Source organism: Paraburkholderia sp. CNPSo 3076 (assembly GCF_026343935.1).
GTDB lineage: Bacteria > Pseudomonadota > Gammaproteobacteria > Burkholderiales > Burkholderiaceae > Paraburkholderia > Paraburkholderia nodosa.
In genome coordinates this window covers 57672-173014 of sequence record NZ_JAPMAL010000018.1, presented here as the reverse complement: position 1 = coordinate 173014, position 115343 = coordinate 57672, and the positions used below count along the sequence as shown (strand labels likewise).

93 protein-coding genes and 13 pseudogenes (2 of these 106 cut by a window edge) are annotated in these 115343 nt (G+C 59.0%); 70 read left to right on the top strand and 36 right to left on the bottom strand.

The genetic code is table 11. From position 1 onward, the window contains the following. The 3 genes from M3A49_RS22000 to M3A49_RS21990 all read left to right on the top strand — a co-directional run. Nucleotides 1-1009: the 3' portion of a CaiB/BaiF CoA transferase family protein gene (locus M3A49_RS22000; protein WP_266230841.1), read on the top strand. 251 nt of this gene lie to the left of the window's left edge; only the last 1009 of its 1260 coding nucleotides appear in the window; its start codon lies off the left edge, out of view; its stop codon occupies nucleotides 1007-1009. 4 nt (nucleotides 1010-1013) lie between these two features. Then, entirely contained in the window at nucleotides 1014-1817 is an 804-nt protein-coding gene (scpB, locus tag M3A49_RS21995; protein WP_266230840.1) for a methylmalonyl-CoA decarboxylase, read from the top strand. Nucleotides 1818-2067: 250 nt separating this feature from the next. Then, on the top strand, nucleotides 2068-2985 hold the full coding sequence (locus M3A49_RS21990; RefSeq protein ID WP_266230839.1) for a LysR family transcriptional regulator: 918 nt from the start codon (nucleotides 2068-2070) through the stop codon (nucleotides 2983-2985). 84 nt (nucleotides 2986-3069) lie between these two features. Here M3A49_RS21990 and M3A49_RS21985 read toward each other — a convergent pair whose 3' ends face one another. Continuing rightward, nucleotides 3070-5265 (bottom strand): FUSC family protein, encoded by a 2196-nt coding sequence (locus tag M3A49_RS21985; RefSeq protein WP_266230838.1) that lies wholly within the window; start codon nucleotides 5263-5265, stop codon nucleotides 3070-3072. Nucleotides 5266-5526: 261 nt separating this feature from the next. Between M3A49_RS21985 and M3A49_RS21980 the strand changes: the two genes are divergently transcribed. From M3A49_RS21980 to M3A49_RS21970, 4 genes are all read left to right on the top strand, one after another. Continuing rightward, nucleotides 5527-6480 (top strand): LysR family transcriptional regulator, encoded by a 954-nt coding sequence (locus M3A49_RS21980; RefSeq protein WP_323183241.1) that lies wholly within the window; start codon nucleotides 5527-5529, stop codon nucleotides 6478-6480. A 101-nt stretch (nucleotides 6481-6581) separates the two neighbouring features. Further along, a complete protein-coding gene (locus M3A49_RS21975) occupies nucleotides 6582-6884 on the top strand; it encodes a hypothetical protein (RefSeq protein WP_266230837.1) in 303 nt (100 codons plus the stop codon). Between the two features lie 23 nt (nucleotides 6885-6907). Further along, nucleotides 6908-7162 (top strand): hypothetical protein, encoded by a 255-nt coding sequence (locus M3A49_RS42725; protein ID WP_416338993.1) that lies wholly within the window; start codon nucleotides 6908-6910, stop codon nucleotides 7160-7162. A 179-nt stretch (nucleotides 7163-7341) separates the two neighbouring features. Next, a complete protein-coding gene (locus M3A49_RS21970) occupies nucleotides 7342-7572 on the top strand; it encodes a hypothetical protein (protein WP_266230871.1) in 231 nt (76 codons plus the stop codon). A 225-nt stretch (nucleotides 7573-7797) separates the two neighbouring features. Here M3A49_RS21970 and M3A49_RS21965 read toward each other — a convergent pair. Beyond that, a pseudogene (locus M3A49_RS21965) lies at nucleotides 7798-8313 on the bottom strand (IS4 family transposase); the annotation flags it as partial. Between M3A49_RS21965 and M3A49_RS21960 the strand changes: the two are divergent. Continuing rightward, a pseudogene (locus M3A49_RS21960) lies at nucleotides 8234-8416 on the top strand (transposase); the annotation flags it as partial. The pseudogenes M3A49_RS21965 and M3A49_RS21960 overlap by 80 nt on opposite strands. A 212-nt stretch (nucleotides 8417-8628) precedes the next feature. Here M3A49_RS21960 and M3A49_RS21955 read toward each other — a convergent pair. Both M3A49_RS21955 and M3A49_RS21950 read right to left on the bottom strand, forming a co-directional pair. Beyond that, a complete protein-coding gene (locus tag M3A49_RS21955) occupies nucleotides 8629-9552 on the bottom strand; it encodes a LysR family transcriptional regulator (RefSeq protein ID WP_266230836.1) in 924 nt (307 codons plus the stop codon). A 136-nt stretch (nucleotides 9553-9688) separates the two neighbouring features. Next, the gene (locus tag M3A49_RS21950; RefSeq protein WP_266230835.1) at nucleotides 9689-10924 is read right to left on the bottom strand and encodes an MFS transporter; all 1236 of its coding nucleotides are present in this window, start codon (nucleotides 10922-10924) and stop codon (nucleotides 9689-9691) included. A 368-nt stretch (nucleotides 10925-11292) separates the two neighbouring features. Here M3A49_RS21950 and M3A49_RS21945 point away from each other — a divergent pair, with 368 nt between their 5' ends. The 9 genes from M3A49_RS21945 to M3A49_RS21905 all read left to right on the top strand — a co-directional run bounded on the left by M3A49_RS21945 (nucleotide 11293) and on the right by M3A49_RS21905 (nucleotide 20982). Further along, nucleotides 11293-12798: a CoA-acylating methylmalonate-semialdehyde dehydrogenase gene (locus tag M3A49_RS21945; protein WP_266230834.1), complete on the top strand. Its 1506-nt coding sequence runs from the start codon at nucleotides 11293-11295 to the stop codon at nucleotides 12796-12798. 87 nt (nucleotides 12799-12885) lie between these two features. Next, nucleotides 12886-13869 carry a zinc-binding dehydrogenase gene (locus M3A49_RS21940; protein ID WP_266230833.1) on the top strand — a complete coding sequence of 328 codons (984 nt, stop codon included), beginning with the start codon at nucleotides 12886-12888 and terminating at the stop codon, nucleotides 13867-13869. A gap of 34 nt (nucleotides 13870-13903) precedes the next feature. Then, nucleotides 13904-14785, top strand: a complete 882-nt coding sequence (gene mmsB / locus M3A49_RS21935) for a 3-hydroxyisobutyrate dehydrogenase (RefSeq protein WP_266230831.1) — start codon at nucleotides 13904-13906, stop codon at nucleotides 14783-14785. Nucleotides 14786-14824: 39 nt separating this feature from the next. Then, nucleotides 14825-16054, top strand: a complete 1230-nt coding sequence (locus M3A49_RS21930; protein WP_266230829.1) for an ABC transporter substrate-binding protein — start codon at nucleotides 14825-14827, stop codon at nucleotides 16052-16054. A 235-nt stretch (nucleotides 16055-16289) separates the two neighbouring features. Beyond that, a complete protein-coding gene (locus M3A49_RS21925; RefSeq protein WP_266230865.1) occupies nucleotides 16290-17042 on the top strand; it encodes an ABC transporter ATP-binding protein in 753 nt (250 codons plus the stop codon). 51 nt (nucleotides 17043-17093) lie between these two features. Beyond that, on the top strand, nucleotides 17094-17801 hold the full coding sequence (locus tag M3A49_RS21920) for an ABC transporter ATP-binding protein (protein ID WP_266230827.1): 708 nt from the start codon (nucleotides 17094-17096) through the stop codon (nucleotides 17799-17801). A 10-nt stretch (nucleotides 17802-17811) separates the two neighbouring features. Further along, entirely contained in the window at nucleotides 17812-18699 is an 888-nt protein-coding gene (locus tag M3A49_RS21915) for a branched-chain amino acid ABC transporter permease (protein WP_266230825.1), read from the top strand. Next, a complete protein-coding gene (locus tag M3A49_RS21910; RefSeq protein WP_266230824.1) occupies nucleotides 18696-19733 on the top strand; it encodes a branched-chain amino acid ABC transporter permease in 1038 nt (345 codons plus the stop codon). Before M3A49_RS21915 ends, M3A49_RS21910 begins: the two co-directional genes overlap by 4 nt. 268 nt (nucleotides 19734-20001) lie before the next feature. After that, nucleotides 20002-20982, top strand: a complete 981-nt coding sequence (locus M3A49_RS21905) for an NADPH:quinone oxidoreductase family protein (RefSeq protein ID WP_266230822.1) — start codon at nucleotides 20002-20004, stop codon at nucleotides 20980-20982. 315 nt (nucleotides 20983-21297) lie between these two features. Here M3A49_RS21905 and M3A49_RS21900 read toward each other — a convergent pair. After that, nucleotides 21298-21432, bottom strand: a pseudogene (locus M3A49_RS21900) (transposase domain-containing protein); the annotation flags it as partial. A gap of 83 nt (nucleotides 21433-21515) precedes the next feature. Between M3A49_RS21900 and M3A49_RS42720 the strand changes: the two are divergent. The 13 genes and pseudogenes from M3A49_RS42720 to M3A49_RS21840 all read left to right on the top strand — a co-directional run. Further along, a pseudogene (locus tag M3A49_RS42720) lies at nucleotides 21516-21656 on the top strand (IS66 family insertion sequence element accessory protein TnpB); the annotation flags it as partial. A 318-nt stretch (nucleotides 21657-21974) separates the two neighbouring features. Then, on the top strand, nucleotides 21975-23663 hold the full coding sequence (locus M3A49_RS21895; RefSeq protein WP_266230820.1) for a tannase/feruloyl esterase family alpha/beta hydrolase: 1689 nt from the start codon (nucleotides 21975-21977) through the stop codon (nucleotides 23661-23663). 677 nt (nucleotides 23664-24340) lie between these two features. Beyond that, a complete protein-coding gene (locus M3A49_RS21890; protein WP_266230818.1) occupies nucleotides 24341-25633 on the top strand; it encodes a Rieske 2Fe-2S domain-containing protein in 1293 nt (430 codons plus the stop codon). Next, nucleotides 25515-26471 carry an NAD(P)-dependent oxidoreductase gene (locus tag M3A49_RS21885; RefSeq protein ID WP_323183240.1) on the top strand — a complete coding sequence of 319 codons (957 nt, stop codon included), beginning with the start codon at nucleotides 25515-25517 and terminating at the stop codon, nucleotides 26469-26471. The genes M3A49_RS21890 and M3A49_RS21885 overlap by 119 nt, the downstream gene beginning before the upstream one ends. A 242-nt stretch (nucleotides 26472-26713) precedes the next feature. Continuing rightward, nucleotides 26714-27031, top strand: coding sequence for a 2Fe-2S iron-sulfur cluster-binding protein (locus tag M3A49_RS21880; RefSeq protein ID WP_266230814.1), 318 nt, complete (start codon nucleotides 26714-26716; stop codon nucleotides 27029-27031). A gap of 86 nt (nucleotides 27032-27117) precedes the next feature. Continuing rightward, the gene (locus tag M3A49_RS21875; RefSeq protein ID WP_266230812.1) at nucleotides 27118-28356 is read left to right on the top strand and encodes an NAD(P)/FAD-dependent oxidoreductase; all 1239 of its coding nucleotides are present in this window, start codon (nucleotides 27118-27120) and stop codon (nucleotides 28354-28356) included. 1011 nt (nucleotides 28357-29367) lie between these two features. Further along, the gene (locus tag M3A49_RS21870) at nucleotides 29368-30198 is read left to right on the top strand and encodes an alpha/beta fold hydrolase (RefSeq protein WP_266230810.1); all 831 of its coding nucleotides are present in this window, start codon (nucleotides 29368-29370) and stop codon (nucleotides 30196-30198) included. Nucleotides 30199-30224: 26 nt separating this feature from the next. Continuing rightward, the gene (locus tag M3A49_RS21865) at nucleotides 30225-31151 is read left to right on the top strand and encodes a catechol 2,3-dioxygenase (protein WP_266230808.1); all 927 of its coding nucleotides are present in this window, start codon (nucleotides 30225-30227) and stop codon (nucleotides 31149-31151) included. Beyond that, entirely contained in the window at nucleotides 31148-31945 is a 798-nt protein-coding gene (locus M3A49_RS21860; protein WP_266230806.1) for a fumarylacetoacetate hydrolase family protein, read from the top strand. The genes M3A49_RS21865 and M3A49_RS21860 overlap by 4 nt, the downstream gene beginning before the upstream one ends. Nucleotides 31946-31955: 10 nt before the next feature. Beyond that, nucleotides 31956-32897, top strand: a complete 942-nt coding sequence (locus M3A49_RS21855; RefSeq protein WP_266230804.1) for an acetaldehyde dehydrogenase (acetylating) — start codon at nucleotides 31956-31958, stop codon at nucleotides 32895-32897. Between the two features lie 60 nt (nucleotides 32898-32957). Next, on the top strand, nucleotides 32958-34025 hold the full coding sequence (gene dmpG / locus M3A49_RS21850; protein WP_266230802.1) for a 4-hydroxy-2-oxovalerate aldolase: 1068 nt from the start codon (nucleotides 32958-32960) through the stop codon (nucleotides 34023-34025). Further along, a complete protein-coding gene (locus M3A49_RS21845; protein WP_323183239.1) occupies nucleotides 33982-34293 on the top strand; it encodes a 2Fe-2S iron-sulfur cluster-binding protein in 312 nt (103 codons plus the stop codon). Before dmpG ends, M3A49_RS21845 begins: the two co-directional genes overlap by 44 nt. Before the next feature lie 554 nt (nucleotides 34294-34847). Beyond that, on the top strand, nucleotides 34848-35444 hold the full coding sequence (locus M3A49_RS21840; RefSeq protein WP_266230798.1) for a UbiX family flavin prenyltransferase: 597 nt from the start codon (nucleotides 34848-34850) through the stop codon (nucleotides 35442-35444). 14 nt (nucleotides 35445-35458) lie between these two features. Here M3A49_RS21840 and M3A49_RS21835 read toward each other — a convergent pair whose 3' ends face one another. Further along, the gene (locus M3A49_RS21835; RefSeq protein ID WP_266230796.1) at nucleotides 35459-36238 is read right to left on the bottom strand and encodes an IclR family transcriptional regulator; all 780 of its coding nucleotides are present in this window, start codon (nucleotides 36236-36238) and stop codon (nucleotides 35459-35461) included. Nucleotides 36239-36650: 412 nt separating this feature from the next. Here M3A49_RS21835 and M3A49_RS21830 point away from each other — a divergent pair, with 412 nt between their 5' ends. From M3A49_RS21830 to M3A49_RS21815, 5 genes are all read left to right on the top strand, one after another. Next, on the top strand, nucleotides 36651-38123 hold the full coding sequence (locus M3A49_RS21830; RefSeq protein WP_266230794.1) for a UbiD family decarboxylase: 1473 nt from the start codon (nucleotides 36651-36653) through the stop codon (nucleotides 38121-38123). 2 nt (nucleotides 38124-38125) lie between these two features. Next, nucleotides 38126-38362: a non-oxidative hydroxyarylic acid decarboxylases subunit D gene (locus M3A49_RS42715; protein WP_416338992.1), complete on the top strand. Its 237-nt coding sequence runs from the start codon at nucleotides 38126-38128 to the stop codon at nucleotides 38360-38362. A 457-nt stretch (nucleotides 38363-38819) separates the two neighbouring features. Continuing rightward, the gene (mhpT, locus tag M3A49_RS21825) at nucleotides 38820-40052 is read left to right on the top strand and encodes a 3-(3-hydroxy-phenyl)propionate transporter MhpT (protein ID WP_266230793.1); all 1233 of its coding nucleotides are present in this window, start codon (nucleotides 38820-38822) and stop codon (nucleotides 40050-40052) included. 274 nt (nucleotides 40053-40326) lie between these two features. Next, nucleotides 40327-40578: a hypothetical protein gene (locus M3A49_RS21820; RefSeq protein WP_266230792.1), complete on the top strand. Its 252-nt coding sequence runs from the start codon at nucleotides 40327-40329 to the stop codon at nucleotides 40576-40578. 78 nt (nucleotides 40579-40656) lie between these two features. After that, the gene (locus M3A49_RS21815; protein ID WP_266230791.1) at nucleotides 40657-41790 is read left to right on the top strand and encodes a porin; all 1134 of its coding nucleotides are present in this window, start codon (nucleotides 40657-40659) and stop codon (nucleotides 41788-41790) included. 281 nt (nucleotides 41791-42071) lie between these two features. Here M3A49_RS21815 and M3A49_RS21810 read toward each other — a convergent pair. Further along, nucleotides 42072-42406, bottom strand: a pseudogene (locus M3A49_RS21810) (IS110 family transposase); the annotation flags it as partial. A 535-nt stretch (nucleotides 42407-42941) separates the two neighbouring features. Then, nucleotides 42942-43037, bottom strand: a pseudogene (locus M3A49_RS21800) (3-hydroxyacyl-CoA dehydrogenase); the annotation flags it as partial. Between the two features lie 298 nt (nucleotides 43038-43335). Between M3A49_RS21800 and M3A49_RS21795 the strand changes: the two are divergent. From M3A49_RS21795 to M3A49_RS21765, 7 genes and pseudogenes are all read left to right on the top strand, one after another. Continuing rightward, nucleotides 43336-43491: pseudogene (locus tag M3A49_RS21795) on the top strand (AraC family transcriptional regulator); the annotation flags it as partial. Between the two features lie 708 nt (nucleotides 43492-44199). Beyond that, nucleotides 44200-44973: an SDR family NAD(P)-dependent oxidoreductase gene (locus tag M3A49_RS21790; RefSeq protein ID WP_266230789.1), complete on the top strand. Its 774-nt coding sequence runs from the start codon at nucleotides 44200-44202 to the stop codon at nucleotides 44971-44973. Nucleotides 44974-45005: 32 nt separating this feature from the next. Then, nucleotides 45006-46490 carry an aldehyde dehydrogenase family protein gene (locus M3A49_RS21785; RefSeq protein ID WP_266230788.1) on the top strand — a complete coding sequence of 495 codons (1485 nt, stop codon included), beginning with the start codon at nucleotides 45006-45008 and terminating at the stop codon, nucleotides 46488-46490. A gap of 14 nt (nucleotides 46491-46504) precedes the next feature. Further along, nucleotides 46505-47746 (top strand): cytochrome P450, encoded by a 1242-nt coding sequence (locus tag M3A49_RS21780; RefSeq protein WP_266230787.1) that lies wholly within the window; start codon nucleotides 46505-46507, stop codon nucleotides 47744-47746. Nucleotides 47747-47757: 11 nt separating this feature from the next. Next, a complete protein-coding gene (locus M3A49_RS21775) occupies nucleotides 47758-47994 on the top strand; it encodes a ferredoxin (RefSeq protein ID WP_266230786.1) in 237 nt (78 codons plus the stop codon). 489 nt (nucleotides 47995-48483) lie between these two features. Then, nucleotides 48484-49701, top strand: coding sequence for an NAD(P)/FAD-dependent oxidoreductase (locus M3A49_RS21770; RefSeq protein WP_266230785.1), 1218 nt, complete (start codon nucleotides 48484-48486; stop codon nucleotides 49699-49701). A gap of 507 nt (nucleotides 49702-50208) precedes the next feature. Continuing rightward, on the top strand, nucleotides 50209-51282 hold the full coding sequence (locus M3A49_RS21765; protein WP_266230784.1) for a porin: 1074 nt from the start codon (nucleotides 50209-50211) through the stop codon (nucleotides 51280-51282). A 96-nt stretch (nucleotides 51283-51378) separates the two neighbouring features. Here the strand turns inward: M3A49_RS21765 and M3A49_RS42710 are convergent. The 3 genes and pseudogenes from M3A49_RS42710 to M3A49_RS21755 form a co-directional block, all read right to left on the bottom strand. After that, nucleotides 51379-51580 (bottom strand): annotated as a pseudogene (locus M3A49_RS42710) (IS3 family transposase); the annotation flags it as partial. 2 nt (nucleotides 51581-51582) lie between these two features. Continuing rightward, nucleotides 51583-51702, bottom strand: a pseudogene (locus tag M3A49_RS42705) (IS3 family transposase); the annotation flags it as partial. A 313-nt stretch (nucleotides 51703-52015) separates the two neighbouring features. Beyond that, nucleotides 52016-52252 carry a hypothetical protein gene (locus M3A49_RS21755; protein ID WP_266230783.1) on the bottom strand — a complete coding sequence of 79 codons (237 nt, stop codon included), beginning with the start codon at nucleotides 52250-52252 and terminating at the stop codon, nucleotides 52016-52018. Between the two features lie 278 nt (nucleotides 52253-52530). Here M3A49_RS21755 and M3A49_RS21750 point away from each other — a divergent pair, with 278 nt between their 5' ends. Further along, the gene (locus M3A49_RS21750; protein WP_266230782.1) at nucleotides 52531-52827 is read left to right on the top strand and encodes an H-NS histone family protein; all 297 of its coding nucleotides are present in this window, start codon (nucleotides 52531-52533) and stop codon (nucleotides 52825-52827) included. A 139-nt stretch (nucleotides 52828-52966) separates the two neighbouring features. On the opposite strand, the gene M3A49_RS21745 is transcribed toward M3A49_RS21750, so the two are convergent. Continuing rightward, a complete protein-coding gene (locus M3A49_RS21745; RefSeq protein WP_266230781.1) occupies nucleotides 52967-53509 on the bottom strand; it encodes a hypothetical protein in 543 nt (180 codons plus the stop codon). 345 nt (nucleotides 53510-53854) lie between these two features. Here M3A49_RS21745 and M3A49_RS21740 point away from each other — a divergent pair, with 345 nt between their 5' ends. After that, nucleotides 53855-54256: a hypothetical protein gene (locus M3A49_RS21740; RefSeq protein WP_266230779.1), complete on the top strand. Its 402-nt coding sequence runs from the start codon at nucleotides 53855-53857 to the stop codon at nucleotides 54254-54256. A gap of 499 nt (nucleotides 54257-54755) precedes the next feature. Then, the gene (locus tag M3A49_RS21735) at nucleotides 54756-54950 is read left to right on the top strand and encodes a hypothetical protein (RefSeq protein ID WP_266230777.1); all 195 of its coding nucleotides are present in this window, start codon (nucleotides 54756-54758) and stop codon (nucleotides 54948-54950) included. A gap of 25 nt (nucleotides 54951-54975) precedes the next feature. Here M3A49_RS21735 and M3A49_RS21730 read toward each other — a convergent pair whose 3' ends face one another. The 3 genes from M3A49_RS21730 to M3A49_RS21720 all read right to left on the bottom strand — a co-directional run bounded on the left by M3A49_RS21730 (nucleotide 54976) and on the right by M3A49_RS21720 (nucleotide 57780). Continuing rightward, a complete protein-coding gene (locus tag M3A49_RS21730) occupies nucleotides 54976-55317 on the bottom strand; it encodes an H-NS family nucleoid-associated regulatory protein (RefSeq protein ID WP_266230776.1) in 342 nt (113 codons plus the stop codon). Between the two features lie 18 nt (nucleotides 55318-55335). Next, nucleotides 55336-56513, bottom strand: a protein-coding gene (locus M3A49_RS21725) for an IS3 family transposase (RefSeq protein WP_266230775.1) whose coding sequence is annotated in 2 segments (ribosomal slippage) — nucleotides 55336-56246 and nucleotides 56246-56513 — 1179 coding nt in all. Because the reading frame shifts where the segments join, the coding sequence is not laid out codon by codon here. Between the two features lie 682 nt (nucleotides 56514-57195). Beyond that, nucleotides 57196-57780: a hypothetical protein gene (locus tag M3A49_RS21720; RefSeq protein ID WP_266230774.1), complete on the bottom strand. Its 585-nt coding sequence runs from the start codon at nucleotides 57778-57780 to the stop codon at nucleotides 57196-57198. Between the two features lie 380 nt (nucleotides 57781-58160). Here M3A49_RS21720 and M3A49_RS21715 point away from each other — a divergent pair, with 380 nt between their 5' ends. Continuing rightward, nucleotides 58161-58706, top strand: coding sequence for a hypothetical protein (locus tag M3A49_RS21715; protein WP_266230773.1), 546 nt, complete (start codon nucleotides 58161-58163; stop codon nucleotides 58704-58706). Nucleotides 58707-58767: 61 nt separating this feature from the next. On the opposite strand, the gene M3A49_RS21710 is transcribed toward M3A49_RS21715, so the two are convergent. The 3 genes from M3A49_RS21710 to M3A49_RS21700 all read right to left on the bottom strand — a co-directional run bounded on the left by M3A49_RS21710 (nucleotide 58768) and on the right by M3A49_RS21700 (nucleotide 61661). Beyond that, the gene (locus M3A49_RS21710) at nucleotides 58768-59340 is read right to left on the bottom strand and encodes a hypothetical protein (protein ID WP_266230772.1); all 573 of its coding nucleotides are present in this window, start codon (nucleotides 59338-59340) and stop codon (nucleotides 58768-58770) included. A gap of 8 nt (nucleotides 59341-59348) precedes the next feature. Continuing rightward, the gene (locus tag M3A49_RS21705) at nucleotides 59349-59939 is read right to left on the bottom strand and encodes a papain-like cysteine protease family protein (RefSeq protein WP_266230771.1); all 591 of its coding nucleotides are present in this window, start codon (nucleotides 59937-59939) and stop codon (nucleotides 59349-59351) included. Between the two features lie 69 nt (nucleotides 59940-60008). Next, entirely contained in the window at nucleotides 60009-61661 is a 1653-nt protein-coding gene (locus M3A49_RS21700; RefSeq protein WP_266230770.1) for a hypothetical protein, read from the bottom strand. Nucleotides 61662-62065: 404 nt separating this feature from the next. Between M3A49_RS21700 and M3A49_RS21695 the strand changes: the two genes are divergently transcribed. From M3A49_RS21695 to M3A49_RS21680, 4 genes and pseudogenes are all read left to right on the top strand, one after another. Continuing rightward, nucleotides 62066-62992: a hypothetical protein gene (locus tag M3A49_RS21695; protein ID WP_266230769.1), complete on the top strand. Its 927-nt coding sequence runs from the start codon at nucleotides 62066-62068 to the stop codon at nucleotides 62990-62992. Further along, a complete protein-coding gene (locus M3A49_RS21690; RefSeq protein WP_266230768.1) occupies nucleotides 62989-63930 on the top strand; it encodes a hypothetical protein in 942 nt (313 codons plus the stop codon). Before M3A49_RS21695 ends, M3A49_RS21690 begins: the two co-directional genes overlap by 4 nt. A 98-nt stretch (nucleotides 63931-64028) precedes the next feature. Then, nucleotides 64029-65110, top strand: a pseudogene (locus M3A49_RS21685) (IS630 family transposase). A 13-nt stretch (nucleotides 65111-65123) separates the two neighbouring features. Next, nucleotides 65124-65423: a hypothetical protein gene (locus M3A49_RS21680; RefSeq protein WP_266230767.1), complete on the top strand. Its 300-nt coding sequence runs from the start codon at nucleotides 65124-65126 to the stop codon at nucleotides 65421-65423. A gap of 392 nt (nucleotides 65424-65815) precedes the next feature. Here M3A49_RS21680 and M3A49_RS21675 read toward each other — a convergent pair whose 3' ends face one another. Continuing rightward, nucleotides 65816-67021 carry a hypothetical protein gene (locus M3A49_RS21675; RefSeq protein ID WP_266230766.1) on the bottom strand — a complete coding sequence of 402 codons (1206 nt, stop codon included), beginning with the start codon at nucleotides 67019-67021 and terminating at the stop codon, nucleotides 65816-65818. 298 nt (nucleotides 67022-67319) lie between these two features. On the opposite strand from M3A49_RS21675, the gene M3A49_RS21670 reads away from it, so the two are divergent. The 4 genes from M3A49_RS21670 (at nucleotide 67320) to M3A49_RS21655 (ending at nucleotide 74278) form a co-directional block, all read left to right on the top strand. Next, nucleotides 67320-69014 (top strand): site-specific integrase, encoded by a 1695-nt coding sequence (locus M3A49_RS21670; protein ID WP_266230765.1) that lies wholly within the window; start codon nucleotides 67320-67322, stop codon nucleotides 69012-69014. Between the two features lie 610 nt (nucleotides 69015-69624). Then, nucleotides 69625-71763 (top strand): DEAD/DEAH box helicase, encoded by a 2139-nt coding sequence (locus M3A49_RS21665; protein WP_266230764.1) that lies wholly within the window; start codon nucleotides 69625-69627, stop codon nucleotides 71761-71763. Next, entirely contained in the window at nucleotides 71760-72461 is a 702-nt protein-coding gene (locus tag M3A49_RS21660) for a DUF2290 domain-containing protein (RefSeq protein ID WP_266230763.1), read from the top strand. Before M3A49_RS21665 ends, M3A49_RS21660 begins: the two co-directional genes overlap by 4 nt. Nucleotides 72462-73138: 677 nt before the next feature. Next, the gene (locus M3A49_RS21655) at nucleotides 73139-74278 is read left to right on the top strand and encodes an iron-containing alcohol dehydrogenase (protein ID WP_266230762.1); all 1140 of its coding nucleotides are present in this window, start codon (nucleotides 73139-73141) and stop codon (nucleotides 74276-74278) included. A gap of 23 nt (nucleotides 74279-74301) precedes the next feature. Here M3A49_RS21655 and M3A49_RS21650 read toward each other — a convergent pair whose 3' ends face one another. Beyond that, nucleotides 74302-75216: a LysR family transcriptional regulator gene (locus M3A49_RS21650; protein ID WP_266230761.1), complete on the bottom strand. Its 915-nt coding sequence runs from the start codon at nucleotides 75214-75216 to the stop codon at nucleotides 74302-74304. A gap of 117 nt (nucleotides 75217-75333) precedes the next feature. Here M3A49_RS21650 and M3A49_RS21645 point away from each other — a divergent pair, with 117 nt between their 5' ends. Beyond that, nucleotides 75334-76086, top strand: a complete 753-nt coding sequence (locus tag M3A49_RS21645) for an SDR family oxidoreductase (RefSeq protein WP_266230760.1) — start codon at nucleotides 75334-75336, stop codon at nucleotides 76084-76086. 40 nt (nucleotides 76087-76126) lie between these two features. Next, on the top strand, nucleotides 76127-77032 hold the full coding sequence (locus tag M3A49_RS21640) for an SDR family oxidoreductase (RefSeq protein ID WP_266230759.1): 906 nt from the start codon (nucleotides 76127-76129) through the stop codon (nucleotides 77030-77032). Nucleotides 77033-77054: 22 nt separating this feature from the next. On the opposite strand, the gene M3A49_RS21635 is transcribed toward M3A49_RS21640, so the two are convergent. The 3 genes from M3A49_RS21635 to M3A49_RS21625 all read right to left on the bottom strand — a co-directional run bounded on the left by M3A49_RS21635 (nucleotide 77055) and on the right by M3A49_RS21625 (nucleotide 82242). After that, complete coding sequence (locus M3A49_RS21635; RefSeq protein ID WP_266230758.1) at nucleotides 77055-79802, bottom strand: EAL domain-containing protein; 2748 nt, start codon at nucleotides 79800-79802, stop codon at nucleotides 77055-77057. Between the two features lie 8 nt (nucleotides 79803-79810). Beyond that, nucleotides 79811-80593, bottom strand: a complete 783-nt coding sequence (locus M3A49_RS21630) for a substrate-binding periplasmic protein (protein WP_266230757.1) — start codon at nucleotides 80591-80593, stop codon at nucleotides 79811-79813. A gap of 296 nt (nucleotides 80594-80889) precedes the next feature. Continuing rightward, nucleotides 80890-82242, bottom strand: a complete 1353-nt coding sequence (locus M3A49_RS21625; RefSeq protein ID WP_266230756.1) for an MFS transporter — start codon at nucleotides 82240-82242, stop codon at nucleotides 80890-80892. A 324-nt stretch (nucleotides 82243-82566) separates the two neighbouring features. Between M3A49_RS21625 and M3A49_RS21620 the strand changes: the two genes are divergently transcribed. From M3A49_RS21620 to M3A49_RS21610, 3 genes are read left to right on the top strand one after another with little or no spacing between them, the layout of a single operon-like run. After that, nucleotides 82567-84351, top strand: a complete 1785-nt coding sequence (locus M3A49_RS21620) for an IlvD/Edd family dehydratase (RefSeq protein ID WP_266230863.1) — start codon at nucleotides 82567-82569, stop codon at nucleotides 84349-84351. A 26-nt stretch (nucleotides 84352-84377) separates the two neighbouring features. Continuing rightward, nucleotides 84378-85556 (top strand): fumarylacetoacetate hydrolase family protein, encoded by a 1179-nt coding sequence (locus M3A49_RS21615; protein WP_266230755.1) that lies wholly within the window; start codon nucleotides 84378-84380, stop codon nucleotides 85554-85556. Between the two features lie 23 nt (nucleotides 85557-85579). Next, on the top strand, nucleotides 85580-87022 hold the full coding sequence (locus M3A49_RS21610) for an aldehyde dehydrogenase family protein (protein ID WP_266230754.1): 1443 nt from the start codon (nucleotides 85580-85582) through the stop codon (nucleotides 87020-87022). A 43-nt stretch (nucleotides 87023-87065) separates the two neighbouring features. Here the strand turns inward: M3A49_RS21610 and M3A49_RS21605 are convergent, their stop codons facing one another. From M3A49_RS21605 to M3A49_RS21590, 4 genes are all read right to left on the bottom strand, one after another. Beyond that, a complete protein-coding gene (locus M3A49_RS21605) occupies nucleotides 87066-87761 on the bottom strand; it encodes a phosphatase PAP2 family protein (protein ID WP_254356800.1) in 696 nt (231 codons plus the stop codon). Between the two features lie 335 nt (nucleotides 87762-88096). Continuing rightward, on the bottom strand, nucleotides 88097-89212 hold the full coding sequence (locus M3A49_RS21600) for a succinylglutamate desuccinylase/aspartoacylase family protein (protein ID WP_266230753.1): 1116 nt from the start codon (nucleotides 89210-89212) through the stop codon (nucleotides 88097-88099). 96 nt (nucleotides 89213-89308) lie between these two features. Beyond that, on the bottom strand, nucleotides 89309-90085 hold the full coding sequence (locus tag M3A49_RS21595; protein WP_254356798.1) for an ABC transporter substrate-binding protein: 777 nt from the start codon (nucleotides 90083-90085) through the stop codon (nucleotides 89309-89311). A gap of 354 nt (nucleotides 90086-90439) precedes the next feature. Continuing rightward, a complete protein-coding gene (locus M3A49_RS21590; RefSeq protein ID WP_254356797.1) occupies nucleotides 90440-90736 on the bottom strand; it encodes a hypothetical protein in 297 nt (98 codons plus the stop codon). Between the two features lie 296 nt (nucleotides 90737-91032). Between M3A49_RS21590 and M3A49_RS21585 the strand changes: the two genes are divergently transcribed. Further along, nucleotides 91033-92955, top strand: coding sequence for an enterotoxin (locus M3A49_RS21585; RefSeq protein ID WP_266230752.1), 1923 nt, complete (start codon nucleotides 91033-91035; stop codon nucleotides 92953-92955). Here M3A49_RS21585 and M3A49_RS21580 read toward each other — a convergent pair. Continuing rightward, complete coding sequence (locus M3A49_RS21580) at nucleotides 92952-94772, bottom strand: beta-galactosidase (RefSeq protein WP_266230751.1); 1821 nt, start codon at nucleotides 94770-94772, stop codon at nucleotides 92952-92954. The two genes, M3A49_RS21585 and M3A49_RS21580, sit on opposite strands and share 4 nt — an antisense overlap. A 114-nt stretch (nucleotides 94773-94886) precedes the next feature. Here M3A49_RS21580 and M3A49_RS21575 point away from each other — a divergent pair, with 114 nt between their 5' ends. Further along, nucleotides 94887-95447, top strand: a complete 561-nt coding sequence (locus tag M3A49_RS21575) for a DUF308 domain-containing protein (RefSeq protein ID WP_154677952.1) — start codon at nucleotides 94887-94889, stop codon at nucleotides 95445-95447. Between the two features lie 131 nt (nucleotides 95448-95578). Beyond that, nucleotides 95579-95959 carry an SHOCT domain-containing protein gene (locus M3A49_RS21570; RefSeq protein WP_254343652.1) on the top strand — a complete coding sequence of 127 codons (381 nt, stop codon included), beginning with the start codon at nucleotides 95579-95581 and terminating at the stop codon, nucleotides 95957-95959. A gap of 88 nt (nucleotides 95960-96047) precedes the next feature. Here M3A49_RS21570 and M3A49_RS21565 read toward each other — a convergent pair whose 3' ends face one another. Then, nucleotides 96048-96374, bottom strand: coding sequence for an RcnB family protein (locus M3A49_RS21565; protein WP_028204323.1), 327 nt, complete (start codon nucleotides 96372-96374; stop codon nucleotides 96048-96050). 452 nt (nucleotides 96375-96826) lie between these two features. Here M3A49_RS21565 and M3A49_RS21560 point away from each other — a divergent pair, with 452 nt between their 5' ends. From M3A49_RS21560 to M3A49_RS21550, 3 genes are read left to right on the top strand one after another with little or no spacing between them, the layout of a single operon-like run. Further along, nucleotides 96827-97990: an efflux RND transporter periplasmic adaptor subunit gene (locus M3A49_RS21560; RefSeq protein ID WP_245623647.1), complete on the top strand. Its 1164-nt coding sequence runs from the start codon at nucleotides 96827-96829 to the stop codon at nucleotides 97988-97990. A gap of 12 nt (nucleotides 97991-98002) precedes the next feature. Beyond that, nucleotides 98003-101191: a multidrug efflux RND transporter permease subunit gene (locus M3A49_RS21555; RefSeq protein WP_266230750.1), complete on the top strand. Its 3189-nt coding sequence runs from the start codon at nucleotides 98003-98005 to the stop codon at nucleotides 101189-101191. Further along, the gene (locus tag M3A49_RS21550; protein WP_266230749.1) at nucleotides 101184-102659 is read left to right on the top strand and encodes an efflux transporter outer membrane subunit; all 1476 of its coding nucleotides are present in this window, start codon (nucleotides 101184-101186) and stop codon (nucleotides 102657-102659) included. The genes M3A49_RS21555 and M3A49_RS21550 overlap by 8 nt, the downstream gene beginning before the upstream one ends. A 9-nt stretch (nucleotides 102660-102668) precedes the next feature. Here M3A49_RS21550 and M3A49_RS21545 read toward each other — a convergent pair whose 3' ends face one another. Together M3A49_RS21545 and M3A49_RS21540 are read right to left on the bottom strand one after the other, a co-directional pair. Continuing rightward, the gene (locus tag M3A49_RS21545; RefSeq protein WP_266230748.1) at nucleotides 102669-104168 is read right to left on the bottom strand and encodes a diguanylate cyclase; all 1500 of its coding nucleotides are present in this window, start codon (nucleotides 104166-104168) and stop codon (nucleotides 102669-102671) included. Then, nucleotides 104143-106812, bottom strand: coding sequence for a putative bifunctional diguanylate cyclase/phosphodiesterase (locus M3A49_RS21540; RefSeq protein WP_266230747.1), 2670 nt, complete (start codon nucleotides 106810-106812; stop codon nucleotides 104143-104145). The genes M3A49_RS21545 and M3A49_RS21540 overlap by 26 nt, the downstream gene beginning before the upstream one ends. 448 nt (nucleotides 106813-107260) lie before the next feature. On the opposite strand from M3A49_RS21540, the gene M3A49_RS21535 reads away from it, so the two are divergent. Further along, nucleotides 107261-108982 carry a dihydroxyacetone kinase family protein gene (locus M3A49_RS21535; protein ID WP_266230746.1) on the top strand — a complete coding sequence of 574 codons (1722 nt, stop codon included), beginning with the start codon at nucleotides 107261-107263 and terminating at the stop codon, nucleotides 108980-108982. A gap of 26 nt (nucleotides 108983-109008) precedes the next feature. On the opposite strand, the gene M3A49_RS21530 is transcribed toward M3A49_RS21535, so the two are convergent. Then, nucleotides 109009-109503, bottom strand: coding sequence for a DUF3237 domain-containing protein (locus M3A49_RS21530; RefSeq protein WP_266230861.1), 495 nt, complete (start codon nucleotides 109501-109503; stop codon nucleotides 109009-109011). Between the two features lie 111 nt (nucleotides 109504-109614). Beyond that, nucleotides 109615-109734: pseudogene (locus M3A49_RS21525) on the bottom strand (SDR family oxidoreductase); the annotation flags it as partial. Nucleotides 109735-109759: 25 nt separating this feature from the next. Here M3A49_RS21525 and M3A49_RS21520 point away from each other — a divergent pair. Together M3A49_RS21520 and M3A49_RS21515 are read left to right on the top strand one after the other, a co-directional pair. Beyond that, a pseudogene (locus M3A49_RS21520) lies at nucleotides 109760-109939 on the top strand (alkene reductase); the annotation flags it as partial. Between the two features lie 41 nt (nucleotides 109940-109980). Beyond that, nucleotides 109981-110970 (top strand): zinc-dependent alcohol dehydrogenase family protein, encoded by a 990-nt coding sequence (locus tag M3A49_RS21515; RefSeq protein ID WP_266230745.1) that lies wholly within the window; start codon nucleotides 109981-109983, stop codon nucleotides 110968-110970. A 37-nt stretch (nucleotides 110971-111007) separates the two neighbouring features. On the opposite strand, the gene M3A49_RS21510 is transcribed toward M3A49_RS21515, so the two are convergent. From M3A49_RS21510 to M3A49_RS21500, 3 genes are all read right to left on the bottom strand, one after another. Continuing rightward, the gene (locus tag M3A49_RS21510) at nucleotides 111008-111742 is read right to left on the bottom strand and encodes a metallophosphoesterase family protein (protein ID WP_266230744.1); all 735 of its coding nucleotides are present in this window, start codon (nucleotides 111740-111742) and stop codon (nucleotides 111008-111010) included. Between the two features lie 261 nt (nucleotides 111743-112003). Next, complete coding sequence (locus M3A49_RS21505) at nucleotides 112004-112534, bottom strand: cytochrome b (protein ID WP_416338991.1); 531 nt, start codon at nucleotides 112532-112534, stop codon at nucleotides 112004-112006. Between the two features lie 92 nt (nucleotides 112535-112626). Beyond that, complete coding sequence (locus M3A49_RS21500; RefSeq protein WP_266230743.1) at nucleotides 112627-113844, bottom strand: FAD-dependent monooxygenase; 1218 nt, start codon at nucleotides 113842-113844, stop codon at nucleotides 112627-112629. Nucleotides 113845-113982: 138 nt separating this feature from the next. Between M3A49_RS21500 and M3A49_RS21495 the strand changes: the two genes are divergently transcribed. Then, nucleotides 113983-114927 carry a LysR family transcriptional regulator gene (locus tag M3A49_RS21495; RefSeq protein ID WP_266230742.1) on the top strand — a complete coding sequence of 315 codons (945 nt, stop codon included), beginning with the start codon at nucleotides 113983-113985 and terminating at the stop codon, nucleotides 114925-114927. A gap of 95 nt (nucleotides 114928-115022) precedes the next feature. Continuing rightward, nucleotides 115023-115343 (top strand): annotated as a pseudogene (locus M3A49_RS21490) (chloride channel protein) (its annotated part continues 625 nt past the right edge of the window); the annotation flags it as partial.

Below are 115343 nucleotides of genomic sequence, written 5' to 3'. Positions count from 1 at the left end.
TATCGACGGTGCAGATGTCGTTCTCGAAAACTTCAAGCCGGGCACGATGGAGAACATGGGGCTCGGCTATGACGTGCTGAGCGCAAGGAATCCCAGGCTGGTCATGGCCAGTATTAGTGGATTTGGCGACACCGGACCGCTGAAGGATTGGCCGGGGTTCGACCAGATCGCTCAGGGGTACTCGGGGCTGATGAGTCTCACCGGGTTTCCGGGGGGCGAACCGACGAGAACAGGTACGGCAATCGGCGATCTAAGCTCGGGCCTCTGGCTTACCATCGCCGTCATCTCGGCGCTTTTCGAGCGAGATCGCACGGGGCGCGGGCAGCACGTCAGCACGTCATTGTTGGCAGGGCTCGTTGGGCTTCTCAGCGTACATGCTCAACGCTACCTAAGCTTAGGCAATGTGCCGGAGAGAACTGGAAATGCACACGCGGTAATTGCGCCTTACGGCGTATTCGAGACTGCGGACGGTCCCCTCAATATTGCGCCGATCACCACGGAGATGTGGCGCCGCCTATGCAAACTGTTAGAGCTGCCGCAATTGCCTAACGATTCGCGCTTCGCGAGCAACGAAGCACGCGTAGCAAATCGCGACGAGCTCAAGGGGATTCTTGAAAGTCGCCTGAAGACACGCGGCAAACGCGAATGGACAGAGTTGTTTGTTGCCGCAGGGTTGCCTGCGGGTCCAATTCATACGCTCGAAGAAGTGTTTGCTGACCCGCAGGTGAAGCACTGTGGGCTCGTCGAGGAAATCCACCATCGGACGCTCGGCCAGCTGCGTCAGGTGCCGACACCTGTGTTCAGTGCTGCGAGAAACGGGAAAGCCACCCCGCGCACAGCCACTCGCCGTGCACCGCCTGCGCTCGGTGAGCACTCAGCGGAGGTGCTGCGGGAAGCCGGCTATAGTGAATCGGATCTGTATGCGTTACTCGCCGCGGGCGTTGTTCATCAGGTTCCCCGCGTACCCGCGGAGGCTCCGGAGATCAATTTGGCCCAGAATGTGGAGTAATGGAATGAGTACGATGACATCGGAAGAGGCGGTCGAAGTCACGACGGAAATCATCGACGGGCGTATCGCGAAGGTACTGTTTCGCAATGCGTCAAAGCTTCACGCGTTAAATGGAGCGCTATTGGGCTCGATGGAGAAGCAGTTGACGGTGCTTGCATCGCAAGGTGTTTCGGTTGTCATATTGACGAGCGGGCTGGGTGAGAAAGTCTGGAGTGCTGGCCACGATATTGATGAGCTTGCGGAAGATCACGACCCAATTGCATGGGGTAAGCCGCTCGAAAGACTATTGCGCCGGGTGCGGACCTACCCCGGAGTCGTGATTGCAATGGTTTCGGGTTCTGTGTGGGGCGGCGCCGTTGATCTCGTCATGAGTTGCGACCTTGTGGTGGCGGATATGAGCGCCCGTTTTGCGATGACCCCTGCGAACATCGGTCTTCCCTATAGCACGAGCGGGCTGCTGCGCTTTGTGAACAACCTGCCTATTCACATCTTGAAGGAAATGTTCTTCTGTGCCCGTCCGCTTGAAGTTGAACAAGCGGAACACTTTGGATTGGTCAATCGTCTCGTGCAACAGGAAGATCTTGAAGCACTGACGCTAGAAATGGCGAGGGGTATCGCGTCTAAAGCGCCGCTTGCCATTACGGCCGTAAAAGAGCAGTTGCGTATCCTCGAGGATCTGGTTCCGGTTCCCGTTGACGCGATGGAGCGGATCACTGAGCTTCGCAGAGTGGCATGTTCAGGCGAAGATATGCGCGAGGGGCTAGAGGCCTTTGTGCAGCGGCGGGCGCCGCTGTTTCGCGGGCGATAGTGCTACGCACTGTTTATACTGAGGTGCTCAGGCGAGCAGAGGGATGCGGTGAGGCCGCCAAACCGTGTAATACGACATTCGTGCAGCAAAAAAATCATTGAAGGCCGCGTGACGACAGCTTCGTGGGGGGCGAGTGGTCCCGGCCATGTTCTCGTGACATGATTCACACGAATTTCCTTGTCTGCCGATGGGGTCGAAATGGTGCGGTAGAATCCAGAATATCGAATGATCGAGCGGACGTTGAGGCAACATGCCTGCAAGAAAACAGGGCGAAAATTGGGACGATCTTCGATACTTTCTAGCGGTGGCGAGGGCCGGCACGCTGTCTGCAGCCGCGGAGCGACTTGGCACTGAGCACACAACGGTCTCGCGTCACATCCAGTCATTGGAGCGCGAGCTCGAGGATCGGCTCTTTCATAAGAGCAACGCTGGATACGTACTCACCCCTGCCGGTGAGCGATTACTGCAAACGGCGGAATCCATTGAAAGTGCCTGGTTGCTTTCGAAGGCATCTACTGGCGCAAACAGGCAGCAACTTCAGGGTGTGGTCCGAGTTGGCGTACCGGACGGATTTGCCAGCATCTTTTTGGCACCTAAACTGCATGAACTGACAAACTTGCATCCGTTACTCGAGGTCGAACTTTTCGCGGCGCCGCAGGAATTTAGTTTATGGAAGGGGGAGGTTGATATAGCCGTCGGGCTCTCGGGTGCGGAGCACCTGCGAGTCGCGTCTCGAAGATTGACGGACTATCGAATGTTTGTGTACGGTTCTCGTAGTTATCTGGCTCAAGCTGAACCAATTCGAGTAGTGAAGGATCTGGAGCGCCATCCTTTTGTTGGTTATGTGGAGGAGGGGCTGTTTGCGCCAGAGCTTGACTATATCGATGTAGTCAGTGATCAACTCGTACCTCGCATCCGCAGTTCTGCACTACTCCCACAGGTGTTCGCGACACTGGCGGGAAATGCGCTGGGGATCTTGCCGGCGTATATCGCTTCTTTTTTTCCGACGCTCGTACGTGTGCTGCCAGATGAGATCGTACTAACGCGTTCGTTCCACATGCATGTCCACCAGGATCATCGAAAAGCCGCACATATCCGTGAGGTAGCGAACTTCATCGCAGATGCCGTTCGCCGTAATGCGCGCCTTTTTATGGGTGAGTCGATCTGACGACACCTCTGCTGATTTGTCGTGAGATCGTGCCGTGTGTCGCGAATCCGTAGGCGCCGCTGCGCAAGCGTTCTCCGTACCTGTTTAGCCCTCGATGTTGCGGCTTTCCGAGCGATGAAGAGCCGCGTGTATAGCAACTCTGCCAATTGCCGTGTTGGGATCGCTGAGAGAGTATTTAATCAAATTCAAGGCCATCAGCATTTCGTTGAATCTCCCTTGCTCGTCGACAGGAACTGAAAACTGGATGGATGCGTCTCGAACGACTGCCATACTTTTCTCGAGCGCTACAGAGGCCTCAGCCACAAGCACAGCATTAGCTTGTGTAAAGAGTCCTACTACAGCCGATAGCCCGGCTCGCGCCGTTGGTAAATTTTTTGATCCAGCGGATGAGGTGATTTTCGAAGAGGCCTCGCGAAAATCAATAACTGCAGTTCCGATTTCGAGCGAAGAGTTCAGCCACTCAAGTGACGAGGTGATTGGATAGCCATGATGTGGTGGAAGCATCAACTGCTGAGCGATTAAGTCCCGAGTGCCGCTCTCGAAAGTGGCACGAAGTCCTTTTAGAGGAGCCGAGTACGCATGAGAAACCTCTTTTTTCAATCGCGCTGTGATGCGTCTTCGGAACCAGATTGACGTGGCGGGAAGTATTAGCGCTTGGGCAATTGCTGCAACGAACATCGATAGAACGATCGCAATTGCATCATTGATAAAGGTATCAGGAGCAAAAGATTGTGGATTTTCTGGTCCGGCTAGCGCCGGCATGAATACACAGTAGCCGATTCCATAACCGGATATTTTTGCGCGTGTCATGACAAGTGCACCGGGAATTGTAGCTGTGGCGATGGCCAGCGACAGTAAAGGAAAGCCGTCGATTTGAGGATACACAAGAAACACAAGTGCGGCGCCCACTAGGCCTCCCACAACGGTTCCCCATGCGATCTGAGTTGCGAATCGAAAGGGATTCACTGCAGTGGAGGAAAGCGCGCAGATGGCTGTGCCTTGTACAAGAGCAGTCGCACCGCTTGGCCACGCAGTGGCCATCCAAAAAAAACCTAGAGACAACGCTGCGACGCCAGCACGAGCTCCCGCTGCCATTGCGACGAGAAGATCAGTTTTGGGTGTGAGCACTTCGAGCCACTCTTCGCGCGGGTGGCGCTCCTCATGTAAAGAAGCATAGGTGCGGACGTATGCCGATAGCTCCACGCCAAAACGTTCGAGTTGTGCTGTAGCGGTTTTGAGATTGAGAGACGGCGACGTTTTGCCTTCTTTGGCGACCAGTGCATTGGCTATCCGTCGATTCACGCGCACCCTAACCCGATCGAGATTGTGCGCCACTTGTTTCGCTGCTTCGTATGTTGAGAGCGCGGTCGAGGGCGTCGATAGTAACTTCCCCAAACCGGCAACGCAATGATTAAGCAAATTAATCGTTGTCTCGTCGCCCTCGCGGCGTAGCTGGTTCCGGAAGTGCACTAGGGAATGGAAGCGTGTAGACGCAGCCATGAGCTCCGCGCTGAGTCTCTGCATGCGCTGACTGCGGCGTTTCATGTCGTGACTTTCAAGAACCGCGACGACTCTGAGTGATTCGAAGTTCACTAGCGACGTAATTAGATGCTCGTGCATCGCTACGACATCCTCTACGTAACTGTCTGAAGGGAAAGACTTCGCGAGATACGACAGAAACTTTGAAGCTTGGGCACGCAGCGCAGCCTGAATCTGATTGCCTGCGTACGACGGGAAGACAAGGGCGCTAACAACGCTCGCGCAAATAACGCCTAAGGAAAGCTCGGCCACGCGTGTAGACGCGATCAGGAAGGCAGAATTTGGATCTTGAAGTGCCGGAACGCCAACCACTGCGGCCGTGTACCCTGCTAGGACAAAACCATAGGACCGCGAGTTTCTGTTCCTGGCTGCGCCAGCAGTGCAAATGGCAATCCAAAGGGCGGAAAGGATGATGAAAGCCTCGGGGTATTGTCCAACCGCGGCAATCAGGGTTATTGCCACAAAAACGCCAACGATGGTGCCCGCGACGCGGTAGAAGCCCCGTGCAAACACGAGGCCGGTTTGTGGGCGCATAACTATGAATACCGTGACCATTGCCGTTCGCGGTTGGGGGAGATCTAGGCGCATGGCAATCGCTAGAGCTAGAACTGCGGCAAGGGCGGCTTTGAAGGCAAAAAGCCACGCGAGTCCGTCCTCGTCGAACCACAGCCGTGCGCTATCTGCAATGAGGCTTGCGGTCGATTTTTGAGCGCACTGAGGGGAAGCATACTGCTGCGTCATAAGCACTGGTTCGCCGAGCCGCAAGAATGGATCTACAACTCTGCTGGCGAGTAGGAGTAACGCCCGAATCGTACGCGCCGCGTCAAGAATCCGCCACGGCTCAAACGCACGATCGTTGTGCATAAAATGAGTAACGAACTACGCGCTTGGGTGCAAAAATCGTCATATGATGGGCCATGTCGTGAGATTTCCGCACAATGGGCCCTTTGGTACCACGGTACGGCGACGCGCACCGAGTGCATCGTAAGATGAAGGGTGGAGATGGACAGAATCGATTCGATGAGGCTACTTATTCAGGTTGTCGATTCGGGAAGCTTTACGGCTGCAGCGCGCGCTGCAGAACTAAACACAGGCGCAGTTTCGCGCGCTGTCTCAGACCTCGAGAAACGTCTGCGCACTAGGCTTCTCAATCGTTCCACGCGACGTCTGTCACTAACCGCTGCGGGAGCGAGATATTTGGAACGATGTCGTTTGATTGTGGCGAATGTAGATCTGGCCGAGGAGGAGGCAACGGACGCACACTTGCACCCTACTGGCACGTTGAAGGTTCATAGTTACTCGTCAATCGGCCGCCGTTACGTCTTGCCGACCATTCGCCGATACCGGGAAGCCTATCCGGATATCGTTGTCCAATTGAGTTGCTCTCAGCAAATGCCTGATCTGTTCGATGGGAGCTGTGACGTCGCCATAGTTGCCGCGTTGGCTCTTCCGGACTCAGATCTGGTTGCGCACCAGGTAGGGTCGATATATGGCGTATTGTGTGCATCCAAGGAATACCTCGAAAAACGCGGCACTCCCCGCTTACCGAGTGAGCTTCCTTTACACGACTGCCTAACGCTTGAGGTAGCTGCTCCTGAGGCCGGACTGTGGACGTTAGATGGCCCCGCGGGCCGCGTGGAGGTTCCCATAAAAGGCGTTCTACAGACGAACGTGTCGGAAGTAATCGTCTCTGGAGTTACAAGTGGGATGGGAATCGGCATTCTGCCTCTATTCGCGGCAGTCGATGGTCTGCTGGATGGTACTCTCGTTCGTGTGCTGCCAGAATTCACGTTGCAAAGTATGAACATCTACGCGATTTATCCATCACGACATTTTGTAGATGCCAAGATAAAAACGTGGATGGAGTGTTTGCAGAGCAATATGCCTCAAGCAATTCAGGGGGACGAGCTAGCGCTGCTATCGCATCGGACTCTGATGTTCTCGGCTGTCGCGTAGATGGAGCGAGTTTCATCGCCTAACCGAGGAGTGGGTTCTACGATTGAGGCAGAAAATGGTGGTTCTGGCGATATCTCAAGGAAAATCTTTCGAGGTGCCCCATGTTTGATCGAAGTATGCCACTAGACCGTAACCGTGCATACAGAGAAAACGAGCCGATTGACGATATTCAAGATGGCGAGGCCGAGAATCACGAGTCGGCAGAGCGCAAAAATCAGCTGGTCCAGATCAATCTGGTCAGTCTTTTTCTGGCCGAAGCGATCGAGCTCTGCAATGCGGACCTGCTGCCCTGGAGGGATCACCGAGCTATCCCGTATCTGGATCGTGAGGACGAGATTGTCCAGTTGATCAGCGCCGCAGGAATCCCAGCTCCCCACTGCGAGCGGCAACTTACCAGACATTGATAGGGTTACTCACCGTCACTGGTATGCGTGTCGGTGAGGCGATCAATCTGGATCGGCAGGAATTCGATGCGCGCAACGGTACGCTCATTATCCGGGAGGCAAGGTTCAATAAGAAGCGGGAACTTCCGTTGCACCCAACGGCGGTCACGGCGCCTGAAGCGCTACCTTACCCGCCGCAACCGTGTTTCCTGCGCCGCGAGATCCGAGGCCCTATTCATTTCCCCGGCTGGCCAGTCGGCTCCTGTACTGCAGCGTTCACTGGACATTTCTGCGCCTAGTCCATTGAACCAATGAAATTGCACTGATCTAATAGTGCATGGGCAAAATGAATCTTAGGGCAAAGCTGATCAAGTCCACCGCATATCAATTCACTCCTGCCTTGTCGGGGAGCTATTGTTGAAAGTGGTGTACGCGGCGTAGGGAAGAAGCGGGAGAAGGCGGTGGCGATTGACGGAGAATGTTGCTTCTCACGGTAACACTTCCTCAATCGAACTCCACCGCCATGGCGAAACATACGCAGGATACGAGCGGCAGTCAAACGGCAGAAGCAGACATCAAGGGTACGCCCGGCCTGGACGATCTGATCCAGCAAGGAGCGCGGCGGATTATCCAGCAGGCAATCGAGGCGGAACTGGCGGCAATGCTCGAGCAGTATTCGAATGTGAAGACGAACGTCTCGCACATTTGACACCTGAACCGGCACAGGGCCCACAGCCGTGACGATCTCGCGCTCTGGCAGATAGCCGTTGCGCACGACCGTCCTCCGGCCATCGTCGGGCTCGGGGGTGAAGTTCAATTCGACGATCGTGCCGCCCTACGTGCGCAAGTCCCCGCGAGTGTCGTCATCGCTGCCGTGGCTGTACCTGCGAGGCGTCTCGACTGGCGACATGGGCGACGCGCTGTCCGAACTGCTCGGAAATCCCACTCCTTCGGCCTGCGAACTGGACTGCGGGAAGCGGGCCTGGTTCGACGGCGAATCGGGCATCGAGATCCCTGTACCGTCAACTAGCTTGACCGGGCGCCGACGCCACTTCCAGGCCGGTCTGGCCTGCTCGTGCAGTTGACGTCGTGTCTCGCGCGCCAACTCCCGCACCATCGTCAGCGGCAGTCTCTGGCGAGCGCGGCAGTAGCCTCCCGTACGCACACTCATGGGGCGCAGCCCGTCGGCTGCTCGCTGCGCGGCCCACCCGTTGACCGCCTTCTGACAGGAGGTGTCCTCTTCCAGCGCCTGGCGCATGAACATCGACAGCGTCACCGTCGGCGGATATAGCCGTTCCCGATGTTCTGGCAAATACGCTTCCGTTATGTCCAACAGCCCCGGGCTCGTCAGTATGTTGAAGTAGTCAACCGAGGACAAAGCCTCTTTCGTGCCGCGTCGCTGGGTGGTCGAGCGCAGCTTTGGCTGGTTGAATCGCTTCCGGCGGCTCACACGAGATTACGAGCGACTTCCGCAGACGCTTGCAGGGCTTCATTTCGTCGTCTTTGCAATGTTGATGCTCGTTCATGCTGCGCCGATTGTCCAAGGTTGCTAACACCCTCTTCTAAGGGCTGGAAGGGAGGATATACCGCCCCGTACCATTGGTGAGAGAAAGCATTCGCGGTGCCTGAGATGGTACGGTATCTGGGCCCTGAGCGAGCGCGGTGCCAGTATGAATAGCGGATACGATTTCAGTTTTCATACCATTGAGCATTGAGCGTGTGGGAGGCGCGCGAGAAACCCGCGAGTACTGTTCTTGGAGAGGCGCTAGTGCACTGGAGTGGACTTGTTGGTTTCGCCCATCAAGAAGGCTTTGTTTGCTTCTGCTACTTCCCGGATATATTCCCAAAGCGCCTTGACGCGAGCAATTTCTCGGCGTTCAGGCGGGGCCACGAGCCAGAAGGTGCGTCGGATGTCGACCTCTTTAGGCAGGATTGGAACGAGATCTCCGGTAACACTACCCAAAAAGCACGGAAGTACAGCGATGCCCAAGCCGGCCTTAACAGCCTGAGCTTGAGCGATGACGCTTGTGCTCCGGAAGGACGGCTTAAGAGATGGGAGCCAGCTGGTTAGTGAAAATTGTTGGGGAGAAAAAATGAGATCATCCACGTAATCGATCCAGCGATGATTAATCAAATCGTCTTTGTTCCGTATCTTCGAACTGCGCTCGAGATACGCCTTCGACGCATAGGGTAGAAGCCTGTACTCCGTCAACTTGCAGGTGACGAAGCTATTCGCGCTGGGCCTGTCGATTGCTACTGAGGCATCTGCTTCTCGCTTCGAGAGATTTAATGTCCGAGGTAGAGGAAGGATGTCGAGAGTTATGGCAGGATGACGGGAGCAAAAATTGGCAAGCTGTGGTGCGAGAAAGAACGTTCCAAATCCCTCAGTTGCTCCTAGTCGGATTTCTCCGCTCAATGCAACCGCGTCACTGAACACGGTTGTTTCCACAGCGGAGAGGGTGCTCTCTAGTTTTTCGACATGTTCGAGTAACCGATGTCCGGAACTCGTCAGACTAAGCCCCTGCGAGCTGCGTTTAAAAAGCTTTGTGCCGGTGTCCTTTTCCAGTCGCTGTATGCGCCGCGAAATAGTGGACTGGCTCATTCGAAGAATGTGGGACGCTTCTAGTCCAGACTGCGCACGGGCGGCGGCGAGAAAGACCCTAAGGTTGTCCCAGTCAAACTGGTTCATGACGCGTCCTTGATATGCAAATCACAGAGCCAATTCCGAAGGATGACCGCCTCATGTGCAGTGTCTCCGTCGAAAGGGTGCCTGTTGTGTCGTAGGAGGTAAGCGTTACGCGATTTTAGTGTTTGGGAGAACATCCTCAGTCTCTGCTCATCGCACAGCTTCCATCTTCTTCGGGGTTTTTAAAGGCGGAAGCAAGCACGATTGGGAAGATCATCAGGACAAGTACCGCGATCATGGCAAATCGCAGTCCCACGCGCTCTCCGAGGTATCCTAGCATCGGCGGACCTACAAGGAATGCAATGTACCCTAGCGTCGCAAGTACGCTGATACTGGTCTCAGGATCAGTGCCGGCCGACGCACCCGCTGACATTGCGACGGGGAAACCAAGTGACACGCCGACTGCCCACAGCACAGTCGACACCGCGGCGACTGATATATTAGGCGAGAATGCCACGAAAAGAATGCCCAGAGCAGTGAGGACTCCGCTCACGCGTGTCACGAAGGCAGGGCCAAAGTGGGTGAGTATGGCAGCTCCGCTGAACCGGCTAACAGTCATGGTTGCTGCAAAAGCTATGAACATTAGCGAGCTTCTTTCCTCAGGAAGCCCATGTACGTCAACCATCAGCAAAGGAAGCCAGTCATTGACTGCTCCTTCCGTTAGTGCCAATGTGAGAATAGTTAGGCCGCAGAGGAGCAGCCGGCGCTCCCTCGCAAGTGCACTAAAGAAAGCCACTCTCGGCGCTTGCTGTCGACTACGCCCATTATTTGCTGCTGCTACGCCACTCATCCTCTTCGCAACAAATAGGGTAGCCGGAGCCACGAACACACACGCGACGAGCATATGCCATTCGAACTTGAAGCCTTGCGCCATAACAAGGAGCCCACAGACTGAGCCACAGACGCTACCGAGGCTGTAACAGCCGTGTATGTGGGGCAATACTGAGCGCCCGAGCGCCTTCTCTACGTCAGCGCCTAAAACATTAACTGCGACCTCGGAAACAGAAACTCCGAGCCCGAGCAAGCTTAGACCAATGCCTACGGTCCAGGCGGAGGCTGTTAGCGTGCCTGCAGCGACTCCGATAAGTCCGGCTAGCGCCGCGAGTAAGCCGATGAGGATTGCGCGCCGGCACCCGATCCGCCTCGCTAGATTTGCTGCCTGGAGAATGCCAGTCATCGAACCGACTGCGGTGGTGACGCACAGCGAGAATTTGCCACCTTCTTCGGCTTCGCAGGTTGCTTGGACGCACTGCACCCGGAAGTCCGTACACAGGCGTCGTTTGCTTACGGTTGTCGTTGACGACGTAGTCGCATCCGCTTCGCGTTTGCCCTCAGACGACGTGGGCTGTTGTGTTCCAACATCTGGTCGCCTCATTGCGAAACCGGCTCGCGCTCTTGCGAGTGGAAGTCCTCGCATGCCAGGACACACGCAACTGTCCGCGACGAGTCAAGTACAAACCCTCAGACGCAATAGTAACGAGCTTCGGATTTCCTGCTCGACGCGCTTCCTCCAGCCCGCGCTTGCCGACCGCCTATTTGGTGTGTACGCGACGCCGCCTGTCGCTACTTCATTCATGTGCCCGCGTGCAAAAAGACTCTCTGATCGCTGCGGCGTGGCCGACTCGTCTCACTCCTCGCTATGCAATTTTGCATAGCCCTCTTCCAGTTGTGCCGCTCGAAAATGCAGAAATAGTGAAATAAGATATGGCTCAAGTTCAACTACAACTCTCGGAGACGTACCACATGAGTAAGCAGATTGCTCACTTCATCGGCGGCGAACTGACCCATGACACGGACGCTCGCAGCGGCCCCGTCTTCAACCCGTCCACTGGTCAGGAGGTTGCCCGCTGCGTCTTTGGCAGTCGTCAAACGGTGGATCACGCTGTCAAAGTGGCAGCGGAAGCAGCTGCCAAGTGGGGGCGGGCATCCCACGCAGCTCGGCTGGCGGTCGTATTCAAGCTGCGCGACCTCGTGATTGCGAATATGGATGTTCTCGCCGATGCCATTGGCCGCGAACATGGGAAGACGATCGCAGATGCAAAGGGAGAAATCGGTCGCGCAATTGAAGGGATCGAGTTCGCATGCGCAGCACCCCATGTCACAAAGGGCGAATACGCAAACAACGTGGGCGGTGACATTGAGGTATTTTCAATGCGTCGGCCGATTGGAGTAGTTGGATGTATCACGCCGTTTAACTTTCCGATCATGGTTCCTGCAGTCATGATGACGATGGCAGTCGCTGTCGGGAACAGCATCGTCTGGAAACCGTCCGAGAAAGTACCGAGTGCAGCTTTGGAGTTCGCGCGTCTTTGGAAGGAGGCAGGTCTACCGAATGGCGTATTCAATGTTGTTCAGGGTGACAAGGAAGTTGTAGACGCCATCCTCGAGCATCCTGGAATTGCCGGCATTAGCTTTGTGGGCTCCACCGGCGTCGGCGAATACGTGTATCAGAAAGGGACGTCTCATAACAAGCGCGTCGCTGCTTTTACGGGCGGCAAGAATCATATGGTCGTCATGCCAGATGCGGATCTGGAAGCTGCTGCAAGCGCCTTCGTTTCCGCAGGATTCGGCTCGTCGAGCCAGCGTTGCATGGCGGTGTCCCTGCTGCTTCCTGTCGGAAATGAGACGGCGGAGCGACTTCGGGAACTCATTATTCCAAAAATAAAGGCGCTGAAAGTCGGCCCGTACGATGATGCGACCGCCGATTTTGGGGCTGTGGTCAGCAAGGAATCGAAAGCATCCGTTGAGAAGGCGATTGCCCGCTGTCTCGAAGAGGGCGGTGAGATGGTGATTGACGGTCGGAATATTGAAATTCCGGGAAATCCGAACGGTTACTACCTCGGGCCGACGCTCTTCGATCGGATTACGGCGGACATGCAGATGTACAAAGAAGAGGTCTTTGGTCCTGTGCGAGGCATCATGCGACCGGCGACCTTCGATGAGGCCATCGCTATCACGAATAGCCATGAATACGGAAACGGTTCGGTGATCTTCACCCGAGACGGCAAGTCGGCACATCGTTTCATGATGGAAGTCGAATCCGGCATGATTGGAGTGAACGTTCCCGTTCCCCTGCCCACGTCCTATTTCAATTTTGGGGGGCTGCGTCGGTCGAAGTTCGGCGAAGGTCATCTCTATGGTCCGGACGCGGCGCGCTTCTATACGAAATTGAAGACTGTGTCACAGCGTTGGCCTGAGCCTGACGACGGGGCACTGCCGATATCGCTCGCATTCAATCCAACCGCATGAACTGACTGAGTAAATTCAAGCGACGTCCCCGGAAAGGGGCGTCTGCTTCGCTCAAGCGTAGTTGCGGATTACTCAGAGGATGGTCCTATGAAAGCAGTTTTGATTTTCCAGGAGGAGGGTAAGGAAAGGCCAACCCTTCGATACCAAGAAGTAGATGAGCCCACACCTGGCCCGACTGAACTCCTCGTTTCCGTCAAAGCTGCAGGAATCAATCGTATTGACCTGCTCCGATCGACTGCTCATGGAGGGCCTGCCGCTGGCAAGCCGCTCATTGCCGGTCTTGAGATGGCCGGTGATGTAATCGCAGTCGGCAGCGAGGTGACCGGATTCAAAGTTGGCGACAAGGTAATGGGCATGACTACCGGAGCCTATGCAGAGAAGGCGATTATCGACTGCCGCGTAGCGAATCCCATCCCTAAGGGATTCGGCTACGACTACGCGGCCGCGGTTACAACGGTCTACCCGACTGCTCATAACGCGCTCGTCACCAACGGTCGATTCACCAAAGGCAAGACGCTTCTGATCCAAGGTGCAGCCTCGGCTGTGGGCGTGGCGACGCTGCAGATTGCAAAGGCGATTGGAAGTGAACTCGTGATTGGTACTGGGCGGAACCGTCAGAAAGCGGCCGACCTCGAAAAGTACGGCATCAACCACTTCCTGGTAAAGGGTGAGAACAACATCGCTCAGCGGGTCCTCGAACTCACTGATGGCCGAGGTGTTGACGTTGTAATCGACATGGTCGGTGGAGGCGCACTTGCCGATAACCTTGCAAGCGTGGCGCTGGGGGGGCACATCGTCAGTGTCGGCTGGATGGGAGGCACCAAGGACGAACTCGACCTCGATACGCTTGCGCGAAAGCGGGTGTCGCTGGTCGGCGTTTCCTTCCGGACGCGGACGCTCCAGCAAAAGGCCGAACTTTTTTCGGAGTTTCGGCGAGATATCTACCCGCTGTTCGAATCCGGAAAGCTGACGCCGCTCATTCAGACAGTTTATCCCCTCGCCGACGCGCTTCGAGCACAAGAGGATATCGCGTTAGACAGGCATCTAGGAAAAATGATCCTGCATCCCTGAAAGCAGATAAGCCAAGAAAAAATCTGGAGACATCATGGAAGTTGGATTTATCGGCCTCGGCCATATGGGTGTTCCGATGGTCAGGAACCTCGTTGCTGCAGGTATGCGTGTTCACGTCTACGACCTGTCTAAGCCAGCGATGGAACAGGCGTCAGAGTTTGGTTGCGTTGCAACTAACTCTGTTCCGGAGCTGGCATCTAGAGTCGATGTTGTCGTCACGATGCTGCCTAAGCCCGCCATCGTGCGGGCGGTGATGTGTGGTGCAGAGGGTATCCTTGCGCATTCGAAGAAAGGCTCGCTTGTCATCGACTGCAGCACCAGCGATCCGCAAACGGCAGTTGAACTTGAAGGTCTAGCGAAGGCGTCTGGGCAGCATTTGATCGACGCGCCTGTATCTGGCGGGGTGCCCGGTGCGAAGGCCGGTACACTCACTTTTATGGTTGGGGGCTCGGAGTTCGGATTTGCGGCTGCCCAACCGGTCCTTTCAGCAATGGGGCGGAATATCGTTCATTGCGGGCCCGCAGGGAGCGGGCAGGCAGCAAAACTTTGCAACAACTTGCTGCTCGGCGTTTCGACGGTCGCCGTATCTGAATCGATGTGCCTTGGAGAGCGTCTCGGACTCAGCCCAGATGTACTCGCAAAAATTATCAATACTTCATCTGGACGATGCTGGGTCTCGGAAATCTATAACCCCTATCCAGGTGTCGTGAAGGACTCGCCAGCGTCGAACGACTTCTTGGGCGGATTCGCGTGCGACTTGATGATCAAGGACCTAACCCTTGCGCTTGATGCCGCTCACCAGGCTGGTCAGGCGCTACCGATGACGGCCACATCCAAGCAATTCTTTCAATTGGTCAGCCAGCAAGGTGACGGGCAAAAAGACATATCAGCAGTCGTAAAGCTTTTCAAAAAATAATAATCCGGAAAAGCCGGAAAATATATTAGGAGACAGTCGATGAAAAAGCATGCTGTTACTGCGGCAATCTCAATGTTTGCTCTTGTGGCGAGTTCATGCGCTTTTGCGCAGGATCCGAAAATCTCCGACGGTGTCGTGAAGATCGGGATTCTGACAGACATGTCAGGAAACTACTCGGAATTCGCAGGGCCCGGTGCTGTCGCCGCGATCAAGATGGCGGTCGCCGACTTTGGCGGGAAGGTACTTGGCAAGCCGATTGAAGTTGTCGTCGCTGACCATCAGAACAAGACGGACATCGCCGCGACCAAAGCGCGTGAGTGGTTTGATACCCAGAACGTTGATGTGATAGCGGACCTGACTAACTCGTCCGTCGCGCTCGCAGTCAGTCACATTGCCAAGGAGAAGAATCGTATCGCAATCGTTGCCGGGGCGATGACCGAGCGGCTAACGAACGAGGAGTGTAGCCCGAATACTGTTCAATACGTGGCGGACTCGTATGCATTTGCGAATGGAACCGGGAAATCGATGGTCGACCGCGGTGGCAAGACGTGGTTTATCCTCGCGGCTGACTATGCATTCGGTACGCTGATGCTCGACCGGCTGACAACTACCGTTACGCAAAACGGCGGCAAGGTTCTCGGGTCGGTCAAACATCCGCTTGGCGCATCGGACTTTTCTTCGTTTATGCTTCAAGGTCAAGCGTCGGGGGCAACGGTTATCGGCCTGGCGAATGCTGGTGTTGACACCGTCAACGCCATGAAAACGGCACAGGAATTCGGCATTACGAAAGACGGTAAGCAAAGTATTGTGGGACTCGCCACCATGATCACCGATGTCAATGGTATGGGTCTCTCTGTTGCCCAGGGCATGCTGCTTACGGATCCGTTTTACTGGGACATGAACGATGAGACGCGCAGCTTCTCGAAGCGCTATTTCGAAAAGATGAAAAAGATGCCGAACAGTGTGCAGGCCGGCGACTATTCATCAATCATGCACTATCTGAAGGCTGTCGAAGCTGCTGGTACGGATGAAGCTGGCCCTGTCATGAAGAAAATGCGTGAGATGCCAATCAACGACTTTTTCGCGAAAAACGGTCGAATTCGTGAAGATGGTCGGATGGTTCACGACATGTACCTTTTCCAGGTGAAATCCCCGGCGGAGTCTAAGCACCCATGGGACTACTACAAGTTGATCAAGGTCCTTCCTGCGGATACAGTGACGATCCCCGTCAACAAAAGCCGATGCCCCCTCTTGCAGACTAAGACCTGAGTCGGACAAACAACTCCCATTGAGATCGGACATGCCACGCTGTCAGTAAGAAGTCCATGCAGTCCGACCCGTGTAGAGAGAAGGTTATATGACACTTTCTCTCTGCTGCGGCATATCCACTCTGTCTTGGCTGTAGTTGAGCGGACGGATACACGACGCGACTAGTGTTTTGCTAGTCATTAGACGTGGTAATTCGCCCAAATATGAAAGATCACTGTGTAAGGGGGCGCCCTTGCTGTTCGAGCCAATCCTTGAGACGCGCGGTCTCTCCAAGGAGTTCCGTGGTTTTGCCGCGGTATCCGATGTCAACTTGAAGGTCCAACGCGGGCATATACATGCGCTGATCGGTCCAAACGGCGCCGGAAAAACTACCTGCTTCAATCTTCTTACGAAGTTTTTGACCCCCTCCGCCGGTCAGATCTATTTCAACGGACACGATATTACGGCCGCGTCGCCGGTTCGAATTGCGCGGATGGGCGTAGTTCGCTCGTTCCAGATATCTGCAGTGTTCCCGAATCTTAGCGTGCTCGAGAACGTTCGCATTGCGATGCAAAGGAAAATGGGAAATTCATTGCATTTTCTTAAGCGACGAAGCGCGCTTAATGCTCTGAATGAGCGCGCAATGAGCTACCTGGACGAGGTAGATTTATCTGTATTCGCGGACGTACTGGCGGGTGAGCTTTCTTATGGAAGAAAGCGGGCGCTGGAAATCGCGACCACTCTGAGTACCGAGCCGGAACTCATGTTGCTCGACGAGCCAACTCAAGGGATGGGACACGAGGACGTCCACAATGTAACTGACCTAATCAGGAAGGTATCCGATGGGCGAACGATTCTGATGGTGGAGCACAACATGAGTGTCGTCTCGGGCCTATGCGACATGATCACGGTGTTGCAGAGGGGTTCGGTAATCGCAGAGGGACCTTATGAGGAGGTCTCTTCGATGCCGAGCGTAATCGAAGCTTACATGGGATCGGAAAGCTTCTGAGGAGCGCAGAGTTTTCCAGTCGAATACCCACGAAGACACTGAGGCAGAACGATGAGAACTGCGCTTGAGCTTACGAATCTCCAGGCCTGGTATGGCGAATCGCACATTCTGCATGGAGTAAATCTTTCGGTTGGAGAAGGTGAGGTGGTAACCCTGCTTGGCCGAAACGGGTCCGGTCGTACAACGACTCTGCGCGCGATTATGGGGCTCACGACGTCACGAAGTGGCTCAGTGAAGATCGATGGTAGAGAAGTCATCGGAATGTCGACTTACAGAACCGCACGGTTGGGCGTGGGTTACTGTCCGGAGGAACGAGGTATTTTCAGTGGCCTAACAACTGAAGAAAATCTCAAGCTTCCACCTCTGATTCCCCGGGCAGGAAAGGGAATGCCGATGAGCGAAATCTACGGCATGTTTCCGAACCTAGCCGAGCGTCGGGAAACGCCGGGCACGCGCCTTTCTGGAGGTGAGCAGCAAATGTTGGCTGTCGCTCGAATTGTAAGAACGGGTGCGAAGCTCCTCCTGCTTGACGAAATATCAGAAGGGCTTGCGCCCGTCATAGTACAAGCCCTGGCGGAACTCGTCCGAGATCTGAAGGGGCGGGGCTATACGATTCTCCTTGTCGAACAGAACTTCGAGTTCGCATCGCGTTTGGCTGACCGGTTGTACGTGATGGAGCATGGAAGAATCATTGACGGTTTCCCTGCTAGTTCGGTTGACGTGCGCCGTTCCGATCTACGCGAGAAGCTCGGAATCTAAGGGAAAAGCGATGACGGAAATATTTGGATTGCCGGTTTCAGCACTGATTGGCCAGCTCATCATTGGGCTAGTAAATGGCTCGTTCTACGCGATCCTCTCGTTGGGACTTGCAGTAATCTTTGGCCTTTTGGGGATCATCAATTTTTCCCACGGTGCGCTCTATATGATGGGTGGGATCCTGACGTGGATGGGACTCAATTATCTAGGTGCCAGCTACTGGGTCATGCTGGTTGCGGCGCCTATCATCGTAGGGTTGATCGGTGCGGTGATGGAGCTGACGTTGCTGAAGAGAATATATCGAATCGACCCTGTCTACGGACTGTTGCTCACATTTGGCGTAGCCCTTGTGATCGAGGGCGGATTCCGGTCAATTTACGGGGTTTCTGGGCAACCTTACTCAGCACCAGATGAGTTAGCGGGCGTGTTAGACCTTCATTTTCTTACCTTACCGACCTATCGCGTCTGGGTGGTCTTGGTTTCGGTTGTTGTATGTGTCGCTACGTGGTTTCTGATAGAGCGAACGAAGGTCGGCTCATACCTGCGCGCGGCTATCGAGAATCCTAAGCTCGTAGAAGCGTTCGGTGTCGATGTCCCGTTTATGGTCACGTTGACATACGCGGTTGGTGTTGGTCTGGCGGCACTTGCTGGTGTTCTTGCCGCTCCCGTCATTCAAGTGTCCCCTTTAATGGGATCGAATTCAATTATTACCGTCTTTGCCGTTGTGGTGATTGGCGGAATGGGTTCGATTGCAGGTTCGATTGTGACGGGACTTTCCCTTGGTTTAATTGAAGGATTGACCCGGGTTGTCTATCCAGAGTTGTCGGAGACGATTGTCTTCATTCTGATGGCCTTGATCTTGGTTGTGCGTCCTGCCGGTTTATTTGGGAAACAGCGATGAATGATATGACTTTCGTGAAGCGGTTGAGCGCTCTGGCCGTGTTAGCTTTTTTAGTTGCAGCTCCGGCGGTTGTATATCCGTTGTTGCTCATGAAAATTATGTGCTTCGCTCTCTTCGCCAGCGCGTTCAATCTGCTGTTCGGATTTGCCGGGCTTCTGTCTTTTGGCCATGCTGTCCTGTTTGGGGGTGCCGGCTACATCACAGGTCTGATGGTGCGGGATTTGGGCTTTCCGCTCGAGATCGGCCTTTTAGCGGGTGTCTTGGGTGCCGGTGTCGTCGGTTTCGTGATGGGAATATTCGCCATTAGACGGGAGGGGATCTACTTCACGATGATCACGCTCGCTCTGGCACAGATGGCTTATTTCCTCTTTGTCCATTGGTCCTTTACGGGCGGCGAGGACGGGATGCAGAACATCCCACGGGGTTCGGTCCTTGGCATTATTAGTCTACGTAGCGATTTGTCTACCTACTACGTTGTCTTGGGGATCTGTGCTTTGGGATACGGCGCAATTCTCAGGATAGTGAACTCACCGTTTGGACGGGTGCTTGCGGCGATCAAGGGAAATGAAGCGCGAGCCGTTTCGTTGGGCTACGATGTAAGCCACTTTAAGCTTCTGGCGTTCGTCCTGTCTGCAATGCTGTCGGGGCTTGCCGGCTCGACCAAAGCTCTGGTGCTTGGATTCGAAACGTTGAATGATGTTCACTGGAGTACTTCAGGGCTGGTCGTGCTGATGACTCTTGTCGGTGGGGTGGGGACGTTCGTCGGTCCAGTGATTGGAGCGATACTTATCGTCGGGCTGGAAGACCAGCTTGGGTCGATTGGTGACTGGCTAGCGAATAACACTCATGTGGAGTGGTTTCGAACTCTTGGTGACTCAGCGTCGATAGTTATCGGACTAATCTTTATCCTCTGTGTGCTGACGTTCCGAAGTGGAATTGCTGGCGAAATGATTGCACTTGGCAAGCGTTGGCGGCGACAGTGGACGTCTCGTGGCAATAATGAGGCGTTGGATGGTGTCCGGAAACTCGGATGATGACAGGCCCATTTGCGGACATGGGCAGCAAAGAGGTGCGGACAGGCTCTGGCTCGTTAGCTGTTTTCCATTCGCGGGCACCGCGATGAAGCATGACCGCCTTGCTCTCATATTCGCCAGTTGCACTCGGAGTCTAGAGTCGGAGTTCAACGCTTTTTTGTATTCCACATTACGCTTGAAGTTCAATGTATTTGGTTCGTGTCCATGACCTGCCCGGAATGGGCGATGCCACGCCAACATCGTACGAATGGTCTTCAGGAGAACGCCAATGCGTCGAGTTGTAGTCCGGGACTTGAGTGGTCCACTTGCGATGACCGTCGAGTCATTCGAGAAGCCAGCGCCAGCAGCAGGTGAAGTCCTGATTCGTGTTGAGGCGACGGGGCTTGGTTTCGTTGACGGCCTTATTGTTCGCGGCAAGTATCAGATACAGCCTGAACTGCCATATGTGCCTGGAGGTGAAATTGCGGGGGTTATAGCGGCCGTTGGAACAGGCGTCGAAGATGTCGCCGGGGGAGACCGGGTGGCTGTTTGGCAACTCGGCGGTGGGTTGGCCGAATATGCCATCGCTCTAGCGAAGGATATTGTCGTCCTGCCGGAAGGCCTTGATGCACGAATAGCGGCACTGGCATTTGTGGACTACCTCACCGCACATTACGCTCTGGTTGAGCGGGGATGCTTGCGGCGAGGTGAGACAGCGCTGGTGCTGGGGGCGGCCGGAGGTGTTGGTCAAGCGGCGATTCAAACCGCGGCGGCACAGGGCGCTCGAGTAATCGCGGTGGTTTCATCCGCGGCTAAGGCTGCAAGGGTGGCGGAGTTGGGTGCGGCTGAAGTGATAGTGCATCAGGCTGACCAAAGTTCGTTACGCGAGAGTTTGAGAGACCTGGACGTAGATGGACGAATCGACGTTGTTTTCGATCCGATTGGTGGCGAAGACTTCGAGTCGGTGTTCCGTTCATTGGGGAAGGCGGGCCGCCATTTGGTCGTCGGGTTTGCGTCAGGGACGATACCGAAGCTGCCTGCAAACCTGACTTTGCTCAAGTCCGCAAGTCTCGTCGGCGTTGATGTTCGCCACTTTGTGCAGGCATCGCCGGATGAAGCGCTTTCTGTCGTCAGAAAAATATTCCGTTGTTTCACCGACGGCTCTCTGAAAGAGCCACTTTGTTTGAAATACTCCTTGGACCAGGCGGGAGAGGCGTTTGCGCGACTATCTGAGCGAGGCAGAATAGGGAAGATTGTTGTCGAACCCTGACGTTGCTTGCTTGAGCGATGTATGCGGGAGCGCAGTGTTGGGCGGTATCCGTTAGCGCAACCCGCCAGAAGTCTGAACCTCGGAATACGTAACCTTGATCGTGCCAGTAATGCCAGTCCGTGACTGCCAGCCGTGTTGACTTATCGCTGCTCAGCGAAACAAGCTGGGCGAGGCCGTAGGAAACGCCCCAGTGTCCCTCCGAACCTGTCACTGCGATTGACGCGGTTTTCGCGTTCAGTCTGACGGTAAGCGATCCATTTGCGGCGCCGCTCAGAGTGAAGTGACGGAACTCGTGGGACGTGGTAGAGGGATAGATCAGCGGAGGTCGACGGGCATTCGCCATGGAACGAGCGCCTCGTAGTCGTCGGCTGTCTTTGCCAGGGGCAGGCGCTCGAACAGCCAAGTCAGGTAGTGGTATGGATCGATACCATTGGCCTTGCAGGTTTGAACGTACGCGATCCATTATCGACGTCTACCCAGCGGCACCCTGAGCGGGGAGCATAGGTGTCCACCTACCGTGAAGGTGGACACCTATGGCTGACAAAGACTCAGAGTTAAAAGTAGTTCGCAAGAGTGCCGACGGTCGTCGGCGCTACGACGAGAAGAGCAAGCGAGTATTGATCGAGGCCGCGTTGCGGCCGGGCGTATCGGTGGCCCGGTTAGCGCCAACGCACGAAGCACAACGAAAGCCCAGCCTGTCCACAGACCTCATGCAAACTGAGGTCGGCGGACATGGATTGGCGTCCCAGCCAGGCTGACACTTCAGTCGTGTCCGGCAAATCAGAACAAGCCTCGCGCCCGGTTGCGCAGAGCAACCGGAGCTGGCTCCACGAGAGCCCCGCACCTGATCACCGCCGCAAAACAAGTGAAGCGTTATCGCTTATTGGGGCAGCAGTCTTCTCGCCAACGCGTCACCGAATCAGCGGCGGGAGGGAGATACTGCCCTCCATAAGCAGCGTATTGTGGTAGCAAAAAAATATATGGAGACGAGAATGAGAACCCGGTTCAGAATTCGCCGAAGCCCGACTATTGTGAGTGTTCTATTCGCAGCATTAGCCGTTGCCGTATCTGGCTGCGGCGGCAATGACGCCGCACCGGCAAACGTCGCGGCCGTGACGCCAGCCGAGAAGTGCAGTGCGTTGGCTGGTATGACTGTTCCTGCCAGCTCTATTGGGTTGCCGACAACCGGTGCCACTATCGTGTCCGCGACGCTCGTTGCCGATACCGATTCTGGTAACAGCAATGGCGAGTACTGCAAAGTGCTCGGAACTATTCACCCGGTCGATTTCAATGCGCCCGATATTCGGACGGAGGTGGACCTTCCGACTAACTTCAACGGAAAAGTTGTTCACTTTGGTGGCGGGGGATTTGACGGCACCATAGCCAGTACCGAGGGCTCACCCGCTGACGGGTTCTTACTCGGGGCGGAGCCCGCGGGGGTCAGTACGCCGTTGCGCAGGGGTTACGTAACGGTGGGAAGCGACAGCGGGCATGAGGGTAACGCCCTGGACGGTTCGTTTGCAGCTAACGATGAGGCACTCGCCAACTACGCAGGCGACCACATTAAGAAGACTCATGATTTCGCAGCCTACATTGCAAAGGCACGATATGGCTCGGACTTCGTGCACAGTTATTTTATTGGTGGTTCGAGCGGTGGACGGCAGGGTTTGATTGCGGCACAACGGTTCCCGCAAGACTACGACGGTATCATTTCCACCTTTCCCGCGTCGGAAATAACTGGACTATGGCTCCAGATGGGCAGGATCTCGCAATCTTTGCTGGCACCTGGAGGATACATCACGCCTGCTAAAGGCAAGGCCGTTCTCGCAGCCGTCATGAAGCAATGCGACGCTCTGGATGGCGTCGCCGACGGCATTGTCAGTAACCCTGCAGCATGCGTATTCGATCCAACGGTGATTCGCTGCCCAAGCGGGGCCGACACCGGGGATAGTTGCTTGTCAGACGCGCAAATCAATACGATGACCACCGCTGGCACACCGCTTAACCTTAGCTTCAATCTGGCAAACGGAATTCAAACTTTCCCGGCGTATAACGCGTTCTCCGGGGCGGACTTCTGGTCCACCGGCCTGGCTTGGGGCGCGTCAGCTGCCGATGCGGTGATAGAGCCTGGGGTGGTCGGCGAGAGCGCATTTTATTACACCTTCTCAAACGACATGCTCCGGTTTGCGGTCGCCCGCGACGCTGCATCCAGCATTCTGAATTTTAATCCTGCGAACCCGGGATCATTAACCTCGCGCATTCAGGCGGTAAGCGCACTCATGGACAGCACCAGCACTGATTTGAGTCAATTCCAGCGCCGCGGCGGCAAGATCATTCTCCAGCACGGGCAATCAGACCAGTTCATTCCAGCGCAATTGTCGATTGATTACTATAACCGGCTGGTATCCCGATTCGGACAGGGGCCACTCAGTCAATCTCTGAAGTTCTACCTGGTTCCGGGCGCGGCCCACGGCGTCGGCGGACAGTTCAATGGTTCATATGACGGTCTAACGGTGTTGGACAACTGGGTGACGAAAGGAGTTGAGCCCAAAGATCTGACTATCACCGACCTGACTCCGGCAACAGCCGGACGTACGAGGCCCATGTGCGAATACCCGCATTGGCCCAAATACATCGGTGGTGACCAGAATCTGGCGGCGAGCTTCTCGTGCTCGAATTAGCCCGGTTCGCCGGGCGCGCCAATCGGCTGACACCTACGCCGTCCGGAGGGGCGGGGTGGACCATTTAGTAGTGGAGTTGCGCCACAACCACTTGAGGAACGGAGGCCCCAGATGGATGATACGACATGCGAAAGTGTCAGCGCAGACGTCGGGGCCTACCTCGATACTCGCAGGGCTGGCCATAGTGACTAATTGGGTGGCCAACCGCCCCTTACTGCAGGTTTGATGGATTTGCTCAACATACGAGCGTTTCGGGACTGATCGGCATTGCCTACAGGCACTCAATCAGCTAAATTGACAACAAAGCAAGGTCTGTCCGGGAAGTTCTCAGAGAGAATCGCGGTTTTCAGTGCATAAGAAATCCGTGCATCCAGACCGAACGTTGTGGAGACAAAATTCAAGGTGGTCGGAGGAAAACGGCCACGTCGAAGGTAACTTTCCGAACTTAATCGCAGGTAAATTGCCGTTCGTGTTGAGAGAACACGACGAGACAAGACGAACCGATTCGGCGGACCTGAGTCAGCACTACTGCTGATCTAGGTAGCAATGCTAATCATCCGTTGACGGCGCGGATCTGTTTGGAATCGTATTTTGAACTAGACATTATTATGATCCGAGGTCGGACCGCCATGCGCACAAGGTCTAGACCGTTATGCGTTTCGTACGAGGATGTAAAGATGCTTTCACGTGAAGACAATGAACTCCTGGTTCGGATTGAACCCGGTGCGCCGATGGGCGATTTGCTCCGCCGGTTTTGGATTCCCGCCGCTCTGGCGGAAGAGGTAGGCAGTCCAGACGATCCGCCCGTGCGAGTGCGGCTCTTGGGTGAGGATCTCGTGGCCTTTCGCGATAGTGAGGGCCGAATTGGCCTGATCGATGCATACTGCCCTCATCGCAGGGCAAGCCTGTATTGGGGGCGGAATGAAAAATGTGGCCTGCGCTGTGCTTACCACGGCTGGAAGTTCGACGTGAGCGGCAATTGCACCGATCTGCCAAATGTTGAAAAGGGCGAAAATATCAAAAGGAGCATTCGGACAAAATCTTACCCCTGCCAAGAAAAAAGCGGGATGATCTGGACTTATATGGGTCCGCCTGAACTACAGCCTCCGTTCCCACCGACGCCGGTCTTCAATTTACCTGCTGGTCATTTTCATATCCAGAAGATCGTACTTAAGGGCAACTGGGTGCAGTTTATGGAAGGTGATGTAGATTCCAGCCACGTCAGCTTTCTTCATAACCGGGTGGATGAAGCGCCCCTTGGTGCAGACGGGCAAGCGAGCCATCTAGGCGCTGCCATTTTCCAAGATACCGCGCCGAAATTCTCGGTGCACCATACGGCATACGGCATTCTGGGCCTGGCGCGGCGCAAGGCCGATGACCAGCATTATAGTTGGCGGGCCACGCAATGGTTGCTTCCGTTCTCAACGCTCATCGCCGCAAAAAAAGGCCTCGCACATACGACAAACATTCGCGTTCCAATCGACGATGAAACGACGATGCACTTTCGGCTACATGCGAATGTCGACGGTCCATTGACCGACTACGATCGGAAGGCGATGGAGTATTTGAATCTCTTCCCAGAAATGATTCCTGGCACCTTCACGACGAAAGCCAACATTACTAACGACTATCTAATCGACCGAACAGATCAAAAGCATCGCAGCTTTACGGGCATCAAATCCATTCCGGTACAGGATTATGCCGTAACTCAGAGTCAAGGGCCGACGTGGATCGCAGATCGGAGCCTTGAGAAGTTGACCACTTCGGATCAGGTGATTGTCGAAGTCCGTCGGAGGCTGCTCAAGACGGTAAAGAGGTTGATGGAAGGAAACGAACCCGACGAAGCCGCGAATGTCGAGGGGACCAGAGTCCGGTCCATTGAGATTGTGCTTCCACGGGATGTCGACGCACTCGAAATCGTCAAAGCAGAGACTTCAAGCGTCCCGGCGTGGGGAGAGGTTGCTGAATGAAGGCTGGCTCAGATCAATGACAAACGTCACTTGGATTGGAATCGGCCGTATGGGATGGCCTATGGCCGTGTGCGTCGCGAGTACGGGACACTCCTTGTCAGTGTACGATTCGGCACCTGATAAACGGGAAAGAGCCCGCAGCTACGGGATGAGGACCTACTCCGATCCCGCCTTGGCCGCCGAAGACGCCGACGTTACTATCTTATGCGTTAAAGACGGAAGAGCCGTAGACGAAGCGGTCTTTGGTTCTAGAGGCGTCGCTAGATCGATGGCGCAAGGTGGCATTATTGTTGATCATGGAACCATGGATCCGGATGAGTGCCGCGCTATGGCACTTAGAGCGCAATCCCACGGATTATCCTGGGTAGATGCCCCTGTTTCCCGCCACGCCTTGCAGAATGGAGAAGAAAGCCTCGTTAGTTGGCTGGGCGGAGAACAGGCGGCTATCACACGCGTTGAGCCATTACTGAAACAGTATATTGCCGAACTGCTTCCGGTAGGTTCTTCAGGTGCCGGGCAGGCGGTCAAGTGCTGTAACCAGCTGATCGTAGCAGGCAGCGCTGCTTTGTGGGACTCTACGTTCGAGTTGAGCCAAGTTTTTGGCATAACTCCTTTGAAGCTTCTTCGGCTGTTAAGGAATGGCGCGGCAGGCTCCCCCGTTAGGAATCTTCTCGAAGGCGGGCTGGAGCGGGGCGAGCCTGTGGCGACGATCTTTGCGAATGCCGTCAAGGATCTGCGGACAATTCTCCATCAGGCCGAGAAACACCGGTTGCCGCTGACTCTGGCGGCGGACGCTGTCGCTCAGCTTGAACGTGCCCGCGATGCAAAACCCATATGATCAACGGTACAAATTGCGTGGCCGGTCATCCTGATTCGCCGTTAGTACGGTGATATTTTAGGGTCAGCAGTCGGAAACAGACGTGAGGTGGCAGCGAGGTGGGCCGCTTCGGGAAGTTGGCGGAGAAATTGGAAGTTGGCGGCGAAATAATTTGACGCGGTTTGGGCTGCCGCGACGATACAGTATTCGAAACAGACCGTGCGCGTTCGCGAGGCCGGCAAGTATTTTAAAGGAGGTGAAGTTTGAGCGCGATCATTGTCACCACGCGCGAGGGTGAGGTTTATGAGTTGGCGGCGCAAGTCGGCATGAGCGTCATGGAGATCATCCGTGACGCGGGGCTCGACGAGTTGCTCGCATTGTGCGGCGGCTGCTGTTCGTGCGCGACATGCCACATATATGTGGAAGGAGGTCCGACCGAAGCACTTGCGGAGATAACCGATCAGGAGAACGATCTCCTGGACAGCTCGGATCATCGAAGCGACAAGTCCCGCCTTTCCTGCCAGTTGACATACTCTGACGCACTCGCGGGGCTGCGGGTGCAGATTGCTCCGAAAGACTGAGCGGACTTTTAGTTTTCAGGCGGTGTGGTGTGCCTGCCGAGTGACTATTTTGAAACAGATTGACAAGTAATCGACCGGGGGAATACATGGCCCGTTTTGATGTTCTCATCGTGGGAGCCGGCCATGCCGCCGCCCAGCTGGCCGTGACGCTCCGCCAGCGCAAATTTGAAGGCAGCGTCCTTATCATTGGCGAAGAGGCGGAACCGCCTTATGAGCGGCCGCCTTTGTCGAAAGACTATCTTTCCGGCGACAAGAGCTTCGAGCGCATACTGATACGGCCCCCTGCTTTTTGGCAGGAAAGGAGGGTGGACATGTTGCTGGGACGCAGGGTCGAACGCGTTCTTGCCGATTTGCACCAGGTCGTATTGAGCGACGGCTCCGTCATCCGATATGGTTCGTTGATCTGGGCGACGGGCGGCGCACCCCGGAAGCTGATTTGCCCTGGTCGTGATCTTGTTGGCATTCACTATGTCCGCACGCGTGCTGACGTCGACCGGATGAAGGAAAAATTACCCCGCGTCGAAAAGGTGGTCGTCATCGGCGGCGGCTATATCGGCCTGGAAGCAGCTGCTGTAATGCGCAAGTTGGAAAAGCATGTGACGCTGATCGAAGCACTGGATCGTGTTCTCGCCCGCGTGGCAGGAGAACCGCTATCTCGCTTCTACGAAGCCGAACATCGCAGCCATGGCGTCGCTCTGCGCCTGTCCGCGCAGGTTGAATGCGTGGAGGGCGATGACGGGGTCATGAGTGGCGTCCGGTTAGTCGATGGCGAAGTACTGCCGGCGGATATGGTGATCGTCGGCATCGGGATCATTCCCGCGATCGAAGCACTGAAAGCACCAGGAGCGAAAACATCGAATGGCGTCGACGTGGACGAATTCTGCCGGACGAGTCTTCCCGACGTATTTGCCGTCGGCGACTGTGCAGCCCATCGTAATCGCTATGCTCAGGGCGCGACGATAAGGCTGGAATCGGTTCAGAATGCGAACGACCAGGCCGCGACCGTCGCAAAATTTCTTACGGGCCTACACGAGCCCTACGATGCGGTCCCTTGGTTTTGGTCAAACCAGTATGAGCTTAAGCTGCAGACGGTAGGACTTTCTGCCGGCTATGACCAGACGGTCCTTCGCGGCGATCCCGCCACCAAGGCCTTTTCCCTGATCTACCTTCGCCGCGGTCGGGTGATTGCGCTCGACTGCGTGAATGCCGCGCGCGACTACGTGCACGGCAAATTGTTGATTCAGAATCGCAGGGCGGTTTCTACCGATCGCCTTGCGGACACAACGAAGCCTCTTAAGGAGCTCGTCGCCGCCGCAACTGCCTGAGAGGCGACGGCAGCTCTCCTTCCCGTTCCACCGGGGCATTTTGCGGTCAAACCCACGATGCGGACGGTCGGTTCGTCCGCATGGTTGTTGGCCTTACAGTCCATACTGGCGATGGTGAGCAATGGTCTTTTTCGAGGGCAGTTTCTGTAACCCGGCAGCAGTCTTGAAGACAGGCCAGATCGAGAAGAATGTACAGGATGCGAGGAAATCGGCTATGGCGGACCGCGACCGAGGCTGAGAGTCTCGATTGCCTGGATCTGTGGCTGGAGCAGCTGCAAGGCATTATGCAGGACATATCGGATGGGATTGAGCCACTTCTATCGCCGCTGCCCGGGCGCATGTGGCCGGCAGCTTGATGCAAACAGGGTGGCCGTTTGATGGCGTTATGGAAGATGCAAAACAGGCCTCGCCGACGTGCCTTTTCCTTCCGGGGCGCAACCGCTACAGCGTGCAGGCCGCTTTCGCCAACCGGCCAAGACAGCCTTCGCGTTAGTCCCACCGCTTCTTGGTCGTACCTGAAGGGCGGAGCCACGAAGGTGCCTTGATGAGCCGAGGCGGTAGCGGCAATCGGCTGCGGCCTGAAATGGCCTGGTTTGATCGCGTTTGAGCAAGGACTTTGCAGATTTGAACGATCGCTCCGCGGATTCGGTGGCGCGGCTGTGGGGTCTATTCGTGCCACACTGAGCAGGCCGGCGATGGACTGGAAGACGGACGGTTCCGCGAAGGCGACGCGGATCCATGTTTTGGCTTCGATGACGCGGACGGCGACCCTCAACAGCCGCAGGCGCAACGTGGCCAACTCGGCTCATCTAATGCACATCTCGAGAAGGGATGAATAGACAGGTTAGCCACTCTGAGGCAGTCTCCGTCTTTCGCCCATCATATGAGCGTACGGGTTTCTAGAGCACTTGTTCGTCGGACCGTCCTCGCTTTAACATGATCCAAGCGAAGAAACGCGAATCGCGCAAGCTTCACTTTTGTAGGACTACAATTGAATTATGCGGAGACTTTATGTCTAATCCCGAAATCGGCCGAACAATAATGGCCGGCGAATGGCTGACAAATTATCACGACGTGGGCGAAGGGGATCCCGTGGTACTGATACACGGATCCGGTCCCGGAGTCTCAGCATGGGCTAACTGGCAATTCACCATCCCGCAGTTGTTGTTCAAGTTTCGTGTCATTGCTCCCGACATGGTCGGCTTCGGCTATACCAAGCCACCGGTTGATCCGATAACAGATAAAGGTGTTTGGATCAATCATCTTCTGTCGCTGATTGACGCGCTTAAACTGGACAAGGTTTCCTTGGTAGGAAATTCTTTCGGAGGAGCAATAGCGGTAGCATTTGCAATCGCTCATCCCGATCGAGTGAAGCGAATTGTTTTGATGGGTGCTGCGACGCTCGACTTCAAAGTGACGGAAGGATTGGATTTCGTTTGGAATTATCAGCCTTCGCTTGAAAACATGGAGCGCGCACTGGGCTATCTTGCATGGAATAATAAACGTATCACTCCAGAACTCATCCGTCTGCGTTACGAGGCCAGCATCCGCCCAGAAGTGCAGGAATCTTATGCATCCACATTCGGACGCACGGACCGCCAGGCATGCCTCTCGATGCTCGTCAGCGAGGAAAAGGAGGTGGCTTCGATAGAGCACGAGTGTCTCATTCTTCATGGCTCTCACGATCAGGTCATTCCTGTCGACGTATCTGTCCGACTGGGTGGGCTGATTAAACACAGTGATCTGCACCTCTTCGGCGACTGCGGCCATTGGGTACAGATTGAACGTGCGAATTCATTCAACGCCATAGTGGCAAATTTCCTCGACAAGGGATTATCCTGAGTGTCTGATACTTTGGGAGCAAGGTTATGGCTATGACCGGTGTTTTGCGTCCCGGCTATGTGCAACTTCGCGTAATGGATCTGGAGGCAGCTCGGACCCACTATCGAGATCACATAGGCCTGCAAGAGGTTTTAGGTGGCCCCAAAGGCCACGCTCTCTTCCGGTGCTCGGACGAGTTTGATCACCATAGCGTAGTGCTCAGGCAGGCAGACAGCGCTGGCATGGATGTTATGGGCTTTAAGGTTGCCAGCGAAGCCGAGCTGGATGCGTTCGATCGAGCGCTTTCGACGCGAGGCGTACAAACAACGTGGCTTCCAGAAGATTTCGAACTGACGCTTGGGAGGCGCTTGCGCTTCGTGGCGCCCACGGGCCATACATTTGATCTGTATGCGCAGATGCAGTTGTCCCCCGATGCTCCCGTGATCTTGAATCCTGATCTATGGATGGTAGAACCACATGGCATGCGTCCCCAGCGTTTTGATCATTGCGCGTTGATGGGCAAGGACGTTTCCGCGACCGCAGCGCTGTTTGTCGAGGTGCTTGGCTTCGCCGTCGCCGAGGAATTGATCGACCCTGAAAGCGGCTTCAAAATTGGCATCTTTCTTTCGTGCAGTACGAAGGCCCACGATCTTGCTTTGCTGCACTTTGCCGAAGATGATCGCATACACCATACATCGTTCAATGTTGAGAGCTGGCACGACGTTGGCCACGCCGCAGACGTCATCGCCCGATATAAAATCCCGTTGGACATCGGACCCACACGCCACGGTATCACGCGAGGACAGACGATCTATTTCTTCGATCCCTCAGGCAATCGAAATGAGATTTTTTCCGGAGGTTATTCCTTCTATCCGGATAACCCGACCCGGCGGTGGACCGTCGATAAGGCGGGTAAGGCTATCTTTTATTATGAGCAAGCGGTACATGATAGATTCCTGGCGGTAGCAACATGAATATCTCGCCAAATCGCGACCAACTTATCGAGGAACTTAGTGGCGATCTTCACCGGGCGATGCTCGGGCGGTACACAATTGCCCCGCTATCGAAAGCTCATCCTTCGCTTTCGATAGAAGATGCTTACGCCATCTCGCTGCGAACGCTTGGACGGCGGTGCGCGGAAGGTGAGAGGGTTGTCGGGAAAAAAATCGGCGTCACGTCCAAAGCAGTTCAAGACATGCTTGGAGTTCATCAACCCGACTTCGGCTTTCTCACCGACAGCATGTGGATTAAGGGAGATATACGGGTCGATGCGGTGGGTCTCATTCAGCCGCGCGCTGAGGCGGAGATCGCGTTCGTCCTCAAGAGCGATCTTAAGGGACCTGGCGTGACGGCGGAGGACGTGCTTGATGCTACCGCGAGCATTGCGCCCTGCTTTGAAATTGTCGATAGCCGCATTGACGACTGGAATATTTCGATCGTGGATACGATCGCTGACAACGCATCCTGTGGCGTGTTCGTACTTGGAGAGGCACATGTAGATCCCCGGGACTATGACCTGCCTAACCTTAAAGTGACGGTCACAAAAAATGGACATCCGCTGTCGGAAGGGCTTGGCTCGGCAGTGCAAGGTTCGCCACTTCAGGCAGTTGCGTGGCTTGCCAATACCTTGGGCAGCTTCGGTGAGACTCTAAGAAAAGGCGACATCATTTTGTCTGGGTCTCTGGTTCCCCTCGCAAAGGCCACTGCTGGAGACGTCTTCGAGATGGAACTTCATGGTATCGGGCGCTGCATCGCCCGTTTCGTCTAAAGGTAACACTATGACACGAGTAAAGGCAGCGATCATTGGCTCGGGCAATATCGGCACCGACCTGATGATTAAGATGGTAAAAAATCCGCTTAATATGGAGTTGATCGCGGTAGTTGGAATCGATGCTGCCTCCGAAGGCCTCGCGATGGCGCGGGAACGCGGCATCGCCACGACGCACGAAGGACTCGACGGGCTGAAGGCGATGTCGAGCTATGCTGATATCGATATCGTTTTCGATGCGACTTCGGCCTATGCCCACAAGGTTCATGATGCTGCGCTACGTGCTGACGGTAAGCAGATGGTTGACCTTACTCCGGCCGCGATCGGACCATTCATTATTCCTCCTGTCAACATGGAGGCTAACCTGGAAGCAACTAACGTCAACATGGTGACTTGCGGTGGACAGGCAACCATTCCGATGGTGGCGGCAGTCAGTCAGGTTGCGACGGTCCACTATGCCGAGATAGTCGCTTCGGTTTCGTCGCGTTCGGCGGGGCCGGGGACGCGCGCCAACATTGACGAGTTCACGCGCACCACCTCGCAGGCGATCGAAAAAGTAGGCGGCGCACGGCGGGGTAAAGCAATTATCATCCTGAATCCCGCTGAGCCGCCAATGATAATGCGCGACACCGTGTTGACCTTGTCTGAGGGCGCTAATGAAGATGCAATCCGCGCATCCGTCGATTCGATGGTAAAAAAAGTCCAGTCGTACGTACCGGGCTACCGTCTGAAACAGGATGTGCAGTTCGAGCACTTCGGCGAGAACAACATGCTCAAGATTCCCGGCTATGGCGAATTCACTGGAATTAAGACCTCAATTTTTCTGGAGGTCGAAGGCGCGGGGGATTATCTGCCAAGCTATTCGGGGAACCTCGATATTATGACGTCAGCCGCGAAAGCGACCGGCGAACTCCTGGCGCAGAGGATCGTCGCTGAGCGTGCGCCTGCGTGAGTCAACGGGCAGACATAAAGAACACCTAAATGTACGTGCGACTCATTGCTACTGCAACGGATGAGCGCATTTGACGTTGGAGATCTCATTGTGAATTTCGAACCAAAGACGGCCAAGCTTTATATTCAAGACGTGACATTACGAGACGGTATGCACGCCATTCGTCACACGTATGGCCTCGATCATGTGCGCACCATTGCGAAAGCTTTGGACGAGGCCGGGGTTGACGCAATCGAAGTTGCCCATGGCGATGGCCTGTCTGGCGCCAGTTTCAATTATGGATTCGGAGCTCACACGGATTGGGAATGGCTGGAAGCGGTTTCCGAGGTCCTTACGAAGTCCATCCTGACCACGCTTATCTTGCCAGGTTTAGGTACAGGCGACGAACTGCGTAGAGCTTACGATCTGGGGGTGCGGTCAGTCCGTGTAGCGACCCATTGCACCGAGGCAGACGTCAGTAAGCAACATATTGGCATTGCTCGAGATCTCGGAATGGACGTCTCCGGATTCCTGATGATGAGCCATATGATCGATGCAGAGTCGCTAGCGAAGCAGGCGTTGCTGATGGAAAGCTATGGCGCGCATTGCGTATATGTGACCGACAGTGGCGGCGCGCTCGACATGGAAGGCGTGCAAGAGCGCTTTGAAGCTTACGACAGGGTACTAAAGCCTGAAACGCAGCGCGGAATACACGCGCATCATAATCTGTCGCTGGCTGTGGCCAATTCGATTGTTGCCGTACAGCAAGGTGCCGTTCGCATTGATGCATCGCTGGCTGGCATGGGGGCCGGAGCCGGCAATGCACCGCTGGAAGTTTTTATCGCCGCCATCGATCGCAAGGGTTGGAACCATGGCTGCGACGTGATGAAGCTGATGGATGCGGCGGAGGATCTCGTCCGTCCGCTGCAGGACCGACCTGTTCGTGTTGACCGTGAAACGCTGACGCTAGGCTATGCGGGCGTGTACTCCTCCTTCCTGCGACATGCAGAAAAGGCGGCAGAAATCTACAATCTCGACACGCGGTCTATATTGGTGGAGCTGGGGCGTCGTCGTATGGTTGGAGGGCAGGAGGATATGATAACCGATGTCGCTTTGGATCTTGCACGCGAGCTTGCACAACATGCCTGAGATCAAGTGGCATACGGGCGAAGCTATCGTGTGCGGGAGAGGCGAGCGCGTACTTGTCGCGATGGAGCGGAGCGGCGCAACCTTTATACCTGTCGGATGTCGGGGCGGCGGATGTGGCGTATGCAAGGTCCGGGTCCTTGTAGGTCGTTATCACACGGGGCGGATGAGCGTACGCCACATCTCGCCCGAGGAGGGTGGCGCTGGCATCGTCTTGGCATGTCAATTGTACCCGGTTGAAGATCTGGAGCTTTCAGATGATTTAGGGTGATCGTGATCGCTAGTTACTAGACCCGATCTAACCACGGAAATTTTCTCTGCACCTCTATTCGGGAGCAGGAAGCTTTGCCTGAATATTTCCGGACAAGTACGGAGTGAACGTCAAGATAGTTTCATCCTCGTCGGAATAGTGAAGCAGTGCCGGAGGGACTAGTCTAGCGTTAGCAATCGGCACGTTGAAAGTCGATGTGGCCGATTGAGCGTGGATCTCGTGGTGCGAACGAGCAAGCGACTCCGTGCGCTCAAGGCTTCAATGATGAAAAACTGACCGATATGAATTTACAGTGCGTGCTGGCGCGCACAGTCGCTCGAGTATTCGGACTCGAGGTCGGGCGCTGTGCCAAAATCTTTTCGGTCAATCAGCATCCGACCTTTCGTAGACTACGAAAAAATAGCGGCGCCATGGAGGCTCGAAACGGTATTCGAGACTACGCCAAACGAATTTGAACATTCCGTTGCTTGAAGAGGCGAGGGTACTGATTAATAACCTGATCCATGCAGGGAGCGCCGAGGCGAAACTAGGATCTAAATTTTGGACAAAAAACATTGAGCTCTGATCGTAAAAAGCGGGTCATCATCGGCATCAGCGGCGCAACGGGTGCTATCTTCGGAGTCCGGCTCTTACAGATGCTGCGTTCGATGCCGGACTGGGAGACACATCTGGTCACGTCTGACGCAGGTGTGCTGACGGTGAGGCAGGAGGTTGGGTGGTCGCAAGCACGGCTTCGAGAGGAGGCAGATCAAACGCATAACATCAAAGATATCGCTGCGCCAATCGCGAGCGGCTCTTATCGTTGCGAAGCGATGATTGTTGCGCCTTGTTCGATGCGAAGCTTGTCCGCGATCGCCCGCAGCAGTTCTGACAATCTCCTGACGCGTGCGGCAGACGTCATTTTGAAGGAACGTCGCAAGCTTGTTTTGATGGCCCGGGAGACACCGCTCACGGCTGCCCATATTGAGAACATGGCGCAGGTTACGAACATGGGCGGCATCATATGCCCGCCCGTACCAGCGTTTTACATGCTACCCACAACGATAGACGAACTGGTAAACCATACTTGCATTCGCGTTCTGGACCTCTTGAACGTTGAGCAGGAATATGCTGGCCGCTGGGCTGGCCTGAATTTCAACACCAAAAGCTGATCAATCCATTAATATTAGGCGATGCGGCTGCGGATCTCGGCGGCGCAACGTCTGAGAGCGTCAGCATAAGTTACAACTTCTCTGCTTGATGGTCGACATTGCAGGGTGACTGAGAGCCCGGCCACCTGAGAAAAGCCTGTCGCCAACTCTAACGGCACCGCAACACAAAAAATATCATCCGAGAATTCTCCGTCATCGATGGAAAATCCCTGCCTGCTCACCCGCTTCAGCTCCCGCAGTAAAGCGCGGGGTTCCGTAATCGTATTCGCCGTTAACGCTATAAAGGGACCCTCGGACAGATATTCTTTTATCTGCTTGTAAGGAAGCTGTGCTAGCAACACTTTCCCGACGCCCGAGCAATATGCCTCCAGCGCGCCCCCCTCACGGCTAAAACCGGCCTGCGTCCCCGCGTGCTCCTTTATAAGGTAGGTCACCATGCCAGACACGAGAATCCCAAGGTGTACCGTAGCGCGGAGTTCAGCCGCGCAGCGACGAACGCAGGGTCTCGCAACCCGGCGCAGGAGTTCATGTTCATCGATGGCGAGTCCCAGTTTGCGGAGCATCCCGCCCGGGACGTACCGACCACGCTCCGCCCTCAATACGAATCCGTGCTTCTGAAACGTGCTCATAAGCCGTCGCGCTGTAGATTGCGGAATCGCCAGCTCGTCGGCGAGCGTGGACAGGTTGACCTGCCCGCGATCAAGAATGACCGCAGTGAGAAGTCGCAACCCCTTATCCAAGGATGATGCGTTGCCTTCGTCAAGCGACTCAAGAGGCAAGATCGGATGTTTCATTCGCTCATTATATGAGCGAGTCCCCGCCGTGTAAATTGATTCGGCGATCACTCTTCGGTACGATCTACGGAATCGCTAGGATCCCTCAATGAACGACGCGAGAACCAAGATGCCGCAGTTCTAGTCAGAAACCATCCACGGCGGAGCGATAATGAACCTCGATTTGGAATCGTTTGTGACTATAGCCTACGCATGGTCGTTCGGCATGTCGGCCAAGTTTTCCCCGGCGAAATTTTCGAGTCCGGTATCTTTGTCCTGTTCAATCGCATCTTCCACGGATGGCATGCACCACTGGGGCCGTCGGGGCGCGGCTCCGCGGTCTTGACGAGATTCCATCTACACTGATATCGGAAATGTCCGCGGTGCGAACACCAAATTCCGGATCGCCAATATTCTCATCGGGAGACAAATTTTGTCCGATTCGACCTTCAACATTGGCCTGAGCATTTCGGATAGGGCCAAATCGCTGTCCAGCCTCCGCGATTTCCTGGAACTTCTCGACGATCAGGGCCAGCTGGTCGACTGGCCCGACCCAGTCATGCCTGAGCCGGGCATCCGTAACATCGCAGTGGCCGCCGCACGGGATGCTGCCTGCGCGCCCGCAATCATGTTTCAGAACATGGTCGGATATGCAAATAAACGTATGGTGCTTGGCGTCCATGGCTCCTGGACAAACATGGCGATTTTGCTAGGCCGTTCGAAGGAAACAACCATACGTGAGCTGTTTTTTGAAGTGACCCGTCGGTGGGGGCGTGGCGGAGCCCGGATCCATCGGGTCCCGTTTGACAAGGCTGCCGTCAACGAGTGCCGCGTGGAGCAGAACATCAATCTGTTCAACTTACTTCCGCTTTATCGCATCAATGAACAAGATGGGGGCTTCTATATTGCGAAGGCAGCAGTCGCATCGCGAGACCCGTTGGACCCAGAGAATTTCGGTAAGCAAAACGTCGGAATCTACCGGCTCCAGCTGCACGGCCCCAATCGTTTTACCTTGCTTACCATTCCGTCCCACGACATGGGTCGCCAAATCATGGCAGCGGAAACTGAAGGAAAGGCGCTCAAGATCTCGGTAATGATTGGGAACCATCCGGGTCTTACATTATTCGCCGGCACCCCTGTCGGATATGATGAATCCGAGTACGAATATGCGTCGTCCATGATGGGTTGCTCTCTCACGCTCACGGAAAGCGGAAATGGCGTAGATGTTCTCGCGAACAGCGAATTTGTCATCGAGGCGGAGATGATTCGCGGCGAGCGACAGGTAGAAGGCCCGTTTGGCGAGTTTCCCGGCTCCTACAGCGGCCTTCGCCGCGCACCTGTGTTCCAGGTGACCGCGGTCTCTCACCGACGCGACCCCATCTTTGAAAATATCTATATCGGTCGCGGTTGGACCGAGCACGATACCCTGATTGGCCTCAACACATCCGCACCAATCTTCGCCAAGCTCCGCGAATCTTTTCCCGAGGTGACGGCCGTTAATGCGCTATACCAGCATGGCCTTACCGCCATAATTTCTGTGCGAAACAGAATGGCCGGGTTCGCTAAATCGGTGGCTTTCGGTGCCTTGGGCACGCCTCACGGGGTGATGTATCTAAAAAACCTGATACTGGTGGACGCTGATGTCGATCCTTTCGACCTCAATCAAGTCATGTGGGCTCTATCCACGCGGACGCGTGCAGATGACATTATCGTTATCCCCAACACCGCAATGGTTCCGGTTGACCCGTCGGCTATCACCCCGGGGAAAGGGCATCACCTCATCATCGATGCAACGAGTTATGCGCATCCAGATTTCATCGGTGAGGCAGAGATGGTTAATCCGCCTGCGGGAGACGAAATAGATGCCTTGGTCGGTCGCTTGGCGGCGCTTAAGAGCGGGAGATAAACATGAAATGTCCAAGATGTTCACACACCGGCATCATCACGGATGCAGAGTCGTTCGACGGAAACGAACTTGTCTGGTCGATCTTGCGCTGCGACATGTGCTGCTTTTCGTGGAGAAGTTCGGAGGAGTCAATCCCTCAGATATTTGCTTTGAGGCCGAACGCGTTCAAGATCGCCCCCGAGCAAATAGGCAGCCTGCCGATAGTGCTGCCCTGCCCCCATTATCACAAACGGTCATAACGCTGAATTGGTCGCTGCACCGGCTTACCTGTGGGGCGAACGTTGCTAATGAATCAATTAGTAAGGGACGCTTACTTCCGACAACGGGGCGACCCACATCTGGGTCGGTCTGTGATATGGACAAGGGCGAATAGGTCGCACGTCAACACTACCTAATCCGGACCTTGCTCGTCGACATGTCGAGCAAGCCCCGAAATGGAACGGCAACCAACGTCTTGGATGCCAATCTCGAGAACGATGGTGCATTCAGACGAGAGGGCAGCGTCGGAGCACTGAATCTTTGCCGGCTGCAGCGATGTGTCCACGAAGATTAGTTAGGAGAGCGTGACATGAATAGCAGTTCGTGACAGAGAATGCCGCGCGTTGATGCTTTTGCGAACGAATCGTCGCGACGGAGTCGCGACGTATGACTCACGAATGAATCCGCCGTAGCTTATAAAAACACATGGAGATACTTATGACATCAATTAACCGAACGCAGTCGTCTAATTCGCGAACGATCTGGCTATGTCTGCTCGTCGCATTACTGGAGGGACTAGATCTGCAGGCACCCGGTGTAGCGGGCGTCAGAATGGCGCGCGAATTTGGGTTCGACCATTCCCAAATGGGATTAGCTTTCAGCGCCGGCTCATTGGGCTTGCTCCCGGCGTCGGCAATCGGTGGACGGCTGTCGGACTTGTTCGGACGAAAGCGCGTGCTGATGGCGGCAGTCGCGCTGCTTGGCCTCTTTTCGCTTGCGACTACGCTGACGAACGATCTTGCGTCGTTACTAGTCGTGCGCCTCTTGACTGGATTGGGACTTGGCGCGGCGATGCCAAATCTAATTGCTCTAAGTACGGAAACATCCCGCCCTGATCGGCGAAATTTTGCGGTGGGTATGATGTATTCCGGGATGCCGATTGGTGCCGGGCTCGGCTCGTTGGTGGGGGTGTTATGGCCGGAAACTTCGGCGTGGCGCCTCGTGTTTTTGATTGGCGGCTTCGGTCCGTTGTTGATTCTTCCGCTCCTTGCACTATTCCTTAAGGATTCCTTCAGCGCGCAGGACTCCACGATCTTGTCGGGCAAAGCCAGCAGGCCAGGCGTTGTATTTGCTCTGTTCCGGGACGGCCGAGCCGCTGCCACTACATCGCTATGGATCAGCTATCTCGGAACCGTCGTCATCCTGTATGTCATTCTTAACTGGTTGCCGACCATGCTGCAGAGCCGCGGCCTGACCGGCAGTCAAGCGCACACCGTGCAAGTGGCGTATAACTTCGGTGGCGGAGCCGGGGCACTTCTAATTACGTTGTTGATGGACCGGATCGGCCGAACGGCGACGGTCATGATGATGTATGGCGGAATGGCCACTGCGCTCGCGCTGCTTGGTATCCTCGCTGGAAACGCGATGTTAGTCTGCGCAGGTTTTTTCGCAGGAATGTGCCTGCTCGGCGGACAGTCAGCGCTCTATGCTATCGCCAGCTCTATTTATCCGACGGAGGTTCGGGGGACGGGCGTTGGCTCCGCGGTCGCCGTCGGGCGCGTGGGCGCGATCGTCAGTCCGCTCGGCGCTGGCCTGTTGATGGCCGCCGGACTCGATGCAACAACTTTGCTATTTGCATGCATTCCGTTTGTTGCCGTCTCGGCTGTCGCCGCGCTACTCATCGTGGCGCGGTTTCAGATGAAGATTGGTAAGGCGGTTGTTGCGCAATAGGGTTCCGTCGCAGTCACGAACGCCAATTAATAATGGGTGGTGTGAGGCACTCGCTCTATGCAAGTGATCGATTATCACGACTCTACCAATGCCCCGTGACTCTTGGGAACCAGGAAGTGTTGACCAATACTGGATGGATCCATTCAGACAAAGACTCCCAGTCAAGAACACGATATGGAATTCGAAACAGATCGAATGCTGTTCACGAGCCTAGGAAGTATTTTGTTGTCACCACTCGCGACGGTGAGGACACGAGTTGTCGGCCCAAGTTGGTATGAGCGTCACGCAGACCATCCGTGACGCGGGCTCGACGAACTGCTCGCATTATGCGGCTGCTGCCGTTCGTGCAGACGCCACATATTTGTCGAAGGAGCGGTCGACAGAAGTGCTGGCAAAGATCACAGATCAGGAGAATCATCTCACGGACACCTCGAATCTTCGAAGCGACAAGTCGCGGCTTTCCAGCCAGTTGACCTACTCCGACGCGCTCGCGGGGTTGCGGCCGCAGATCGCTCTGGAAAACTGAACTCACTCCTGATATTCGCGAAGCAGACGCTGGTAACGGGATTTGCTTAAAAACAATACACATTTAAGGACGCGGGAAATGCGCAGTCGATTAGGATCACATATTATTATGATTGCTTTTGCCGGTAACGCATACGCTCAAAGTTCCACGACGCTTTATGGACTGGTCGAAACAGGAATTGTCTATAGTAGTAACCAGCATGGGCACGCCACCGTTCAGTTCGTCAACGGACAGACTCAGGCAAGTCGCTTTGGGCTAAGGGGGACCGAAGATCTTGGAGGGGGATTGCGCGCTATCTTCACCCTCGAAAATGGTTTCGATCCGAGTAGTGGAAAGCTCCAGCAAAATAGCCGGATGTTTGGCCGCCAAGCGTTCGTCGGACTTTCAGGAGCCTTCGGCACGTTCACCATGGGCAGGCAGTACGAGCCGGTATATGAGTATGTTGGAGCGATTAGCGGTACGTCCCTGTTCTCATGGTTCGGAGCGCATCCGGCGGATCTGGACAACATGCAGTCATTCGCACGGGTCAACAATGCGTTGAAGTATCGCACGCCGGACTACGCCGGGTTCAGTGCTGAAGGACTAATCGCACCGGGCGGCGTGGCTGGGAATTTTGGAGAGAACCGGGTCTATAGTGCTAGCGTTGGTTATAACCGTGGTCCGTTTGTCGCAGCGGTCGGATTTGCGAACTTCAACAATCCATCGGTGACCGCCTATGACGGCTCAGTCTCTCCTGGTGCTGCTGGTTATACGTCGCCAGTGAATAGTCCAGTTGACAGCGGATACGCCTCGGCGCGATCGCTTCAGATTTTTGCTGCTGGAGCGAGCTACCGAATTGGCGATGCAACCGCGGGGGTTGTCTATACAAACACGCGGTTTGTCGACGTATTTCCGACTGCGACGACTCCGTTTAGCGGGACGGCACGGTTCAATACCTACGAGGCGAACCTGCAATATAGATTGAGGGCCGCTCTTTTGCTGGCAGCGGAATACGACTTCACCGATGGCGAGACAGCGCGTTACAACCAGGTACACCTTGGAGCTATCTACTCGCTTTCGAAGCGTACTGACTTTGCGCTGATGGGTGTCTGGCAGCATGCAGGAGGTAAGGATTCAACGGGGAAATCGGCCGTTGCGGCTATCCCGTCGCTCACAGCCTCGAGTACCTCGAATCAACTGGCAGTCAAGGTGACCATGCGGCATCGATTTTGACAACGTGGAGGCTGGGATCGACACGGCATTCGAGTGCCAACTAGGAGTGATGCAAGGGGCGCCGGTCAGGGCGTCCGCGACCCTCTGTAAACATCAGATACATAGCTTCCGCCCAGTCAAGCGGCCGCTCGAACAACGCAGATTGGCGGTTTTCGGGGCAACCGCGAAACTGGATAACAGGTCAGTGTTCCACGGTTCTTGCGGCATGACGCCGAGTTCTTTACGAAGTCTTTTATCGTTGTCTCCAAGCATCGAATCCTAGCGTCCAGCGCCTGCGGATGCTGCATGTCTTCCTGTTCGATCGATTTGACGCTAACAAAACGCCTTGTCGGTCGGGACGCGGCTTCGACGATCGCCTCAGCATTCGTTGCGATCGTTCTTGTTTGTTTTTACGAACGGCGTCACATACTGAGGACTAGTCAAGCGGACCTCGATACCCGAGGCCATAAAGCGTCGCGCCCAAATGATGCGCCGAACTGCAAGCCTCCACTACAACGATTCGTGGGCAAAGCTTGTGAACCGTCTCAATTCAATGCCCGGCGCCCTATCTTCGAGCGACGCACCGCCTGCCCGCTACGCCCGGCACGAGATCAATGCCGAGAATATCGATTTCCATGACGAACCTCCGATGCGGTCTGGTTAAGACAACATCCAGCAGTATCGCGCTTCCTCGAAGGGGCGTCGGGTCCATCGGGCGCGTCAAGAAACACAATCACGCGTTGCATACGGGCTGGCACTGTCTTGCCGGCATAATCAGAAACGCCATAGTCGTAGCAAGCTCGACGGCTTCGCTGTGAAGCTCGCAAGTTGGCTTAAGACTGAGGCGAGCCGTTCGTGCAAACAGCGCGGGACACGGAAGCAGATTCATTCTGAACCGCACCGGGAATGTAGGAGACTTCGGATCGTGGCTGTAATTGGAGGTTTGAAGTATGGAAAACGAAAGCAAGGTAAGGAAGCCCACCGGGACGCGATGTTCAGATGAGGTGCGGAAGCGGACGGTGCGGATGGTGTTTGAGCACCAACACGAGTACCAAACGCAGGGGGTGGCGATCCGCTCGATCGCTTCGAAGATGGGGATGTCGCGCGAGACGCTTTGCAACTGGATCATTCAGGCTGAGCGCGACCGTGGGCAACGAGCGGGCGCGACAACTCACGCGGGCGCCGCCCGCCACCAGGCGGCGCGCCGTGGCTGCGCCGAGCCCTGAGCCGCCGCCTGTGACTACGAAACCTTTACGTTGAATCTGCATTTCTGTCTCCTGAGAGTGACCACCGTGATGCGCAACGTACCGGGGCCGCGCTCTGCTGTGAGCAGGAATTCCGGAGCCATAGATGCCCTTGGACGGTTGTGTGATATGACCGAACGCGGCACGGCCGCGGACGACAAAGCTACGTTCGCGACGATCTACTGAATGGTTATGGTAAGCGGCAAACGAGAGTACGCCCATGCCCATAGACCTCTTCATGCATGAGCCTTTCGGACATACCGTGCCGGGATGCGCGCGGCAGGGATTAACATCAGTGCACTTCTGTGAGTGGAACCTGACCATGAACGACGCGCAAGACAAGGGCACAACTCCTATCGGCCTCGTGCGTGAAGCGATTCTTGTCGCCACGCAACGCAATCTGGGTGTTCCGGCCTCACTGCAGCATCCTGGCATCGCGGCAGAATTGTTGAACGCCCCCAGAGCCCGCGTGCCCGCGTGCCCGCGTTAGCGTTTTCGCGCCTTAGGCCGACTCTGGCCCGAAACCCGCGCATTTCATAGCGCTTTCAGGAAGTGGACCGGGATCAGCTGATAGCGTTGTCAGGACGCAGTTGGCGCGTTCAGATGTGCTTGTGCGTCCGATCGTTCAAAGATTCGAGCCTCGTTTTTAAACCGGCCGTCGCGCACAAGCGTCGCGGCCGGCTCAAGGCACAACGCGAGCGACGGAACGGACCACACAGGCGTATGGCACCGAAGCGGCATCCCGTTCCTCACTTGATCCTCAGGGCTATGGGCAGTCGGGTGCGAAGTGAGAGGAAAGAGCAGCCTGTCTACAGACCTCATTCAAACTGACGCCTGCGGACATGGATTGAGATTCCAACCAAGTTGACACTGCAACCGCGTTCAGGTTGCGGGAAGTACCCGGGCTTGGCTCCTTGGCGGCCGTGCACTTGATCGCTGCCGTTGAAGAAGTGAAGCGTTACCGCATTGCGTGGCAGATAGCGGCGATTTCTGGCTCACGCGTCACGCGCATAGCAGCGAGGAAACGGAGATGTGCGATCGCACCGGCAGACGCAATTGGCGCCGCAACGATTGTCGCTCCGCCCTCTGCTCAGAGGGTGAGCGTTTCTCGGCGCCGCCGCATTGATGGGTCTGGTAGTCCGGTGTACGCTTCGAAGCGTAGTAAAACAAAATTCAGGAGACGAAAGTGAATTCATCTACTCGTGTTGCGATTGTAACCGGTGGCGCGCAAGGGATCGGTTTTGCCTTTGCAAAGGCGCTTGTTAAAGCGGACTATTCGGTTGTGATTGGTGATCTCAGTGGTGCCGAGGAGGCGGCTGAACGGCTCCGTGCGGAAGGGTTTCATTCTATCGGCGTGACTGCTGATGTTTCAAGTTCTTCGGATGTCGCTGCTATGACGGAACAAGCCGTCAGACGCTTCGGTGGGGTGGATGTTCTCGTCAACAACGCTGCCTTGTTTACCAGCATCAAGCCTAAGTCATTTGAGCAAATTGACGAAGAAGAGTGGATGCGCGTGATGCGTGTGAACACGCTCGGCCCATTTCAATGCGCTAAAGCGGTTACGCCGCATATGCGAAAACGCGGAGGGGGGCGGATTATCAATGTTGCATCGACCTCTGTGATAAGGGGCACGCCGATGCTGCTCCATTATGTATCTAGCAAAGGCGCAGTGGTTGGCTTTACGCGTTCCCTTGCTCGCGAACTCGGTGACGATAACATCACCGTGAACGCAATCTCTCCGGGTTTCACGTTGAGCGATGGCGTGATAGAGACCGGGCTTGACCAGAAGATGGGTCAGGCAGCCAGCACTAGCATCATGGCTGCGCGCGCCGCTCGCTCGCTAAAGCGTGATCAGACGCCGTCTGACCTTGTCGGGACAGTCGTTTTTCTGGCCAGTGACGGAGCTTCTTTCATTACTGGACAAACGATCGCGGTCGATGGTGGCACTGTGTTCCTATGAATACTTCTCACTTTCACGAAGGACGTGGCGTAATGTTGATGGACGAATCTTTCTCGAGTGTATGGCAAGGCCATCGTGCGACGAATTTTGTTGATGGTCGGATGCGTTCGACTTCGGAGGTCAAGCCTGTGTTGAATCCAGCGCGACTCACAGAAGTGGTGGGGGAGGTGACATTTGCAGGCGTCGACCTCGTCGATGCCGCGGTACAGGCTGCAGCGCGTGCGGCGCGGGGATGGGCAGCATTGACGGTTGAAGAGCGAATTGATCGCGTTCGGCAGGCAGCTGCAGCGGTGAAGACTACTCATGACTTGGATCGCTTGGCGGTATTGCTTACTCGGGAGCAAGGCAAGATCCTGACCGAAAGCAAGCTCGAGATCGGCCGGGTAGAGGGTGTCATCGACTATTGGTCACGGACTACTAAGCGAGTCCTAACGGAAAACGCGATCGAGGATCACCATGGCCGTCGATATTCTGGCTATGTGCCTGTCGGTCCTGTAGGCATTGTCACGCCGTGGAACTGGCCGGTGTCGCTCGCGGTGATGAAGATCATCCCGGCGCTGATGGCTGGCAATACAGTGGTGATCAAGCCAGCGCCATCTGCGACTTTAACTATAAGCGCAATTGTCACCGCTATGGCGGCGAACTTGCCGCCCGGTGTGTTGAATCTTGTCAACGGAGAGGCGGTAGTTGGAGCCCAGCTTGTGGCCCACCCGTTGATCCGGAAAGTCGTCTTTACTGGCAGCACACAAAGCGGGCGCAAAGTTTATGAGGCATGTGCGCCGGCGATAAAGAACTTGACTTTGGAACTCGGCGGCAACGATGCCGCAATCCTGCTTGATGACGTTATTATCGACGATGATCTGGTCGAAGCGTTGGTTCGTGCGGCCTTCATTACGTCGGGTCAAGTTTGCTGGGCCATCAAGCGATTGTACGTGCCGTCTGAACGGTACGATGAGGTGTTTGAGGCCTTGTCGGCGCGCGTTGCACGAATGATTGTCGGTAATGGGCTTGATCCTAGCGTGTCGATCGGGCCCTTGCACAACGCAATGCAACGCGGCATCGTTGACGATTTACTCTCCGACGCACGATCTATTGGAGCAGATGTCGTTACGCTCGGTCACCTTGCGGATGGAGTTGAGCAGGAAAACGGCCACTTTCTCCTGCCTTCATTAATCCGAGACATACCTGACTCTGCTTCTCTGGTCCAACGGGAGCAATTCGGCCCAGCGTTGCCGATCTTGCGCTATGACGAACTGGAAAATGCCATCCAAAGTGCGAACTCAACTGAGTACGGCCTTTGTGGCTCTATATGGTCTCCTGACAGCGATCGCGCCTTCGAGGTGGCGCGCCAACTCGAGGCTGGGCAGATATTCGTAAACTGCCATGGCGGAGCAGCACTAGATCCGGAGTGCGCCTTTGGAGGAATCAAACAGAGCGGCTTGGGGAGAGAGATGGGGGAAGAAGGCCTAAAAACCTATTTAGAACCGCGCTTCTATTCTAACCGGCTTGTGAGATAAAGGAACAGCAATCCATGGAAACGACTACTCATACCAATGCTGCTCCAACGGCAACTTGTCCTTTTGGGGGCAACTTCCCGAACGCTCGAGATGTCAATCGCCCTCTTGAGCCAGCGCCAGGCTATGTTCACATGTTGGAGGAAGCTCCTCTGCATCAGGTCACTCTGTACGATGGATCGCGCGCATGGCTCTTCACCCGGCACGAAGATGTCGTCAACGTACTGAGCGACCGACGCTTTAGTTCAGTCCCAACGGACTCTTACCCCATGGTGAGTCCGGGCGCTGCTATCACGAAGACGATTGACCACACGTTCCTCCGAAAGGATGCGCCAGTACATACTGTCCACCGCAAGATGTGGACACCATATTTCGCAGCAAATCGCGTCGAGAAGATGCGGCCGACGATACAGTCGATCGTGGATCGTGCAATTGACAGGCTTTTGGAGAAAGGGCCGCCAGCCGACTTTGTCTCGGAATTTGCGCTCGTCATACCTTCGCAAGTCATTTGCTCGTTGCTGGACGTGCCCGAAAGCGATCACGAATTCTTCCAAACCAATAGCACTGTCATGATGACGCTTTCCAGCAAGCCGGAGGATATCATTGCTGCGAAGCACGCGTTCGACGCATATTGGTTGAAGGAAATTGAACGCCGTGAATTAAATCCGGGTGACGATATCGTAAGTGAACTCATCCGGACGCAAGTGCTTACAGGACATATCACCGGTAAGGAACTGGCTGATATGTCCTGGCTCATGCTGCTCGCTGGGCACGAGACGACGGCAAGCATGATCGGTCTAAGCACGATTTTGCTTCTGCGACATCCGGATCAACTCGCCGATATGTTGACCGATCCGTCGTTAACACGTGGGGCCGTGGACGAGTGCCTGCGGTATTTAACGGTCAACCAGAATGGCCTGAACCGTGTCGCAACTGAAGATGTCGACATACTTGGAACTAAGATCAAGAAAGGGGAAGGTATTATTGCGCTGCTTTCGACCGCCAATAGAGATCCACTTACGTTCCCCGACCCTCAGCGTTTCGACATTCGGCGTCCAACGGCGCGTCAACATGTTGCCTTTGGGGCCGGCTTTCATCAGTGTCTGGGCAACCCACTGGCGCGTGTTGAGCTTCAAATAGTATTTGATACTCTGTTTCGACGCATGCCTACATTGCAGGTCGCTCAGGATATCAGTGAGATTGATTACAAGTATCAAGCTTTCTTTTTCGGTGCGAACTCGTTCGCCGTGACTTGGTAAGAGGCAGACCCATGATGGAAGGTGACGCGACAATGGATAGCAATAATCTCGTAAAAGTTATGATCGACTACGATGCTTGTGCAGGACATGGGCAGTGCGAAGCGGTTGCTCCTGACATTTTCCAGGTGGATAGCGAAGGAATGGTTCATCTTCTTCAGGAGACAGTGGGTCCAGATCTTCGCCCTCAACTCGATCTCGCTATTAAGCGATGCCCGGAATGCGTCATTCGGTTTGAAATGATAAGTTGAAGACGATAATTGTAAAATGTGAAGCATGGGTTTGCAAAATGAGTTGCTGAATTGCAATGTGCGACTCATCCTCAGCGGCTTTGCAACCCGTGCCAGAAGGGTCCAGATCACGTCAATACGGTATGGCAGCTTGGAGTTTTGGTAGCCAATTGTTCTTCAAGATTGATGACGGTTTCGACAATGCGGATGGGTAATTTCGCGTTCCATCTGACTGACAGCGTCAACGGCCGTTGCTGTACCGAATCTGACAACCGCTTGTACAGAATTCAGTCGACGTGATCAACGCTTCGGCCCCTCTCATTTGAGAGCGATTGTATCGACCTTTTGGACCTCCGCGACGAAACGTAGCGGCGGCCAGACAACCGTCCACTCCTGTGGCTAGATCGAATCATGCAGCAGTCCTCCTCACGGGGACATTCAAGCTCGCGGTCTGCCTGTCGTGGCGCGTCGCGTTGATTTCGAATCACCGACCAGGTGGAGATTTAAAGAATGGCTGATTCTATCATTATTATCGGTGGGGGGGTCGCCGGGGTCTCGGCCGCCGAGGAACTCAGAAAGTGCGGGTTCAACGGGAATCTGACGATTTTAAATGAAGAAAGGGAGCTACCTTATGATCGGCCGCCTTTGTCAAAGAGCTACGCGTCTGGCGTTCTTGACGAGGAAGAGCTGTTGCTACGCCCTCCCGAGTGGTACGAGGATCACAAGGTGCGACTTTGCCACGAGCGGGCGGCGCGCTTGCTTCCACACCACCGTTCTATCGAATTAGCGGGTGGTGGGCTCCTACGCTATGATCTGCTACTTCTGGCGACGGGCGCACGGGCGCGAACGCCTGCCGGATTCGAGTCCTCCTCCCGTATCCTTACGTTACGAAACCTTGCCGACGCCCGGCGGTTTCGGGCTTTGCTTCACCACGGCCAACGGCTCCATCTTGTGGGCGGTGGCGTGATCGGAATGGAGTGCGCCGCGACAGCAGCGCTCGCTGGCTGTCAAGTTACAGTGCTGGAAGCGGGCGAGCGGATTATGGAGCGTTTTGTTCCGCCGGTGATTTCCGACGTGCTCGCAACGACGCATCGTCGTAATGCCGTAACCATCAGGGAGCGCTTCAGAGTCGGTTCAATTGCAGGCAATGAGTCCGGTGTAGTCATCACCGGAAGCGGCGAGGTCATCGAGACCGACTGGGTGCTTCTGGGGATGGGTGCCAAGGCGGAGATCGGGCTTGCCCAAGCCGCTGGCATTGCGATCGAAGTTGGTGGTATCAAGGTCGACGGAGAGGGGCGCACCTCTGAACCTGGGATTTTTGCGACGGGTGATTGCGCCGCGTTTCCCGGTCCGGATGGCGGAAAACTTATCCGATGGGAGAACTGGACGCATGCCCGAGATCATGCGCGTTCAGTCGCACGAGCGATGCTAGGGGATACCTGCTCTTACAATGGCATATGCTGGGTTTGGTCCAATCAATATGACTTTAATGTGCAGGTAACGGGACAATCAAACGCCGAAACTGTTCTGCTCCGCGGCGACCAGCATCAGGGTCCGCTAACGACGCTTCATTTGGAGGGGAACCGTATTGTGGGTGCAGCCACTGTAAACAATCCGCACGATAAGCGAGCGCTACATCAATTGGTCCGAGCGCGTGCGACGATCTCTCGAGAAATTTTGGAAGATTCCTCAATCCCTTTATCCGAGATAGTGCGGACACTTCAATAGCAGGGTCGACCGTGGTCCTAGTGGCCGCTTGTTTCCGCCCTGTGCCGCACCAGAACGGCAGAGCAGCGGGGATCGACGCAATGATTGGTCTTCGGGCGACGCGTGGCGTGCACTCGAAGGAACGCGTAGTGGAAGAAGGAACCCTCGTGTCCTGTCCGACCTAGGCCGTTCAAACGTCTACCCTTCCATCCCGAAATTAAATCGTAAATGTGCATGGTCGGTCCGCTCTCCAAGCGCCAACTGTGTGCAACGCAGCCGGACCCAGCAAATTCGATTGCGCGGATCTTTGAAATCGAAGGCGCAAGGCGTGGACTCTATCGTGAGGATAAAGGGTTTTATATCCACGCCGATGGAATCAGACAGTAGTGTGCGTGTGATAGTAAATCGGAAAACAAATCGATGTTCAGTATGGAAATTTAAAGCAGCGTTTATGATGGGGGCTGAATACTAACTGAGCAACAAAAATCTTTTTAAGATTAGTTAGGATAACATACCTAGGAGGAGACAATGAAGACGAGGTGGATTTCGACTGTGTTTCTTGCATCGGCTGGATTTGCGCACGCGCAGAGCAGTATTACATTATATGGCATCGTCGACACAGGGGTGGAGTACTACAACAACTCGGCAACGAAAGGCTCGTTTGTTGGAATGCCGACACTGACGGGAGAAGTGCCGTCTCGTTGGGGGTTGCGTGGCTCAGAAGATCTCGGAGGAGGATACAAAGCCGTCTTTGTTTTGGAGAATGGCTTTGCGTTACCTAATGGAACCTCGGGATACGGCGGACGGTTATTCGGACGGCAGGCGAATGTGGGATTAAGCTTCCCATTGGGTTCGCTGACGATCGGCAGGCAGATGAATATGTCAATGTACGCGCTCTTCGATGCCGACGTGATTGGGCCCTCGATCCATAGTCTCTCTTCGTTTGACACGTATCTGCCAAACGCGCGAAGCGACAACGCTGTTGGCTATCTGGGCAGCTTCGGAGGATTCAAACTGGGCGCTACATATAGCTTCGGACGTGACGCCGCGGGTCCGGTTGGACCATCGGCGACTAATTGTCCAGGGCAGGTGCCGGGCAACAGCTTGGCGTGCCGCCAGTACACCATGCTTGTGGCGTACAGTGGATCGCGGTTCGGCGTCGCTGCCTCTTATGACGTTATGCGCGGAGGCAACGGTGCTATCGCGCCGCTCTCAAGTCCGGCGGACACGGATACGCACGTCATCCTGGACGGTTACGTCAATTACGGCAATGGAAAGCTCGGGGCGGGGTGGATTCGCCGCAACACATCTTCATCGGTGCACGCACAATCCGATCTCTTCTTCCTTGGCGGAAACTACTATTTCACTCCGATTTTTTCAACGGACGCGCAGGTCGTTCGATACATCTTGCGCTCGCACTCCGATTCGACTCTTCTGATCGGCCGAGTGAACTACTTTCTCTCAAAAACGACGACCGTATATTCGTCGATCGGCTACATGATCAATAGCGACCTAGGCAATGCACCGGTGGCAGCTGGTGGGACGGTTGTTACCGGAAAGAATCAGGTCGGCGTGATGGTGGGAATACAGCATCGATTCTAGGTGAGGAGGGTGCTGATCGGGCAGTGATTTATTTGTAAGCGCGCGATTTCGCAACACTGAGGTTCCCTCGGTGTTGCGCCTTCCAGAGGCCTCAAGTTATGCACCCGTATCCTTTCTCCGCTGAGCGGCAAGCCAGTCTTGCGTGAACTGAGTTCGTGACATGAAACCAAGCGATGAATGACGACGACGACTGCGGTTATAACGCTTCGATGTATTCGAACAAGTCCGATACGGCTTCGTGATGCGTGCGATATCTCGTGCCCCGCTCGGTTTTCAGGCCGTTGAAGAAGCGTTCCGTCGAGGGCGGCGACGGAACCATGCCATCGTCAGCGTATCGGTCACGAGCTCGTCCGTCATGCGTGGCTTGACGGACACGCTCACGACCTCGCGGTTGAACAGGTCCAGCGTGACCGCCAGATACTGAGGTCGGTCGGAACGCGTGGACGCCAACGGGTTAAGCGGCGACCTGATTCAGATAGTATCGCCTCGTGAATGCTACAGGTGACGGGTAGTCAAGGCGAGCTTGCGTGCGTTGCCTGTTATAGAAAATTTGATTTCTCCTTCTCTTACGAGGTCTTTCCAGCAAGCTGCAGCGGCGCGCACGAAGTCTCCACCAACGCGTTATTGGGTGAGGCAGCATCTCATGTGCGGCGTATCGCATACGCATGGTTAGCGAACATGTCCCAGATATCACCGGCTGGGTGCCACTCTCTCGGAGGCAGTCGGTACTGACTTACGCACTCTGGACTGTCGGCTTTCCCTTCGGTGGCTTTCGGTCAAGACTGAGTTTGCGACGCAACCACTTGACCTCCTTCTTGAGCTTAGCGCCGACTACTTCGTCGGGAGCGTCGAGCACTTGGTCTATGCCTTCCGCACGCATGATGGCGCCCGCCGCGCTGCCAATCACGTCTTTCAAACGCGCCGACACTGAGGTTTGTGTCGGTCTCGGCTTCGACGCAGCTTTCGGCATAGCCAGCTCCTAGGGTACACGCCCACAAGTTTGCGCTGATGCACTTCGGAGAGTCAACTGAACTCTGGATGAGGATGTGTGTTCAGGCCGCAAGGGAGTGTGACGTGGGCTGCGGCGCGGAGGCCCTTTAGGGCTGATCCGAAACGCGCTTGCCAGAATGGGAATGCCGTAAGCTTGAACGTGCGCGCAGCCGCGTATTGGCATCCATCCCGGTTCCGGTCAGCGTCCTACGAAAGTCAGTATGATGAACGCGCGTAGTTCATAAGCGGGAGACGTTCGTGGCAACGTACAAGGAACTGAAAGCGCAGCTTGCGGAACTCGAAAGCCAGGCAGCCGCCGCACGTCGGAAGGAATACGACGCGGTTCTCGCCGATATCCGTATAAAGGTGGCCGAGTTCGGATATACGGTGAGGGACATTTTTGGTAATCGCCGAGGCAGATCGAGGCTTTCGCGCGGAGCGTCGCCCGCGAAGTATCGCGATCCTGCGACCGGGGCTACGTGGTCAGGTAGGGGCAGGGCGCCAAACTGGATCAAAGATGCTAAGAATCGCGACCGATTTCTGATTCGCGAATAGTTTACGTTGTGGAGGACCGAGCTTCGGTCCCAGTGAGGGTTGAGTTGGCCGGCACAGCGATAGGCCGAGCCTAGAGCGAAGGCCTGCCACGTGCAGAAGCCACACGCGATCCGGTGCCAGTGGGATTCGTTGGCCGAATTCAGAGGGGCGCTATGTAGGCAAAGCTGATGGAAACCAGGACTCCGTCGAGAATTCCAGAAAGCAGGTTTCCGCCTTCCGAACACTGCAGCGCACATGAACCTTCAAGCGATGTCGATTGAAGTGAGAGCGAATAGCCTGCGTTGAGAGACAAGCTCGGGCCGATGATTGTCATCGTCATCGGTACAGCGTTAAGCCACGCAGCCTCGCTTTCGGGACTTGCGCTGGTCCCTCCGCCCCCTACAACCTCAGCGTACGAATACTGAAGCTGTCCAGTGAACTGGGCCGGATGGTAAACCTCAAGGTTGATATTGTTAAAGTGCACCTCAGTCCAGCCAGCCGGAAGGTATCTCAGCGGACCCCAAGCGTAGCCGATGTATCGAGGTTCCACTTGAGGGCCGACCTGATTGGGATTGGTGTTGCCGGGGTATCCGTTGGTGGATAAAGCGATGTCCAACACCACGTCGGGACGGTCACCGACCAAACTGCCAACTCCGTTTGCGAATTCAAACACCCGAGTTAACGTTGCACAGGGATCGCTCATTGCGTTCACCCAAATCCTGTTGGCCACTGGATCGTTATAGCCTCTGGCTACCAATTGTCAAAACGGATCTCTGCGAGGTCGCCGACATGCCTTGTCGTTGCATAACGTTGTTGACAGCTACGATTTCCGCTCGCTGTTTCTGTTGAGTTGCTCTCCCTTCTTGCTCCGCCTGCTCGGACCTATTCCTTGACGAGGCATCTCGAGCCTCCTATTGTGGGTTAGCCCGATTTCTTCGCGCCGCGCGTTGGCGGCAACATGGGAAGGCCGGAACAATCGGGTGGAAGGGACCCCAGAGCATCGCCTCTCGGTAAAGACATTATTCACTTGCATTTCGAAGGAGCAGATATGGTCACTGGTCCCCGACCCGTAGATACTGTCGAAGACTACCTCGTAACCGCAGCGGCCCAATGGTATGGAAGTGACGCCGACCCGTTTTTTCCGGTCATCATCGCGCGCGTGCGTGAACAGGCAACCGGGGCCCCAGTGACGGGATTGTCCCAGGAATCGTTCAACGTATCGATGGTTACGCTCTTGAGCACGATTCCCGTTGTCGTCGCCAATATGGAGGAGGCATTGCCTGGAAATGCACTCGGCCTCTTTGCAGGAACGTATGTCATGAGTCTGACACCTCCGCAAGTGCAGGGGCAACTCAACCTCTTGCTGACAGTCAAACGCGTGACACGTGTCGGGCTATTCGTTACCGAACACACCGGACAGATCATTCTTCCTCTGGTCATGCTTCCTTAAGCGTGAGCCATCAAGCGCTTTGTGCGCGCTGCAGGTGCCTTCTGCACGCATGATGGACTCCCGCCGCGCTATCAATTACGCCTTTCAAGCGAGCCGGTACTGAGGCTTGCGTTGGATTCGGCTTTGAGGCGGCTTTCGGCATAACCAACTCCAGAAGTGCGTGCCCCCAAGGTTGCGCCGTTGCGCGTCTGAGAGTCAACCGCGCTCTCGACGAGGATGGAGGCTTGTCCCCGCCGTAAGCGAAGCGGGCTAGGCGTCGACCGCGGCGAAGGATGTTGTCGAGCCGGCGGCGACGACGCTAGGCATCTGCGGAGTAGCAGGTTCTGCCTAACACACGTGCCCGGCGCTAAGCTTTCCCGATACGTGCGGCAAGTCCTGCGAGGGCGCGGAGGCTGCGGAGAACGCGAGGTTCCAAAGATTGGAAAAACCTGCTGAATGGGCCTTTGATCTCGCAATCTACGGGGTCAAGTTAGCCAACGGGAGGCCGATATCTCATTCTATGAACAATAAGCCACGCGCAATTTCGGACGTCATCCTCGCAGCGGTCGCGACTGTGGAACTGCTCCAGAGGATTATGGGCGCTGATCTTCCCGAGGAAACCGTCGACAAGGTGTTCTGCGACTCCTATCGCGAATACTTTGGGATCGAAGCACCCGTCGCGGAAATATGGCCACGCAGTGGCTTCGAGAAATAGATGAAGGACGTGGCGCGCGGATCTCTCAGGCGGGGATGAGCCGATCTGTTTTGCTCGTCGCGAGCCGGGTTCCCGCAAACGGGTCGTTGCGCCAGTTGACGGTGGCGCGCTTAGGCTTCTCTGGTTCAGAGGCGCCGCCAATCGCGAAATGCTCCAGTGACTGGCCCGCGCTGGTCGCTTGCAAAACCCACTGCGGAGTGTCGCCGTTGCCGTCCCACGTGTGGCCTGCGGCGTCGCGGTAACGCACTGCTTTCAACCGCTCCTGGTCCGCCGCAATAGAGGTGGCGACGTCTTCCGGTTTGATTCCGAATTCGGCCATCCTGCGGCGCAGGTAGGCGACTATGCTTTCGCGCTTTCTTTCGTCCATTTTGGATATTTGTAGTGGTCAACTAATTTCGGACAGGCAGATAGGTTCTTTCGCTGTCGGTTTCGCCTCGTAGGCGGCGGGCGACAGATAACCCAGTGTGGAGTGCAAGCGCACCGGATTGTAGAAAGCGACGATGTACTGGTTGATATCGCGCCGAGCCTCATCATGATTGGCGTACTGACGCTGCCACACACGCTCCATCTTGAGGTTCAGGAAGAATCTCTCCATCACCGAGTTGTCCCAACAATTTCCCTTGCGGCTCATGCTGCAAACCACGTGATGCTGCTTCAGCAAGGCCTGGTAGTCCTCGCTTGCATACTGGCTGCCCCTATCCGAATGCAGAACCAGTCCCGGTGCCGGCCGACGCTGCTGCAGCGCCATGGTCAACGCCGACATGACCAGTTCAGCCGGCATGGTTGGTGCCATTGACCAGCCGACGACCCTGCGTGAGTACAGGTCCAGAACGACTGCCAGATAGAGCCAGCCTTGCCCCGTGCGGATATAAGTGATGTCCGAAACCCACGCGCGATTGCGCTCGGCCACGTCAAACTGCCTATCGAGCACGTTCGGTGCCACCGGTAGCGTATGCCTGCTATCGGTCGTCGAGACGAACTTGCGCTTCCAGCTCGTGCGCAGGCCCGCTTCTCGCATCACCGTCCGCACCCGGTAACGACCGATTCGTAGCCCTTGGTCCCGAAGCGCATGCATGACGCGGCGGCTACCATAGCTCGCGCCGCTCGCGGCGAATGCTGCCTTGACGTGTGTCTGTTCCTGCAGCCTTTTCGCGCTCGGCCCGGTGCTCCGGTGCGCATAGTAGCCAGAGCGGCTCACCTGCAAAACCCGGCAGGCGTGACTGACCGATATGGCCTCCTGTTGCAAATGAGTCACCATGCGGTAAATCACTTCAGTTCCCGGGCAAAGAAGGCCGATGCTTTTTTTAACAGCGCGTTGTCCTCGCGCAATTGCCGGTTTTCCGCCTCGAGTTGCCGGATACGCTGCTGCTCAGCCGTCAGCGGCTTGCCCTCGCCGGGGCCACCAGCACGCTCCGCATCGTACTGCGCCACCCAGCGGCGCACGGCTGTCTCAACAAGGTCCATCGACCGGCACACTTCGCTAACCGATAGCCCCTGGTCTCGCACCATCCGTACTACTTCCAGCTTGAAGCTGGCATCAAATTGTCGGCGCCTTCTTGTCATCTTGCTCTTTTTCCTCGTCGATTCAGGATTGTCCTCCTATCGACCTGTCCGAGGAAATTAGACCACTACAATTCTCAGCTTCGCGCTCTGTCTTTCGCGGCGCGTGCAAGTCGTACGCCACCAGGATAGCACAGCCGTAAGGTGGTTCGGTGGAAGACCTTGTTGTGTCGGTCGCGGCTAGACCAGTATGGCACGAAGCGCCTCGGAGGGTTTCCGCATAGTTGTGGTAATTCTGCCGCTTAAGGCCCGTTTCCCCCTCTAATCGGCAGAATTGCGACAATTATGACGAGACGGTTCTGAGGAAAAATCAGGTCGACACCAGGCCCCGAGGTAACGCAAACATGACTGCGCAAGTGGCAGCCGACGACGGGTGCCGCTTCGATGACGTCTCTTGGATGCGGAGCGAGAATCGAACAACACCCCTGTCAAGAAAAAACAACCTCGGAGATGGATCGAGAGTCAACTGTTACGCCGGCTAGGCTACGGCCCGGCTCACGTGTCGGATCGATCAGCGTAACGCTCCAGCAAGTCATCGCGCTATACCTTCGCAACGATAGTCCACATGCCGCTCAACGTTCTTCTTGAGCTTGCTTGGACATCGGTTGCGCCGAAAACTCCCGTTTGATTGCGTGCTCCGCTTTGCGGCACGTGCCATTGAGCGCCTGAAATCTGCCGCCACCATTTAGCGCTTCGAGGCTTGACGCGCATTCTCGCGATTCCGTGCCATGACGGCATCGCGGTAGGTGTGGGCTACAAGTGTTCCTGTCCTGGCGGTGGTCTCTCCATCGATCTTTCCCAGCAGAACGCGCATGGTCTCAAGGGCATGCGCTCCACTCCTGTCGCCGTCTCGACGCGCGTGTGCGAGTTCGTTCTTGCGACCATTTCGTTGCAACTCGGCGCAAATCCAGACGAAAGCGGAGACTGCGTCAGTGGGCCGGTCTTCCATTGGCAGAGCCAGCAGCAGCTCCGCGTTCGCCTCGTCGAATGCATTCGTGAGGAGCATCACTGCGATATCGTGGAACAAGCGTTTCTTCACGCCATCTTCGAGGACGGTCTCCCAGTTGGGGAAAAGCTTCGTCATTGCGGTTGAGACGTCTTTGACATCAAAGTCACGCCAGAAGCGGGGGTGCGGCTGGTAGACGTACTCGATTGCCATCGAGAGGCTCATCGAATTCATGTGAGAGATGTCGAACCTGCAGTCGACCATGTATTGGTAAATAGCGTCTGCCGTGGCCGAGAGGAGGTTGGGAGTCGTGTTGGTCTGCATACTATGTTCGTCTGAGGGACGCGATGCGCTTCGGGTGCGCAGGCGCCTTTCGCTGGTTGAGTGGAAACCAGTATAGGCACGCCCTGAGGCCATGAGTGGCCGGTTAGCGTAGTCGAGAGAAGGACGAAAACCTCTCGCTTGCGCGCATCTTTTTAACCGGGCGAGCCGGAATTCGGCCACCCTGTTCAGGGATTTGTGCTCGTTGGAGAAGTAGGCTCGAACAGTGCTGACTCAAAGCGGCGGACCTGTTTTCGATTGCTGGTCCGCGCCGAGCGCGCCGATAAGATTCGGAGGGCCACTATTTGCAATCTTGAAACGGCAAGATTTTCAACTACACTCCCTACACAGCTGGCGACATACCAAAGAATGAGGGGAATAAAATGGCCCGGTTAGTCGTTGCTCTCCTGTTGATTGTGAGCTCGAGCGCGTGGAGCGACACGCCTCCGCCGAAAGCCGCACCCGGCAATACGGACATTTTTGTTCCCGTGATCATCGGCGCTACATACATAGTCACTGTTTTCTGTCTATTTAGGCTATGGCGTTTGCTCAATCAGGATTCCGCTTGGTCTTGGGCAAAAGCGTTGTCGGATGAGGCAATTGTAAGCAAGCCGCCCCCCGAACCTACCACAACAGTCCTGAAAAACCCGGACGGAACTACCGCTTCCGAAACCACTTCCTTCGAACCATCTGATTATTCAGAGCTTACAGGAAGTACAAGCCGCGTCATTGCAATATTCGGAATGGTTGTTATCCTTTTTATGTTCCTCGGGTTTGGCTCCGTTGCGATGTGGCGCTATGCCTACTTTGGCGATGCTCAGAACGCGATGGACATGATGAAGATTCTTTTTGCTGGAGTCGCCTTGTTCGTCCCTTACGGTTTTAACCAAGTCCAAAAGGCAATTTCAGCATTTGGCTCGCAAAAGTGAAAGGCCTCCCGAACTTAGGAAGGCGCGTACTCCACTGAGTCGCTTCATGCAAGAGGCTCTATCAATTGGTCGGGTGAGCGTTCGTTGCTGTCGGGTTGGACGGAGAGACTTTACGAGTCTTTAACCGTCCGATGAAGTCGGCGCCTGTTTCGATCCGGAGAGCGGCCGAACCTGGAGGCTGGCCTTCCATTAGGGAAATGAATTGACTCGACGCACCGTTCAGCCATACCGCGAACGCGCGCATTGAAGGTAGATCGAGCAACCGCACTTCATAGGTTATCGGATCTGTGCCCAACGCTCGATTTGCGAGTGTGACAGCCTCGTAGAGGCGTTGAGGGAGAGGGCCAGATGCTATGCCGGCGAACTCAAAGTGCCCTTTTCGCGTGGAGACCATTACTACTCCAGGCGCTTCACCATCCACAATAAGATAACGCCAGCCGACTTGCTTTGCAGCGGATAGCGGGTCTGCTAGCGTGAAATCATGTCTTGTCAATGTGTAAAAAGGAAGCGGTGCCGTTGTCGATGGTGTTCCACGCAGTGCAGCGATGGTGTTCGACCGGTGCGAGCGCCGGGCAAGCTCGCTTTGAACGATGTCGCGACCGCCAACAGGTTCAGTGGGTACAGTCAGCGTCATATGTCACCTCAGTGAGTCAGATAATAGTAGTCCCAATTTCCACCCGAGTGATAGTCGTCAGCGAGTGTCGTATATGGGATTGTCTGATCGCCGTAGTAGGGATCCCCGACGTCGACGTCGCCGACGCTAGGATCGTATCCGTAAATTGCATTGAAATGCCCGGACCCGTCTGTCCATTGGATATGGCAGCAAACGGGGTGCTGTTCGTTGAGTTCGTTCTCTAAAGCTGTCGGCTGAAACGGCGTTTGTTGCGCATCCGAGACGTAATGGCCGATAACCTCGAGGGCCGGCTCCAGTGCATGCGTTGTGTTGCAACCCGTCGGCAGAGGGGCGCTGCAACAGGGCAGGTCGTTGAGACATGCCGAGGCGATCTGGCATTGCGTTTGGACTTCCCTTTTTGCATAGAATGTCGCAACGCTTGCGGCTGTTGCAGCCCAGCACCACTCGGTTTGCTGCTGTGGCTCCATCTGGAACGCGAGCGCATTTGGCGCCGCTCCACCCGCAGGTGCGCCGGTAGCAGACGCACCTGCCACCGCTGGCGACGGCGTCAGGGTCAGCGGGACAACTGGGCCAAGAAAGCTGGGGACCGTCATGTTCATATCCGTCCTCCTTAAGCAAGGATTTCCCTTTGGGGCGAGTACAGTGTCTTGAATCGGATTGGCGTGCGCTCAGGGCAAAAGAGAGCGCGCCTTCGTCAGCGACACTTGGGCATTAATCTGAGCGGCCTGTGCAAGATCCAAGGTCGTTTGCGCGCTCAGTGCATCTTCTTGCTCGACGTTCGGCTCTCCGGCCTCCAGCGCTCTGAGAGCGTTCTGTGAGTTGAGTAGACTTGCCTGCGCTGCAAGCGCTGCTGCCGGGCCTGCATTCCGTGCATTGGCCTGTGCTGAAGCGAGTGCAATCTTCGCGTTGTCCGCGGCGGTTTGTGCTTGGTCGCGTGCCGTTTGAGCGGCCGTGGGCAGGTTTGCTTGGTAGGTGATCTTGGCTGTATCCGCGGCAATCTGCGCGGACTCCGCCTGTGCCTGCGTGAGCCGAGCGGCGGCTATCGCATTCGGTATGCCAGCCGCGGTCGTCGCGGCGGCTGCGGCTGAGCTGGCAGCAACCGCTGCAGCGGCAGCCTTCTCGGTGACCTGTATTGAACTCGGTGCACCGTTAGAATCTAGTGCGATTACTGCACCCTCGGATTTGAATGTGCCCCCCGCCGCTCTCACGTTGTACATTTGCCCTAGTTGCAGCATGGGTTGATCCTTCACAGCCTGGTGTTTGTCGGCCACCCACGTATTAGGTAGATCTGATGGGCACGGCGTCTGCCCAGCGCAGACTAGGAGTCGCCCTGGTGCCGTAGTTCTAACGGGTATCCCAATTGACGTATCCGCCCTAGACTGCTCTTTAGCGACAGCCCAATTCCCACCGGGCATCGGGACGTAAATGGCAAGAGACACGTCAAATCGGTGTGTGTCAGGCGGATTTTCAGCGTTGAAATCGCTGATCCAATGTGTGAGTGTATCGGGCAGAAGATGATTGACATTGTCGGCCTTGTATTGCGTCCCATCAGAAGGCCATACCAACGTCTGCGTTTCTGTCACGACTTTTCGATTTGCGGCCAATTCATTTTGGTCCGCAGTGAGTTTTTGCTGAGCAGCGTCCTGCATCCCTAGGGCTTTGGCCAAAGGTTTCTTATATGACGCGTCCTTGTCCGCTTGCGCCGTGAGCAATGTGACCTTATCAGTCGCTTGAGATAGTGTCTTTGTCTCTTCGGTTACGCGTTTTTGGAGGCTAATTTGATGTGGAGGTCGGAGTTTTGCGAAGGCTTTTAATACGGCATCGGAACACCCTAATTGCGCAGTTTTCTCCGCACCCCCACCGCCTTGTATCTGGGCGCCCCCTCCAGTCGGAGCCTTGACCGCGGCCCCAATTACTATCTGTGCCACAGTTGTTGCCACACTAGCCAGGATTTTCCCTGTCTCGTCTTCTGATGACGCATTAAGTCCGGTATTGCTCCCGTCGGAGGCCAGATTGGACGTTATGTCGCTAGTCGAAAACCATCCGGTGGAATCGAGTAAATACCGTTGATCTGGATCCGGCGCTCGCCCCGGCGTAATCTGAACAGTCACCTTGCCTTCGAGGGTACCAGTGCATCCGGTGACTTCGCGTGAGACCACTACGGTGAACTGCGTCATCGAAAGTGTCCAAGGAACGCCTGTCAACGCCGCCGGATCCGTTGTAACGTGCGTCACGTTGATTCCTGTACCGCAACCCGCACACAATAGAGATGCGGCAGAAGCCATGGACACTGCGACAGCCGAAGTATTTTTCTTGTTCATTTCGACGCTCCGCTTCGTTTCAGAACATTTTCGCGCTCATCCAGGATATCGTCGGCTGCGACGCAGTTATTAAAATACAAATCTCATACATCGTATTACTAAATAATTATATTGTTGATGGCTAGACCATTGCGTATGAGCTTAGCGATATTCATGCGTGGCAGGTGTGCGCTACCGCACGTATGATGAGCTTACAACGTGTTAGGAACATTGGGGCGACCTAGCGACACGCCACTAACACGGAGACTGAGAAACCATGAAGTCTTGGATGTCGCGCTGACAGCTGATTTCTACCTGAGGCGAGGCGTGTAAGCGATTTTAGGGGCACGCCCGCGAGGGAAGTTGGGTATAGTCGAATATCGCGTCCGCTTTTTTGGGGCAGTCATCCTGTCTGGAGGTGAGCGATGCCCGCTAAGAAACCGCGAAAAACGTCTTCCCGTCGGGAAGGAAAAGACTTGACGGCGGTGGGCGATGACCTGTCACAAGTCCCTGCGCCTGCAGTGTTGCCGCTCGATCTACCAATTGCGCCTGACGCGCCGCCGCCGAGAGCAGGTCTAGTGCGCATGGTTCCATTACACGAGTGGCTTGATGAACAGGAAGAAGTCAAGCGGCCGCTGCTCTGGGCGCACGTCACGAATGGCTGGCGGCTAAATTTGATCCTGGATAGCGGCGAAATAGCCGCGAAGCGGGAATGTGAGCATTTCCATCAGTTCCTTGTCTATGCGTTCTACGGTCGCCCAGCGTACAGAGACTCGTCGGAGGCGTCTACGCGAAATAGCGCCAGGGCCCCGATGGTGATTTTGTTGAACGCGTCCGTTGAGAAGTTAGTCAGAACGATATTTCCATTTGATTCGGGGGCGTATCTGAACGGCAGATACGACGCATGGCTGCCGGCACATATGCCGATTGACTACTTTTCGCTCCAGACAGATCCTCGCCGAGTAAGGCGATTCGTAAAGGCGTTCTACGGCTCGAACGAGGCGTACTGGCGGATGAAGGTTTCGGCTCCATCAGGAAACCTTTCGCTCAGGCCGGTGGTCGACACACTCTGTGAAATTTTGGGCGATGTTGGCATTGAAAATGCAGATGACAGAAGGCTTGCAGTCGAAATGAGCCTAGCGAGTCCGATTCCTTTCAGGAGCGAATTCGTTCATTCACTCATCGTCCCGGAAGAGTTTGTGGACGCACTGAATGAGGTCAAGTTAACAGAAAGAACTGGAATCGACGTAAAGCCATATATTCTCAATCCAATCAGGAAGGCGTCGGACCATCTTGGTTCTCTCGAAGTGGAAGCCAAGGCGATCAATGCTAGTCGGAGCGCATTCCTATGAAGAATCGTCGATTCCTACTTGCCGGTTATGCAGAAATTATTCCCACCGTTCCATCATTTGTGACGCCGATGTTTCTCAAGGATGATGTCTGGTATCGACAGTTAGCCGACGAAAAGCAGGTGACGGGTTTTGAGCCGGTACACCCCGACAATGTTCCTGAGATTTCGAGGGCTAGTTTTGAAGAGAATATTTCTGTTGACATAAATGACAGGGTTGTCTACGGCTTTGTTGTGAGTGAAAAATTGGTATATTTTGGAGTACGTCAGAATCTGTCGCGTGCCCTGATGCAGCTAAGTCCTAGCTTGGTTGGGAGGAGGCACCTTTACGCGAAGGTGTATGACTTCGTGTTTGACGAGCCTCCGCCGCCGGATCAAAGTCTCTCAAGGAAGAGCTGGTCCAGCACGTTGATTCATCGAGATCGCATCGAGCGCACACGTGTTATTGAGGCACCTCCGCCTGGCGAGTTGATTCGCGAGGAGCCTTATCAGTACGCGCGCGTGGTCGATTTTTTTGACAAGTCTGTAGGATCCGGAGAACCACTGTGCATTGTCGCCGGGGGCATCGAGGGAGAGGCGATACTAGAAGGGTTGACCCAGCTTGTCCCTCGCATACAAAAGGAAAGATGTTTTTTTGCGAGCGAATCAGAAGACCGGAACTCGAAAGACAGCTTCAGCAAGCTTGTAGGACGTGCTCGGAGGAAATTTGGCGCAGCAGGACTTTTTGTCTGTCTCTCCAACCGCCATCCCAACGCGTCACGAATTGGCACGGCCAAAAACATCTTTCCGCAAGCGGCGCTGCGCCTGTCGCCCGGATTTATGGACTGGCAGGCAGAGAGGGGGGGGCGGATCGGGTTGGAAGCAGGGCGCAGTTCCTCTGTTTTCACTGGCGCGGGCGATTGGCTCGGCTCGTTCAGCAAGGGTAACGGTCCACTTCACTAGTATTTTGTGTCAGTAAGGTGATACCGAGTCCGGTAATCAACTAGTACGACATCCCGTAAATAGCTTGATTAAATAATTGTCTTGGCTATCATTTCGAGATGAGCCAAGGTCGTCATGCAACGCCAGTGAAGTTGGCGAAGAAAGAACGAGAAGAACTGCTGTCGCTGATCGAGCGGAAGACCGCGACTCAGCGAGATGTGATGCGGGCGCGCATCGCGCTGTGGGCGCACGAAGGACGTCCGATACGGTGATTGCTCGAGAACTGCGTGTGTCGGTGCAGACGGTCTGCGCGTGGCGCAAGCGCATCGCACAGCATGGTGCGCAGGGCCTGCGCGAGGGTGAGCGTAGCGGTCGTCCGCCACGCATCACGCAAGAAACGCGACTGCAGTTGATTGCGTTGGCATGTGAAGCACACGAACCCGAAGGACGGGTTACGCCGACACTGGACGAGATAGTGGAGCGCGCGATCGAGCGTGGCATTGTCGAACAGATCAGCCGCAGCCATGTGCAGCGCATTCTGCAGGCTGGCGACGTTCGACCGCACCGGGTCCAGCAATGGCTACACAGTCCCGACCCGGCCTTTCGCGAGAAGGTCAATGTGATTTGCAAGCTGTACCGCAAGGCGCCCAAAAACGCGGTGGTGCTCAGCATCGACGAGAAGACGGGCATTCAAGCCATCGAGCGCAAGCACCCGGGTCGCGCGCCGGCACCGGGACGGCTGCGTCGTCGGGAGTTTGAATATATCCGGCACGGCACTCAGGCGCTGATTGCCGCGCTTGATGTGCATACCGGTCAGGTGCTGGCAGACTGCCGCGAGCGGCGCACCCAGGGCGACCTGGTCGCCTTCATGGAGCGCGTGGCGGCTGCGCACGCGGGCAAACAGGTGCACGTGATTTGGGACAACCTCAATACGCATCGCGCTCAGGCCGTCTGGCAGGCGTTCAACGAGCGGCATGATCAGCGGTTTCACTTCCACTTCACCCCGCTGCACGCGAGCTGGGTCAATCAGATCGAACTGTGGTTTGCCCGCTATACGCGTCGGGTGCTACGCCATGCCAGTCATACCGGCACCGCGCACCTGCGCGAGCGCACCGAGCAGTTTATGCACGAGCATAATCAGGCAGCACGCCCCTTCAAATGGACTTTCCGGGGCTATCCGTTGCAAACGGGCACATCGTAATCGAGAGACAGACATGCCAGCCATCCCCACTAAGCATTACGCGACTGAACTTCAGCGTCAACTGCGCAGCTTGCTCGGCCATGAGCAGATCGTCACACAAGCCTACGGGCGGCACCTGCTGATCAAACGTCTCGATGGTGAGGAACCAACTGTTGTGGCGCGCCTTACCGAGCTCGGCCGCAGTCGCTATAGTGCCGCCTTTCGCAGCCACACCGGCCGATGGGAACCGCTGCCGGGCACAGGCTCACTCGACGAGATGGCCGAGGTCGTCGTCACGCTCCTACAGCCTTATTTGCAGCCCGATAATTATTAAAGCTATTTGAGGGATGTTGTACTAGGCAAGTGCTTGGTGGCGATTCAGGCGGACTCGGTCCCAGTTTCGCTGGATCCGAGCTCGCCGTCACCGTCGCGTGAATGTCGATGAGGCTTTGATTGGCTGTTCGCCGATCCGCAGGGAGCAGCTTCGAGTGGGCTTGAAGGGCGAGACCGCGCTGGGCTTCCCGGTGCGTGCGCTACCTAGTCCCTTGGCGCCACTATCCGAATCACTCGTCCTCAAATTTCACCTGCGTGCTCGCGCATTCCTGCGAGATCCATCGCGGTTGCCGTCGCAGAAAGCAGTCGCCACCATTGAAGCAGGTTTGGCTGAGTCGCTGGAGCACACTCTGACTGTTCGCTGTGAAGGTGAACGTCGAAAACTGCAGCTGTTCACTGGAACGCGATGAACTCCTGCGTCGGCGCGCTATGGAAACGCTGCACACCCGCCGTTGCGTTTTCGAAGGCGGTGACGAAGCTGTAGAGCCCAAGATCGGTCATCTCCACGACCTTGCTTTCGTTTTGCGAGCCGTACAGCGAGTGAAATACAACGCCTCTCACGGGAATTCCATTGTGGTTGATCAATGAAGTGAGTATTTTTTTGGGCAGTTCCCGACTGGTTTGAGCATCGATATAGCTTCCGTGCCCCGCGGCCATCCTGACTAAACACCAGAACAACCACCTAGGTGACATCTGCTGACCGGTGCCGGGATGACCCAGTGTTGCGTTGACGCTTCCTTTCGCTTCGATGATCAGATACTCCAGCACGTTGCCCGTCTGCATGTCGCGTTTGACCCAGATCTGGTCGATCCCGTTCGGACGACCGCCGCCAACAGACTTCCCCATCTTCATCTGGTAGTTCGGCCCGTAGGCGGTGATCAGGAGCTTGCTGGCAGCATATTCGCCACGGGCCGCTGTTCTGGCCTGCTCGATGTCCAGGCCGGCACCCAGATTCGTGTAGTGGCTGCTAAGCCGGTTTCCCGATTTGGTGTCGTTTCGCTTGAATCGGCCCCATCCCACGCTGTGGTCTTGACCATACAGCCAGCCGCGCACCGCCTCGCGTGTCGGTGGGTCTTTGCCAAGCGCCTGATAGTGCCCCCACGCCTCCGTTGCATTCGGGCGAACCCAACGATATTGCTGTACGTCGGTAATCGCTGCCAACGTCTCGAAACGATGCGTGAGAATCCACTGCACGTCCTGGTCGGCGGAATCGAATAGCGAATGAGCGACCGTAGTGCCCCCGGTATGGCGCGCGTCCCTCCGCAGCGCTTGCTCAATCTCCGTCTGGGCTTGCGTATCTAGTAGAACGAGCTGGCTGGCGCTACGGTTGGTCGGATTGACCGTGTGGCGATTCAGGATCTGCGTGACCACACTCGGTTGGGGCTGGTCTCGCAATTTCACTAGCCCGATGGGCCCGAGCGCGGTGTAAGGGTACTGCTGGCTGGACAAGAGCGTCAGGTTGTTCGTGGTCAAGCCCAGCGTGACTTCATTGCCGAGATACAGATTTTCCTTCAGCCCGCCAGGTCGACCCGCTTCCAGATCGTTCCCTATAAGCTGGTTGAGCTGATCGGTATCGGTGTAGGCCGTCAAGTGGTTCATCGAACTCGCTCCCGTTGGCCGGGCAGGGCGCGCGGAATCGCGCGCCCTGCCGGAGTTCGTAGTGCCCGCACCGATTATTGCGGAAAACGCGGACTGGCTCCCGCCAGCCGTCCTTCACCGGCGACGCGATACGGTCGATTGTACGACCGTGCCTGCACTGCAGGACGCCTTGCCTGACGTGCACGGTGATGGTAAGAGTGTGGGTAACGATTGAAAGGAATACGTCAATATTTAGATGCATATGGGCAGATAAATTTTCTTATCAGCCCTCCATCGAGTCTGGCCTAAACTGGCGGAGATGAAAACGCGCGACGCCCTCTCCGACGACACCGGCTCCGACTTCCCTGACGAAGCCGAGCTTGCCGCCCTGCGTAGCTGGTACTCGGGCTTGGGCGCGCGCACGGCCGTCGCCCGTTATCTGGGCGATCGGAAGGAGGTGGGTGCGTCGTCGCGCGCCATCCTGGGCCGCATCCGCCGGCAACTCGCCGCGTTCGCCGTACAGCGTCACCGCGAGGATCTGGCTGCCGTTTTCGCTGAACACCCGTCGAAAACGTCGGCCGAAGAGGTAGCCCGCACAATCGAAACGCTGCGCAGCCTGCCCATGCTGACGCCGTTGATCACCGACGCCCTCGAATTGTGGTTGCCGCCGCGCATAGTTTCGGCGCTCCACGCGCACGGAATCCGGACGCTGGCCGACCTGACTGTGCGGATTCCGCGGCGACGTCGCTGGTGGACGGCAATTGCCGGACTCGGCGTCGCGGGCGCGCGCCGCATTGAGGCGTTCTTCGCGGCCCATCCGGCTCTTACCGAACGGGCGAGGGCGCTGATTGCCGCGGCGCCATCCGGCAACATCGTGCCGTGGGAGCAACTGCGCGTGCCGCACGCTGTTGATGGTTCGCAGGGGCAGTTCCGGGCGCCTCAGGCGGCCTGTCTGCTGAACGCCTCGAATGACTACGAGGCAATCCAGTCCTGGCTGGCGCTGCACGAATCGGCTGCTACGCGGCGCGCATACCGCAAGGAAGCAGAGCGCCTGCTCCTGTGGGCGATCGTCGAACGTGGTCGTGCGCTGTCGTCGCTCAACACAGACGATGCGATTGCCTACAGGGGTTTCCTGCGCCGGCCGGCACCACACGAGCGTTGGATCGGACCGTCGCGGCCTCGGCATAGTGTCGAATGGCGACCGTTCACGGGTCCGCTGTCGGCACGCTCGGCGGCGTACGCCCTGAACGTCCTGTCCGCGCTGTGTCGCTGGCTAATCGAGCAGCGCTACGTGCTCGCGAACCCGTTCGCCGGCGTCAAGGTCAAGGCCCATGGACAGCGCGCGGGGATGGATGTGTCCCGTGGCTTCTCAGAAGGCGAGTGGCTGCTGATCCGTACGCTTGGCGACGGACTCGAGTGGTCATATGGCTGGAGCGTCCCGGCCGCGCAACGGTTGCGGTTCCTGCTGGATTTCGGCTACTCGACCGGCCTGCGGGCGAGTGAGCTAGTCGGCGCGACGCTTGGTGATATCCACCGCGACGAGCACGGCAATCATTGGCTGCATGTGCTCGGCAAGGGCGGCAAGCTGGGCAAGGTGGCGTTACCTTCACTCGCTCGCACCTCGCTTGATCAGTATCTCGTGCAGCGTCGATTACCGGTCACGCCCGCGCGCTGGAACCCGGCAACGCCGCTCGTCGCGAGTCTCGAGGAGGATGGTACAGGCATCGAAAGTACGCGACTGTGGCGCGTGCTTCGGCGGTTCTTTGTGCTGGTCGCAGATGTGATCCAGGACGAGCAACCAGCGACGGCTGCGAAGCTGCGCCGCGCGAGTCCGCACTGGATGCGACACACACACGCGTCGCACGCGCTGGCACGCGGCGCCGAGCTCATCATGGTCCGTGACAATCTCCGCCATGCCTCGATCTCAACGACGTCGACCTATCTTCACGGCGACGAGGTGCAGCGAGCCCGGCAGTTCGATCAGGCGTTCAGTACGGGCAATTTCAAGCGGTAGCCTACATCCCAATGCAACAAGCACGGCCATTTGATGTGATATTGTCCGAACAACATCGCGTCGAGACCGGTTATGTCAGTGCAGGCGAAAATTGCCTCCGCTGTACGATCGCTTCCCTTTTCATAGGCATCCCGTGTGGAACGCGGTGCTATCTGGTCAGTTTTCCCTGAAACAGCTCGTCGCGGCGGAAATCCAGCATTGCATTCGTACGGCGGCCGGTCAAAAGCTTCGGGCAATGGCGGTCTGGTGAAGTTATCAGCGTCACGAATTTGAGTCGGAAAACAGCGCCCGTTCCGGCCAGTCGTGCATCTGCGGCACCGGCACTCCGTCTCGCGGCATTGTAAGTGAGTCTGATGCTTCCATCCCTCCTGCGTTGTACGTGCGGTGTTACCGGGCCGCACCTGAACGCGCTATCAGTGAGACGCCGGGGCGAAAGGCTTGGTGACGTAACGCTGTTACAATTTCGGCCGTATATCGCACAATGGCCTTTTCGCAATAGCCCGCGGCCGCAATGGGTGAAAGTTGCGAAGCGCGTGTGTGGGAATTCGTCGCTTAAGCCCACGGAAAGCGGCTCCTCCATACCCAACGAACGAAGAACGGTAGGATTCTTATGGCAATCGATATCCTCGTGACGACGGATCGCCTCAACAGTGATCCGCTTGCGCGCGACTTTATGACCTACGTTCAGGCGAAAGCTGGGCTCCTCGACCTCGATGAAAGCGCGCTGTACTACGACTTTCCGACGTACTCGGACTATGAAACTGTCACGTACAAGCCCGATGCGCTCCTCGTTACCCGTGCGCATGGAATTATTGCATTCCGGTTCGTGACAGAGGAGCAGGCGGTCCGGATGGCGCAGCACGAGCGACTGAATGTCGACGAATCGCTTGGTCAGTTCTGCAGCCTGCTGATAGGCCGGTTGCTCAAAAGTCGCACGTTACGCGCCAATAGATCTGAACTCGCGTTCCGCGTTACGCCGGTGATTCTGTGCAATTCCCCACGCGCTGCCGGATACTTTGCTGAGGCAGAATGCGAGGTCATTGCATCGTTCGATGCATTCGACACTCTTCTCGCTGACCTTGCTGGAGCAGATCTCTCACCGCTGTTGCTCGCTGAAGCTCGTTCGGTACTCGAGGGTGCCAAGGCCCTGACGCGAGCCAACCGCCGCACAGTGGAGGATCCTGAGACCCAGCCAGTCGCTGCGGCATTGGCTCAGCTCGAAGCAGAGATCGCAAATTTCGACCAGAAACAGCGGCGGGCCGCGCTTGTGACCATCAAGGGTCCTCAGCGGATCAGGGGGTTGGCGGGTTCCGGCAAGACTGTGATCCTCGCGATGAAAGCTGCGCATTTGCACATGACGCGCCCCGATGACCAGATTCTCGTAACGTTTTTTACCCGAAGCCTGCGCTCATCCATCAAGAATCTGATCACCAAATTCTACCGGCACTACAAGGAAATCGACCCTGACTGGGAGCGCATCCACATCCGACACGGATGGGGTGGCTCAAAAACAAACGGAACGTACGCCGACGCCTGCCGTCGGGCCGGTACGGTGCCGCGTACGTTTGCCTCCGCTCGGGCGCATGCACCGGCTCATATGGATCCGTTCCATTTTGCGTGTACGGACCTGTTGGACAGGACGCCGATTGAGCCATTCTACGATCACATCCTGATCGACGAAGGGCAGGATTTTCCGGAAGGGTTCTACGCGCTGTGCTACGAACTCGCGCGCGGGGAAGGCGACGGCAAGAACATCGTATGGGCGTACGACGAGTTGCAGAATATCCTCAATGTCACGATGCGCTCGCCGGAACAGCTGTTCGGTATGGCAAATGGTGCGCCGCGAATTTCGCTTGCCCGGGCGAGTCAGAATCTGCCGCCAGGGGCGACGAACGACACGGTGCTGAGTAAGTGCTATCGCAACCAGCGCGAGGTTCTTGTTACGGCGCACGCGTTAGGCTTCGGCATCTATTCGGATATCGTTCAGTTGCTCGAAAGTCCGGACCATTGGCAAGACGTCGGCTACGCTGTGTCTACGCCCGATTTTGAAGTGGGTAAGCCAATCGAAATCGTGCGGCCGGAAGAGAATAGCCCGGTGTCGCTCGAACGCGACCATGTGCCACCGTTGATCCAGCATTTCGTGGCCGGGAACATGGTAGAAGAGACTGACTGGGTCGTCTCGAACATCCGTGAGTTCCTGGAGGGCGGCCTGCAGCCGGAGGATATCCTCATTGTCGCGCTCGACGATCGATATTTGCGTGACTACTTCAAACTCCTGTCCGCAGCGCTAAGCCGGGCGGGAGTTGCGACGAACAACATTCACGCCGATCCGTATTCCGAACCGCCTTTTACTATGCCTGGAAAGGTAACGATGTCGACGGTATACCGGGCAAAGGGGAACGAAGCCGCGGTGGTCTTCGCAATTGGCGTTGACGCACTGTTTCTGAGGTCACGGTCCGACCGGAACAAGCTCTTTGCCGCATTCACTCGAACGAAGGCGTGGCTGCGGGTTTCTGGATATTCGGTTGCGGCTCGTGCGATCGCTGCGGAAATTGACAAAGCAATTTCGAACTTCCCAGCGCTTCGATTCCCGATGCCAGATCTTGCGGAAATTAATCTCATCCAGCGTGACCTCAGCGAGCGCGCTATCAAGGCTTCGCGGCTGCGCGCCGAGTATTTGGCGAGACTCAAAGAAGCAGGGCTTACCGAAGAAGACGTCCCTGACCAGACATCAGAGGACGGCAAATGAATCGGGACGGCGTTGTCAACGGGATCATCCGGACATGGGACGTTTCCGACGAGCTGGGGCTGGCGGAGAACTTTGCCAACCCAGGGCCGTTGCCGTTGAACGAGCAATTCCGCGATCTGGCGTTGTCAGAGGAGACAACTTATTGTGACCTGTACTTATCGGGTCTCAGTCTGTCGCACTACAACATCCTGCTGTCGGACTATTCGTACTTCCAGTTCGGTATCGACCGTCCAGACTACGTTCGCTACGCCTATTATCCCAATCCCTTTATTTCAGGGAAGGCCCAGGATACCGTCAAGTTCAAGCAGCGCCGGGAACTGGTGGAAGCAGGGATGATCAGCCACGAGGATTATTTAGCGATCCTGGCGGGCGACGACATGTCCAGCGGCGTTCCGATGCTGCGCTATGAGAACGCTCCAGACCAGCGTGTCCGCTTTCGTCACCCATGCTCACACCTTCATATCGGATTCCATTCCGAAAATCGGTGGCCGCTACATCGTGTGCTTACCCCCTTGGCCTTTTCGCTTCTCGTGTTCAAGGCATACTATGGCGCACCGTGGCATCTGGTCGGTGCCGACGAGACGGTGGACGTACAGAACGTCTATGAGCGGATTCTGATTGACGAAAAGGCTGAGTGCCGGCTTGTTGCGCAGGAGCTGTTCGAAGATATAGAGCGCCGTAGCTTCTACTTCTCGTAATGTACCCCAGCTGCGGCGAGGGTTGGTCGGCTGTGTCAGCTCGCGCGGGCAATATCGAGCGGTTCAGCACATCTTGGAAATGCGAGGCAAACTCCTGAGCGCGTTCTACCGCTTTCCAGATATGAAGCGCCCGAGCTGCTGGCGAGCGCGTGCCGCCACGGGGGCGGAGAATTTGCTACCCAACTGTTCAACCGACACCCGGAGCTGTGGCCGGAGCGCTTCCATAACGAAATTGTCGTCTGTAATAACGTTCGCTGATTCCTGCTCTGACCGGAAAGGTTGCGCTGCAGCAGATGGAGAAGCGGTTGCGACCGCTATTGACATTTCGTTGTTTTTGTGGGGCGGGATTTTTGGTCGCATTCTAAGCGTCGGTCGTTAGTTCCGGATACACCGCGCCCAATAAGGCTCTGCGGGCCGATTGTATCGGCTGTATCCGCATCTATTGTCTCGTTGTAACCGTTTCTATTGGACAATGACATGATCGAATTGAGCGACGGGGTCATGGGGTTGAGGAAAAGTTATAGCTGTATCAAATCTTCTCAATTACCGCGTAATGGGCGTCTCCCTATACTGGCCCAAAACAATAGCACTATGCGGCTGAAATGCGGTAGTCGAATTGCAGTTGTCAGCGCTTGTTGCCGCAACGGTCGAATTCACTATAACTGAAGCTCAATCCTATGTCCCTCATCAACTACGTCACGCAGATCCAGTTCGATTTTGGCGCCATTCGTTTGCTCAAGAACGAATGCGAACGTGTGGGCATCAGCCGGCCGTTGATCGTCACGGACAAGGGCGTGCGTGCGGCGGGGGGCCTCGATAGCGTGCTTTGCGCGCTGGCAGGCGTTGCGCTCGCAACGATCTACGACGGCACCCCGTCCAATCCGAACGAAGCGGCGGTGCGCGAGGCTGTGGCGGCCTACCGTGCGGGCGAGTGCGACGGCATCGTCGCCGTTGGCGGCGGTTCGGCAATCGACCTCGCCAAAGGCGTCGCCGTTTGCGCAACGCACGAAGGACCGCTGCAGCGCTTCGCCGTGATCGAAGGCGGCGCGGCGAACATCACGGCGAAGACGGCCCCGGTGATCGCCGTGCCGACGACCGCGGGCACCGGCAGCGAAGTGGGGCGCGGCGCCATTCTGATTCTCGACGATGGCCGCAAGGTCGGCGTGATCTCGCCTTACGTCGTGCCGCGTGTGGCGATTTGCGATCCCGAACTCACGCTGGGCTTGCCGCGCGTTTTGACGGCGGCGACGGGCATGGATGCCATCGCACATTGCATGGAGACCTTCCTCGCGCCCGCCTTCAATCCGCCCGCGGACGGCATTGCGCTGGATGGATTGTGGCGCGCGTGGCGTCATATCGAGCGCGCGACGCGTGATGGCGGCGACCGCGTGGCGCGGCTGAACATGATGAGCGCATCGATGCAGGGCGCGCTTGCGTTCCAGAAGGGTCTGGGTTGCGTGCACAGCCTGAGCCATTCGCTCGGCGGCATCAACCCGCGTCTGCATCATGGCACGCTGAACGCCATCTTTCTGCCGGCGGTGCTGCGGTTCAACGAAGAAGCGCCTTCGGTGCGCGAAGAAGGCAAGCTCGACCGCCTGGCGACGGCAATGGGGCTGGGCAGCGGCGCCGAAGTGGCGCCTGCCGTGCGCACGATGACCGAGCGCCTTGGCCTGCCGACGGGCCTCGCGCAGCTTGGCGTGAGCGCTGATATGTTCCCCGAGATCATCAAGGGCGCGCTCAAGGATCACAGCCACAAGACCAATCCGCGCGAGGCCTCCGAAGACGATTACCGCGCCATGCTCGAGTCGTCGATGTAACGCGGCACGGCTTCGGTCAAGCGTTATCGCGGCTTCAAAACCGTCGTCATATATTCGGTTGCGAATTCGATCAATGCCTGCACGCGCAGCGGCAGCCGCCTTTGCACGGGATACACAATTTGCGCGGCGAGCGGTTTCGCCTGCCATTTCGGCAGCACGCGCACGAGACGGCCCGACACCAGATCCTCTTCGATCAGCCATTCCGGCAACACGGCCAGGCCCAGCCCCATGCGCGCGGCCTCGCGCATACTCGTCACCCCTTCCGAGATCATCACGGGATCGATCTGCAACGTATGCGTCGTTGCGCCCGAATACAGCGTGACATCCCTCGAACCGCCGAATTGCCGGCTCGAAAGTGCGATCCACGGTAAGGCCTGGAGACTTTCCGGCTTGCTGGCGAACTTGTGATCCTTGAGGAAGGCGGGCGAGGCAACCGGATAGCGGCGGATCTCGCCCAGCGAGCGCGCCACGACGCGATCGTCAGTGAGCGCCCCGGCGACGATACCGGCGTCGCAGCCCTCTTCGATCATGTGCAGCGGGCGGTTCGAATAGGCCAGCTCCATTCTCACTGCCGGGTGCGCCTGGATAAAGCTGCTGATCATGCGGCTCACCACGGACTGGCCGAAGTCGATCGTGGAGAACACGCGGATATTGCCGCTCAGCGCGCTCTGGTCGCGCTGCATGCGCTGCGCGGACTCCTCGGCTAGCGCGAGCAGCGCCTGGGCGTCGGCAAGGAACTGGTGGCCGATTTCCGTAAGGCTCATACGGTGCGTGTCGCGCCGCAGCAGCGCCGCGCCGCATTGATCTTCGAGCGAACGCAACTGGCGGCTCAGCGTGGGCTGGCTCAGGTTCAGCTTGCGCGCCGCCGCGGAGATGCTGCCGCTCTCCACGATGGCAACGAAGGCCTGCAGCAGGCTCAGGTCGTTGAAGATGGTCATACGCGGGAAGCATAATCGATATTCTGGTTATGCGGCTACCGTGGAGCGTTGGCTGGCGGGAAGATGCACCCATCGCATCACGTTGCATCACCCACCCAACCGGAACGGAGAGTCACCATGAGCACGCAAGCCAACACCAGCAAAGTCGCGATCGTCACCGGCGCTTCCCGCGGGATCGGCGCATCGATCGCCAGACGCCTCGCGGGCGAAGGCATCGCAGTCGTCGTCAACTACGCCGGTCGCGCGGCGGACGCCAACGCGGTCGTGGAGGAAATCAAGGCCGCGGGCGGTCGCGCCGCGGCGATTCAGGCAGACGTGGCCGTGCCCGCCCAGGTGGCCGCAATGTTCGACCAGGCCATTACGCTGTTCGGCGGCGTGGATATCGTGGTGAACAACGCGGGCATCATGCAGCCGGGCCTCGTCAATCTGGTCGATACCGACGACGCCCTGTTCGACCGGCTCGTCGCGATCAACCTCAAGGGCACCTTCAATACGCTGCGCATCGCCGCAAAGAAGCTGCGCGAGGGCGGCCGCATCGTCAACTTCTCGAGCAGCATCCAGGCGCTCGCGCTGCCGGGCTATTCCGTGTACGCCGCCACCAAGGCCGCCGTGGAAACGATGACCAACATCTTCGCCAAGGAACTGCGCGGCCGCAATATCACCGTGAATGCGGTCGCCCCCGGGCCTACCGCAACCGAACTGTTCCTCAAGGACAAGACCCCCGAGCAGATCGAGCGCCTTGCGAAGATGCCGCCGCTCGAGCGGCTCGGCCAGGCGGACGACATCGCCCAGGTGGTCTCGTTCCTCGTCGGCAACGGCGCAGGCTGGATCGACGGTCAAACGATCCGCGTGAACGGCGGCATTGTTTGATGTCCTGATCAAGCGATTCATTGCGAACAAGGAGCCCATCATGAAGAAGGTCATTGTCGTTACCGGCGCATCGAGCGGTTTCGGCCGCCTCGCCGCCGAAGCACTCGCCAGCGCCGGCCATACCGTCTACGCGTCCATGCGTGCGACCGCCGGGCGCAACGCCCCGGTCGTCGCGCAGATGGCGGAATTTTCGCAGCACAACGGCGTGGATCTGCGCACCGTCGAACTCGACGTGCAGTCGCAGGAGTCCGTGGATGCGGGCATCGCCCGCGTGATCGCCCAAAGCGGACGTATCGACGTCATCGTCCACAACGCGGGCCACATGGCCTTCGGGCCGGCCGAAGCGTTTAGCCCGGAACAGTATGCGCACCTGTACGACATCAACGTGCTGGGCACGCAGCGGGTGAACCGCGCGGTGCTGCCGCACATGCGCGAGCGGCGGGAAGGCCTCGTGGTGTGGGTGTCGAGCAGCAGTTCCGCAGGCGGCACGCCGCCTTACCTCGCGCCGTATTTCGCGGCGAAGGCCGCCATGGATGCGATTGCGGTTCAGTATGCGCGCGAGCTTTCGCGCTGGGGCATCGAAACGTCGATCATCGTGCCGGGTGCCTTTACCTCGGGCACGAATCACTTCGCGCATGCGGGCAGCCCGGAGGACAAGGGCGTGGTCGCCGCTTATGAAGCCGGCCCCTATGCCGGGTTCGGCGAGCAGATCCAGAGGGCGTTCGCCGCCATCGTGCCGCCGCAAGCCGACGTGGGCCTCGTGGCCGAGGCGATCGTCGATGTGGTCGATGCCCCCTTCGGGAAGCGGCCGTTCCGGGTGCACGTGGACCCGACCCAGGACGGCGCGGACGTTGGCTTTGCCGTACTGGACCGCGTGCGGGCGGAGATGTTGCATCGCGTGGGCATGTCCGACCTGCTCGCGCCGCGCCGGCATGGCGACGCGTAATGCGGCAAGCGGCGGGGCGCGCTTACTGCGCGACGCACTCCGGCGCTTCGAGTCCACGCAATGCCGCCTCGAACTCCTCGACAGGAATCGGGCGGCAGAACAGATAGCCCTGATAGGCGTAACATCCGGCCGAGGCGAGGAAGGCGCGCTGCTCCTCGGTCTCCACCCCTTCGGCGATCACGCCGAGGCCCAGGCTGTGCGCAAGCGCCACGATGGTTCGGGCGATTACGGCATCGTTCGGGTCGACGAGGACATCGCGCACGAATGAGCGGTCGATTTTCAGTTGAGCGAGCGGCAGGCGCTTCAAATACGAAAGCGACGAATAGCCGATGCCGAAATCGTCGAGCGCGAAGACGATGCCGTTCGCCTTCAGCGCCTCCATTTTCTCGATGATCTCCTGCACGTTGTCGACCAGCACGCTTTCCGTCAATTCGAGCTTCAGCCGGTCCGCTCTCGCGCCGGTCCGTTTGAGCGTGGCCAGCACGCTTGCCACGAAGTCCGGCTGGTGCAGCTGTTGCACGCTGACGTTGACCGCAATGGTCAGATGCCCGGTGTCGGGCTGCGTGGCCCAGCGCGCCAGCTGGATGCAGGCCGCGCGCAGCACCCAGCTGCCCAGCGCGGCGATGAGCCCGGTTTCTTCTGCCACGGGAATGAAGTCGGCCGGGTACACGAGCCCGCGCAGGGGGTGACGCCAGCGCACCAGCGCCTCGACGCCGGTGACACGGCCGCTGTCGATCTGCATCTGGTAGTGAAGCACGAACTGTTCGCTTTCGATGGCTTCGCGCAGCGCCGCTTCGAGCGCGGCACGCTCCACCACGACCGTCTGCATGTCGGGGTCGAAGAGGCGCACCGCGTTGCGGCCGCGTTCCTTGGACTTGTACATGGCGAGGTCGGCCTGTTTCATGAGGTCGTCCGTCGACGCCTGGAATCCCTTGAAGACGGTTGCGCCGATACTCGCCGAACTGCGGTAGTCGATGTCGTCGAGTCGATAAGGATTCCCGAGCACGGTGAGAATCCGCTCGCCCAGGGCCTCGGCCTGGCGGGCCGCTTCACAGGGAACGGGATTCAGATTGCCCACCACGACGACGAACTCGTCGCCGCCCACACGCGCCACGGTGTCGCCCGCCGGTATGCTCGCCGCCAGGCGTTTCGCCACTTCCTGCAGCAGCAGGTCGCCCTTGTCGTGGCCCAGCGTGTCGTTCAGCGTCTTGAAATGATCCAGATCGATGAACAGCAGGGCGCCGCTCGTGCCGTTCCTCGCGCTGTCGGTGAGGGCGTCCTTCAGGTTGTCGAGCAGCAGCGTGCGATTGGGCAGGCCGGTGAGCGCGTCGTAGAAAGCCAGCTCCTTGATGCGCTGGTCGGCGATCTTGCGCTCGGTGATGTCGCGCCCGCTCGTGCGAAAACCGATGAAATCGCCCCTGGAGTCGGTAATCGGCACCCACGACGCGCAGAGCCACATGAGCGAGCCGTCCTTGCGCACGCAGCGAAATTCCAGATTGTCGCCACGCGAACCCAGTTGCGCGCCGCGGAACTCGGGCGCGACGTAGGAGGCGTCGCCCGGATAAATCACGGTGCAGGCGAAGTCGCTCATGGCCATGCACTCGTCGACGGTATAGCCGATGTACTGCTCCACCGCCGAGTTGATCCAGCGCGGCTTGCCTTCCGGCGACCACCAGATTTCCCAGTTGACGGTGCAGTCCGCAATGGCGCGGAATTTTTCCTCGTTTTCGCGCAGTTCCTTCGTCATCGACGAGGCCAGCCGTATCGCACGGCTGCGGCCCGTCATCATGAGGCGCGTGAGCAGCGCGAGCAGCAGGCTCAGGCCCGTGCCGGTGATCGCAATGAGCGTTGCCGCGTCGCGGCCGAAGCGCGCTTTGAAGCCGTCGCGCGCCATCAGTTTGAGCATCCAGTCGTGTCCGCAGACGACGAGATATTCGGTTGCCGAAAGATCGCTTGGCAGGCGATGGGCCGCGGCGCCCGACGTTCGGTAGAGCAACGCGTCCGGCGACGATTCCACGCCGTCGTAGATGGAGACCGAGAGGCCGGGCGGTTCCTCGCCGTAAAGGCTGGCAATGACGTCGTGCATGCGAAAGGACGCGTAGACCCAGCCAACCAGCTGCGCCTGGCGTTCGGTGGCGTTTTCCGGCGCCGGGCCGCGTGCGTAGACCGGCATGTACATCACGAAGCCGGGGTCGGCGCCGGGATCGGTGTCGACCGAGAGGCGCACCTTGCCGGAGATGGTCGCCATGCCGGTGTCGCGCGCCTGCTCCATGGCGCGCCGGCGCACCGGGTCGGCCCAGGCGTCGAAACCGGGCGCCGCGCGATTGGCGCCGATATACGGCTCGCGCTGAATGATGGGGGCGTAATTCGCGCGCGGACCATCGGGCTCGATCGAGTAGCGTGGCAAGCCGCGCTGCTGCATGGCCGTGATATGCGCGGCCTTTTGCGTTTGCGGCACCCACGCGACGATGCCGATGGCCTGGATGCCGGAAAAGTTGGCGTCGAGATTGAGCGTATTGACGTAAGCCCGGAACGCGTCGCGATCGACCTCGCCGCTGGCGGCAAACAGGCTCTGCACGCCGCGCAGCAGCAGTTCGTACGTGCCCATGCGCTGTTCGATGCGGCTCACGACGTCGCCGAGCGAGAAGTCGAACTGGGTGAGCAGTTCGTGGCGGGCCGCTTCCCGCTCGTGGTTCCAGAGCACCCAGGTCACGCCGAGCGCGGCGGCGAGAACCAGTAGCGGGAGCAGAATGAGGCGCGTCCGGGTCATGGCGGCGTCTAGAAGGGGACCATCGAGTCGGCGAGGTCAGGCTTGAAATACTTCGTGAAGATGCGGCGCACCGTGCCGTCGGCGATCATTTCGTTGACGAGGGCGCGCCACTTGTCCCGCTCCTCGGGCGAGAGCGCCTTCTTCGACATGATGAGTCCATGCGGAATGGGTGGATCGTCGAACTCCACGATATTGGTCACGCTCCGAATCTTCGCTTCATCGATGGCGGGATAATCGAACGGCTCGATGATCATTCCCTGAATGCGGCCAAGAATCAGCGCCTGGTAAAGCGGCTCGAGACCCCCGGCCTGACTCACGCGGTTTTCGGCAGAGAGCGAATCGACCAGTCGGTTGGCCGACTCGCTGTAGCGGAAGCTGCGAATCACGCCGAGCTGAAACTTGTCGTTGTGCTCGAAATCGGTCAGTTGATGGATGCCCGAATCCTTGCGAACCAGCAGATAGTACTTGTTGCTGAAGTACCAGGCAAAGTCCGCGTATTGATTGCGCTCTTCGTTGGCAATGCCCGAAAGACTGAAATCGAGCGCGCCCGATTCGATCAGTTTCCAGATGCGCGCGCGCGACATCAGGCTCACGCGGAGCTGGCAGCCGCTGCGCCGCGCCAGGGCGTCGGCGAAGTCCTTGTCGATGCCCGTGTCCGTGTCGACGGAGTAGAGCAGCCCATGATCGTGTAAGGCGAGCGTAAATGAGCGCGAGCAGTCGGGGCCCGCGGCAACCGCGGTGCCAATGCAACCGAGCGCCAGCAGCAGGCCCCCAAGGCAGGTTCGAATCACAGCGTCTCCGTTGCTCGATAGTGGCCCGATGGCAGTGCGTCGGGCGGAAAACAGTGTTCACGTCTTATCGGCAGCGTGCTGCAATTCTTGAGACAATTCCAATTGTTTTTTTTGCATGCTTTATGTGCGGGCGCTGGGGGCCTCGGGCAGGACGAGTGCCCGTGCTCGCTGGACTGCGAAGGCAAAAAAAATGCGCCGGCGCAAGGCCGACGCAATTTTCAAAACGGGGTCGTGTAAGGAAGGCTCACCCAGAAGGTGGCCTTCGCAACGGACGATTTAGCCGATTCGCATAGCGCTCAGTTCTCTTCCACCGGGTCCCGGTTCAGCATGCTTTTCGGAATCGACAGGATCAGAACGCAGCTCACCAGCAGACACGCGCCCAGCGCATAGGTGCCGTTGTTGATGTCGCCGGTCAGGTCCTTCGCCACGCTGGTGATCATGGAGCCCGTGAAGCCGGACAGGTTGCCGACCGAGTTGATGAGCGCAATCCCCGCCGCCGCGGCCGTACCGGAGAGAATCTGCCCCGGGAACGTCCAGTAAATCGGCATGAGCCCGAGAATCGCGCAGGTGGAGATAGTCAGGAATACGATCGAGAGCGGCACGTTGTGCGCGAAGAGTGCGCTCAGAATCAGGCCGACGCCGCCGATACAGGCCGGAATGGCCGCATGCAGCCGGCGCTCGCCCGTCTTGCGCGAGTGCGCCGCATTCCAGATCATGGCGACGACGGCGCTGAGATAGGGAATGGCGGTCAGCAAGCCGATATTGAACGTGCTCTTCACGCCAGAAGCCTTGATGATGGAAGGCAGCCAGAACGCCAAACCATAGAAGCCGGTATTGAAGGTCAGCAGGATGAACGTCAGCAGCCAGACGCGCGGGCTTTTCAGCGCCGCCACGGCGCTATGCGTTTTCTTCGCGCTTTCCTGTTCGAGATTCTTTTGAAGCACGGCTTTCTCGTCGGCGCTCAACCATTTCGCCGACTGAATGCCGTCGCCCATGCGCAACAGCACCACGAAGGCGACGAGAATCGAAGGTATGCCTTCGAGCAACAGCATCCACTGCCAGCCGCCCAGGCCGAACAGGCCATGCGTGTTTTCCATGAGCCACCCCGAGATAATCCCGCCGAGCGTGAGGCTCACCGGAATGGCGATCAGGAACCCCGACATCGCGACGCTCTGGCGACGCGCCGGAAACCAGTAGTTCAGGTAAAGAATGATGCCGGGGAAAAAGCCCGCTTCGCAGACGCCGAGCAGAAACCGCAGGATGTAGAACATCGTCGAGGTTTGCACGTGGAAGAAACTCGCGAGCGGCGCGATAAAGGCCAGCGACGAAGACACGATGCCCCACGTCACCATGATGCGCGCAATCCAGAAACGCGCGCCATAGCGATGCAGGAGCAGGTTGCTCGGCATCTCGAAGAGGAAGTATCCCCAGAAGAAAATGCTTGCGCCCACGGCGTAGATGCTATCGCTCAGGCCGAGCGAATCGAGCATCTGCAGCTTGGCAAAGCCGACGTTCACGCGGTCGAGGTAGGCGACGACATAGCACAGAAGCAGAAGCGGCAAGATGCGCTTCAGAACCTTGCGGTACAGCCGTTCTTCGGCCTGGTTGACGGCGGCCGGCGAGTCCGCAATCTGGGTCAGGGTTGGCATGGGATGTGTCTCCTTTCACATGTGCCTTTGAATGGTCCCGCTGCTGGGGAGGCGATTCCACGAGCTTCGTGGTGTGTTTGCTGGATCTCGGCGCTGGCTGTGAACAGCCCGCTGTTTTGTTATCGGTAACACAGCGGGCGCTAAATTAGCATGAGACGAGGCGCGACGGCAAGTCGGAGGCCGGCGCTAAGGTCGGGAAAACGCGTGGTCTCACCTGGTGCACAGGGCGAGCACAAAGTGCTAATATCCAGAAATGTTACCGATAACAAATGGCGTGGACCTGCCCGCCACATCGTCGAGACAAGGAACCAGCAAGTGAGTGATATGACCCAGCCCAACGCACGGCGCCTGCGTAGCCAGGAATGGTTCGACGACCCGGCCCATGCGGACATGACCGCGCTCTACGTCGAGCGCTTCATGAACTACGGTCTGACCCGGGAAGAACTGCAATCGGGCCGCCCCATCATCGGCATTGCGCAAACGGGGAGCGATCTCGCCCCTTGCAACCGTCACCATATCGAGCTGGCGGCGCGCACGAAGGCGGGCATTCGCGACGCGGGCGGCATCCCGATGGAATTCCCGGTGCATCCGCTTGCCGAGCAGAGCCGCCGGCCCACGGCGGCACTCGACCGCAATCTGGCCTATCTGGGTCTGGTCGAAATCCTTCACGGCTTCCCGCTCGACGGCGTCGTGCTGACCACGGGCTGCGACAAGACCACGCCCGCCTGCCTGATGGCCGCGGCAACGGTCGATATGCCCGCCATCGTGCTGTCGGGCGGCCCGATGCTTGACGGCTGGCATAACGGCCAGCGTGTCGGTTCGGGCACGGTCATCTGGCATGCGCGCAATCTGCTGGCGGCCGGCGAGATCGACTATGAGGGCTTCATGGAGCTCACGACGGCTTCGTCGCCCTCCATCGGCCACTGCAACACGATGGGCACGGCGTTGTCGATGAACAGCCTCGCCGAAGCGCTGGGCATGTCGCTGCCCGGCTGCGCCAGCATTCCGGCCGCCTACCGCGAGCGCGGGCAGATGGCGTACGCGACGGGCAAGCGCATTGTCGACCTCGTGCGCTACGACATGCGGCCTTCGCGCATCATGACGAAAGAGGCGTTCGAGAATGCCATCGTCGTGGCCTCCGCGCTGGGAGCGTCCACCAACTGCCCGCCGCACCTCATTGCGATAGCGCGGCACATGGGCATCGAGCTTAGCCTCGAAGACTGGCAACGCGTCGGCGAACAGGTGCCGCTCATCGTGAACTGCATGCCGGCAGGCGAGTATCTGGGCGAGAGCTTCCACCGCGCGGGCGGTGTGCCCGGCGTGCTGCGCGAACTCGATCGCGCGGGCCTCGTGCACCGCGAATGCCTCACGGTATCGGGTCGCACCATCGGCGCCATCGCCGACAGCACGCCCGAGCCCGATCGCGAAGTCATCAGGACAACCGATGACCCGCTCAAGCACGGCGCAGGCTTCATGGTGCTCTCGGGCAACTTCTTCGACAGCGCGATCATGAAGATGTCGGTGGTCGGCGATGCCTTTAGGCAAACCTATCTGAGCGAGCCGGGCGCGGAAAATACCTTCGAGGCTCGCGCGATCGTGTTCGACGGTCCCGAGGACTACCACGCGCGCATCAACGACCCGTCGCTCGAAATCGACCAGCGCTGCATTCTCGTGATTCGCGGCACGGGCACGGTGGGCTATCCGGGCAGCGCCGAAGTGGTGAACATGGCGCCGCCGGCGAAACTGGTGCGCCAGGGCATCACGTCGCTGCCCACGCTTGGCGATGGCCGCCAGAGCGGTACGTCGGCGAGCCCGTCGATCCTGAACATGTCGCCCGAGGCGGCGGTGGGCGGCGGCCTCGCGCTGCTGCAAACGGGCGACCGCATTCGCGTGGACCTGAATGCGCGCAGCGTGAACGTGCTGGTCGACGAAGCCGAGCTGGCGCGGCGCCGCGAAACGGCGCACTTCGAGGTTCCGCCTGCCCAGACGCCCTGGCAGGAGCTTTACCGCAAGACGGTGGGGCAGTTGTCCACGGGCGGATGCCTGGAACCTGCCACGCTCTATCTGAAAGTCATCGCCGAGCGCGGCAACCCGCGCCATTCGCACTAACCCTCGGACACCAAACTGGACGCACCATGACCTCGAACACTCCCGCAAACTGGCTTCCCGGCGATGTCGGGCAGGCGCTGCTCGTTGGCCGCGTGTGGCGCAAGGCAGGCGAGCATGAAGGCCCCTCCATCGTGCTCGTGCGCAACGGCGAAGTCATCGATATCACGGGCAGCGCGCCGACCACCGCGGATCTGTTCGACCGCGAGGACCTCGCGCAATTTGCGCGCACGGTGAGCGGCGAATCGCTCGGCCCGGTGGAGCAACTGATCGAAGCGAATCTGCCCGGCGGCGGGGAGCCCGCGCTGCGTCTGCTCGCGCCTAATGATGTTCAGGCCATCAAGGCCTGCGGCGTGACGTTCGCGGTGAGCCTGATCGAGCGCGTGATCGAGGAGCAGGCGGGCGGCGATCCCGCGAAAGCGCAGGAAGTGCGCGCAACCATCGCGGCCACGATCGGCACCGATCTCTCGAAGATCAAGCCGGGCTCGGAAGACGCGATGAAGCTCAAGGCGGAACTCGAGCGGCGCGGGGCGTGGTCCCAGTACATGGAAGTGGGCATCGGGCCCGACGCGGAAGTGTTTTCGAAGTCGCAGCCCATGTCGGCGGTGGGCTTTGGCGCGGCTGTCGGCTTGCTGGCCGCTTCGGTCTGGAACAACCCCGAGCCGGAAATCGTGCTGGCCGTGAGCAGCCGCGGCGAGATCGTCGGCGCGACGCTCGGCAACGACGTCAACCTGCGCGACATCGAAGGCCGCTCGGCGCTGCTGCTCGGCAAGTGCAAGGACAATAACGCCTCGTGCGCGATCGGGCCGTTCGTGCGCCTGTTCGACGAGTCGTTCAGCCTCGACACGGTGCGCAAGACGAGCGTCGCATTGCGCGTGGAAGGCACGGACGATGACTTCGTACTGGAAGGCATCAGCCACATGAGCGAAATCAGCCGCGACCCGGCCGATCTCGTGGCGCAGACGTGGGGCCCGCATCACCAGTATCCCGACGGCTTCATGCTCTTTCTCGGCACCATGTTCTCGCCGATCAAGGATCGCGACTCGCAAGGCGGAGGCTTTACGCACCACCTGGGCGACAAGGTCACCATCTCCGCGCCGGAACTCGGCGCGCTGGTCAACACCGTGCAATTGAGCACGGAACTCGCGCCGTGGACCTTCGGCGTACGCGCGCTCTATCGCAATCTGGCTGCGCGCGGATTGCTGTGAGCCACTGAATCGGGAAACGCGACATGAACCAGTTCGACAATTACATCGGCGGCCAGTGGGTGCGCGGCGCCACGGCATCCACCAACATCAATCCCTCCAATCTCGACGACGCGATCGGCGAGTTCGCGCAGGCAGACGACGCGCAGACGCGCGACGCCATCGCCGCCGCGCGCAAGGCCTTTGCGCAGTGGTCGCTCTCCACGCCGCAGCAACGCTTCGATTTGCTCGACCAGGTGGGCAGCGTCATTCTCGCGCGCAAGGCCGAGTTGGGCCGCCTGCTCGCGCGCGAAGAGGGCAAGACGCTGCCCGAGGCCATCGGCGAGGTGGGCCGCGCCGCTCAGATCTTCAAGTTTTTTGCAGGCGAGGCGCTGCGCCTTGGCGGCGAGATCGTGCCTTCGGTGCGGCCCGGCATGACCGTCGAGGTGACGCGCGAGCCGATCGGGGTGATCGGGCTCATTACGCCCTGGAACTTTCCGATCGCCATTCCCGCCTGGAAGATCGCGCCCGCGCTGGCCTATGGCAACACGGTCGTCATCAAGCCCGCCGACCTCGTGCCGGCCAGCACGTGGGAACTCGTGAAGATCATTGCGGAAGCGGGCGCGCCGGCCGGCGTCATCAACCTCGTGATGGGGCGCGGCTCGATGGTGGGCGAGGCGATCGTCAGCTCTGCCGATGTCGATGCCGTGAGTTTCACGGGTTCGGTCGCGACGGGCCGCGCGATCGGTGCGAAGTGCTTTGCAACGGGCAAGAAGTTCCAGCTGGAGATGGGCGGCAAGAATCCCATGGTGGTGCTCGACGACGCCAATCTCGACGTCGCCGTGGAAGCCAGCATCAACGGCGCCTTCTTCTCGACGGGGCAGCGCTGCACGGCGTCGAGCCGCCTCATCGTGACAGAAGGCATTCACGACCGTTTCATCGAAGCGATGAAGACCCGCATGAAAGCGCTGAAGACGGGCGACGCGCTGGCGGACGGCACGCATATCGGGCCGGTGGTGGACGACAAGCAGCTTCAGCAGGACGAGCGCTACATTGCGATTGCGCGTGAAGAGGGCGGCGAGGTGTACGGCGGCGAGCGCGTGGAAGGCGCCACGCGCGGCTATTTCCTTGCCCCCGCGCTGATCACCGGCACGACTGCGCAAATGCGCATCAACCGCGAAGAAGTGTTCGGCCCGGTGGCCTCGGTCATCAAGGTGAAGGACTATCACGAGGCGCTCGCCGTGGCGAACGACACGGAGTTCGGGTTGTCGGCCGGTATCTGCACGACTTCGCTCAGTTATGCCAACCACTTCCGCCGTCACGTTCAGGCCGGCATGGTCATGGTGAACACCGCAACGGCGGGCGTGGATTATCACGTTCCGTTCGGCGGCCGCAAGGGTTCGAGCTACGGCCCGCGCGAGCAAGGCAGCTATGCCCGCGAGTTCTACACCACGGTCAAGACGGCGTACGTCAATCCGGGCGCAGTGTGAAGCCGCGCGGGCGGCGTACCGAAGACGCCGGCCGCGCCGGTTTTCAGATCATTCCGTGCACCACGGAGTGGGCGAGCCTCAGCAGATCGTCGAATTGCGTGACCAGTTCGAAACACACGAGAAACGTGAATGCGGCAGCCGCCCCGGGAAAGCGCACCATCAGGCGCAGAGCGGGCTCGGCGGTCCGCTTCCTGACTGCATCGCGCGTCATCAGCCAGGTGATCACCACGCCGATGGCGCCGCCCGCGATCAAATCCGTGGGGTAGTGATAGCCCAGATACGCACGCGGCAAGCAGATGATTAGCACAACATATAACATCACCAGCGCGCCGACCACACGCCATACCAGCAAGATCCCCATTGCAATCGCCACCCACAGCATGGCGTGATCGCTCGGAAACGAACTGAAGTCGGTTAGCCCGGCCGCCCGCAGCGACGACGAAGCGAAATGCAGATGCAGATCGGGATTGAAAAGCGGCCGTTGCCGGAACGGCAGAAAACGCGCGAGGAGGCGTCCCACTGCGAGCGCGATCAGGCCGCTGGCCACCGTGGCGATCATCATCTCGCGCCGCCACTCGCGCCGCTCGCTCGGCTGGAACCAGATCCACCAGATGAGCGGGATGAGGAAATATCCCTTGAACGTATAGAGTCCCACCATCACCCGGATCGCGTGATTGAGCAGTGGCGGCAGATCGACTTGGGTGAGGGCTCCCAGAATGACGGTATCGAAGCTGTTCATTTATTGTGGGCCATTCCGCTGGTCCTGTTTACGAATGAGAAAGGCGGCCGGAAACGGAGGTCTCCGGCCGCCTTGGGACCCGATGTTCCAGGCGCTAACAATCGTAAGTTTCAACTCAGCGCGCATAGGTAAAGAATCGAAAGCAAGTGTAAATAGCGCTTGCTCCCGCCCTCACTGCGCCGCAGCGGCAGGCATCGTCTTTTGCGCCGCGCCTGCCGGCCTGCTGTTACGCCCCGTCACACATCGTTTCGTTTCCAAACGAACTGTGCCGGAGAACGTGTCCGTTATCCGGCATGACCCCACATCATTTCGGGCAATTTGCCCGGTTTCATCGCCTAGTCGGGCAGCAGAGAGCCGCTGCGCAGCGGCGTGGCGCCTGCGACCCACGCGACTTCCATCCCAGCCGTGGCGAAGCGCGTGCGTTGGCGTGCGTACAGCATGCCGGTCACGGAGCTCGTGATCGTGACGACGCGATCGGTCAGCGGATCGACCACATCGGCAATCGGCTGGCCCGGTTCGACTCTCACGCCAACCGGCGTGCGGAACACCAGCACGCCGGAGGCCGGCGCGATGAGCGCTTCGGTGCCCGCGAACGGCGTGGCCGCGTATTCGAGCGCAGGCAGCGGCGCGGGCGTGCCTTCGATCACACCACGATGCGTGAGGTAGTTGATGATCGCGTTCGCGTCGCGTTCGGCGAAGTCGTAGCTCACGTCTGCCTGGCCGCGCAGCTCGATCGTCACGGAAACCGCGCCGTTGGGAATCGGAAAGCGGTCGCCGTAGCGCTCGCGCAGCGCGGACCAGCAGAAGCTGTGAATTTCGTCGAAAGGGTTGCCGTCCGAATTGAGCGCGAAGAGCGAGGCTTTCGCTTCGAGATAGCGCGCGAGCGGCTCGACATCGGCCCACAGGTCGGGGTTCGTGTAGAGATGCATTGCGCCTTCGAAGTCGCAATGCAGGTCGAGCACGACATCGGCGTCATACGAAAGGCGCTGAAGCGCTAGACGCTGCGAGCCGAGTTCGGTGGTGGGCGCCTGTTCGTCAAGCGCCTCTCGCATCGCAGCGCGCACGGCGGCCACGTTCTGCTGCGCGTCGCCGCTCAGTCGAGGGCCGACACGCGGGAGCACGAGTTCGGCGAGATCGTGGAAGTGGCGGTTGAAGTTGGCCGCGGTGCCGCTTTCAAAACGGCCGAGCAGCTGACCGAGCAGGCGTTGATTGAGGCCGATGGGATTGGGCACGGGCACGACGACGACCTCGCCGCGCAGCTTGCCTGCGGCTTCGAGCGCGGCAAGGCGTTGGCGCAGCGCCCAGGCGACCAGCATGCCCGGCAGTTCGTCGGCATGCAGCGACGACTGGATATAGATCTTCTGTGCGCCGGTGGGGCCGTAGTGGAAGCTCGTGAGGTGCCGCGCGGTGCCGAGCGCCGGCGAGATGAGCGGATGGGTCTGGATCTGCATGATGGTGTGAGTGCGGGGAGAGGTTCCAGCGGCGAAAAGGGCAAAAGGCGCGGGAGTGCCCGCGCCTTTGTCGCTAATATCGTGCTCCGGTCAGGCTCAGGAACCGTACACGTCGAACGCAAAGTAGCGCGATTCGATCTTCTTGTACGTCCCGTCCTTGAGCATGTCCGCGAGCGCCTTGTCGATCTTCACCTTCAGGTCGGCGTCGTCCTTGCGCAAGCCGATGGCGGCGCCGTTGCCGAGGATGCCGCTGGGATCGCTCAGTTCGCCGTTCGTGAACGCGAAGCCTGCGCCGCGCGGAGTCTTCAGGAAGCTCAGGTCGGCCTGCACGGCGTCTTGCAGCGCGGCGTCGAGGCGGCCCGAGAGCAGGTCCGCATAGACCTGGTCCTGATCCTGGTAAGGCACGATCTTCACACCGTTCGGTGCCCAATTGGCTTTTGCGTAGGCTTCCTGGGTCGTTCCCTGCTCGACGCCGACCGTCTTGCCCTTCAACGAATCGGCCGTGGGCTGGAGGCTCGAGCCCTTCTTCGCGACGAGACGGCTAGGCGTGTGGAAGACCTTCGACGAGAATGCGATTTGCGCTTCGCGCTGCGGCGTCATCGACATCGAGGAGAGCACGGCGTCGAACTTCTTCGCCTTGAGCGCCGGAATCATGCCGTCGAATTCGCTTTCGACCCAAACGCACTTCGCGTTGATGCGCTTGCAGATTTCGTTGCCGACGTCGATGTCGAAGCCGACCAGCTTGCCGTCCGTGCTCTTCGATTCGAACGGCGGATAACTTGCATCCACGCCAAAGCGGACCGTGGTCCAGTCCTTCGCACAGACGGAGGTGGCGACGGCGAGCATCGCGATGCACAGGGCAAACTTCTTCATTGACGTGGAGTCTCCAGTATCTTTTTCGACGCCGCCACGACGGATGGCGGCATGGTCAACAGCGGGCTGTCACGTCAGCCGTGTTGTATAGACAAGATAACGGCTCTCACATAATGAGACAACTAGGGTTTTTGCTGGCGAAGGTGTAAACGCGCTGACATGTGAGGGTTGCACACGGAAAGGTGGGGCAGGAGGCAGGTGGAGTGCGCGTTGTAAGTACTTATTGGCTAGACAACTTTGAGGGGCTAGCCGAACAGGACGGTTGTCGCGGGGAGGGGCGCGGGACTTGCACTTGAAGGGAGGCAGGCGCGCGCATGAGGTTGCGCGCGCAACGATATAAGTGGCGGGCGCCGGTCAATCGTCGTCGCCGTGGTGATGTTCCCAGCCGCGATGACGGCCGTGGTCGTGCCCGTGGTGTTCGTCTTCGTCGTGGTCGTAGCGGTAGTAGCCGTAAGCGGGGGCCGGCTCGTAGACCGCAGCGGGCGGCGCTGCATAAACGACGGGCGGCGGCGCCTCGTACACGGGCTCGGGCGCGGCATAGACCGGACCGGGAACGCCGAGATAGACGCCGATATCGGCATGGGCGGATGCCGCTGTGCTGACACACGTCCCTGCGAGTCCTGCGAGGAGATAAAACGTCAGGCGATTCATGATGATCTCTATTCCAGTCAACGGACGCGGTTGCGATGGAAGCGGATTCTAGTCGCTGAGCTTACGAACGGGATGCGCAGATTTGTCAATCGTGTAACCGCTGGTAAAGCTGCGCGAAAAATGTCGGGCTTAAGGTTCCCATAAGGGAATCGCGCGGCCCTCAATTGCCGTTTGCGTGCGGCCGCAGCTTTAGGGTCATTACACGTTTGTGCCGTTGCCATTACCCTATAGAGGTTGTTCGCGCCCGAGACAGGTTGCCCATGCGTGCCGACGATCGAATTTCTACGCAAGCCTGCATGCCCGAATTCCGGAAACAGGGCGATGTCTGCTCGTTCGGGAACGATGCCGTTGCATTGCGCTGGGCACTCGCGGATGAACACCTCACTCACTGCTCACTCGTCGATTGCGCTGGGGCACGCGTACTGCCCATCGTCGCGCCGTTTGCGGTGACTTTCGCGGACGGCACCACACTCGGCCCGGCCGGCATGCGCGTGCTTGCACCGTTACGGGAAGACGCGCTCGCGGCCAACCCCCACGCATCGCGCCTGGCCGAACGCGTCGCGGGCCGGCGCGTGAGCGTCACACTGGGCGACGCCCAGGGACGCCTCGCGATGCAATGGAGCGTAGAGCAGCGCGACGGCGCGCGATATCTGCGCATGCTGCTGAACGTGACGGCCCTGCGCCAGGCCGAAGCCATTGCCGTCGTTTCATTGCTGCAGGCGCGCGTTGTCGGCGCGCAGACCGGCAGCGAACGCAAGGGCACGCCGGTCGTCGCGGGCAACTTCTACCTGGGCTTCGAGTTGCCGCTCGCAACCAGCCACTTGGAAGCGGATAGCGTCGGATTTACGCTGCAACGCACGTTGCCGCTGCAAAAGAACCGGACGCTGACTTACTCCGCCGTGGCAGGCGTGGCTCGCGACGGTCAGGTGCGGCGCGATTTCGCCACCTGCCTCGAGCAGGAGCGCGCCCGCCCATATCGTCCGTGTCTGCACTACAACAGCTGGTGGGATATCGGTTACCTCACCCCTTATACGCAGGACCAGGCGCTGGAGCGTATCGAAACGATCGGCCGCGAATTGCATACTGCGCGCGGCGTGCAGATCGATTCGTTTCTGTTCGACGATGGCTGGGACGACCTTGGCGGCGGCTGGCATTTCAGCCAGGCGTTTGCTCATGGCTTCGTGCCGCTGCGCGAGGCGGCGGCACGCTATGGCGGCGCGCCCGGCGTCTGGCTGTCTCCCTGGGGCGGCTATTGCGCGCCGAAGGACGAACGCATCACGCATGGCCGCGCCGCGGGCTACGAAGTCATCGACAATGGCTTCGCGTTATCGGGGCCGCGCTATTACGAGCGCTTTCACGAAGTCGTGATGAGCCTGCTCGCGAAAGACGGGGTGAACCAGTTCAAGTTCGACGGGACCGGCAACGCGGAACGTGTATTTCCCGGCAGCCTTTTCGATAGCGACTGGGACGCGGCGATCCAGCTGATCGGCGACATTCGCGCGGCGAAGCCGGAAACCTTCATCAATCTCTCGACCGGCACGCAGCCCTCGCCGTTCTGGCTGCGCTACGCCGACGCGATCTGGCGCGGCGGCAGCGACGACGGTCAGGCAGGCAGCGGCACGAGCCGCGAGCGCTGGATCACGTATCGCGACGCGCAGACGTACCGCAACGTGGTGCTGTGCAGCCCGCTCTTTCCGCTCAATTCCCTGATGCTGCACGGCATTGTCCTGGCGCAGTGCAACGCACGCCTGAATACGCCGGCAGGCGATGCATTCGCGCACGAGGTGCGGTCCTTCTTCGCGAGCGGTACGCAATTGCAGGAGCTGTACATCACGCCTTCGCTGCTGGGCGAAGACGACTGGAACGCACTCGCGCAAGCGGCTCGATGGGCGCGCGCGAACGTCGACGTGTTGCGCGACAGCCACTGGATCGGCGGCGCGCCCGACGAAGCGGCCATCTACGGCTGGGCCGCGTGGGCGCCGCACAAGGCAATCGTGACGCTGCGCAATCCGCACGATCAGACGCAGCGCTTTGCGCTGGCGCTGCGGCATCAGCTGGAACTGCCGGCTGCGGCAGCGGGACGATTTCATGCGCGGGGTCTCTGGCATGCAGGCACGACCGGCATTCCCGCAATACTGGACGCGGACGTGGCGTGCGAAATCCGGCTCGCGCCATTCGAAGTGCTCACGCTGGAACTGCTGCCGACCGATGGAGGCTAATACAACGCATTCGCCAGATGCACCGGCTTCGTTTCGGTCTGGTGCAGGTCGAAGATCAGCACCTCGTTCTCGCCCTGCGTAAGCCACGGCGCGGGGCAATACAAGCGCTGTTGCGGGCCGATACTCCAGTAGCGCCCGAGATTGTGCCCATTGACCCAGACCACGCCCTTGGTCCAGTTGCCCATATCGAGCCAGGTGTCGCCGATTTCATCCAGAACCAGGCGCGCCTTGAAAAAGAGTCCAGGTTTCAGCGGATTCGTGCAGCGTGCCTGCAACCCGGCGATGTACGCCTCATCCATCGGCAGCAAAAAGACTTCCCATTCCTCGAGCGATGAAGCGGGCCCGTCGGCGTATTGCATTTTCACGGGCGCTAGCAGTCCTTTGCGGTCGACGATCGCCGGCCCGAAGTTGACGCGCCCCATGGCCTCTACCAGAATTTCCAGCGCGCCTGGCGCGCCGGCCACGGTGGTGGGCAACGCGAGCGGCGCGCGATGTGTCACACGTAACTGTTGCGCATAGCCGTGCGCAATACGCGCGCGCGAGACGCCGCCCGCGTAGCGCTCGCCGACAAAAACCGCCGCATAGTCATGAACGCCGCTGATATCCAGCGCGCCAACCGGTTGCTCACGCAACGTTTTCCGATACAGCATGAAGCCGGATGTCTGGCCGTAGTGCTCGAACGGCCGCGGATCGACGCTCGACAAGGGCGCGGGCAGGTTGTCCCAGATCGAGGTGTAGAGCGTTGGCGTCAGGGTGTGGCCCGCGACTGTGGCGACGGCGTCGGGCATGTCCGGCAAAGGCTCGGCGAGATAGCGGGCGATGATGTCGCGATACTTCAGGTATTTCGCCGTGGCCGCCCCTTGCTCGTCGATCGGCGCGCCATAGTCGTAGCTCGTGATATCGGGTCGATAGTTGCCCGAGTCGTCCACATTCGCGCCGGCATAAAAGCCAAAGCTCGTGCCGCCGTGAATGACATAGAGGTTGAACGACAAATGCGCCTGCATGAATGCCGTCAGGATGGCGGAAAGATCGTAATGGAGTCCAGCGAATTCAGGCTCGCCCCAATGCGTCAGCCAGCCCGGGTAGACCTCGCCCGCCAGCGCGGGCACGGCAGGAAACGCGCGCCGCACCGAGGCGATTTGCGCCGCGTTGCCGTTGCTCAACGCGATGGCGCCACCCGTCACCGTAGTGCGATTGCGTTCGAGTTGCGCGAGACCGTCCTCGGTGTAGAAGGGCCCCGTTATGCCGCCCCGCAGCCAAAGCTGCCTGAGTTCTTCGAGGTAAGCGGGATTGCTTGCGTACGAACCGAATTCATTCTCTATCTGGATCATCAGGATCGGCCCGCCTGCATCGATCATCAACGGCTTGATGCGCGGAACGAGTTCGCCGATGTAGCGCGTAACCGCGGCCATGTAACGGGCATCGGTGGCCGAGTCGGTGCGCAGCTGGATGTCCGGTTCGCTCAGCAAGTAAGCGGGAAGGCCTCCCAGGTCCCACTCGGCGCAAACATAGGGGCCCGGGCGCAGCAGCACCCAAAGCGCTTCTTGCTGACACAGGCGGATGAAGGCTTCGATATCGCGGTTGCCGCTTTCGAAGTCGAACACGCCCGGGCGTGTCTCGTGGTAGTTCCACATGATGTACAACGCGATGCAGTTCATGCCCATCGCCTTGGCCATGCAGATGCGATGCAGCCAGTACTCGCGCGGTATGCGCGCGGGATGCAACTCGCCGCTGCGGATCTGCAAGGGCTCGCCGTCGAGCAGGAAGTGCTCGCCGTTGGGGCTGAACGAGAAGGTGTGGCTGCGTTCGAGGTTCACAGTGCATTCGCGCCCTTGTATTTGCACACTCACGCACTATACTTCCACGGCTGATAGTAGAACGCTTAATTTCGCTTAAGCCTATAATTCGGCAAGAATACGCGCAAGTCAGATATGCCGAGCTATGTAACCGTATTGACGCAGTTACATTCGAATATGAAAAAGCGTTCTATTTTTCCGATTGCCAGTTCAACGCTTCTCATCGCGGCGGGAATTTTCTGCATCGTCTTGTCGCTCTCGACAAGGTCCTTGATTGGCACGCTTTTCATCGCAAGGATGCTGCTGTTCTGCGGCTTCGTGCATGCCTTGAGTCTCTTCACGACGAAAGACTGGAAACTCGCAGTCAGGCGCATTCCGCCAGTCATCGTGCCCATACTCATCGGCATTCTCATTCTGGTCAATGACAGCGCACGGGCGCGTGGGCTTACCGTGATGCTGATGATTTTCTTCGTGCTCGACGGCTTCTTCAAGATCATTGCGTCGGTCGGGCAGGACGTGAAGGTCAACAATATCGGCATCGTCAGCGCGGCGCTCTCGTTCCTGCTCGCCATTTTTCTGGCCGCCAATTTCCCGAGCGTGCCGTTACCCTTGCTCGGATTGTTCCTCGGGCTGGATCTCATTTCCATGGCCGTGGTGCCGTTTGCCGGCCGGGAGCGCAGGCGCGGCCTGATCTGACCTGACGAAAGCGCAGTCAGCGGCCGCGTCACGTCCGAGCATCACGTTTCGCGCGCACATGGTGTCGCCATCGATGCCCGTATCAGCCTGCAGTTGCCGTTTTACACACGCAAAACCGACGGAGGCGATTCATGATCTTCGCAAATGGCTTTACGTTTTCGAACTTTATTATCGATGCGTTTTCGATATTCATGTTCATTCTGTGGTTCTGGCTGTTCATCACGATCACGAGTGACCTGTTCCGTCGAACCGATATATCGGGATTCATGAAGATCATCTGGGTGATCTTTCTGATTGTTTTGCCCTATATCGGCATATTCGCCTATGTCCTCACGCAGGGCAGAGACATGGCGCATCGCAACCAGGAGCGGGCACAGAAGGCGCGCGAAGAACTACGCCACATCGTGGGCTACAGTGTTGCGGACGAAATCGAGAAGCTCGACAAGCTGAGAACGACAGGCTCGATTACCGACGACGAGTACAAGCGCCTGCGCGCGCGGCTCGTCGATTGAGAAGGGCGGCAGGCATGGCAACCATCCATGCCTGAATCATGCAGCAATCGCGCGGGCTACGGCAACGTAGCCCGTCTCGTGATCTCAGTCATTCAGTACCCGGGACGATCTTCGAGATCTTCCAGTTGCTTCTCGTCACCAGCACGTAGTCGCCGTTCACGCCAAGCCATTGCTGGCCGCGCTTCGGTGCGTCCAGGTTATGCGACTTCCAGTCGTTCATCTGATAGTTGTAATGCCGGTACTTCGAGGGAACCTGTTGGCCCTCATGCCAGTCGCGATGCGGCATGGTCGGCATGACCTGCTGGCGACCTGTCCCCTGGCTTTGATCTCCACCGGATGTGCCTTGCGCAATTGCGGAAGAGGAGACACCGACGAGGAGCGCAGCGATGACTGAGAGGACGAGTTGGCTTTTCATGATTCGATCTCCTGAGGCAAGAAGATGATTGACGTCGCCATGACTTATGGCTTCTTCGGTTATAGAACATCCCGAAAGCCGTGATATCCAGCTGTGCGAACGTGCCCTTAAAAGCGTATGGGCAATGGCTGGAAAACGAAAGAATCAAGCGGTGTGAATAAGGGTGTGAAGCGTCTATCCATAGTAGTAAACGGAATTCCGACTTCAAGAAATTTACGAGTGGTTGATTTTGTGGCAGTTTTGCGTAAATCCCGTGAATGCATGAAAGCGCTGGTTGTTAGATAACGATTGAAACGTTATGCGCTTTTCACGCGTTTCTGCGCTTGCGGACTGCGCACATCGGGGGCCGTAAATCGCAGTTTGAGTGAACATCGCAATGATCCGGTCGAGTACTGCGCAATGAGCCGTTCCGGGCGCGCGCGTACCGTCTCTATTTTTCGGTGGAGCCTCGCGTGCCAAACTGCGAACCCAGACGCTGTAGACCGTGGCTGATCGGCATTGCGGCAATGTTGCTGCTGGCGGGCAATGGATGCCGCGACCGGCAAGCCCAGGGCGGCGCAGCGCCACCGCCGCCGAGCGTGCTGGTCGAAACGGTTGCGGCGCAATCCATTCCCCGCGAGATCGAACTGCCGGGGCGTATCGAAGCGATCCGCTCGGCGGAGGTGCGCGCCCGCGTGGACGGGATCGTCGAGCGGCGGCTCTTCGAGGAAGGCACCGACGTGCGCGCCGGCGCGCCGCTCTTTCTCATCGATTCGCGCGACTACGAGGCCGCATTGCAGCAGGCCCAGGCGGCGCTGAACCGGGCCCGGGCCGTGCAGGGCAATGCGGCCTCCGAGGTCGCGCGCTTCAAGCCGCTGGTGGCGCGCCAGGTCGTGAGCGCCCAGGAATTCGAGGCCGCGACGGCCGCCCTGCAGCAGGCCGACGCGAACGTTGCGGACGCACGCGCCGCGGTGACGCTCGCACAGCTTCGACTCGATCGATGCACGGTTCGCGCGCCGATCGCGGGCCGTGTGGGGCGCGCGCTCGTCACCGAAGGCGCGCTGGTCAGTGCGGCCGGCGCGACCTTGCTCACGCAGGTCAATCAGCTCTCGCCCGTGAACGCCGTATTCACGCAATCGAATATTTCGTTGCTGGAAGTACGCAAACAGATCGCCTCAGGCACGCTCGCGGCGCCGGCCTCGGACCGCGCACAAGTGTGGCTCACGCTCGCGAACGGCGACGACTATAGCGAGCCGGGCGTGCTCGACTTCACCGATCTCGTCGTCGATCCTTCCACCGGGACGCAGGTGCTGCGCGCGCGCTTCAACAATGCGTCGCGCATCTTGTTGCCGGGGCAGTTCGTGCGCGGGCGGGTTGTAATCGGCACGATACCGAACGGCCTGGTCGTCCCCGCGCGCGCGGTGCAGTTCGACAACAACGGGGCGAACCTCTCGCTCGTTGCCGACGACGGCACCGTCGTGCGGCGCAATGTCGTGCTCGGCCCGCAGGAAGCGGGGCAATGGGTCGTGAAGGATGGGCTGGAGCCGGGTGAGCGCGTCATCGTCGACGGCTGGCAACGGGTGCAGCCGGGGCAGCGCGTGGACGCCCATCCCTTCGCCGCGCCGGGCCACTCCTGAGCGGCCCGCCTCATGAACCGATTCTTCGTTTACCGGCCAGTCTTCGCGTGGGTCGTTGCGCTCTTCGTCACGCTCTTTGGCGCCCTCGCGCTCATGCTGCTGCCGGTCGAGCAGTACCCCGACGTCGCGCCGCCCTCGCTCACGATATCGGCCGTCTACAGCGGCGCCGATGCGAACACGCTGGACCGCACGGTCACGTCGATCATCGAAGACGAAATGAACGGCGTCGAGAATTTCCTCTACATGTCGTCCCAGAGCCGCTCGAACGGCACGGCGCAGATCACGGTCACGCTCAGGCCCGGCACGAATCTCGACGTTGCGCTCTCGCAGGTCCAGGACCGCTTGAGCCGCGTCGAGCCGCGCCTGCCGCTGGAGGTGAGGCAGGTCGGCGTGAGCGTCACGAAAGCGTCGTCGGGCTTTTTGATGCTCGTTGCGCTGCAGTCCGCCGATGGTTCGATCCCGGCCGTCGAGCTGGGCAACTTTGCCGCCAATAACATCGTCAACGAATTGCGCCGCATTCCCGGCGTCGGCGACGCACAGCTGTTCGGTTCGTCGTATGCGATGCGGATCTGGATCGATCCGGAAAAACTCAGCAGCTTCGGCATTTCGGCTAACGAAGTGATGACTGCCATCCAGGAGCAGAACAGCCAGACTGCGGGTGGCAGCCTCGGCGACCAGCCCATTGCGCCGGGCGCCGAACTCAATGCGCAGATCGTCATGCGCGGCCGCTTTTCGACGCCCGAGCAGTTCCGCGAGGTGATCGTGCGTTCGAACCCGGATGGCTCGACGGTGCGCGTGGGCGACGTCGCTCGCGTGGAGCTTGGCAACGACAGCTATGGCTTTCGCTTTCGCGTGAACGGCAAGGAGTCCGCCGGGATCGCCATCCAACTCGCGAGCGGCGCGAACGCGCTGGCCGTGGCGAGCGCCGTTCGGCAGCGTCTCACGCAATTGCAGCCGACTTTCCCGAAGGGCGTGGCGTGGGTCGTGCCGTTCGATACGACGCCGTTCATCACGACCTCGCTGAGCGGCGTGCTGCGCACGATGGTCGAGGCATTGCTGCTCGTCACGGTCATCGTGTTTCTCTTTCTCCAGAAATGGCGCGCGACGCTCATTCCCACGCTGGTCGTCCCGATCGCGCTGATCGGCACGTGCGTCGGCATTTTTTTGTTCGGGCTCTCCATTAATCTGCTTTCGCTGTTCGCCATGGTCGTGGCGATCGGCATTCTCAACGACGACGCGATCGTGGTGGTGGAAAGCGTCGAGCGCGTGATCCAGGAAGAGGGCTTGAGTTCGCGGCGGGCGACCGTCAAGGCCGTCGGGCAGATTGCGGGTGCCGCCATTGCGAGCACACTCGTGCTGATTGCGGTGTTCGTCCCCATGGCGTTCTTTCCGGGCTCGACGGGCGCGATTTATCGCCAGTTCTCGGTCACGCTCACCGTCTCGATCTTTCTCTCGACCCTGCTCGCGCTGACGCTGGGCGTGGCCATGTCGGCAACGCTGCTGGGCAGCAGGACGAAGAGCGGTGACGGCACCGGCAAGGCCGCCGCCACGCACTGGCCGGCCCGCATGCAGCGGCGCGTGTTCGATGGATTCAACCGCGGCATGGAGAGCGCCACCGAGCGCTACGTGCTGGCCGTGCAGGCCATGCTGCGCAAGCCGGTGCGTTGGCTCCTCGTATTCGTCGTGGTGTGCGCGGCGACCGGGTTCCTCTTCACCCAGTTGCCGCGCGGCTTCATTCCGGGCGAGGACCAGGGGCACATTTTCGTCGCATATACGGCGGCACCCGGCGCGACGGCACAGCGCACGCAACAGGTCGTCGATCAGGTCGAGGCCTATCTGAGGCAGCAGCCGCAAGTGCGCAATATCGCGTCGGTCACGGGATTCAGTTTCTTCGGCCAGGGGCAGTCGGCGGCGATGTCGTTCGTCGACCTGAAGCCGTGGTCGGAGCGGCCGGGCGCGGCCAATTCGGCGGGGGCGCTGGTTGCGCGCGCGAACGCGGCGTTCCGCAATATTCCTCAAGCGCTCGTCTTCGCGCTCGATCCGCCGGCCATTCCCGCGCTCGGCAATGCGAGCGGCTTCACGATGAAGATACTCGACCGCAGCGGCGTGGGCGGCGCGGCGCTGCAGCAGGCGAGCGCGCGCATGCTGGCGGAGGCCGCGGGCAGCCCCTTGCTGGTGGGCGTGCGCCCCGACGGCTTGCCGCCCGCGCCGCAGCTCTACGTCGATATCGACCGCGTGAAGGCGCGCGCGCTGGGGCTGCAGATCGGTCAGGTGAACAGCGCGCTCGCGCTCGCATTCGGTTCGAACTACGTGAACGATTTCGTCTACGAGGGGAATGTGCTGCGCGTGCTCATGCAGGCCGACGCCGATCAGCGCATGCGGCCCGAGGATATCGGCGCGCTGCGGCTGCGCAACAACGTGGGCGAGATGGTGCCGTTCTCGGCGTTCACGAGCGTGCACTGGAGCGCGGGGCCGCAGCAGGTCGAACGCTACAACGGCTTTCCCTCGGCCACGATCTCGGGGCAGGCGGCGCCGGGCCGTTCGAGCGGCGCGGCGCTCGCTGAGATGGAGCGCATTGCGGACCACGTTCTTTCCGGCAACCTGACCTACGAATGGACCGGCACGGCGTTCGAGGAACAGCAGGCGGCCGGGCAAATCGGTGCGCTGCTGCTGCTTTCCCTCGTCGTGGTGTTTCTGCTGCTCGCCGCGCTCTACGAGAGCTGGGCGATTCCCATTGCCGTCCTGCTCATCATTCCGCTGGGCGTGCTGGGCGCGGTTCTCTTCACCATGGCGCGGCGTTTTTCCGCCGACATCTACTTCAACATCGGCCTCGTGACCATCATCGGCCTCGCGGCGAAAAACGCCATTCTGATCGTGGAATTCGCGATCAAGGAGGAGGCCGCGGGCAGCGATACGGTGAGCGCGGCCGTGAACGGCGCGCGCCAGCGCTTGCGGCCGATCCTGATGACGAGCGTGACCTTCGTGCTCGGCATGCTGCCGCTCGTGCTCGCCACGGGCGCGGGCGCGGCAGGCAGGCAGGCGGTGGGCACGGGCATCATGGGCAGCATGCTCACGGCCACGCTGTTCGGCATCTTCTTTACGCCCGTGTTCTATGTGGTGGCGCGCCGATGGTTGAGCCGCAAACGCTCGCACGACGATGACGAGGAAGACGCGCGGCCCGCGGGAGCGCACGATGTTTAAGACTGCCAGGTGGATGGCGATCGCGGGGTGCCTGACGCTCGCGGCGTGCAACTTCGCGCCGCGCTACCAGCCGCCCGAATTGCCGATTGCGGGCACCTACGAGAGTGCGGATATCGCGGCGCCGGGCGGCGAGCGTCTCGCTTCGGAACTAGCGTGGGAGACGTTCTTTCGCGACCCGGCGCTCAAGCAGCTGATCGCCATGGCGCTGGCGCATAACCGCGATCTGGCGGCATCGGTCGCGCGCATCGAGCAGGCTCAGGCGCTCTATCGCGTGCAGCGCTCCGCGCGGTTTCCGCAAGTGGCCGTGGGCGCGGACGCAACCCGCACCAAAACCCCGCTCAACACCATCGAGCCCGAGCTGCCCAACAACAACACGTCGATTCACTTCAACCAGTACAGCGTGCAGGTGGCCGTCACGTCGTTCGAACTCGACTTCTGGGGGCGCGTGGCCAACCTGAGCGAGTCGGCGCGGCGCAACTATCTGGCGACAATGGAGGCCAACGAAGCGTTCCGTCTTTCGCTCATCAGCAACGTGGCGGCGACCTACTACGCGATCCTCTCGGGCAACGAGGGCATCGACCTCGCGCAGCACACGCTGGAAACGCGCCAGTATGCGCTGGAGGTCGCGCGGCTGCGCCTCGAAGCGGGCGCGACCTCGCTCGTGGACTACGAGCAGGCGCGCATTCTCGTCACGCAGGCGCAGACGCAGCTTGCCGAGCTGCAAAGAACGACGGGCCAGCAGCGCGATCAGTTGGCTGTCCTGATCGGCGGTCCGCTGCCGGACGCCGCGGACATGACGCAGCGCCACGTGCTGGCCGATGCCGACCAGTTCGGCGCGCTCGACGCGGGTCTGCCTTCTTCGTTGCTCGCGCTGCGCCCCGATATTCGCTCGGCCGAGCAGTCGCTGCTTGCCGCCGACGCCGATATTGGCGCCGCGCGCGCCGACTATTTCCCGCGTATTTCGCTCACGGGCAATTTCGGCTATGTGTCGCCGGAGTTGAGCGACCTCTTCGTGCCTGGCAAGCAGGCATGGCTCATCTCCGGGTTCGTCACGTTGCCGATCTTCGACGCGGGGCGCCGCAGCGCGCAAGTGCGCCTGTCCGAAGCGCGTCAAACGGAACTCGTGGCGAACTACCAGAAGACCGTTCAGGTGGCGTTCCGCGAAGTCTCCGACGCGCTGATCGCGCGCCAGCGCCTGCAGGAGCAAATCGCGGCACAGGAGCGCGCGGTGGCCTCCGAGTCGCGCCTGGCCGAAGCGGCGGAACTGCGCTACGAGAACGGCATTTCCATCTATCTGGAAGTGGTCGATGCGAAGCGCAGCCTGTTCGCGGCACAACAGCAACTGATCCAGCTACGCGCGGCGGCGCTGCAAAACGGCGCGTCGCTCTATGTGGCGCTGGGAGGCGGGCAGGACGCGCCCGGGCCCGATCACGCGAGCGAGGCGTCTAACAGCGTTGCCAATCCCTAGCCGCGCGGGTCAGGCGCCGCACATCGCGACCCGGTTGCGGCCGCGCGCCTTCGCGTCGTACAGCGCCTGATCCGCCGCCTTGATGATCTGCGTGACATCGACATCCTGGTCCGGCGACCAGCTTGCGGAGCCAATGCTCGCCGTGACGCGCCCGTACTCGCTGCCCGCATGCTCGATCGCGAGTTCGCTGATCGCATTGCGGATCTTCTCCGCAATCGCGCAGGCGCCTTCCAGCAGCGTATCGGGCAGCACGACGACGAACTCTTCGCCGCCATAGCGGGCGGCGGTGTCCGCGGGCCGGCGGATGTTTTCGCCGATGCAGCGCGCCACGGCGGCGAGCGCGTCGTCGCCGGCCTGATGGCCGTACTGGTCGTTGTAGGCCTTGAACCGGTCGATATCGACGAACAGCAGCGAGAACACGCTGCGCGCGCGCCTGGCGCGCCGCCACTCCTGTTCGAGGATTTCGCCGAGCGTGCGGCGGTTGTTCAGACCCGTGAGGCTGTCGGTGCGCGCGAGCAACTGCAGTTCGGACTCGGCGCGCATTCTGCGCCGCAACTGCGTGGCGAGCACGAACGAGAGGCCGACGAAGCCGATGGCGAAAGTGCCCATGAGCGTACCGATGGTCAGCGCGCGCCGCCGCCACGCGGCGTAGATATCGGGTTCGGCTTCCGCCACCATGATGATGAGCGGCTGGCGCGGGAAATTGCGGAAAAAATACATCCGGCGTACGCCGTCTATCGACGACGTGTCCGAGAAACTGCCTTCGCTGGCAGTCAGAAAGCGGCGGAACGTACTCGCGTTGCGGATGTTGCGCCCCACCACGGCCGGATCGTAGGGCTGGCGCATGATCATCATGCCGTCCTGCTCGATGAGCGAAATCGCCCCATGCCGGCCGAGCGAGAGCCCGGCGAACAGCTGGTGAAAATACTCGAGGTTAATGGCGATCATGACGATGCCGGCGAACGACCCGTCGGGGTGCGAAAGCCGGCGGCTCAGCGCGATGCTGGGCGAGCCGTTGCGCAGGCGCGAACGATAGGGTGCACTGACGTAGAGGCCGGCATGGGGATTGTCGCGCTGAACCTCAAAGTAGTCGCGGTCGGCGAAATTGGCCTTGAGCGGCGTGCCGGTGGCCGAATTCATGACGACGTTGCCCGCTTCGTCGAGCACGAGCATCGAACCCAGATATTCCGCGGTAATGGCGTGGTCGAACAGCAGCTCGCTGCGCAGATTCGCGGGCAACGCCATGACGTCGGGCCGGCCGATGCCGTCGACCACGGCTTGCAGCGAAAGTGCGTAGAGCTCGAAGTTGCGCTCGATGTCGCGTTCGGCGACGAGCGCGACGTTTCGCGAATTCTCTTTAGCGCGCTCCAGGGCGTCGTGGCGGCTCTCGTAGAGCACCGTCGCGCAGAGCGACGCCATGATGAAGGCGACCGTCAGGCTGCCATAGAAAATGGCGCGCGGCCCCGTGAGCCATCTGAGCAGGTTACCGTTGGTGAACGCTGGGCGCATGGCTCGCTTCCAGGTAGGACTGCGCGCTCGCTGCTTCCACAGGGCGCGAGAACCAGTAACCCTGCGCCTCGTTGCAGCCGTTCTCGATCAGGAATTCCAGTTGCCGCAGCGTTTCCACGCCCTCCGCCACCACCCGCATGCCGAGCGTATGGCCGAGGGCGAGCACGGCCTTTACGATGACCTCGTCCGCGCGCGAGTGGCCAATGCCCCTTACGAACGACATGTCGAGCTTGAGACGATCGGGCATGAAGCTGCGAATGTACCCGAGGCTCGAATAGCCCGAGCCGAAGTCGTCGATGGCGACCGAAAGCCCCATTTCGCGAATGGCGCGCAGCGTGGCGAGCGAACGGGGCGCCATGAGCACGCCTTCGGTGATTTCCAGCTCGATATTGCGCGGGCTCACGCCGGTGCGCGCGAGCGTATCCGCCATCATGGCGGGCAAATCCGCGCGCACGAACTGGACAGGCGAAACGTTGACCGAAACGACGATGTCCGGGTGTTGGCGCGCCCACTCGCGGGCCTGGCGGCAGGCCTCCTCGAACACGAATTCGCCGATCTGCACGATCAGGCCGTTTTCCTCGGCGAGCGGCACGAACAGCGCCGGGCTCACCTGGCCGCGCTCCGCGTCGTGCCAGCGAACGAGCGCCTCGAAACCCATCGTCTCGCCCGTCCTCGGGTTGACTCTCGGCTGCCACGCAACGGCAAACGCGCGCGACGCCGCGGCCAGCCGCAACGCCTGCGCAAGGCTCGCCCGCTCCAGGTTCTGCTTGGCGATGGCCATGTCGAACACCTGCATGCTCCCGGGCCCCACCGACTTGGCGCGGTACATGGCGGAGTCGGCGTACTTGAGCAGCGAGTCCGGATCGCTCGAATGATCGGGGAACACGGCGAGGCCGACACAGGCGAGCGGCACGATGACCTTGTTGCCGATCAGCAGCCCATGTGTCAAGGATTCCTGCATGCTTGCCGCGGCGGCGGCGAAGTGATCGACGCCGCCACGACCATACAGCACGGCGACGAACTCGTCGCCCGCATATCGGGACACCAACTCGCCCTGGGCGATATGGGTGGACAGGCGGCGCGCCACTTCGCACAGCACCTCGTCGCCCGCGGTATGGCCGAGCGAGTCGTTGACCTCCTTGAAGTTGTCGAGGTCGATGAACACCAGCGCGAACTTCTGCTGCGCATCGAGCGCCGTCCCGACCAGTTCGCGCAAACGCGCCTTGAGGCCGAGCCGGTTCGGCAGATGCGTGAGCGAGTCCTCGTTCACCTGCAGGCGCAACTGCTCCTGATAGCGGATGCGCTCGGAAACGTCGTTGAACACAGTCACGCAGTGTGTGGGGCGATTGCGCTCGTCGAGCACCGGGGCGACATGCAGCTCGATCCAGTAGGGCGAACCATCGGGCCGGCAGCATTTGAGCAGGCCCTCGCCTTCTCGCTCCGATTGCATGGCACTGCGAACGATGTTGGCATCGACGGAAGATTTATCGCAATCGAGCATGTCCCAATGCCCGGCGCCATTCGCCGTAGCCACGGCGCGGCCGGTGATGCGCTCGAACGCAGCGTTGGCGTACGTGATGATGCTGTCGCCGTCGACCTTTTGCGAAATGATCACGGCGTTTCTCGAAGCCTCCAGCGCGCGGCTGCGAACGCGCAAATGCTCTTTCGCCTGTTCGTGCGCCGTGACGTCGTGCGCGGTGATGAAACACGCATCCTGGCCCGCATAGTCCAGCAGATGCCAGGCGATATCGACGTGGATCACTTCTCCGTTGATGCGCACATGCCGGCGCACGCCGCCTGCGCCGCTTTGCGCGCCGGAATTGACGTAGCCGTGCAGGTCGCGGCGGAACGCGCCGGTTTCGGCCCGCGGGCGAAGCTGCTCGACCGACATGCCCCTGAGCTGCTGCAGGCTCGCGCCGTATTGGCGCTGGGCCGCGGCATTGGCGGTGAGGATTGCATAGGAACGCACATCGAAAATGAGCATCGCGACCGGATGCTGCTCGAAGTACTCGCGAAAGCGCCGCTCGGCCTCGAGCGCGACGATCTTCGCGGCGCTGCGGGAAAGCGCCGCGCGGTGGCTCGTAAACAACGTGAAGAGCAGCAGCAGCGCGCCGGCTGTCGCCGTGCCGATGAGCGAGATTTTTTGCCGCGCGAGCTGCGCCTGCGCGCCGAACTGCACGACCTTGATCTGCTCGCGCTGCTCGGAGCGCAGCTCGGTGAGCAGCGACATGATGGAGCTGAGCGTTTCGTTCGCGTGCTGCATCAGGGCAGGCTCGAGCTTTGCGCCCGCGTCTGCGAGCGCGATATTGCGCGCGGCCGCGTCGAGCTGCTCGGGCCAGACGGCGCTCAACCGCCGCAACTCGTGAATCGTGCGCTCATTGCGCGGTGCGCCGGCAAAGTCGTGCTCGAGCCGGTCATAAGTGCCGGCCACGACTGCGGCTCGCTTGATCGGCCACGCACGCGACGTGTAGCCTGCCGTGCCCACGCCTTTGAGGAAGTCGGTATTCGCCGCGATATGCAGCGTGAGCAGGGCTTCGAGTTCCGACGTGATGTTCAGTTCCTGACGCAGCCGCGAGTCTGCCGTGCCACGCGACAGGTTCGCGCTCAGTATCGCGCCGATTGCCACGCATACGATCAGCGCCACGGCTAGCGCTGCGGCAACGCCCTTGCTGGGCGCGCGGGACGGTGCCTGTGGAGGGGTTCCGGTTATTTCAGCTACGTTCATCGCCACGCAACGCGATTCGGCACATCGCCACTCGTGCCGCGTTGCTCGGCCGGAGTGGGCAGGTTACGGGTGAAGGCACCGGCGGGCGGAGGGGCCATGGTGTTCCAGGCATGCAGACGGCGAAGGCACGGCAAGTCCGTGATCGGTCGCTACTGTCTGAATAACGGGTATTCGGCGTGCCGCTTTGATTGGTGTTTTTACCTAGGTGCCTGGATGCTGGCGCCACGCGCAGGGCAGGCATCCGGAACGCATTCGATGCCCGTGCTTCAATATGCTCATGGCGTGAAGGGACCGCCCGCGGTCCGCCGTTTTCGCCTCTCGCTTCTGCTCCTCGTTTTTCGCCCTGTTACTCGTTCAAGGGACTCCCATGAAGAAACTCGTCAACGACCCGTCGTTAGTGGTGCGCGAAATGCTCGAGGGCATTGTGCGCACGGCGCCCCATGTCGCCGTGCTCGGCGACGAAAACGTGCTCGTTCGCAACCCGCTGCCCAGCCCGCCCGAGCGCCCCGTCGCCGTGATTTCGGGTGGCGGCAGCGGCCACGAGCCCGCGCATGGCGGTTATGTCGGACAAGGCATGCTCACCGCCGCCGTGTGCGGCGAGGTGTTCACGTCGCCCTCCACCGACGCCGTGCTGGCCGCGATTCGCGCGAGCGCGGGTCCGAACGGCGCGCTGCTCATCGTGAAGAACTACACGGGGGACCGGCTCAATTTCGGTCTCGCGGCCGAACTGGCGCGAGCCGAGGGCATTCCGGTCGAAATCGTCATCGTGGCCGACGACGTGTCGCTGCGCGGGCATACGGAGCGCAATCAGCGGCGCGGCATTGCCGGGACGGTGCTAGTGCACAAGATCGCGGGCGCGGCGGCGGCGCGCGGCGACGCGCTGGGCCTCGTGGCCGCGATTGCGCGCGGCGTGGCCGGGAATCTCGGCACGATGGGCGTGGCGCTCGACGGCTGCACGCTGCCCGGCGCGGAGCAAGCCGGCTTTCGCCTCGCCGACGACGAGATCGAACTCGGCATGGGCATCCACGGCGAGAAAGGCGTGGAGCGCACGGTGCCGATGGCGGCGGGCGAATTGACGGAAACGCTGCTCGCCAACATCGTCGACGACCTGGCGTTGAAAGGCGGCGAGCGCGTGGCGCTGCTCGTGAACGGGCTGGGCGCCACGCCCGCGATGGAACTGGCGATCATCATGCGCGATGCATTCGAGAGCCTGAATCGCCGTCATGTGACGGTCGAGCGGGCGTGGACCGGCACGTTTCTTTCGGCGCTGAACATGCCGGGCTGTTCGATCTCCGTGCTCCGGCTCGACGACGCGAAGCTGACGCTGCTCGACGCCGCCACCGAAGCGCGCGCGTGGCCCGGGGTCGGCACGGTGAACCGGCAGATCCGCATCGAGCCGGCGTTTTCAGCGGCCGATGCGCGCGCCGAGGCGGGCGCGACGCCTGCGGACGCGGCGAGCGTCGCGTGGGCGCAGCGTCTGAAGCCGGCGCTCGATGCCGTTGCGCACGCATTGATCGAGAACGAGGCGCTGTTCACGGACCTCGATTCCCGAGCCGGAGACGGCGATCTGGGCGCAAGCATGCAGCGCGCCGCACAGGCCATGCTCGCCGTGCCGCAAGGCGCGCTCGGCTCGCCGGGCAGCGCGCTCGCCGCACTCAGCACGGCATTGCGCCGCGCGATAGCGGGCAGTTCCGGGCCGTTCTACGCAACAGCGCTGCTGCGCGCCTCGCGCACGCTTGGCGAGCAAGCGCAGCCCCATGCGCGGGACTGGGCGGCCGCCATGCGCGGCGCGGCCGAGGCGATCAGCGAACTGGGCGGCGCGAAACCCGGCGACCGCACGATGCTCGATGCGCTCGTGCCCGCCCTCGATGCGCTGGAAAGCGCCCTGAAGTCGGCGCGCCCCGTGGGCGAGGCGTGGGCGCAGGCGGTGAGCGCCGCGGAGTCCGGTGCGAAAAGCACGGCGCAAATGACGCCGCGCGCGGGCCGGGCGAGCTATCTCGGCGCGCGCGCGATCGGGACGCCCGATGGCGGGGCGGTGGTGGTGGCGTGCTGGCTCAAGGCGCTGCAGCCGCATATCGGCGCGTCGTGAGGTGCGGTTGCGGCGAAACGCGTGGCTCAGAGCACTTCGAAAATGCTGTAGACCGGGCCGCCCGGAAAGCGGTGGCCTGTGCCGACGGCCATGACGCGGTTGAGCCACTCATATTTGCCCGCGGGCGCTTCGAAGACGGGATTGGTACGAAAGTAGTAGCTGGCGGGGTCGACCGCTTCGCCACGGTCCAGCCGCTTCAAGACTTCCGGGTCGCCGTGGCGCACGCCGCGATACGACATCAGCAGGTTCGTGCCGTCGTCGGTGCGCAGGAGCAGCCGCACGTCGAGTGTCGTGCTGCCGTCGCCGCGAACGCTCTGCCAGTCGCTGCCGCCATCGAGCACGACGCCCGAGAGGCGTTCGCCCGCGAACGTGCCGGACGGCACGATGCCGACACGGCGCAGCGCGGCTCCGGTCTGGCCGACGATCTCGATCGGCTTGACGTCGAGCCGCATCACGAAGAGCGGACGTGTTTGCACCGCTTGGAGCGCGGGCGGGAGTTCATCGAAACGCGGCGTGGACATGTGGTCACCTTGGGGGCCGTTCATGTTGATGGCGGGCTTGCGGACGTCGTCGAATACCGCTTCTTCAGCGGCGGGAAATCGGCGGGCCGCATCAGTGTATGCGAGCGGCCTGCGGTCGAGCATGGCGGTCTGCACGGGGCCGGGCGCGACGGCATTCACGCGCACACCGAACGGCGCCGCTTCGAGCGCGGCGGATTTCGTCAGGCCTTCCACGGCCTGCTTATGACCCGCCTGCGCACGATCCAGCCCGGCGACCGATGCGGATCTCGTTGCGTTCGGCAGGCATTTCTCGTCAAACCCGGATTTGCCGTATTGTCTGAAGCGCAAGCTGCCGCTTACGCCCTATGTACGCGCAGCATTCTGGGGCGGCGACGAACAGCACTATTCGGACTTCCCGGTTCATCACTCGAACTCAGAGGCCGCAACGGCCCTGTGATGCGCTCATTACGCCCTCATCAATCGAAACAGGAGTCAGTCATGTCACGGACAGTCAGGTTTGCACAGGCAGGTGGCCCGGAAGTGCTGCAATTCGTGGATGAACCGGTACGCGCCCCCGGCCCCGGCGAAGTTCGCATCACGGTGAAAGCGATTGGTCTGAATCGCGCGGAATCGATGTGGCGCGCCGACCAGTACATCGAGCCCGTGCGCTTTCCGGCAGGCCTCGGGTACGAAGCGGCCGGCATGGTCGACGCCGTGGGCGAGGGAGTAGTCGGCATCGCACCGGGAGACAAGGTCAACGTGATCCCGTCGTTCTCGATGAATCAGTACTTCACGTACGGAGAAAGCATCGTCGTGCCGGACTATGCGCTCGTCAGGCATCCTGAATCGCTTTCGTTCGCGCAAGCCGCCTCGGTATGGATGATGTTCGTCACCGCATACGGCGCGCTGATCGAAGATGCGAAGGTGGGCGCCGGCGATTGTGTCGTCGTGCCGGCCGCGTCGAGCAGTGTCGGACTTGCGGCGATCCAGATCGCGAACTACGCCGGTGCGACTTCGATCGCGCTCACGCGTCACGCCGGCAAGAAACAGCCGTTGCTCGACGCGGGCGCGGCGCACGTGGTCGTGACCGACGAGACGGATCTGGTGGACGAAATCATGCGCATCACTGGTGGAAAGGGGGCGCGTGTCGCGTTCGATCCGGTCGGCGGCCCGAACTTCGCGAAGCTGATCTCGGCGCTGTCTTTCCAGGGGATCGCGTATCTCTACGGCGCGCTCGATGAACGTGCCACGACGCTGCCCGTGCTGGAGATGATCGCGAAGGTCGTCAGCGTGAAGGCCCACAACATCTGGCTCACCAGCGGCGATGCGCAGCGCCGCAAGGCCGCCGTGGAATACGTGCTAAAGGGACTCGAAAGCGGCGCGCTCAAGCCCGTGATCGACCGTACCTTCGCGTTCGAACAGATTGTGGATGCGCACCGCTACCTCGAAACCAATGGGCAGTTCGGCAAGATCGTGGTGACGGTGTAATCCGCCGATGCACGGCGCCCAGCATCGACGAAAACGATCAGCAATACCCGGTGCGAAGCGCCGCTGCCCAATCGGGCCGGCCATTGGCGGCAGCACGTTCGGCCACCGCGTGCCAGTCGTACTCCACGGCGCGAAACTCCACCTCCCAGCCGCGCGAGGTACGGGCGACGCTCGCGTAGCGCGCATGCGGCGTCCCCGTTTCCATACGATGCGTGAAGGGATGCGTGTCCTCGTACGCGGGCAGGCCGACACTGCCTGGGTTCACGATGAAGCGGCCGTCGGCGAGCTGCATCGAGCGCGCGAGATGCGTATGGCCGCACAGAATCAACGCCGCCTCGACCTCGGCCGCGCGGCGTCTGACCTCGCCATGCGTGGCCGTTCGGCAGCCACTCGCCGTGACGGTTTCGAGGAAATAGGAGAGGTCGTCCTGCGGCGTGCCGTGCACGAGCAGCACGTCGCTTTCTAGCCATAGCGTGGCAGGCAATGCGCTGACCCATGCCAGATGTTCTTCACTCAGCACGCCGCGCGCAAAGCGGTCCGATGGCCCCATGCGACTGCCATCCGCGCTGAGAAGCTGTCTTTCGTGGTTGCCGCGTATCGTGGGCAACCCAAGCTGCATCAACCGGTCCGCCGTTTGTGACGGATACAGCGGGCCAGAAAGGATGTCGCCGAGATTGACGATCACGTCCGCCCCTTGCCGCTCGATATCGTCGAGCACCGCTTCGAGAGCGGGCAAATTGCCGTGAATGTCGGAAAGCGCCGCGATTTTCATGGTGCGAACGGAGGCTGGCCGCGAAAGTCGTGAATTGGGCGATTCTGGACGATACGCCGCCCGGTGTCCACGGTGCGATCGCCTGTCTAGCAGACCGGTTATTGATAGATCAATCCATAAACTCTATTCTCGCGTCATGGTCAGACCTGGAGAATTCGATCGGGACGAAGCACGGCGGCGCGCGCTGCGCGTGTTCTGGGCGAAAGGCTATGCCTCGCCTTTCTGCTGATGACCATGCAGGCCACACAATTCGCGGCGCGATTAAAGCTTCATGCGTTGCAAGACACGATCGTTGAGCACGAAGCGATGAAACAGCGCCGCGGCCACATGCAGGCAGATGAACGCGAACAGCACCCACGCGAGCACGCTGTGGACGTCGCCCATGGCGTGCCCGAACGACGAACCCGCAGGGGAGAGCGCGGGCAGCGGGATGGCGCCGAACAGCGTGACGTCCCACGCGCGCGACGAGGCGTTGATCCATCCGAGCACGGGCACCGCGATGAGCAGGGCGTAGAGGCCGACATGCGTGAGGGCCGCCACGGCGCGCATGAACGGCGTCTGGTCGTCGGGCGGCGGGCGATGAGTCGCGCGCCAGACCAGACGGCACACCATGGCGGCGACGAGCGCCGTGCCGACGCCCAGATGCCACGCAATTTCGCCAACGGGGCGCGTGTCGCGGTGCACATCGGGCATGGTCCAGCCGATCACGAACTGCGCCGCCACGAGTGCGACGACAAGCCAGTGAAGCAGGCGCGCAACGAGGTCGTAGCGCGAATCGGCGGCGATTTGCATGGGCGCTCCGTGCTCAGCAAGGGTCGGTTGAAAGCGGCAATTCTAGCGTGCCGAGATTAACGGATCATTAACTGCGCGGCTTGCCGGCCCCCTTAAAGCCACGTCCCCCCCTGGCGCTCGTTCGGCTCCTGTGCAAGCGCATTGAAATCGTGGATCCAGTCGAGATGATTGAGCACGCCCTCGCGCGAGCCGAGCCGGGCGTTGCGCTCCTGCGCAGCGGGGCCATCGGGCAGATGCAACACGTCCGCCGTGGTGATCGAAGCGTACTGCACCTTGCGCGTGCGGCCCCGGCGCAGGCGCTCGTAGGCTTCCTGCGCTGCGCGCCAGTTGCCCGGTCCCGCCTTCGCCAACTGGGCGGCCAGCACCACGGCATCCTCAATCGACTGGTTCGCGCCCTGGCCGTGGTGCGGCACGAGCGCGTGCGCGGCGTCGCCGATCAACGTGATGCGGCCCTTGCTCCAGCGGCCGAGCGGCGGGCGGTGGAACAGCCCCCAGCGCTGGCTGATCGGTACGGCGGTAATCATCTGCACGACGGCCGGGTGCCAGTCCCTGAAAAGGCGCAGTTGCTCGCCTTCCTGGGCAGGCATGACCCATTCGCGCGACGGCCATGGCGAGGGTTGGCGCTCGACCAGCAGGAAGTTCTGGTCGCCCTTGTCGCCAATCGGATAGTGCAGCAGATGGCCGCCCGGCCCGACCCAGAACTGAATGGTCTCGGGATCGGGCAACAGGTCCATGCGCTCCGCGGGCACCACGCCGCGGAAGCCCGAGCAACCCGAATACAGCGCGTCGTCGTAGCCCAGCATCCAGCGCCGCGTGATCGAGCGCGCGCCGTCGGCGCCGATCACGAGATCGGCATCGACGCGTTCACCGTTGGCGAAGGTCAGGTTCACGCGATCGGGATGCTGTGCGAGATCGACGAGCCGATGGCTGAGCTTGATCCGCTCGAGCCCGACCGCGCTCGACAGCACCGCTTGCAGATCGGCGCGATGCACCCCCCAGTACGAGCCGCCGAATTGCCCGCGGTAGTCCGGTGCGCCGCGATGGTGGCCGATCACGTCGCCGCTGCGTCCGTCACGATAGACGAGCCCCGGCACTTCCGCGCAGACTTTCTCGAAGGCCGGGCGCAGGCCCATGCGCTCGTAGAAGCGCGTGGCATTGGCCGAGAGCGCGACGGCCGCGCCGACTTCGCGTAGCTCGTCGGTCTGCTCGAAGAGTTGCGCGTCGATGCCGTACTCGCGCAGCGCGAGCGCGAGTGTGAGGCCGCCGATGCCAGCGCCGACGATCGCAATCTTCAGATCACCTGGTTTCATGACTGTGTCTCCGATATTCAGATTTGTGGGGTCGGCTGGCGCTGGTTCGTCACGCGCACACCGTGTCCGTATTCTCGGCAGCCACTACTCATTCCACAATAAAATGGAATGAATCTACTTCATCACTGGATTGAATGAATGGAACTGGGCGAAATCGATCTCAACCTGCTGCTGCTTTTTCATCGGCTCATGCGGGAGCGGCGCGTGGCGAGCGTGGCCGAGCAGATGAACATGAGCCAGCCCGGCGTGAGCAACGCGCTCGCGAAGCTGCGCCGCCTGCTGGACGATCCGCTCTTCGTGCGCGGGCCGGGCGGCGTGGTGCCCACGCCGTTCGCGCTGCGTCTCGCGGAGCCGGTCGCGCAGGCGCTCGCCACGCTGCACGGCGCGCTCAATCCCGTGACCGGCTTCGATCCGCTGCGCGCCACGCGCACCATGACGATCGGCATGACCGATATCGGCGAGGTCGTGTTTCTGCCCGCGCTGCTCGAGCGCCTCGCGCGCGAAGCGCCGGGCGTTGCGCTCAACACCGTGCGCAATACGGGCGTCACGCTCAGCGACGAGATGGCCGACGGCCGGGTCGATCTCGCGATTGGATTGCTGCCGCAGCTCAAAGGCGGCTTCTATCAGCGGCGCCTCTTCGATCAGCGCTATGTCTGTCTCTTCAGGCGCGGTCATTCGCTGGAGAACGCGCCGCTCACGCTCGCGGCCTGGCGCGAGGCCGAGCATCTGGTGGTGGTGTCGGCGGGCACGGGGCACGGCCAGGTCGACGAGTGGCTAAAACGGCGCGGCGTGAAGCGTCAGGTGCGGCTCTCGGTGCCGCACTTCATGAGCGTGGGCTACATCCTCGAGCGCACCGATCTGATCGCCACGGTGCCGGAGCGGCTTGCGCTGCAACTGGCGAAGCCATTTTCGCTGAGCCTGAGCGCACTGCCCATGAAGCTGCCCGCTGCACCCATTCATTTGCTCTGGCACGCGCGCGTGCAGCACGACGAAGGTAACCGCTGGCTGCGCGAACTCGTGGTCGAACTCTTTGCCGATGCGGGCGGGCAAGCCCGCAAGGGCGGCGGCGCTGCCCGCTCCTAAGCGGCGAGGGAATCAGCCAGCGTCACGAGTTACATCATAATGTGATATAAATTGCGGAGGATGTTACTGAACGATCTTGAGCGGCTAGAGGAACCATGAGCAATCACAACGGCGACAGGGGCGATTTCGCAACCGATGTCCGGCTCCTGCGCATTAGCGCCATTGCGGCCGCTGGCGGCGCGCTGAGCACCGTCGCGGCGGACTTTCTCCTGCACCTCATCCGCTTCTTCACGAACCTGTTCTTCTTCCAGTCGTTTTCCACGGCGAATCATTCGCCGGCGCAGAACACGCTCGGCGTGGTCGTGGTCGCGATGCCCGTGATCGGCGGCCTGATCGTGGGGCTGATTGCGCGCTATGGCTCCGAGCAGATTCGCGGCCACGGCATTCCCGAAGCCATCGAAGCCATCTTGTTCGGC

Bases quoted from the DNA above. Each gene is read 5' to 3' on its own strand.
- M3A49_RS21975 (WP_266230837.1), top strand. From the start codon at position 6,582: ATGTTTGATCGAAGTATGCCACTAGACCGTAACCGTGCATACAGAGAA.
- M3A49_RS21955 (WP_266230836.1), bottom strand. From the start codon at position 9,552: ATGAACCAGTTTGACTGGGACAACCTTAGGGTCTTTCTCGCCGCCGCC.
- M3A49_RS21505 (WP_416338991.1), bottom strand. From the start codon at position 112,534: ATGCAAATCGCCGCCGATTCGCGCTACGACCTCGTTGCGCGCCTGCTT.
- M3A49_RS21870 (WP_266230810.1), top strand. From the start codon at position 29,368: ATGTCTAATCCCGAAATCGGCCGAACAATAATGGCCGGCGAATGGCTG.
- M3A49_RS21990 (WP_266230839.1), top strand. From the start codon at position 2,068: ATGCCTGCAAGAAAACAGGGCGAAAATTGGGACGATCTTCGATACTTT.
- M3A49_RS21610 (WP_266230754.1), top strand. From the start codon at position 85,580: ATGAACCAGTTCGACAATTACATCGGCGGCCAGTGGGTGCGCGGCGCC.
- M3A49_RS21495 (WP_266230742.1), top strand. From the start codon at position 113,983: ATGGAACTGGGCGAAATCGATCTCAACCTGCTGCTGCTTTTTCATCGG.
- M3A49_RS21970 (WP_266230871.1), top strand. From the start codon at position 7,342: ATGTTGCTTCTCACGGTAACACTTCCTCAATCGAACTCCACCGCCATG.
- M3A49_RS21515 (WP_266230745.1), top strand. From the start codon at position 109,981: ATGTCACGGACAGTCAGGTTTGCACAGGCAGGTGGCCCGGAAGTGCTG.
- M3A49_RS21650 (WP_266230761.1), bottom strand. From the start codon at position 75,216: ATGACCATCTTCAACGACCTGAGCCTGCTGCAGGCCTTCGTTGCCATC.
- scpB (WP_266230840.1), top strand. From the start codon at position 1,014: ATGAGTACGATGACATCGGAAGAGGCGGTCGAAGTCACGACGGAAATC.
- M3A49_RS21645 (WP_266230760.1), top strand. From the start codon at position 75,334: ATGAGCACGCAAGCCAACACCAGCAAAGTCGCGATCGTCACCGGCGCT.
- M3A49_RS21605 (WP_254356800.1), bottom strand. From the start codon at position 87,761: ATGAACAGCTTCGATACCGTCATTCTGGGAGCCCTCACCCAAGTCGAT.
- M3A49_RS21745 (WP_266230781.1), bottom strand. From the start codon at position 53,509: ATGAGCGATCCCTGTGCAACGTTAACTCGGGTGTTTGAATTCGCAAAC.
- M3A49_RS21640 (WP_266230759.1), top strand. From the start codon at position 76,127: ATGAAGAAGGTCATTGTCGTTACCGGCGCATCGAGCGGTTTCGGCCGC.
- M3A49_RS21675 (WP_266230766.1), bottom strand. From the start codon at position 67,021: ATGAACCACTTGACGGCCTACACCGATACCGATCAGCTCAACCAGCTT.
- dmpG (WP_266230802.1), top strand. From the start codon at position 32,958: ATGAGCGCATTTGACGTTGGAGATCTCATTGTGAATTTCGAACCAAAG.
- M3A49_RS21615 (WP_266230755.1), top strand. From the start codon at position 84,378: ATGACCTCGAACACTCCCGCAAACTGGCTTCCCGGCGATGTCGGGCAG.
- M3A49_RS21855 (WP_266230804.1), top strand. From the start codon at position 31,956: ATGACACGAGTAAAGGCAGCGATCATTGGCTCGGGCAATATCGGCACC.
- M3A49_RS21625 (WP_266230756.1), bottom strand. From the start codon at position 82,242: ATGCCAACCCTGACCCAGATTGCGGACTCGCCGGCCGCCGTCAACCAG.
- M3A49_RS21940 (WP_266230833.1), top strand. From the start codon at position 12,886: ATGAAAGCAGTTTTGATTTTCCAGGAGGAGGGTAAGGAAAGGCCAACC.
- M3A49_RS21585 (WP_266230752.1), top strand. From the start codon at position 91,033: ATGCCCGAATTCCGGAAACAGGGCGATGTCTGCTCGTTCGGGAACGAT.
- M3A49_RS21945 (WP_266230834.1), top strand. From the start codon at position 11,293: ATGAGTAAGCAGATTGCTCACTTCATCGGCGGCGAACTGACCCATGAC.
- M3A49_RS21740 (WP_266230779.1), top strand. From the start codon at position 53,855: ATGGTCACTGGTCCCCGACCCGTAGATACTGTCGAAGACTACCTCGTA.
- M3A49_RS21555 (WP_266230750.1), top strand. From the start codon at position 98,003: ATGAACCGATTCTTCGTTTACCGGCCAGTCTTCGCGTGGGTCGTTGCG.
- M3A49_RS21705 (WP_266230771.1), bottom strand. From the start codon at position 59,939: ATGAACATGACGGTCCCCAGCTTTCTTGGCCCAGTTGTCCCGCTGACC.
- M3A49_RS21820 (WP_266230792.1), top strand. From the start codon at position 40,327: ATGAGCGTCACGCAGACCATCCGTGACGCGGGCTCGACGAACTGCTCG.
- M3A49_RS21690 (WP_266230768.1), top strand. From the start codon at position 62,989: ATGAAGAATCGTCGATTCCTACTTGCCGGTTATGCAGAAATTATTCCC.
- M3A49_RS21575 (WP_154677952.1), top strand. From the start codon at position 94,887: ATGCCGAGCTATGTAACCGTATTGACGCAGTTACATTCGAATATGAAA.
- M3A49_RS21565 (WP_028204323.1), bottom strand. From the start codon at position 96,374: ATGAAAAGCCAACTCGTCCTCTCAGTCATCGCTGCGCTCCTCGTCGGT.
- M3A49_RS21885 (WP_323183240.1), top strand. From the start codon at position 25,515: ATGTCGAGGGGACCAGAGTCCGGTCCATTGAGATTGTGCTTCCACGGG.
- M3A49_RS21865 (WP_266230808.1), top strand. From the start codon at position 30,225: ATGGCTATGACCGGTGTTTTGCGTCCCGGCTATGTGCAACTTCGCGTA.
- M3A49_RS21620 (WP_266230863.1), top strand. From the start codon at position 82,567: ATGACCCAGCCCAACGCACGGCGCCTGCGTAGCCAGGAATGGTTCGAC.
- M3A49_RS21710 (WP_266230772.1), bottom strand. From the start codon at position 59,340: ATGACGCTGACTGTACCCACTGAACCTGTTGGCGGTCGCGACATCGTT.
- M3A49_RS21695 (WP_266230769.1), top strand. From the start codon at position 62,066: ATGCCCGCTAAGAAACCGCGAAAAACGTCTTCCCGTCGGGAAGGAAAA.
- M3A49_RS21770 (WP_266230785.1), top strand. From the start codon at position 48,484: ATGGCTGATTCTATCATTATTATCGGTGGGGGGGTCGCCGGGGTCTCG.
- M3A49_RS21845 (WP_323183239.1), top strand. From the start codon at position 33,982: ATGTCGCTTTGGATCTTGCACGCGAGCTTGCACAACATGCCTGAGATC.
- M3A49_RS21595 (WP_254356798.1), bottom strand. From the start codon at position 90,085: ATGAAGAAGTTTGCCCTGTGCATCGCGATGCTCGCCGTCGCCACCTCC.
- M3A49_RS21860 (WP_266230806.1), top strand. From the start codon at position 31,148: ATGAATATCTCGCCAAATCGCGACCAACTTATCGAGGAACTTAGTGGC.
- M3A49_RS21510 (WP_266230744.1), bottom strand. From the start codon at position 111,742: ATGAAAATCGCGGCGCTTTCCGACATTCACGGCAATTTGCCCGCTCTC.
- M3A49_RS21980 (WP_323183241.1), top strand. From the start codon at position 5,527: ATGGACAGAATCGATTCGATGAGGCTACTTATTCAGGTTGTCGATTCG.
- M3A49_RS21735 (WP_266230777.1), top strand. From the start codon at position 54,756: ATGAACAATAAGCCACGCGCAATTTCGGACGTCATCCTCGCAGCGGTC.
- M3A49_RS21550 (WP_266230749.1), top strand. From the start codon at position 101,184: ATGTTTAAGACTGCCAGGTGGATGGCGATCGCGGGGTGCCTGACGCTC.
- M3A49_RS21680 (WP_266230767.1), top strand. From the start codon at position 65,124: ATGCCAGCCATCCCCACTAAGCATTACGCGACTGAACTTCAGCGTCAA.
- M3A49_RS21895 (WP_266230820.1), top strand. From the start codon at position 21,975: ATGAGAACCCGGTTCAGAATTCGCCGAAGCCCGACTATTGTGAGTGTT.
- M3A49_RS21715 (WP_266230773.1), top strand. From the start codon at position 58,161: ATGGCCCGGTTAGTCGTTGCTCTCCTGTTGATTGTGAGCTCGAGCGCG.
- M3A49_RS21530 (WP_266230861.1), bottom strand. From the start codon at position 109,503: ATGTCCACGCCGCGTTTCGATGAACTCCCGCCCGCGCTCCAAGCGGTG.
- M3A49_RS21665 (WP_266230764.1), top strand. From the start codon at position 69,625: ATGGCAATCGATATCCTCGTGACGACGGATCGCCTCAACAGTGATCCG.
- M3A49_RS21660 (WP_266230763.1), top strand. From the start codon at position 71,760: ATGAATCGGGACGGCGTTGTCAACGGGATCATCCGGACATGGGACGTT.
- M3A49_RS21910 (WP_266230824.1), top strand. From the start codon at position 18,696: ATGAATGATATGACTTTCGTGAAGCGGTTGAGCGCTCTGGCCGTGTTA.
- M3A49_RS21920 (WP_266230827.1), top strand. From the start codon at position 17,094: ATGAGAACTGCGCTTGAGCTTACGAATCTCCAGGCCTGGTATGGCGAA.
- M3A49_RS21570 (WP_254343652.1), top strand. From the start codon at position 95,579: ATGATCTTCGCAAATGGCTTTACGTTTTCGAACTTTATTATCGATGCG.
- M3A49_RS21535 (WP_266230746.1), top strand. From the start codon at position 107,261: ATGAAGAAACTCGTCAACGACCCGTCGTTAGTGGTGCGCGAAATGCTC.
- M3A49_RS21890 (WP_266230818.1), top strand. From the start codon at position 24,341: ATGCTTTCACGTGAAGACAATGAACTCCTGGTTCGGATTGAACCCGGT.
- M3A49_RS21655 (WP_266230762.1), top strand. From the start codon at position 73,139: ATGTCCCTCATCAACTACGTCACGCAGATCCAGTTCGATTTTGGCGCC.
- M3A49_RS21635 (WP_266230758.1), bottom strand. From the start codon at position 79,802: ATGACCCGGACGCGCCTCATTCTGCTCCCGCTACTGGTTCTCGCCGCC.
- M3A49_RS21765 (WP_266230784.1), top strand. From the start codon at position 50,209: ATGAAGACGAGGTGGATTTCGACTGTGTTTCTTGCATCGGCTGGATTT.
- M3A49_RS21500 (WP_266230743.1), bottom strand. From the start codon at position 113,844: ATGAAACCAGGTGATCTGAAGATTGCGATCGTCGGCGCTGGCATCGGC.
- M3A49_RS21730 (WP_266230776.1), bottom strand. From the start codon at position 55,317: ATGGACGAAAGAAAGCGCGAAAGCATAGTCGCCTACCTGCGCCGCAGG.
- M3A49_RS42715 (WP_416338992.1), top strand. From the start codon at position 38,126: ATGAAATGTCCAAGATGTTCACACACCGGCATCATCACGGATGCAGAG.
- M3A49_RS21600 (WP_266230753.1), bottom strand. From the start codon at position 89,212: ATGCAGATCCAGACCCATCCGCTCATCTCGCCGGCGCTCGGCACCGCG.
- M3A49_RS21905 (WP_266230822.1), top strand. From the start codon at position 20,002: ATGCGTCGAGTTGTAGTCCGGGACTTGAGTGGTCCACTTGCGATGACC.
- mhpT (WP_266230793.1), top strand. From the start codon at position 38,820: ATGACATCAATTAACCGAACGCAGTCGTCTAATTCGCGAACGATCTGG.
- M3A49_RS21985 (WP_266230838.1), bottom strand. From the start codon at position 5,265: ATGACGCAGCAGTATGCTTCCCCTCAGTGCGCTCAAAAATCGACCGCA.
- M3A49_RS21720 (WP_266230774.1), bottom strand. From the start codon at position 57,780: ATGCAGACCAACACGACTCCCAACCTCCTCTCGGCCACGGCAGACGCT.
- M3A49_RS21590 (WP_254356797.1), bottom strand. From the start codon at position 90,736: ATGAATCGCCTGACGTTTTATCTCCTCGCAGGACTCGCAGGGACGTGT.
- M3A49_RS21835 (WP_266230796.1), bottom strand. From the start codon at position 36,238: ATGAAACATCCGATCTTGCCTCTTGAGTCGCTTGACGAAGGCAACGCA.
- M3A49_RS21780 (WP_266230787.1), top strand. From the start codon at position 46,505: ATGGAAACGACTACTCATACCAATGCTGCTCCAACGGCAACTTGTCCT.
- M3A49_RS21670 (WP_266230765.1), top strand. From the start codon at position 67,320: ATGAAAACGCGCGACGCCCTCTCCGACGACACCGGCTCCGACTTCCCT.
- M3A49_RS21815 (WP_266230791.1), top strand. From the start codon at position 40,657: ATGCGCAGTCGATTAGGATCACATATTATTATGATTGCTTTTGCCGGT.
- M3A49_RS21545 (WP_266230748.1), bottom strand. From the start codon at position 104,168: ATGCGCCCAGCGTTCACCAACGGTAACCTGCTCAGATGGCTCACGGGG.
- M3A49_RS21775 (WP_266230786.1), top strand. From the start codon at position 47,758: ATGATGGAAGGTGACGCGACAATGGATAGCAATAATCTCGTAAAAGTT.
- M3A49_RS21755 (WP_266230783.1), bottom strand. From the start codon at position 52,252: ATGCCGAAAGCTGCGTCGAAGCCGAGACCGACACAAACCTCAGTGTCG.
- M3A49_RS21700 (WP_266230770.1), bottom strand. From the start codon at position 61,661: ATGAACAAGAAAAATACTTCGGCTGTCGCAGTGTCCATGGCTTCTGCC.
- M3A49_RS21915 (WP_266230825.1), top strand. From the start codon at position 17,812: ATGACGGAAATATTTGGATTGCCGGTTTCAGCACTGATTGGCCAGCTC.
- M3A49_RS21950 (WP_266230835.1), bottom strand. From the start codon at position 10,924: ATGAGGCGACCAGATGTTGGAACACAACAGCCCACGTCGTCTGAGGGC.
- M3A49_RS21875 (WP_266230812.1), top strand. From the start codon at position 27,118: ATGGCCCGTTTTGATGTTCTCATCGTGGGAGCCGGCCATGCCGCCGCC.
- M3A49_RS21785 (WP_266230788.1), top strand. From the start codon at position 45,006: ATGTTGATGGACGAATCTTTCTCGAGTGTATGGCAAGGCCATCGTGCG.
- mmsB (WP_266230831.1), top strand. From the start codon at position 13,904: ATGGAAGTTGGATTTATCGGCCTCGGCCATATGGGTGTTCCGATGGTC.
- M3A49_RS21930 (WP_266230829.1), top strand. From the start codon at position 14,825: ATGAAAAAGCATGCTGTTACTGCGGCAATCTCAATGTTTGCTCTTGTG.
- M3A49_RS42725 (WP_416338993.1), top strand. From the start codon at position 6,908: ATGCGTGTCGGTGAGGCGATCAATCTGGATCGGCAGGAATTCGATGCG.